The following is a 103651-nucleotide window of genomic DNA, read 5'->3' as shown; positions in this document are numbered from 1 at the left end:
CGTCGCTTATGGGTATAGAAACTTTAATTATTTCAAAAATCGAATCATACTTCACTTTAAATTAAGAGCTGTAGTGAAACAAAAAGAATCATTATGTTCTGTTGCTTAAGCAACAGAACATGATGATTCAAATAACCAATATCTCGATTTTAATTTTACTGACCAACACCATTTGACAAAGAGCCAATTTTTAATGCTTGGAACCATTTTTTATACTATTTTGAGCTAGTTTTGTCCCAGCCCCTTTATGATTAGTTTCCAATAGGCCAGCTAAATGGTGGTGAACCAGGAGGTGAATACTGGATCATGTCGAATACTGGAATAGAGTATGCGAATAAAATTAATGCTACTGTAATTCCAATCCACATTTTCCAGTTTTCAAACCATGCTGGAGTAGGTTCTGCATCTGGTTCTTCTTGTGCAAGCGGATATTCTGTAACACCTTTAGGTGCAAAGAAAGCTAGTTTTACGAAAATGTAAAGCATGAGTAAAATAGCAATGAACAGAATTGTTCCTCCAACAGCTTGTGCCATTTGATACCCAATCCATTCTTGTGCTTGAGCTGTACCACCGTACTCTGAGAACTCAGAACGACGTGGACCGCCTTTTAAACCTTGAATGTGCATGGCTGTAGACATAATCAGCATACCAACTGACCAAATAACTGATTGAATAATACCTAATTTGTTTAGTTGAGGTGTTAGTTTTCTACCAGTTAAATGTGGTACTAACCAATAAGTAACACCAAAGAATGTTAAGAGTACAACAGTTGCTACAGTTAAGTGGAAGTGTCCGGTTACCCAAATTGTGTTATGAACAACCATGTTTAATTGGTGTGATGCGTTAATAATTCCACCAGCACCACCAGGTATAAACCCGATCATACCTAGGAAAGGTGCTAAGAAACGTACGTCACCCCAAGGTAACTTTTTCATCCAACCAAAAACACCTTTTCCACCTTTTTTACGCCCTGTAATTTCGAAAGTTGCAAACATAGAAAATGCAGTCATTAACGTAGGAATAACAACCATCATTGTTAATGCAACTTGGATAAACTTCCAAGTAGGGTGGATACCTGGTTCAGTTAACTGATGGTGAAACCCTACAGGAATTGAGAAGAATAATAGTAATACGAATGACATTCTTGCTAATGCATCACTGAAAATTCTTCCACCGATAATTTTCGGGATAATAACATACCAAGTCATATATGCTGGTAATAACCAGAAATAGACAAGTGGGTGACCAAAATACCAGAATAACGTTCTACTTAAAAGAACATTAATTGTTGATGCATAACCTAGTGACCATGGAATAAATTGTACGAGAACTGCAGTTGCAACTCCCAATGTAGCAATAAACCACATGATCATATTAATGGCTACCATAAATGCAGGTAGTGGTGTTTTTTCACCAGGATGTTTCTTTTTCCATACAGAAATTTGATGGAAATTAGTGAAAGCAGCAATCCATGATCCAATAATAACTAATGCTAATCCGATATAGAAAACTGGATGCGCTTTAAGTGGTGCATAGAATGTATAAAGCACACTAGCTTTTCCAAGTAAAATCATTGTGGCAGCCATAATCGTACCAATTAACATGACCCAAAAACTTAGCCAACCAAATTTACGTTGTTTATCAGACATTCCAACTGATTTTTCCATTAAAGAGAACTGGAATCCAATAATGAAGAACGTCGTCATCACAAGTGCAAGAATAACGCCGTGAACAGTAAGGATTTGATAATAGCCAATTCCCCAAGGTAAAGTTAATTTACCTGAACGTACTAATGTTTGTAATAATCCCATTAATCCCCCGATTAATAAGGAGATGAATGTCACATACATAAAAGACATATATAATTTCTTACTTTTCTCATGAATTGGATAGACACCAATTTCTTGACTCGATGTTGTTTCTGCTTTTGCTAATGCCATTATTCATACACCTCCAGTGTACCAAACATTAAGTGGTGACCTACACCACAATATTCATTACATACGATTGTGTATTCGCCAGGATTATTTAGTACTGTTTCCATTTTACTAACGTATCCTGGTTCAATCATCATGTTCACATTTGTTCCAGCGATATTAAAACCATGGACAACATCTGGAGAAGTAACTTGGAATAAAACATTTGATCCTTTTGGAATACGAATTGTTTTAACGGCATTTCCATCTTTATCTGTGCCAAAATCGTAGTTAAATGCTGATGCGACAACGTTTATAACATAACGCTTATCATCTACTTTATTAACACCTAAATTTTCAGGTTTGAAAGCATCATATGCTTCAACATTATTTGGGTCTATAATTTGACCGTGACTCTGTGGGTGAGTTCCTTTCCAAAATGCTCCATATCCTAGAATAAGCATAAATACAACTAAGGAACCGATTCCAAATACGAGCCATATTTTTTCAAATCTGTGTAAATGCATAAAAATTCACTCCCTTGTCATTATCTTGATAAGAATATCCCTAATACTCCAAACCAACTGATGACGATAAATGCGAGAACGAACATCACTGAGACTAATGTACCTCTCAAATCTGGTTCGTTTTTATCGCCGATATTCTTCTTTGTTTCAGATGCCATGTTTTCCACTCCCTCTCAGTTGTTGTTGTCTTCATTACCATCATACAAAATTTATGAGCGTAACTTAAGGTTTTATCATAGATGTCACATTTTAGTCAAAACATCGCCGTAACACTATCTGCATAGGCTTTACTAACGATTAAGTTAAAAAAGAATGTGACTACTATGTGAACAAATTATTAATAAAATTTGAAGAAGATGGGCAGTATAATTATAAAAAGGTGAAAATATGACAAAAATTGCTTCTGTTGGTATAGGAGTTCCTAGCCACACATTGGATCAAGAAACTGTTAAAAGTTTAGTAAAAAAAATCTTCGTAAATGAAAAACGAATGATAAACCGATTATTAACGGTTTTCGAAAATGCAGCGATACAGTCACGTCAATTTGTTGTAACACCTGATTGGTTTGAGACCACTCAAGACTTCAAAACCCGTAATGATTTATATATCAAGCATGCTGTCGATTTATCATTAATAGCTATTGAAGACTGTTTAACAAACCAATCGTTTTTGCAAAAAACAGTTCCTATTTCAGATATCGATCACATTATTTTTGTTTCTAGTACTGGGATTGCTACACCAACAATTGACGTACATATTATAAATCGTCTCCCATTTAGAGAATCGATATCACGCACGCCGTTATGGGGACTTGGTTGTGCTGGTGGAGCAATCGGTATTTCACATGCTCATCACATATTACAAGCTCAGCCAACTACCAATGTTCTTCTCATATGTTGCGAATTATGTAGTTTAACTTTTCAAAACAATGATATAAGAAAAAGTAATATTGTAGGCACGGCATTATTTGGAGATGGAGCAAGTGCTGCATTATTAATCGGAAATAAATCGCATTTAAATCGATATGTTCAAGCAAAACAAACACCTTCTATTAAATCGACAAGTTCTTTTACTAAAAGGCATACAGAAAATGTTATGGGGTGGAATATAAATACAAACGGCTTTAATGTTATTTTCTCAAAAAGAATTCCAAAACTTATTCACACGTTGTTTAAACCGCATCTTGAAAAATTTATGGGAGAACATCTTCTAGTAAACGATGATATAGATTCATTTATAGCACATCCAGGTGGAAGAAAAGTGTTGGAATCTATGGAGGAAGCTTGTTTGATTCCGAGTGAGAAATTACGACACTCTTATGACGTATTAAAAAATCATGGAAATATGTCATCACCAACTGTGTTATACGTATTAAGGGAATGGATTAAAGATTCGGAAAGCAAACATAGAAGTATCTTATCAGCATTAGGACCCGGATTTAGTTCCGAATTATTATTATTGGAGTGGAGTTAAATTGAAGACGTGGATGTTGATTTTATATCTTTGTATTATTATGCAACGGTTAATTGAATTAGTTATTGCTAAAAGTAATGAAAATTGGATGAAAGAAAGGGGAGGAATAGAGACTGGACAAGAACATTATAAATGGTTTGTCATCGTACATTGCCTATTCTTTGTAGCAATTTACTTAGAAGCTTGGCTATTTGGACGAGAAGATTTTTCGGTTAATTATATTTTACTTAGCATATTTCTATTAACGCAATTCCTTCGGGCTTGGTGTATCGTTTCTCTTGGTCGATTTTGGAATACGAAAATCATTGTCTTGCCTCGTGTAGCATTGATTCGGAAAGGACCTTATAAATATGTTAAACACCCGAATTATATTATCGTGGGTATCGAATTATTAGTGATTCCATTACTTTTTGGTGCCTATTTGACTGCTGTGATTTTCCCAATTATTCATCTTGTTTTATTAAAAATACGCATCCCAAACGAAGAAAAGGCTTTAAGAATGTCTTATGATGTTCAACGATAACAACAGAAAAGCGGTAGTCCCTAGGGACTACCGCTTAATATATGTGTTTACTTATTTCTTTTCGACATTAGCAGCTTGTGGACCACGTTCACCTTCAACAATTTCAAATGTCACTTCTTGACCTTCTTCTAATGATTTAAAACCTTCTTCTTGAATAGCGGAATAATGTACGAATACATCATTTCCTTCTTCAACTTGAATAAAACCGTATCCTTTTTCTGCATTAAACCATTTTACTACTCCGTTTTGCATTTAAATAATCCTCCTAAAAACTTTCACGTAAAACGTGTTAATACAAAGTGAACGTTCATCCAAAACAAAAATTGCCTGTTAAAGATGTAAATTCGCTTTGCTTAAATTTACTATAGCCTATTAAAGTCATTACGTCAATGATCACGCATTAAAAAACATGAAAAATCTGTGAATTAATTATATAATGATAAACATTTTATATGGTATGATAAACATGAATAAACAGAAAGATATTCATTTAATAAGGAAAGGATTAGGAGGTCGTGTTATGAAGACAGATATACAAATTGCACAGGAAGCTGATTTAAAGCCTATTGAAGAAATTGCTGAAAAGTTAGATTTACAAAGGGATGATTGGGAACCGTATGGTCGTACAAAAGCAAAAATATCTGACCATCTTATCGAAAAATTAAAGCATAAAAAAGACGGTAAAATTATTCTTGTTACATCGATAAACCCGACGCCTGCAGGTGAAGGAAAATCGACTGTTACGGTCGGATTAGGACAAGCTTTAAATAAGATCGGTAAACATACTGTAATTGCCTTAAGAGAACCGTCTCTTGGTCCTGTTATGGGCCTAAAAGGTGGTGCAGCAGGTGGTGGATATTCACAAGTACTCCCGATGGAAGATATAAACCTTCATTTCACTGGAGATATTCATGCGATTACAACTGCCAACAATGCTTTAGCTGCTATGATAGATAACCATATCCATCGAGGGAATGCGTTAAATATCGACCCAAGAAAAATAGAGTGGAAACGTGTAATGGATATGAATGATCGAGCCTTAAGAGAGATTGTTGTTGGACTAGGTGGTCCCCTTCAAGGAATCCCAAGAGAAGACGGCTTTAATATCACTGTCTCTTCAGAAATAATGGCAATACTATGTTTGGCAACAAGTTTAAAAGATTTAAAAGCGCGCCTTGCAAAAATCGTAATCGGTTATACGTATGATGATGAACCTGTAACAGTTAAAGATCTTGAAGTTGAAGGTGCGTTAACTTTATTATTGAAGGAAGCGTTTAAACCTAATTTAGTCCAAACGATAGAAAATACCCCAGCGATCATCCATGGCGGACCATTTGCAAACATTGCCCATGGATGTAATAGTATTATGGCAACGAAGACTGCTGCTAAATTAGGGGATTATGTCGTAACAGAAGCAGGATTCGGTGCTGATTTAGGAGCTGAAAAGTTCCTCAATATTAAAACACGAGCAGGTAGCTTTGAACCTGATGCAGTCGTTATTGTTGCGACCATTCGGGCATTAAAAATGCATGGCGGCCTTAAGAAAAATCAATTAACAGTGGAAGACCTTGATGCTTTAGCAAATGGAATGGAAAATTTAGAAAAACATATCGAAACGATTGAAAAGTTTGGTCTACCATATGTCATAGCGATTAATAAATTTCCAACTGATACAGACCGTGAAATTGAATATGTCGAAAAATGGTGTGAAGAAAGACAAATCGACGTGGCACTAGCCGATGTTTGGGCAAAGGGTGGCGATGGTGGTATTTTACTAGCAGAAAAAATTGTGCAAAAGATTGATACAGACAATAAAAATTTCACCTATCTATATGATTTAAATATGTCACTTGAAGAGAAGATAAAGACAATAGCTCAACAAGTTTATGGAGCAGCAGATATACAATTATCAGCAAAAGCTAAAAAACAACTTAAGGCATTCACTTCTAGAGGATGGGATCAGTTACCTATATGTATGGCTAAAACACAATATTCCTTATCAGATAATCCAAACCTACTTGGACGACCGAAAGATTTCACAATAACTATTCGAGAATTAAGTCCTTCCATAGGAGCAGGATTTATCGTTGTCTTAACAGGTGAGATGTTGACGATGCCAGGGTTACCAAAAAAACCTGCAGCTTTAAATATGGATGTGACAGATGACGGAAAGGCTGTCGGATTGTTCTAATGGACAGAAAAAAGCAATTACAACTCGTGCAACAATATGTTTATAACATATTTTCTAATGATACAACAGGACACGATTATTACCATTTAGAGCGCGTAGCCATGTTAGCAAAATCAATTGCCAAAAAGGAAAAAGCAGATATTTTTATATGCCAAGCAGCTGCTTTATTACATGATATTGGAGATTATAAATTATTTAAACATCCTGAACATGCACTTTTAGAAATGGAATCATTTCTATACAACATTCACTTTACAGAAAGAGATGTAAATACTCTCATATTAGCGATTAATGATATTTCTTACTCAAAAGGAAAAACACCTCGAACATTAGAAGGTAAAATTGTTCAAGATGCTGATCGGTTAGATGCGCTTGGTGCGATTGGCATTGCACGGACATTTGCATACGGTGGTGCTAAATGCCAACCTATTTACGATCCATTAGATCCAAATCAGACGAGCATCAATCATTTTTTCAAGAAGTTAATCCATTTGAAGGATACGCTTCATACGAAAACAGCAATTCAAATAGCGAATGACAGACACAAATTTTTAGAGCAATTTTTACAGAGATTTTTTTCGGAATGGTATTTGCAAGATATAAAAAGAAAGAGCCAATTATAGATGGCTCTTTCTTTATTGTATAATGCGCTTCGCACCAAGAAACCTATTTTGCCAATAGTCTAAATTAATATCACTAATTTCCACACCGCGAGAACTACCCGCATGAATAAATCGACCATTTCCCAAATAAATACCGGCATGAGAAGGACCAGGTTTATACGTTTCAAAAAAAACGAGATCTCCTATTGAAGGGGCTGAGATAGGTTCCGCAAAGTTCCATATTTCTGATACAGTACGGGGGATTTGGATGTTCTCTGTTTGATAGACAAACTGCAAAAAACCACTACAATCAAAACCATTCGGAGTCGTTCCACCCCATTCGTATGGTGTTCCAATATATAATTGGGCTGTTTGGATGATTTTTGTGGAACGAGACTGAGTTGTTGCTACAGGTTGAGAAGGGGGGATTGTATGTTCGGCTTTCTTAAATTCTTGTGAATCAGCATTTGATTCATTTGTTTTTGTCGATTGTTTTAATTGTTGCTTTTCTTTCTTTTTCTTTTCATGTACTTTTTTTAAAGGTTGTTGCAAATGTACATTAACTAATGAGATATGATGTTCCGCTTCAACTCGTTGAATCGCTTCGGTCGTTAACGGGCCATAAATCCCATCAATATGTCCGTGATAATAACCGAAGAACTGTAAAATTTCTTGTGTTTTTCTAACATCTTCACTTTGTAGACCGGGATAAATTTTTTCAGAAAGTTGTTCAATTTTTTTTAGGTATTGGTCCATTTCAACTTCAATCATCATATGAACGGTATCATCGTCAAGTATACCCGAAGTTGGTAATTGATTTTTTCTTTGAAATTGTTTAATCGCATATTCGGTCAGGATACCGAAATCACCATCAATATCATCATGATAAAAATTGAAATCATATAATTTCTTCTGGATCGCTTGAACACGTTCACTATGCTCACCATATCTTGGAAATTCTTTAGCTTCTATTAAATCATGTAAAATATAACTTGGCATGATCATAGGTTGACTAAGGACGGCACCATACATGAATGAATGTTTAACGATATGTTGTAACGTTTCATTCATCATAAAACTCCTTTCTTTGTCAACTTGTTATATTACATTTTATGGGAGAATCTAGTCACTTATGTTTTACGATTAGATTACAGATTTGATAACAAATGCGTTAAACAGTAAAATGAAACTTACAGTATAAACTGTATTTTGGAGGGATAGAAATGTATTATGGTGAAAAAGCCTATTTAGATTTATGTCAATATGTTCTTAACCACGGAAATAAACGCGACGATCGAACAAATACAGGTACACTTTCATCATTTGGACATCAAATTCGCTTTGACTTAAGCAAAGGGTTTCCATTACTGACAACAAAACGTGTACCATTTCGTTTAATCGTTAGTGAATTACTGTGGTTTATTAAAGGCGATACGAACATAAAATACTTACTTGAACATCGTAATAATATATGGAATGAATGGGCATTTAAAAAATGGATAGAAAGTGAAGATTATAAAGGGCCAGATATGACTGATTTTGGCATTCGCAGCCAAAAAGATACACTGTTTCGTCAGGAATATGAGAAGCAAATGGAACGTTTTAAATTACTTATTTTAACAGACGAACAATTCGCTAAGAAGTTTGGTGATTTAGGATTTGTTTACGGAAAACAATGGCGAGCATGGAAGACGAGTAAAAATGATACAATTGATCAATTAAAAGATGTGATAACATCAATCAAGACGAATCCAAACTCAAGGCGCCATATCGTATCAGCTTGGAATCCTGAAGATATTCCACATATGGCTTTACCACCATGTCATACTTTGTTTCAATTTTACGTAGCAGACGATAAATTATCATGTCAATTGTATCAAAGAAGTGCGGATCTTTTTTTAGGTGTGCCTTTTAATATTGCTAGTTATGCTTTATTAACACATCTTATCGCTCGTGAATGTCATTTAAAAGTCGGTGAATTCGTTCATACATTTGGAGATGCACATATATACTTAAACCATATGGAACAAGTTAAAACACAATTATCCCGGTCACCGAAATCATTGCCAACATTAATCATAAATAAAGAGCGAGCTAGTATATTTGATTATGAAGTCGATGACTTTATTCTAAAAGGTTATGATCCACATCCAGCAATTAAAGCACCCATCGCAGTATAGAAGGAGTAGATATGAAATGTTATCAATAGTCGTGGCTATGGGACGTAATCGTGTCATTGGAGACAATAATAAAATGCCGTGGCATTTACCTAGAGATTTACAACATTTTAAAGAAACAACTATTGGGCATACGATTATTATGGGAAGAAAAACATTTGAATCAATAGGTAGACCTTTACCTAATCGAAAGAATATCGTTATTACAACGAATGAGCAGATTCATTTACCTGAAACAGTTGAAAAGATTAATGATATTCAAACAGTTCTTAATTGGAATCAAGATCATCCAGATGAAGAATATTTTATTATAGGTGGAGGAATGATTTATAAACAAATGTTGCCTTATGCTGATCGATTACACATTACGTTAATTGATCACGATTTTCAAGGTGACACGTTCTTTCCTGATTTTGATCGGAAAGTCTGGAACTTAACTAAAAAAACTAAAGGCGAAAAAAATGATAAAAATCCATATGATTACTATTTCCTCCAATATGATCGATTAAATTAGTAGGAGGGAAGTTAGATGGAATTTAGTTCTGTTATTTTAGCAGGTGGTCAGTCATCGCGTATGGGAACAAATAAAGCACTATTAAAATTGAATAATGAATTTGTGATTGAAAAGATTCTTAAAGAACTGCGCCAACTATCACAGGAAGTTTATATCGTCAGTAATGATACTAAAATATATGACTTTCTAAATGTGCCTGTTATACGTGATCGTTATCCCGGTAAAGGACCATTAGCGGGAATTGAAACAGCTTTATACCATATAGATAAAGATATCGTCATCATCAGTCCATGTGATACACCGTTTATACATAAAGAAGTCTATCAACATTTATTAAATAAATTAGACACATATGACGCTGTGATTCCTTATGTCAACAACCGCCCACAACCTTTATCTGGTATATATAAGAAAAATGTACTACCCGTTGTTCAAAAACAACTACAATTAAATAACTTAAAAGTTAGAAGCTTTTTCTCAAAAATAAATGTTAAGTATGTGTATGATTTTGGACAAATAGCTGACGGTATAGTAGAAAAACATTTCTTTAATATGAATTACCCAGATGAATACAATCGAGCTAAATCATTTTAAACTTGTACACAGACAGAAAAACATGATAAACTAATGATAAATTGAAGTTAAATGACGTTCACTAATTTATAGAGGGTGTTTATATGTTAGCAAGCATCGGTGTTCCAGGCCTCATTTTAATATTAATAATCGCATTAATTATTTTCGGACCGTCTAAATTACCAGAAATAGGTAAAGCCGCTGGTGAAACATTGAATGTATTTAAAAAAACAACAAATGATCTAACAGGCGATGTTAAAGAGGAACTTAATGAAGTAAAAGACATGATTAAGGAAAACAAATAAATATATGTTGGAGTGAATCATCATGTTCAGTAATATTGGTATACCAGGGCTCATTTTAATTTTAATTCTTGCTTTAATCATATTTGGGCCATCAAAATTACCTGAGATTGGTAAAGCATTTGGTACATCATTGAACGAATTTAAAAAAGCTACGAAAGATTTAACAGACGATTCTAAAAAAAGCTAAGTTGTTTTAGTGGAAGGTGTAGGGGATAAAACCTTACATCTTCTTTTCTGCTAGGAGTGAAGTATAATGAGTGAAGATTTAAATTCAAATGAAGCGAAAGAAATGAATGTCACAGAACATCTGTCAGAGTTAAGAAATCGGTTAATTGTGACAGCGATTATGTTTATCGTTCTCTTCATCGTTGCTTTTATTTATCATAAACCAATCTATCATTTTTTTGAAAAAGACATCCCATTTAAATTGGCTGTAACGAGCCTAGGAGAAATAATTTGGATTTATTTTACGTTAGCTGGAGTTGTTGCGCTTGCTGGGACTATTCCCTTTTTGAGCCTTCAACTATGGTTATTTATTAAACCAGGTTTAACAAAGCGAGAGCGTAGAGCATCATTAATGTACATACCAGTCATTTTTCTATTATTTCTAGGTGGAATTATTTTTGGCTATTTTATGTTTATAAAACTCATCCTTCCATTTCTCTTATCACTAAATGATGGGATGTTCAATGAAATCTTTACTGTAGGAAACTATTTCCGGTTTGTGTTTAAAGTTAGCTTGCCATTTGCACTCTTTTTTGAAGTACCGATTATTGCTATGTTTTTAACTCAGTTAGGGATTCTAACACCATCATTTATGAAAAAAATTCGTAAATATGCTTATTTTATTATGGTAATTATTGGAGCAGCAGTTACACCGCCTGATTTCTTTTTACAAATTGTCGTTGCAGTTCCATTAATCATCTTATATGAAATTAGTATATATTTATCTCATTTCGTTTACCGTAAAAAAATCGCGAAACATGAGGCGTTTATGGAAGATACAAATTAAGGAATGATTAGATGCGAACATTTTATCAATTTATTATGTCTTATCGTGGTAAGTTAGTTGACGATGATGAAAGTCGTTTAGCGGAATGGATCTTTAATGAACATCAATTTCCTAAGTATTCTACAAGCTATGATGAAATAAGTCGATATTTAGAAATGAATAGTCCGTTTATTAACGCTTTATCTGTTTTTGATACATTGTGGGATGTCTATCATAGTCAAGATAAGGGAAATATATGATATGCTAACTAATGAATAGCAGATTTTGACAAGTTAGCCGTCATCATGACAAGATAAATAGATGATTTATGGCGAAGGGTGTTGGATTATGCGCTTGCCTGGGAAATAGTTCATGCTTAAAATGCCTACACGCTTTTCTAGGCACAACGTATAATAGTCTAGATGACTTTCTGAAGAGAGGGATTGAGATGATATTTCCACCATCATCACGTCATTATTACCAACCACCAAGTTATCAATATATTCAACAGCCGAGCCATAATACGCATCCGTTACAATCAATTTGGAAAAGATTTTTACCTAATATAAATTCAACTCGTACAACGGGAACCATTTCAAACGTCTTAACACATATGCAAAGTATCTTGAAAGTTGTTGAAACGACAGCACCATTAATTAAACAATATGGACCAATTATACGAAGTTTACCTACGATGTTCCAGATGTTAAAAGCATTCCAAGAGATGGAATCTGTCGATGAAACTGAAAATAACAGAAATAGTGAAGCCGATGTTCATGTCAATGAAGTGACTAACTCAGATAACTCTGACACTAACAATGTAGATGAGAACATTAAGATGAAACAACAAACTAGACAATCAGGTGAATCAGTGCCAAAACTGTTTATTTAAATACTATGGAGGGATAATTATGCGAGAACTTGCAACTTTTGCTGGTGGCTGCTTCTGGTGTATGGTCGAACCGTTTGATGAACGCCCTGGTATTTATGATGTTGTTTCAGGCTACACAGGTGGTCATGTAGAAAATCCGACGTATGAACAAGTCGTCTCACAACAAACAGGTCATGTTGAAGCAGTGCAAATTGAATATGATCCACATATCATGTCATACGAAGAACTTGTTTCAACTTTTTGGCAGCAAATTGATCCAACTGATGCGAATGGACAGTTCCATGATCGCGGTCCGTCATATCGAACGGCAATATTTTACCATAATAAAAAACAAAAAGAAATAGCCGAAAAATCGAAACAACAACTTGCAAAAAGTGGCAAGTTTTCTCGTCCTATCGTTACGGAAATTTTACCAGCTCAACCATTTTTTCCAGCTGAAGAAAATCATCAATATTATTATAAAAAAAATGCTTTTCATTATAAATTGTATAAAAGAGGATCGGGGCGAGAATCGTTTATAAAAGATAATTGGCAAATTAATAATCGTCAACTTCAAGAAAAGTTATCGCCTCTTGCTTATCATGTCACACAAGAAAATGGTACAGAGCCCCCATTTGCAAATGAATATTGGGACAATGATGAAGAAGGAATCTATGTCGATATCATTACAGGTGAGGTTCTTTTTTCATCAACCGATAAATATGATGCGGGTTGTGGTTGGCCGAGCTTTACTAAACCAATCGATCCCTATTATGTGACAGAACATCTTGATTTATCTCACGGTATGAAACGGACAGAAGTAAGAAGCAGGCAATCGAATGCTCATTTAGGACATGTCTTTCCTGATGGACCGAAAAAAGCAGGTGGTTTAAGATATTGTATTAATTCGGCAGCACTTCGTTTTATTCCTAAGCAAGACATGAAAAAGGCAGGTTATGGGCATTATTTATATTTATTTAAAGAAAATAATGAGTAGAAAAGAGGAATAAAAATGATTCATTTAACATGGGAAAAACGACCAACTATTAAGCAAGTAAAATGTGTTCATGCAGATGCAAAAAAGTTTATCGTAAATCGCAAGCTTACACCAGGTAAATTGTATGATGTTAAAAATGAAACAGATGAGTTTTATTTTATTATAGATAATAGTGAGCGGATAGGTGGCTTTTTTAAGGCGTATTTTGAAGAAATAAAATAAGACGTATTTCCTTGAAACTGTGATTTCATTTTTGTAAAATTAATAAATATGCTTTACTTTTTTTAATTAATATTGCAATAAACGCTGTTTCTGTATGATAAAGGAGGAAGAAAGATATATGGCATTTGTTATCACATCACCATGTAAAACTGAAAAAGCAGCTGAATGTGTTGAAGTATGTCCTGTTGATTGTATAGAAGAAGGGGAGGATATGTTTTATATCGACCCTGATGTTTGTATCGATTGCGGAGCATGTGAAGCTGTATGTCCAGTTGAAGCTATTTTCATAGAAGATGAAGTACCTGAAGAAGAAAGTGAATATATTGAATTAAATCGCAAATTCTTTGAGAATTGATAAGCTTGTTTTAAACACCTACTTTAATTAAGTAGGTGTTTTTATTTCCGTATATTTAGAAGATAGATGGGGTAAACTACTCTTAATGTCATATGAGGAGTTGAATCCAATGGCGAAAGAAAAACCTAATACGGAACCGATTTGGCGACAAGAGATCCATTTACCATCATTCTCTACACTAAAGGAAAATATTGATGCTGATGTAGCCATTATTGGTGCGGGCATTACTGGTATAACAACAGCTTATCTATTAACAAAACATCATGGCTTAAAAGTTGCTATTTTAGATTCAGATGTCATTTTAAATGGAGCAACTGGACACACGACGGCTAAAGTAACAGCTCAACACGGTCTAATCTATGATGAATTAATCAACCATTTTGGTGAAGAGCATGCTCGTTTATATTACGAAGCTCAAGTTGAAGCGATTGAAATAATCAAACAATTTATTAATACATTAAATATAGATTGTCAATTAACCGAAGAAGATGCTTACATCTATACAAATAACGAAAAGTACGTTGAAAAATTAAAAAAAGAGAAAAAAGCTTATGATTTGTTGAATATTAAAGGTGATTTACTAGACAAAATTCCATTAAATTTGCCGATCAAATTAGCTTTACGTATGAATAATCAAGCCCAATTTCATCCATTATTATATTTAAAACGTTTAGTTGAAGAGATTCAACAATTAGGGGGAAGCGTGTTTGAAAACACAACAGCAGTCGATATTGAATTTAATAAGCGACCTGCTGTCATTACTGATCAAGGCATTCGCGTATTTTGTAACTATGTCATCGTAGCAAGTCAATTTCCTTTTTATGATGGTGAAGGCTTTTATCCGATGCGTATGTATCCTGAAAGAGCATACGTTCTAGCGATAAAGTCTTCATTTAAATACCCAGGTGGGATGTATATAAATGCTGAATCACCGTCACGTTCGATTAGAAGTGTTCAATATAATGGGGAAGAATTGTTATTAATTATTGGTGAAAATCATAAAACAGGTCAAGGGAAAGAAACGCGTTATCATTATCAGGCGCTTGAAAACTTTGCGCAAGATCTTACGCAATCTTCAGAACCATTATTTCGCTGGTCGACACAAGATTTAACAACATTGGATAAGCTACCTTATATCGGTCCAATTACACCGACACATCAAAATGTTTTTGTAGCAACTGGATATAGAAAATGGGGTATGACAAACGGAACGATAGCAGCTAAAATAATAACTGACCAAATCATAGGAAAGAAAAATCGTTATTCTAAATTATTTACGCCAGCAAGGTTTAAAATAGATCCTGGTTTAAAGCGATTCGCAGCTATCAATTTAGATGTCGCTAAACATATGTTAAGAGGAAAATTTGATCATACAAAAGATATAAAAGCAATAGAAAAAATGCGACCAGGTGAAGCATTAATTACACGTGTGAACGGTAAACGAACAGGCGTTTATATGGATGAACATCATAAAGTGCATCTAGTTAATACGACATGTACACATTTAGGATGTGAAGTAGAATGGAATTCTGGCGATCATACATGGGATTGTCCATGTCATGGATCACGTTTCTCTTATACAGGTGAAGTTATAACAGGTCCAGCAAAAAAACCATTAAAAAGAATCACTGAATAATTTTTATATCTCAATATCATAAGTTTACTTATATATTGAGATATTTCATTTATAGTTCCTATAATATATATTATGTAAACTAGAAATAAAAAATTTACTTCCTTTAAAAAGCAACTGACCTATCACTTTATAGTCAGTAGTTTTATCAATGATTTACTCTTTACTCATTCATCGATTATAATCAATCAATATAACATATTGCGAGTGAATTTCTAAAAAATAATTCCCTATTGATACCCGTTTTATATAGTAAAAAAGCTATCATAAAAGTGTATTTGCACGCTTTTATGATAGCAATATATTATATTATATTATATGTTTGTCTACTTCTTTTACAAGTTCTACTATCTGTGGTTTACTTACTTGTGAACTTGCACCTACTTGTATACCTTTATGATATAAATCTTCGGTAATCAATGATGAGAAAACAATAACAGGAATGTCGCTTAATCGAGAATCACTTTTAATCCTTTTTGTTAGATGATGCCCATCCATTTGTGGCATTTCGATATCTGTTATAACTAATTGAACTTTCTCTTTCGGATCGATGTTTTCATTTTCTGCTACCGAACTTAAATACATCCAAGCATCTTTTCCATTTTCGTAAAATCGCACATTTTCATAGCCAGCTTCTGCTAACGTATCCTTTAAAAGTTGTCTTAACACAGCCGAATCTTCTGCCACAACGATATGTTTTTGCGAACGTTCACGTGGTCCTAATTCTTTCAACGTATCGATATTTATACCAGCTTCTGGTGTAATATCAATAATAATTTTTTCAAAATCTAACAGAATCGGCATCGTTTCTTCTAATTTTATAATACCTATGGCATAGGCTTGTTGTCCGGTTGATAATTTGCTTGGTTTTTCAATTTGTTTCCAGGAAACTCGATGTATTCGTGACACATGATGCACACGAAAAGCAATTTTTATTTGATTTAATTCGGTAATAATAAATTTATCTTTTGAAGGATCAGTTGATGTCGGAACATTTAAAACGTTTGCTAAGTTAATGACGGGAAGTACTTCCTCACGTAACCGTATCATTCCTTCGATATTTTCTGGAGAATTGGGAATCTGTGTAATCGGTAATGGATTAATAATTTCGCGGACTTTAAGCACATTAATACCATATACCCCTCCTCCTACTTCAAACATGATGACTTCTAACTCATTTGTTCCACTTTCTAGTAATATATTTGTTTTATTAGTCATATCTAACGCTCCTAATGATTCAAAATAATTGTTATATATATATGATATCGGCATAATCGAATGAATCTATTAGGAAAAGCTCCATATTTTATTTAATTTAATCGATCTTCTATTAGTTTTAAAACATATTGTTCTAGAGATAGATATTGTTTTTGGGCTAATTTTTTTAATTTATGTTTCTTTTCTTTTGATATGTGGACTGTTAATAGTTCTAAATTATTATCAATCAGTAAGCCATTATGTCTTTTTTCCATGATTCCGTCTTTAATATGATTTTCTAATAATTTTATTTCATAAACATGTGTATCTTCATAGATGTCTTCAAGTAAACATGGTTTTACTTCAAGATTAATGACATCATCTGTTTCTGTTAACTTCATATTGCGATAGCTTAATTTGCTGTAAAAAAGCTCAATGACATTAAATACTGGTGCAGCGATATGTGATGGCTTTTTAAATGAGAATGATACGTATCCTTTCTTTGTTATGTATGGCCTTTCTTTATATCTTTGAAAGATAAAACCTCTCTCTTTCAATTCTTTTAATGGGAAAATTTCACCTTGTTCTGTCCATACTTTACCACCATCACCATTTAATTCCATAATGCGTCCCATAACTCGATCTTGTTGATGATATACTTTTTGATATAAATATACATGTAATGGCTTACTATAAAAACGTTTCTGTTCTCTCTTTTTTTGTAGTGGATGTTTTACTTTAAATCTTTCTAATGCTTCTTCTGTAATAAAATATAACTCTCTTCCTTTATAAGGTTTTTTTTCCGCTTGTAAATCGCCTCGTTTTATATAAGAGAATACAGTTGTCGGATGTACTTGTAACTGTTTCGCAACTTCTCCTGTCGTTAAACCAGGTTTTTTAAGTGTTTCTTTTAGTGCTATAACATCTTCTCTTTTAAATAAATGTGTCTCATCAATTTGCCATGAATCTTCGTATATAGGTACCAGCTTTTTTTCTCTTATATATTTATAAATCGTTTGAACCGATACATTAAGATAATCAGCTACTTCTTTCGTCGTTAGTAATGTTTCATTCATATATATGATTCACCTTTCATTGTCTATAATGCTACATAATATTAAGTATAGCATATATTTGTATGTTCTTATATCATTAAATACATTGATTAATTAACATATATTAAATATATGTATATATTGTAATAGGTGACAAAGAGACTATTTTTCACCTATTATGTTATAATACATTTATATTAACTGTAACTATATCAGTATTATTAATCTATAGTAAACTTATATTCTATGATTATGTTCGTTAGTTTATATATATAAATGTAAATCTATGTGAACTATTAAAAGGAGCATCATATTATGAAAGATTTATCATTAAATAAAACGTCACAATTAAATAAGTTAAATAGTTTACAAATTTCTAAAATAGTTGATTCAATGCTTGATAAATCACTTTATTCTCATATGTTAGATATCATTGATGAAACGGAAAACTTTAATCATTTTAATGATTTAGAAATGATATATTTATTTGTCCATGAAGAAAAGGACCAGGATGAGCGTAAAAATAGAACAGTAGATACAAAGCGGGAGTATTTTCGTGAGCTGCTATGGATCTATCATTTATTCATTCATCAGGGGAAAGAAATTGGCTACGAACCTAGATCTTTGGACATTTATACAGTGTTTAAACAACTTCAGCGACAACACATCCGTAAATTTCAAGATTGGTTGAAGTCCGTTCCATTAGGTAAAGGGGGAAAAACTTATTCTGTAGCGACCATCTCACGTAAAACAGTCATATTTAAAGCATTTTTAAAATTTCTTTATGATCGAGACTATATAAGGGATCCTCTTCATCAGACATTTAAGAGTGCACAAGTGCATATGCGGGATCGTCCTAATCGTGATCTTTATACAGATGAGGCGATACAATTATTGTCATACTACGAATCACACCCAATCATTTATGGTTTTCTAGCTGTCTTGTTAACAACGGGGGCGCGTATAAGAGAAATCGCTCAAGCGCGGATGTGTGATTTAACTTATGAATCAGAAGGCTATTGGTTAGAAGTGATTGGAAAGGGAAAAGAGAGACGAGAATTGTTTATTTTTCCGAATGTATTTACAGCTATTAAACGTTTTCGCAGGCGTCGTGGACTAGATACGGTTGTTGATAAAAACGATCGATCACCAATATTTGTTACAGCGAGACATAATGCTTATTCATATAAATATTTATCCAAATACTTATCTAATGCTTTACAAAATGCAGATCTACCGTTTATTCAAGATGAAAAGCGTTCGATTACGCCACATAGTTTAAGACATGGTTTTGCAATTATAAGTGCTGACCAAGGTGCAGATATTTATCGAATTATGCAAGCGTTAGGTCATAAAAAAATCGATACGACGATGATATATTTAGAAAAGTATCAACGGAGAAAAAATCATGTGGCACATACATGGAAACAATCATCGGTTATTAAAAATATTTAAAAACGGCCCAATTTAAGGGCCGTTTAACTATAAATTATCGACTTTTAACGAGTAATTGAATTGCTTCATTAACTGCGTCAGATGTCTCTTCGCCTTTTTCATACTTTTCTTTAACGCAAACTTGCAAATTTTCCGCAACGATTAAAGCCATTGCACGATCAATCGCTGAACGAGCTGCTGAAAGTTGGCTAATAACATCTTTACATTCTTTTTCTTCTTCCATCATACGAAGTACACCGCGAACTTGACCTTCCACTCGTTTTAAACGATTTTTCACTTGTGGTGTATACTCCATGTCGTCTTCCTCCTTTATACCTCTATAGGTATTATATCGTAATAAAACATATCGGTCTAGTTTATTATTAGATCATATCGATTAAACGGTGAAAGTTAAGCTTTTCAAAGGCAGAAGCTACTTTGGTTCGATCGTATGTCCATTCAGCATGTGAAATATCACATGTAAGTGGTAAGTCACATTGAATTTCAGCTAATTGCCTTGACAAATGTAACATATCTATATCGGTTTTGATTCTTTTTTGCATCGAAGTTGATAGATCAGCAAAATGATTTAAAAGATTATCAATCGTTTTATATTCATTCAATAATTTAATTGCCGTTTTTTCTCCAATACCTTTAACACCCGGATAATTATCAGCTGAATCACCCATTAAGCCTTTTGCATCAATAATCTGATGTGGGTATAGACCGACTTTATCATAAAAGTTGTCCTTATGATAAATGTCATAATTTCCTTGCCCTTTTTTCATAATGGCCACTTGAACTGAATCATGTATAAGTTGCAGAATATCACGATCTCCAGTCAAAATAAGCACATCATATTCCGTTCGATATTGTTTAGCAAGTGTTCCAATACAATCATCTGCCTCATAGTTTTTCAAACCAATATTCGGGACATCAAACAAAGATACCACTTCTTTAACGAGGTCAAACTGTGGTACGAGTTCTTCAGGAGGCGCACTTCTATTTGCTTTATAATCTTTATAAATGTCATTCCGAAATGTTTTAGCCCCCATATCCCAGCAGCAAATGACATGAGATGGTTGAAATGTTTCAATCGCATTTAAAAAATATCGTAGAAATTGATAAACACCGTTTGTTGGCATACCTTCAGCAGTTTTCATGAAATTTCCACGATAACTCGTCGCATAATAACCACGAAACAAAAGCGCCATGCCATCAACGAGCATTAATTGTTGTTTCGTCATTGTTTTTTCTCCTTTTGATCAATGCTTCGTAAAATTTGTGTCATTCGTTCAGACACATCAATATAGATTGGTAAATCATTTGTATCTTCCATGACTTCAAGCTGTTGCTTAATATATAAATGGACTTCATCTTTCATTTTTTCTTTCACCGTATCTAATACATTAAGCCACTGCTCTTCATAAGATGTCGCCATTATTTGTTTGATTAATGCCGTATAAGCTTCTATTTCTGGTTCTATAATAGTGAACATACTGTCACGCATTTGTTCCCTTTCATTGTCAACAAAAAAAGCTTTTGTCCCGCGATATCGAGCTAACACCTTTTTAAAACGTGACAATGATAAATCATTAAATGCTTGTTGAAATATTGGCGTTTCAAAATCACCAATTTCTAATTCACTCATTGTTAACGATTGATCAATTGACCGTATCTTTGATTTCATTTTTTGATCGACTTCAACGATTAAGTCATTTAATGTTTTCTCAACACGTAAACCGACTGCACGCACTTCCTGTAATAGTTCATAGCCTACATAATCTAACAATTGTTCTGTACATTGTTTCAATTGACGCATACCATCTTTACCAGACTTTGTAATCGTCGTAGGGTTAAAATAATCTTTAAACATATCATGGAAACGAATAGCCATCCGTTCACGTAAATAGTAAAGCTGTTTATCAACTCTATCACGAATCTGCTCTTTATACGTTGTCGTATCAAATTCATTTAAAAAAGTTATAATTTGTTTTTGTGAATTGTTAAGCTTTTCTTTAAATCTCTCTTTTTCAGTTTCATCAAGTTGTAATGTGTGTATATATGCTTGGATTGATTGTTCAATTCGGTTTATATCGTAAATTAATGATTCAATCATAATCGAAGACAAATCTTCATTAATAAACTGATAAAAATCATGCTCAAAATGGCTCATTTGCTTATTTAACGTTAAACCTTTCATTTTATCCTGTAATGATTGTTTACTAGAAATAGGATAAATTCTTGGAAAGCGAACACCTAATTGAATTAGCTGATCATTTACATAGTCAAGAACAAGTGTTAATTCATCTTCATCTTTTGCTAAATCACTAGCATTCACGACAAAAAACATTTTATCCCTTTCAAACGACTCTTTAACACGACCTAGTTGCATAAGAAAGTCTTTATCCGCACGTGATAAAGCGTGATTATAATAAGTTACATACAAAATCGCATCCGCATACTTAATATAATCAAATGAAACATCAGTGTGTCGTGCGTTCATAGAATCTGCCCCAGGTGTATCAACTAAAGTAATGCCTTGTCTTGTCATTTCACAATCATAAAATAAATCAATCGCCTTTACATATGCCGCTTTTTTCTCGTCTACTGCATAATCTTTAAATTCATTAATCGTAATGGTAAGCTTTTTACCTATTATTTCTTTCATGTCGTCATATCCATCAATTAAAGCGACTAAGTAAGCTTGATACATTTTATTTAATGCATTTTTTTTATAAATCTCTTCATTTTTAGCCCAAGATAGCAATTCAGCAAATTGATCCGTATTTGGTGGAGAGAAGCGCTTGACGATTTCGAATAAATCATGATATAACCATGTTTCATCTTTTAAATGAACAATTCCTGTTTCATGGGCAACGTCTTGTGTAACTGGATTAATACGATTAATGACAGCAGTTGTCGGATTTGGTGACGATGGCATTAAATCTTTTCCAATTAAGGCATTTATAAGTGATGATTTCCCTGCGCTAAATGCACCAAATAGAGCAATTGTCAATTCCCTATTCTCTAACCTTTCCCTTTTACGACGAATATCAGCAACAATTTGTTCAACACCATGAATATCTTTAACAGTTTCTAAAGTTTGTTTAACGTAAGGCATGATATAGTCAATCGTATATGAGCCATTATCAACTTCTTCTTCACCGCTTCGAATTTCAACGGTTCTTTTTTCTGTTAGATTTTTACTTTTTAACGTTTCAATAACGACTTGATTACGCTTTACAATCATTTTTTCTACTACAGCCTTTGTATCTTTCGTAAATTGAGGTGATTGTAACTGACTATTAATCTTTTCAAATGCATCGTCAGTTGATTCAGATATAGATTCTTTTTTTATCGCTTGTTGTTTGATGAGAATGAGTTTCTCTCTTTCCTTTATCAATTGAGTGCGTTGATCATTTGTTTTATCTTCATAGAATGCTAAAATCTGTGATAATAAGTCATTGGTTTTACTTTTAAATGTTCGTTTAATTTCTTGACTAATATTTTCTGTATAATTTAAAACGTATTGGCCGTTTAATTGTGCACCTGGATGAATCGAGTCAATAATATCTGCTTTTGTTAAAGTAACAGTTAGTTGTTGAATGTGTGTCATCAACTGATGGTCATTTAATTCATTTTCTTTAAGCAATGTGAGTAATTTATCACGTAAAATCCACTGGACATTCGATTCTACAGATTTTTGTAAAGCTGTTAAAAATTGTTCTAACCGGCGTTTCTTCTCAATCTCAGTTTTCTTTTTCGCACCAAAAAAACCAATTTTAAAATCTTTTTGTTGTGACTCTAAAAATAATTTTGCTAAATCCCTTATATCACGCGGCATCATATAAGCATTTTTTAACGTTTGATTAACTTGGTTTTGAAATGATTGTTTAAAGTTTAAAAGATTTTCTTCTAATGTTTGTAATTGTATTTCGACATTTTCTAATTTTTGTTCGATATCAACAGTTGACTCATCTATATGACCAATTTGTAAGATTGCTTCTTCAGCTTGATCTTTTAAAAATTCCTTATGGTCATCAATGATTTGTTGAACAGCTTCATCTAGTCGCGAATGTGTACGGTATCCTTGTACAAACAAGTCTTTAATTTTATTTTTGATATGAGTAAATTGATTTGTAGATAAAGTAAAATCATATAAAGACGAATAATAAATATCCTCAGGTGTTAATCCCCAATGTGAAAACGTTTGTTCAACTTTTTGCTGAAAAATCGAAAAGGGTAATTCTTTTTCATCATGTTTATCAATCTGATTAATAATGACATAATAAGGAATCTTCATCTGTTCCATTTTTTTAAGGAACTGTAAATTAACTTCTGATTGAACATGATTATAATCCATCACATAAAAGAGAATATCGACAACATGTAAAGATGATTCAGTCATGATTCGGTCGGCATCATCTGCCGCATCAATACCTGGTGTATCAACAATTGCACATTGATCTGGAATGACATCGGTTGATGTGCTAATGTCAAGCCGTTTAATTGTATCTTTATTCATACAGAAATCTTTTACTGCTTCAATATCGTACGGTTCATTATATTGAATAGGTGCATCATGCTTAAAGTAGACACGAACGTATCCTTCACCTGAGGTTAGTTTGACGATATTAGCACTTGTTGGTATCGGACTATTTGGTAATATGTCTCTACCTAATAAAGCATTGATCATCGATGATTTTCCAGCAGAAAAATGTCCAGAAAAGCTAATAATAAGTTCTTTATCCATTTGCTTTTTATATAAATCAACAAGCTTATTCGCTTGGATATGATCATCATGTTCATGCATCGTTTGGTATAATGCTAGTAGATGTGATTGATTAATATTTGTTTTATGCATCATCGTTAATGTCAAGATACACAATCCTTTCTTTCAATATACTAATCCTCATTATACGTAAACTTAAACGCGTTATCTACTATATTAATGTTATAGAGATTTGTACTATTTAACATAAAAATCCCCATTTATTAAAGAATCGGGGATCATTCGTTTAATCATTTTTATTAATTGTTCGGTAATCTCCACCGAAATATAAAAGAGGCTGTCCTTCCCTTTTTGCTAAGTCAATCACTTCAGCAATAAATATCGTATGGTCTCCCGCTTTAAATGAATCAGTTATTTGGCAGCTAATTGTCGCTAAAGCATCTTTAATGACAGGAGCTCCGGCTAAATCAATATATGGAATATCGCAATCTTTCTCTTTTTGTCTTGAGAATATCATCGAATAATTTTTTTGTTCTTCACTTAAAACACTGATACCAATTTGCTTTGATTTAACAAATTGCTTGAATAAACTTGCATTCTCACCAATCGAAATGGCGATTAATTTCGGTTGTAAAGAGACTGACATAAATGCATTAACAGTCATGCCTGAAATTTCACCTGTATCATCTTTCATCGTCACAACAGTTATTCCAGTTGCAAATTTCCCCATTGTATCTCGAAATGTTCGATCATCCATCATAATTCCCCCTTAAATCCAATCTAAAAACAACTTTAACAATCTCAATGTATCATTAAATGAGTAATATTTGTATTAAGTTGTCTTATTTTGTTGAAATTATTATTTTTTACAATAGATAAACGAAAAACCGCCCCTTTTTTCTTTCGAGGCGGTCTTTTAATCAAACTGGATAAACACCGTGTTTTCGTTCTGTAAAGGTAACGTTTTTATGATGATATACGCGATAACGTTTAATCAATTCCTCTCTCAAATGATTCGGATCAACAACAGCGTCAACAACCATATCACTAGCAAGACGATATATATCAATATCGTTTCGGTATTCTTCTTGTTTTTCTTTCACAAATTCACTCCGCTCTTCTTCAGGTAACTCCGCAATTTTATTTGCATAAACAGCATTAACAGCTGCCTCTGGACCCATAACAGCAATTTGTGCAGTCGGTAGAGCCAAACAAGCGTCTGGCTCAAAGGCAGGTCCAGCCATCGCGTATAGACCAGCACCGTATGCTTTTCTAACAATGACGGAAATTTTAGGCACAGTTGCTTCACTCATTGTTGCTAACATTTTTGCACCGTGACGAATGATACCTTGTCGTTCTACTTGTGTACCAATCATGAAGCCAGGGACATCGACTAAAAATAGTAAAGGAATGTTAAATGCGTCGCATAGCTGAACAAATTTCGCTGATTTATCTGCGGAATCTGGAAAAAGAACCCCACCCTTTACGCGTGGTTGATTAGCGATAATACCAATCGTTTGCCCATTTAATCGTGCCAGACCAGTAATTAATTCTGGAGCAAAACGTTTCTTGATTTCTAAGAAACTGTCTTCATCAATTAACTTGTCGATTAAATGATACATATTGAATGGTGCATTCTGATTGACAGGAATAATATCAGTAATCGATTTTTCCATTTCCTTGATCGCTTTTCCTTCAAGGACAGGTGGTTTATGGCGAAAATTAGCAGGGAAATAGGTTAAATATTTCCGCGCATAGTCAATTGCTTCTTCTTCTGTTTTCGCTAATACATCACCACAGCCTGAAACTGTACAATGCATTCTTGCACCTCCCATTTCTTCTAACGTTACTTTTTCACCGATAACCTTCTCGGCCATACGTGGTGATCCAAGATACATCGATGCGTTACCCTCAACCATAACGACGATATCACAGAAAGCTGGAATATATGCACCCCCAGCTGCAGATGGACCAAATAATAAACAAACTTGTGGCACACGACCAGACATTTTTATTTGATTATGAAAAATTCGACCTGCACCTCTTCGGCCTGGAAACATTTCAATTTGATCTGTAATACGAGCACCAGCTGAGTCAACAAGATAAAGCATAGGTATTTCTAATTTCATCGCCGTTTCTTGAATGCGGAGTATTTTTTCGACCGTTCTTTTCCCCCATGAACCTGCTTTTACTGTTGAATCATTTGCCATGACACAAACATCTTGACCATTCACTTTCCCAATTCCAGTTACAACACCATCAGATGGTAATTCATCATCCATACAGTTAGCAAAAAAGGCATCTTCCACATCGACACCATCATCAAATAAAAGTTCGAGTCGCTTTCTTGCAAAAAGCTTCCCTTTTTCGGCATTGCGTTGATGATATTTTTCTTTTCCGCCTTTTTTTATCTGTTTAATACGTTCTTGTAATACGTCGACGTATGTCATGTCATATCATTCCCCCTATTTACCGTAATAAATTGGCTTCCGTTTTTCTTTAAAGGCTAATAAACCTTCTTGACGATCTTCAGTAGGAATTGTTTTTTCATAACAAAGATATTCTATACTTAAACCCGTGGTTAAGTCTGTCTCAGCACCTAATTGAATCGCACGTTTCGCTTGCTCTAGTGCAATCGGGCCATTATTAGCAATTGTTTGGGCCATCTCTAAAGCTTTATCAACAACATCATCTGTTGTCAATTGCTCCACAAGACCGATTTCTAAAGCTTCAGAAGCTGTCATAGGTTGAGCGGTAAAAATGAGTTCCTTTGCTTTTCCTATACCAACTAAACGGGAAAGCCGTTGTGTTCCGCCAGCACCAGGGATGATAGCCAAAGATGTTTCTGTTAATCCCATTTTTACTCCTTCTTTAGCTATCCGAATATCACAGGCTAATGCTAATTCTAATCCACCACCGAAAGCTGCACCGTTTATTGCTGCGATGACAGGCATTTTCATCAATTCGATACGTTGAACTGTCTTACCGATCTGTTTAACGGCTTGAATAACTTCTGTATCTGACATACCACGTCGTTCTTTTAAATCTGCTCCTGCACAGAACGCTCGATCGCCTGCTCCAGTAATCACTGTACAATAAATTTCTTTGTTATGATCAATCTTTTCAATTTGTTCGGCTAATTCATACAATAATTGCTGTGATAAAGCATTTCGTGAAGCTTCACGATTTAATGTTAATAGAGCTACATGATCGATCACATCACATTTTATTAAATGAGTCATATGGCACACCTCCTGCATTATTCTAACGTTACTAACACATCACCTTCATTGACAAAATCACCTTCTTTAACTTTAATCTCTTTTACGATCCCATCATCTTCTGTAGCAATTGGAATTTCCATTTTCATAGATTCTAAAATAACAACATCTTGATCAATCTCAACTTGTTCTCCTTCTTGAACCAATACCTTCCAAACACTTCCTGCCATATTCGCTGTAATTTCTTTCATGTTTATCCTCCTTTATTTTTTTAACATAGGTAAATAATACTCATCAACAAATGAAATTTTTGTATTTCCTTTTTTGAATTGATCATGTTCAATAATCGTTTTTAACATCGGTATATTTGTTTTAATTCCATCAATATGATAATTGTTTAAAGCATCTTTCATTCTTTCAATCGCTTCCTCTCGTGATGCTCCAGACACAATGAGTTTAGCAATCATCGGATCATAGAATGGCGTGACTTGAAAAGAGCTAGAAACACCTAATTCATGTCGTATATGTTCACCTTCTGGTAAATCTAAACGCGTAATCTGTCCAGGAGATGGGAAAAAACGCTCAGGATCTTCTGCATAAATACGTGTCTCAATAGCGTGACCTTTTATCTTGATGTCATTTTTATTTAAAGACAATGGATTCCCACTAGCAATAAGCAGTTGTTCTTTAACTAAATCAACACCTGTTACTTCTTCTGTAATCGGATGCTCAACTTGAATACGTGCATTCATTTCTATAAAGTAAAAGTTTTCCTCACTATCGACTAAAAATTCAACTGTACCAACATTTGTATAATCAACAGCTTTTGCTGCACGAATCGCTGCTTCCCCCATTTTTTCTCGGGTTGCTTCCGAAATAAAAGATGATGGGGCTTCTTCTATCACCTTCTGGTTCCGGCGTTGGATTGAACATTCTCGTTCAAATAAGTGCATCACATTTCCATGTTGATCTGCTAAAATTTGTACCTCGATATGACGAGCATCATCGATCTTCTTCTCGATAAACATCGAACCATCACCAAAGAATTGTTTGGCACGTTGTTGATTATCAAGAAAAACATTTTCCAACTCTTCATCTGACTGAACAACTTGCATCCCGATACCGCCGCCACCGAGTGAGGCTTTTAACATAACTGGATAACCAATTTCCTTAGCAAATGCTTTAGCTTCATCAATAGTATCTAATGCTTCTATTGATCCAGGAACAACAGGTACACCTGCTTCTTTCATTATCTTCCGTGCTTCAATTTTACTTCCCATTTGTTTTAGAACCTGACTATTCGGACCGACAAATATGATACCTTCTTTTTCACATTTCTCTGCAAATAAATGATTCTCACTTAAAAACCCGTAACCTGGATGAATGGCATCTGCTCTATATTCCTTTGCAATCTCGATGATTTTATCTATATTTAAGTAACTTTCATTCACTCGTGCAGGACCTAAAAGGTAACTTTCATCAGCCATCTGAACAAAAGGACTATTTTCATCCACCTCAGAAAAAACAGCAACCGTTTTTATTCCTAATTGTTTAGCTGAACGAATAATACGTGCGGCTATTTCCCCACGATTAGCAATTAATACTTTTTTAATCATGGTATCACTTCCTTTAACATCCTAATTGTCTTGCAATGACTAAGCGTTGAATTTCTGATGTCCCCTCACCGATTTCTAACAATTTAGCATCACGTAAATACCTCTCAACCTCATATTCTCTCATATATCCATATCCCCCATGAATCTGTATAGCTTGATTAGCAGACCGGACAGCTGTTTCTGTCGCAAAAAGTTTTGCAAAAGCCGCTTCCTTCGTAAATGGTTTATTTTGATCTTTTAACCATGCGGCCTTATAAACCATCTGTCTTGCGAGTTCAACCTCCATTGCCATATCTGCTAACTTAAATTGAATCGCTTGAAACTTCGATATCGATTGACCAAATTGCGTTCGTTCTTTCGCATATGCCAATGCTTTGTCTAAAGCTGCTTGAGCAATACCTACTCCTAACGCTGCAATCGATATCCTGCCCCCATCTAATGTGTATAAAAATTGTTTAAACCCCTTTTGTGGATCACCTAATAAATAATCTTTCGGAACCCTTACGTGATCTAAAACGACTTCTGCTGTATCTGAACCACGAACACCCATTTTATCGTAATGACTCGTAATCGTTAATCCCTCACGATTGGTTGGAACAATCATTGCAGAGATTATGTTTTTTCCATGTTTATCTTTTCCCGTAACGGCTGTTACGATAATTGTTTGAGCAAAACTAGCATTTGTAATAAAACATTTTTCCCCATTAATCACGTATTCATCTCCATCTAATGTAGCCGTTGTCCTTGTCCCGCCTGCATCTGAGCCAGCATTTGGTTCAGTTAAGCCGAATGCTCCAAGTGTTTTTCCACTAGCCATTGGGACTAAATATGTTTCTTTTTGTTCTTCAGTACCAAAATAATAGATTGGACTTGCTCCTAATGAGACATTGGCTGCATAACTAAGTCCAGTGCTAGCACATACTCTAGCAATTTCTTCAGCGGCAATCGCATAGGAAATCGTATCACCCCCAGAACCACCATATTTTTCTGGGAAAGGGATCCCCATTAACCCGAGTTCACCCATTTGTTTGAAGATATGCTTAGGGAACTTCGCTTCTTGATCAATTTGAATCGCTTCAGGTTGGATTACTTCTTCAGCAAATTCTCGTACCATTTTTTTAATCATTGTTTGCTCACGTGTCAGTTCAAAATTCATAGATGTTAAACCCTCCTTTTCATAGCATGTTATAACAGACTGATTGGTCTGTTGATATTAAAAAATAATTCGCATCAACAAAAATGACTTTGTAAGTGCTTACATTTGAAAGTATTATTTAATGACCGCATGAATAATCATATCTTCATAATATTGAGCAATTTCTTCAATTGATTTCTTACCGTCTTTTCGATACCATCTATAAATCCAGTTTACCATTCCAAGTATTGCCATTGCTGTAATAACTGGATGAAGCTCTTTACGAAATTCATCAGATTCAACACCTAGTTGTATCGTTTTAATAATAATATCTCTAAATTGGTCTCTTTTCTTTTTTATCATCATCTCATAGGGATTAGGTAAGTAGATTTGTTCTTGATAAAAGACGGTAATATGTGCATGATACAAATCAAATACTTTTACAAAGTTATTAATGATATCACGAAGTTTATTTGTTGGACTTTTATGTTTATGAAAGCTTTCATATGCTTTTTTAAGAGCATATGAAATAAATTCATCATGTATTAAATAAAGCACTTCGTCTTTTGAAGAAAAATAATGATAAAATCCCCCTTTTGATGTCCCAACTTCACTGACTATTTTATTAACACTTACTCCATGGAAACCATACTTGTCAAAAAGTGTTAACGACGTTTGAATAATTTCATTTTTTAATTCAGAAATTTTATACCCTCCCTTCAATCTTTGCTAATATCTTATCACATTTTTCAGATTATACAAGAGTGATTTAACAAAAAAGACCGAGACAAATCATTTAACGATTCAAGCTCACGCGATGATCGTTATTGTTTTGTCTCAGTTCTTTTTAACTTTAAGATTTGTCATCCTTAAAAACAGGTATTGGCTCTGTTTGCTTGATCCAGACATCTGTTATTTCTCCATCATTATCTGAATCAATGATAAATGATCCATTACTTTGTCGTTCACTTATTGGTAATTCGAATGGATGAATATCTCGTTCTATACCTTTTGTCGTTGTAAATTTTAGAACATCTGATTCTTTAACGAGATACAACCCTTTTATACGATGTGGTTTATTTTTCAGTTCTCTTAACATCGGAACGCCACGCCGTGCTCTCGTTGTACGCTCAAACTGATCAATTGTCATACGTTTACATGCTCCGCGTTGTGTCACCGCAATTAAAAATGGTGTCTGATCAGGTGTAAATGCTTGACCCGAAATGACTTTTTCACCTTCTTTTAAGTCAATGGATTTTACCCCTCTTGCCCTTACACCAATTGGCGTTAGTTCCGATTCGTGAAACCAGAGACCATACCCTACATTGGTTGAGATAAATATGTCCTCATTTCCATCTGTTTTAAACACATTGATCACTTGATCACCATCATTTAAATTTAACGCGATTAAGCTCCGAGTATATCGTTGTGCCTTATATAAATCAAGTTGGCTTTTCTTAATCATTCCTTGTTCAGTTATAAAAATTAAGAATTCACCCTTATTAAACTCTCTTATTGGTATAGATGTGACGATTTCATCATCACCTTCTTCTAGTGTGACGATATTTGATACGTGTTGTCCGATTTCTTTCCAGCGAATATCAGGTATTTTATGAACAGGAATGTACAAATAATTCCCCTTATTCGTAAATAGCAACAAGTCATCAGTCGTGTTCACTTCAATAAGTGAAACGATATGGTCTTCATCTTTAATGGGAAAATCCTCACCATTTGATGCCGAATATGAACGAAGACTCGTTCGCTTAATATAGCCGTCACGTGTGACAGATACGATTGTATCTTCACTAGGAACAGTAACTTCTATATCGATTTTTAATTCTTCTATTTTCTTTTCAATCGTCGTTCTTCTAGCACTTTTATATAATTTTTTTAACCGCCTTAAATCTTTTTTTATCGTCTGAAGTAATTTTTTTTCACTGTTTAAGATGCTTTCGTAATATGTGATCTTTTTTTGTAATTCTTTAGCTTCTTCTTCCAAAGAAACGATGTCAGTATTTGTTAAGCGATAGAGCTGTAATGTCACAATCGCTTCTGCTTGTTGTTCAGTAAAGTCGAATGTTTTCATGATGTTACTTTTTGCATCTTGTTTATTGTTAGAAGCACGAATAACAGCGATTAACTCATCTAATATGGATACGGCTTTAATTAATCCTTCTACAATATGTGCACGTTCTTTCGATTTTCTTAACTCATAAGATGTTTGCCGCGTAACGACCTCTTTTTGATGCTGAATATAGGCATCTAATAGTTGTGGTAATGACAATTGTTTCGGTGTTTTATCTTGTATAGCCACCATATTAAAATGATAGGTTACTTGTAAATCTGTATGTTTATATAAATAATTCAAGATCCCTTCACTATTTGCACCTTTTCTTAGTTCGATAACGATGCGAAGTCCTGTTCGATCTGTCTCATCACGTACTTCAACGATACCTTCTACTTTTCTATCTAAGCGAAGTTCATCGATTCTTTTTACTAAGTTCGCCTTATTGACATCATATGGTATTTCATCAATCACAATTTGTTCACGATTACCACGTATTTGAACGATTTCTGCTTTCCCACGAACAATGACTTTTCCTTTACCTGTTTCATAGGCTTTTTTAATCCCGTCGATACCTTGAATAATACCACCAGTAGGAAAATCAGGTCCTTCTATGACAGTCATTAATTTCTCTACACTTGCATTCGGATGATCAATTTTCATAATAACAGCGTCTATCACTTCTTCTAAGTTATGTGGCGGAATGTCCGTAGCATAACCAGCTGAAATACCAGTTGAGCCATTGACAAGTAAATTAGGGAATTTAGCAGGTAATACAGTAGGTTCTTCTGATGTGTCGTCAAAATTAGGGATAAAATCAACCGTATCTTTCTCTATCTCTCTTAATAATTCCGATGCGATATTTGATAAACGTGTTTCGGTATAACGCATCGCCGCAGGAGGATCACCATCAATACTTCCGTTATTACCATGCATTTCAATTAGGATATTGCGCATTTTCCAATCTTGACTAAGACGCACCATGGCATCATAAACAGACGTGTCGCCATGTGGGTGGTAATTACCGATAACCGTACCTACCGTCTTAGCTGCTTTACGATAATTTTTATCATGTGTATTACGATCTTTATACATCGCATACAAGATTCGTCTTTGTACTGGTTTTAAACCATCTCTTACATCTGGGAGAGCGCGGTCTTGAATAATATATTTACTATATCTTCCAAATCGATCGCTCATCACTTCTTCTAATGATAGATCTAAAAATGTCTCCGATTGTGTCAAATGATAGCCCCCCTATCATACAGTATGAATATGTTCGTTTTCTAAAATACTACCCTCTTCTTCAAGCCCAAATTCTACATTGTCTTCAATCCATTTACGTCTAGGAGCAACTTTGTTCCCCATCAATGTCGTTACTCTTCTTTCCGCACGTGCTAAATCATCTATTGTCACACGAATTAATGTTCTTGATTCGGGATTCATCGTTGTCTCCCACAATTGTTCGGCATTCATTTCTCCTAAACCTTTATAGCGTTGAATCGTATAACCATCTTTAAATTGTTTAATCGCATCATTTAATCCAGCCTCATCCCATGCATAGATAACTTTTTCTTTTTTGCCTCGCCCCTTAGCAATCTTATATAAAGGCGGTAACGCTAAATATACATGCCCAGCTTCAATTAACGGTCGCATATAACGGTAAAAAAACGTTAAGAGTAACACTTGAATATGGGCACCGTCCGTATCAGCATCCGTCATAATAATAATCTTATCGTATTGAATATCATCAATATTAAAGTCGCCACCAACACCAGCACCGATTGTATGAATAATTGTTGAGATTTCTTCATTTTTAAGAATATCTTCTAATTTTGCTTTCTCGGTATTGATGACTTTCCCTCTCAACGGAAGAATCGCTTGAAACTTTCGATCTCGTCCTTGCTTTGCAGAGCCACCCGCAGAATCGCCCTCTACGAGATATAATTCATTTCTCTTAGGGTTTCTTGATTGAGCTGGCGTTAATTTACCACTTAAAATACTATCACGACGGCGACGTTTTTTACCTGAACGTGCTTCTTCTCTTGCTTTTCTTGCTGCTTCTCTAGCGTCACGAGCACGAAGCGATTTTTTAATTAATAATTGAGCAATTTTTGGATTTTCTTCTAAAAAGAAAGAGAGTTGCTCTGAAATGATGGCATCTACGCTAGAACGTGCTTCAGAAGTGCCTAACTTACCTTTAGTCTGTCCTTCAAACTGTAGTTTTTCCTCTGGGATACGAACTGATACAATCGCCGTTAATCCTTCACGAATATCAGTTCCTTCAAGATTTTTGTCTTTTTCTTTTAATTCACCGATTTTTCGTGCATGATCATTAAATATACGAGTAATGGCCGCTCTTGCACCCGACTCATGTGTTCCACCATCTTTCGTACGCACATGATTCACGAATGATAGCATGCTTTCTGCAAAGCCATCATTAAATTGAAACGCAAAATCAACTTCTATACCTTGATGTTCGCCTTCAAATGAAACAACCTCATGAAGCACGTCCTTTTCTTCGTTTAAATAATGAACGAAAGCCTTTAAACCATCAGGATAATGAAACGTTTGCTGTTCATCTGTTCTTAAATCAGTAAAAACTAATTTCAGACCTTTTAATAAAAATGCTGCTTCTCTGAGTCTTTCTTTAATCATTTCAGATTGAAACGAAGTTGTTGAAAATATGTCTGGATCAGGTTTAAAATGGATGATTGAACCCGTTTTACGTGTTTTTCCTTTGTTTTCAGGAGGTTTAACAGGATGACCACCTTTTTCAAATCGCTGATGATATATTTGACCATCTCGATAGGTTGTGACCTCCATCCATTCTGATAAAGCGTTTACGACAGATGCACCAACTCCGTGTAATCCGCCACTTGTTTTATAGCCACCTTGGCCAAATTTTCCACCTGCATGTAACACCGTAAAGATGACTTCAAGCGTCGGTTTTCCTGTATGGTGCATCCCAGCTGGAATACCTCTTCCTTCATCTTCTACTGAAATGCTCTCATCTTTATGTATAGTGACACGGATGATGTCTCCATAACCTGCCAATGCTTCATCTACTGCGTTATCCATGATTTCAAATACAAGATGATGTAAACCTCTTATATCCGTACTTCCAACATACATACCAGGACGTTTCCTAACTGCATCTAACCCTTCCAATATTTGAATCGAATCGTCTGTATATTGTTGAGGATCCTTGTTCATATTCCATCGAACCCCTTTCATCCTCGAATCACTTCTACTATAGAACTAGCGCTCTTATTTATAGTCGTCTCATAAACTTGTTTTAGTATACTATAATTATTTCATAGACTAAAGTAAAAGGGTGACAAGTAGGCCACCCTTTTGCTTTGAGATAATCTTTATTTAACTAGTACAGAATGGGCTACCTTAATACACATGTCCATAATAACTGTAAATCCTTTTTGTTTTAAATAGTTATATGCTTCTTCATTTATAATACCTTGTTGAGCCCAAAAAACATTACATTTTGTTTGGGCTGCTTCTTTAGCAATCTCTGGTAGAAATTCAGAACGGCGAAATACATTAATTAGATCAAAGTCTTCTTCAATCTCTGTTAAAGATGAATAAGCTTTTTCGCCTAGAACTTCATCAACCATAGGATTTACAGGAATGATTTTATATCCCGCATCTTGCATCGCTTTAGCAATTTGATAAGACGTACGTTCTGGATTATTAGATAGCCCGACGACAGCTATTGTTTTCGCTTTTTCTAAAATATGTTTTATCTCTTCGTTTTCTGGATTTTTCCAACTCATTATATATCCTCCTAATAACATGCTTTATTTTATTCTATCATAGGTTACAAAGCACTGTAAGGTCCACATCTAAGAATGAACGTCTCATGACATATTGGAAATATTTTATTCATTCATATCCCTGTTCATGGTAAAATAAAGGATAAGAGATAATAAACGAAAGTAGGAAAGTACATATGGAATACATAATCTTTGGCTTGGTTGCTTATTTATTAGGTTCAATTCCCTCTGCACTTATTATTGGAAAGTTAAGATATAACATAGATATTCGAGAACATGGTAGTGGGAACATGGGTGCAACGAATACTTTTCGTGTTTTAGGTATAAAAGCAGGAACGATCGTCACAATAGCTGATATTTTAAAAGGAACAGGCGCAACGCTTTTACCACTTTTATTTGATGCTGATGTCTACCGATTAATAATTGGTGTGTTTGCCGTATTAGGTCATACATATCCTATATTCGCTAAATTCAAAGGTGGTAAAGCCGTCGCTACATCTGCCGGTATTATATTAGGTATTCAGCCGATTTTATTCCTAATTATGATTGCTTCTTTTCTTTTAACACTTTATTTAACAAAATATGTCTCACTTTCTTCAATGATAACAGGTGTAGTAACAGTGATTGTAACAATTATTATGAAAGATACTGGATTAATCATGATTACTTCCTTCCTAACTATTTTTGTTTTTATTCGTCATAGAGAAAATATTAAACGAATAAAGAATAAAACAGAACCAAAAATAAAGTGGATGTAATAACTCATTTTTAGTCTTGTTTGTTTGAATAAACCAAATGAGTTCAGTATACTTTAGAGTAAAAATATGATTCATTTTTAATATAAGAAAGGGACTTATAATGGAAAAACATGTAGATCTTATTGAAAAAAAACAACTACCTCATAAAGAAGAAAGACTTAAACTATTTGGTTCAGTAAAACCAGGCCCGAAAACAAAACCTGTAGATAAATGTCAAATGACTGATATTCAAAATATGAAAAAAGATTTTTTATTTGAACTTGACGCTGTCGGTATTGATCGTGTTAAGCATCCCATAACAGTCACGAGCCAATTATCTCCTCAAGAGCAAACGACTGTAGCTCAGTTCACTTTCACATCATCGATTAAACAAACAAGCAAAGGAACGAATATGAGCCGTTTTATGGAACAATTACAAGCTTATCATGAGCGAGGATTTGTTGCTAACTTTAATTCATTAAAGCATTTTGCAAAAGAGTTGTCTGAGCGTTTAAATCAAAGGGATGCTACCATATCGGTAAAGTTCCCTTGGTTTTATGAACGGCGAGGTCCAGCGTCTCGTTTGGCTGGATTGAACCATGCAGATATCACGATGACTGTCAACTATGATCAAAAAGAGGGATATACATTATCAGCTGGAATGACAGTCCAAGTTACAACCCTTTGTCCATGTTCTAAAGAAATTAGTGAATATAGTGCCCATAACCAGCGTGGCAATGTCACAATGGAAATCTCTTTTATAGATGACAATATCGATGACTATATGAATTGGAAAGAAGAGCTATTAGAAGCTGCCGAAAGTAATGCAAGTGCAAGATTACACCCTGTGTTAAAACGCCCAGATGAAAAAATGGTAACCGAACAAGCATATGAAAACCCACGTTTTGTTGAAGATATGGTACGTTTAGTCGCTGCTGATCTCTATGAATTGGATTACATTAGGAAATTTAAGGTTTCATGCCGTAACGAAGAATCCATTCACATGCATGATGCAATTGCGTCTTTAACATATGATAAGTTAAAGGAAAAAAACGCATGAAATTTATTCTAATTAAATTAATAGAGTTTTATCAAAAAATAATCAGTCCTCTAAAACCACCGACCTGTCGGTTTTATCCAACATGTTCAACTTATAGTTTAGAAGCTATTAAAAGATTCGGTGCCTTAAAAGGTGGTTATTTATCTATAAAACGAATTGCTAAATGCCATCCTTTCCATCCAGGTGGTGTTGACTTCGTTCCTGAGAAAAAACAAAAACACCGTAAAGGGGTCATGTCTGATGAAACTACACATCACTGAAGCTGCAGCAACTTGGTATGAAACAGAATTAGAAATGGATAAAAATAGTTGTTTAAGATTTTTCGTAAGATATGGGGGCGTGGGGAATGTACCTGGTTTTTCATTAGCGATTAAACAGGATGAGCCATATCAACCACATGCTACAGTCCAACTCAACGGCATCACATATTATGTTGAAGAAAGTGACGCTTGGTATTTTGAGGATAAAGATTTAATTGTTGATTTCGATAATAAGCGAAATGAACCCGTTTTTATTTATAATAAAATAAATTAACAATCATCTCTTTAAAAAAACAGGCATCTATCGCCTGTTTTTTTAAAGCAATCGGAACCTCTTCAGTTGCTCCCATTGTTTTTCTTTTATTAAGATGTCACGTTGGCGTTCTCCAAATAAATCAAAATGTGGATATGTATTGCGTTGATCGATCCATTCTGGTTTTAAATCATAACGCTGTCCCCATTGAATTAATTTCTCGATATCGTAACAGCCAACTTTTGTAACGGTATATGCATGAGGGAATCGTGCATCTTGCCAATAATGTGTTAAGAAACAGATATTCCCTTTAATAACGCAGTCTTTCCACATTTTTAGTTCTTGACGATTAATTCCAAAGGCCATTATACATCACCTGTTTTTTCTAAAGCGCTCATATACGCTTCATGCCAATCTGGAAAAGCTTTTCTAACGGATAGTGGCCGGAAATTTTCCTTTTTAACGATTACATGTTCTGTTTTACCACTAACAGCTATTTCATCTACTTCATTTAAAATGTGATAACCATATACAGTTCTTAAGCCATCATAATGGTCTAGCCATGTTTCAATTAACACCTTTTCACCATAGCGAATAGGTTTTTTAAAACTTATTTGAGCATTCGTAACTGGGGAGACAACTCCGTCTTTTTCCATATCAGCATAACAAAAACCGAGAGATTCAATAAATTTTGTCCGACCTATTTCAAACCATACTAAATAATTTGCATGGTAAACAACGCCCATTTGATCTGTTTCTTGATATCTAACTTCTATTGGTGTCGTCGTTTTCATATGTTTCCTCCTCACTTAAGCCATTTAAAAGTAGTTTATCATATTCAATTCATTGGAATCAATGTCATAACAAATGGCTTTGTAAGAAGATTTACTGAAGTAGGAATCATGTTCTATCGCTGTATATATAGTAAAATAAACGATTCATGATAAAAAATATGTTAAGACTTCGTTATGAATTAAAAGAGTCCAGTTCTATAATGAACTGAACTCTTTTTTCTAATTTGGCTATTAGCACGGATATGTTCTCAATGATACATTTACTGATCTCTATCATGCTCATATTCGTCTTTTATTTCTTCACGCATTCCTTTTATCGCTTGTTTTCGACGCGCATTTTTTGCCATAATTTGTTCTCTCTCCTCACCCGTTACATTTTCTAATGTTTCTTTCGATGCATGAATATTTTCGATTGTGTCATGTACCATTTGTTGTAACTTCTCAACATTATCAGAGCGATCATCTGGTTTTGGGCGCTTATCATTCATCATTAAATCCTCCTTTAAGATGTTGATACATGTATACTTTATCCTTAAATTTAATCGTTATTCATTGGAGATAACACATATAGAAAAGCATCGTCTAAGACGAGACGATGCTTTTTTAACATTCATTTCAGTTTGTTCTTAATATCAACCATTTCATCAAACGTCATTGGCCCAATTTTTCGTTCAAGTTGGATTTTTCCATCGGTCCCGATAAAGTACGTTGTAGGCAACGCTAATGCTTTATATATATCGCCGCCTATTTTCGAATCATCATCAATTAAGATGGGAAATGTAAAACCATTTTCTTCTACAAATTTTTTTGCGTTATCTGGGTTTTTTTCAGCAGTGTTAACAGCTAATATGACGATTTCTTCATGGTATGCTTCATAAAAGGATTGCATTTCTGGCATTTCCTTTTTACATGGTGGACACCAAGAGGCCCAAAAGTTCAATATAACTTTTTGTCCTTCTAAATCAGATAATCTAATCTTTTCCCCTTCTAGTGTAGATAGTTCAAAATCTGGTGCTTGCTCCCCGACAGCAATACCTGCTGCTTCTTCAGGCATAATGACGCCACCTTGATCCATTTGATTATTTGATGAAGTTGGATCATCGTTTTTTATAAAAGCATTATAGGCAAAAATACCACCTAACACAAGTAGTAGTATGACACCAAAGATGCGTTTATTCATTCTATGAACTCCCTTATCTAAATTAATCTATAACCTATTTTACGCGATTATTTTAGAGAGTAAAGTATTTGCGACTTTGTTCATGAAACTGTCGAAAAAATAAAGCGCTATAACGAGCTTCAAAATAATAAATAAATATTATATTGATAAGTTTAAGTTTTGAAAAACTATAAAGAATGAAAAAGCGGTCTTAGCTCTTTAAATAATAGATCTAAGACCACTTAAATTATGTTGATGTTCACTCTGTTTACTCTAACACGTGAGAGTCACTTAGCGTTAAGCTCGTTTTACTTATTTAACTTTTGACGTAATACCATTTGTAGGATTCCACCATGACGGTAGTAATCGATTTCTACACTACTATCGAAGCGTACAATTGCTTTAAATGTCGTTTCCTTTCCATTTTCATCAACGGCTGTGACGTTAACAAGATCATGTGGTTTAACATTTTCATCAATTTCAACGTTAAATATTTCTTTACCTGTTAAGCCTAATTTATCAGCGTTTTGACCTTTTTCAAATTGTAGTGGTAACACGCCCATCATAACTAAGTTTGAACGGTGGATACGCTCATAACTTTCGGCAATAACTGTTTTGACACCGAGTAAGTTCGTACCTTTAGCAGCCCAGTCACGAGATGAACCCATTCCATAATCTTTACCAGCAAGTACAACTAAGCCTGTGTCATCTTCTTTGTACTTCATAGCTGCATCATAAATTGGCATGACTTCTTCTGTTGGCCAATAAGTTGTATAACCGCCTTCTGTTCCTGGTGCAATTTGATTACGAATACGGATATTCGCAAATGTTCCTCGCATCATGACTTCATGGTTTCCACGACGTGAACCATATGAGTTAAAGTTACGTGGTGTCACACCTTTTTCTTGTAAATATTTCCCTGCTGGCATATCTTTTGCAATTGCACCAGCTGGTGAAATATGGTCAGTTGTTACAGAGTCGCCGAATTTACCAAGTACACGTAGGCCTGTTAATGGCTCAACTTTACCAGCTTCTTTTGATAACCCTTCAAAGAATGGCGGATTTTGAATATAAGTTGATTCGCTATCCCACTCAAATAGTGGTTCATCTGTCGTTTCGATTTCATTCCACTTCTCATTACTATCGAAAACTGTTTCATATTCTTTGCGGAAAATCTCTGGTACAACTACGGATTCGACAGCCTCTTTAATATCTTGCATGGATGGCCATATATCCTTTAAGTACACATCTTCTCCGTCTGCATTTTTACCGAGTGGATCTTCTGTTAAGTTAATATCAACTGTACCTGCTAATGCATAAGCAACGACTAGTGGTGGCGATGCTAAGTAGTTAGCTTTTACGTGTTGGTGAATACGCCCTTCAAAGTTACGGTTACCTGAAAGTACGGATGCAACTGTTAAGTCATTTTCTTGGATGGCTCGTTCAATCTCAGGACGTAATGGTCCAGAGTTACCAATACAAGTTGTACATCCATAACCAACTGTATTAAATCCGAGTTCATCTAAGTACTTTGTAAGTCCAGCGTCTTCTAAATAACGTGTAACAACTTTTGAACCAGGCGCTAATGATGTTTTAACATATGTCGGTACTTGTAATCCTTTTTCTACCGCATTTTTAGCTAGCAAGCCTGCTCCGAGCATAACATATGGATTGGAAGTATTTGTACATGATGTGATAGCTGCAATTGCTACAGATCCTGTTTTCATAACAGATGTGCTACCATCTGGATGATTAATTGTTACTTCCTTTTCAAATTCTGATTCATCTAAACCAAAGCCTTGATTGCCTAGTGGAGCGGTAATCGCTTTATTAAATTCTTCTTTCATTTTTGTTAAAGGAATTAAATCTTGCGGGCGTTTTGGTCCAGATAAGTTTGGTTCTAATTCAGAAAGGTTGATTTCTACAACTTCTGTATATTCAGGCTCCTCATGGTCTGGTGAATACCATAAATCGTTTGTTTTACAGTATGTTTCAACTAACTTAATTTGTTCCTCACTACGGCCTGTTAAGCGTAAATAATTCAACACTTCCTCATCAACAGGGAAGAATCCGCATGTTGCACCGTACTCTGGTGCCATATTAGAGATTGTAGCCCTGTCAGCTAAAGGCATATCACTTAAACTAGGTCCAAAGAATTCAACAAATTTACCAACAACATTTTTCTCACGAAGAACTTGTGTTACTTTTAGTGCTAAGTCAGTAGCTGTTGTTCCTTGTGGAAATTCTCCTGTGAACTTAACACCAATGACATCCGGTGCCGGGAAATATGATGGTTGTCCTAACATACCAGCTTCTGCCTCAATACCACCAACACCCCATCCTAGAACGCCTAATCCGTTAATCATCGTTGTATGTGAGTCTGTACCGACTAATGTATCTGGATATGCTTCATACTCACCGTTCTCATTTTCAACACCGTGAACAACATTAGCTAAATACTCTAAGTTAACTTGGTGCACGATACCTGTTGCTGGTGGAACCGCACGATAATTATCAAATGCCTTTTGGGCCCAATGTAAGAACTCATAACGTTCAGCATTACGTTTGAATTCTAATTCCATATTTGCTTGTAACGCGTTCGGTGTACCATATTCATCGACTTGTACAGAGTGGTCAATGACAAGATCTACTGGTACTTCAGGATTAATACTATCTGGCTTGCCTCCCATATCAACCATTGCTTTACGTAATGAAGCAAGGTCAACTACAGCTGGTACACCTGTAAAGTCTTGTAAAATAACTCGGGATGGTTTGAATGGAACATCGACTGTACTTCCATCACTTTGACCCCATTTTGCTAAACTTTCTACATGTTGATCATCAATCACGTGGCCATCATATTGTCTGAGCAATGATTCTAGTAATACACGAATAGAATAAGGTAAACGAGAAATTTTACCAATATTGGCTTCTTCAAGTGCTTTTAACTTGTAATAGTTATACGTTTTACCATTAAGCTCAAACTGCTTTTTTGCATTGTACTTAGCCATTTTCATTTTCCCCTTTCTTGTTCTCTTTATCAATTACAAACCATAAAAAAGGGAAGAATCGATTTTCTATCTCTTTATTTTAAGAAAATCTTTTCCTTCCTTTACTAAAGCGTAGGAAGTATTCTATCATTAAACACTTCTCTACTTCTATATTAAATCATATATTATGATAAGACAAATGAAACAAGCCTACTACCTGATATTAAAAACTTATTTATCATGATAACTTTTCCTTATATAATATGACATATTTATATGTTGTTAATAATCAATTCAAATATGATTAAAAAACAATACGAAACGTACTCCCTCTATCTTTATTTTGAAATACTAGTAATTTAGCATGATGTCTTTCTAAAATTTGCTTCGTGATGACTAGTCCTAATCCAGTTCCATTATCCTTTGTTGTAAAAAAAGCATCTTCTAAACGATCAATATGTTCTTTGTTAATACCTATACCTTCATCAATAATATCAACAATGATTTGTTTACTTTGTCGTTTTACTAAAATTTTAATTAAGCCTTTATCATCCATTGCTTCTATTGCATTTTTAATTAGGTTGATAAATACTTGTTTTATTTGGGAACGATCACATGTAATCATTATATTTTCTTCGGCAATATGTATTTCTATTGATATTTGTTGTAAGTTCGCTTGTGGTTTAAGTAATTCTACTACTTCATAAAGCATGGAATTGATTGATTCACATTGAACACGATTTGTAGTAGGCTTTGAAATGTAGAGCAATTCTGAGGTGATGAGTTCAATTTTTTCAATCTCATCTATTAATATATTAAAATAAATATCCTTCTGAGCTATTCCAGACTGGATAAGTTGTAAGAAACCTTTAAGTGATGTTAATGGATTCCGAATTTCGTGGACGATTCCAGCCGCTAATTGTCCTGCTATTGCCATTTTTTCAGAATGTGACATCAAACGATGGACTTCTTTACGTTCTGTAATATCTCTAGTAATAGCAATAAAATAGGAGCATTTTCTCTCCTTAATAAAACATTTCATTATACGTGCTTCACACCAGACATAATGACCTTTAGAATGACGAACTCGAATTTCAAATTGTTGAAGATGTTCATCTTTATCTTTATATGCACGTAAGATGCGTTTTGCTTCGTCTTTCGGCAAAAAATATCTCCATGATTTCATCTTAAGCTCTGAATCATTATATCCTAACACTTGTTTATGTGCATCTGATACAAATAACAAATGTCCATCTTGATCCCATATCGATATCACATCATATGTATGACTAATAAGTTCAATCCAATTTATATATGAAAGGTCGTTTCCTTTGCGACTCAAAGTAAGCGCTTTTTCTTTACCTAGTTCATAATGGTGCTCTGACAATTTGTTACCTCCTTTTTTCATTTTAATAAAGGGATAGCTGTTACTTGTTTTTATCTATCATCATTCTCTATAATAATGGTGTAGCGTATTCTTGTTATTATTTCCTTTTTAAAACATTTGTTTATTAGTAATATACTATAATTGAATTAATAAATAAATATATAAATCAAAATATGTATGCAATATAATAAAAGGGTGGTAAAATGTCAGGTATTATGAATTATATACTCATTTTTTGGGGGTTTTTTTTAATTGGGACGATGGCAATCGGTGGCTTCTTCATGTTTCGAAAGTTTTTAAAACAGCTTCCGAAAGCGGATGGAAAGTCCGATATGGATTGGGAAGTATATTATATGAATAAAACAAAACATATGTGGGAGCAACCAGAAATAGATTTCTTGGAAGAACTCGTTTCACCTGTACCAGAACTTTTTAGAGATGTCGCTCGTCACAAAATTGCTAGTAAAATAGGAGAAATCGCACTTAAAAAAAACAAAGATAAAATTAGTCAAGAACTTATAATTGAAGGATATATTGTGGCAACGCCTAAACGGGATCACCGTTTCCTACGTAAGCGACTACGTGAAAAAAATATCGACATCACACCTTATGAGCCTCTTTTTCATATGGCTAAGGAAGATTACGCTCCAAATTGGCAAGAACGATATAAATAAAAATGCGCTTTCTATAGCGCATTTTTTTAATCGAGTGACATTTTTTCATTTAACTTTGTTTCTAACTTTTTATATTTTATAAGCATTGCGATGCGCCATGTAGCAATCATCCCAAAAGCTAATAGAAAAAACATGCCACTCGTTTCTCCAAGTGATACTTTTGTCCCTAAATATGTTTTCGCTAATAATCGAACAGCAAGTAAACCGAATAATATGAAGACAAAAGCCTTGGAAGGTATTAAGTATATCTCATTGTCTTTTATTTCAAATCGAGATGTTTTAATTAAAAAAATAGAAAAGATCATCCCAACAACTAAAGCTTCCAATACTTGAGACCAAGAAACTCTAAAAACAGGAAAGATAAACATGAATGCTCCTGTACTCATAAAAATAGGAGGTAAAATAATTTTTTTAACGGAAGCAGGTTGTTGTGATGCCTTAAGTCGTACGAATATCATCGTTGTAGCCATGAAGGCAGCTACAACCGTACTAGCAATAATCCAAAACATGACAAACCACTCTTTTCAATTCAACGCTTCTTTATATAAATTGTTGAACGGTTTCCAAAACCCTATTTTCATCAAACGGTTTAACGATAAAATCTTTCGCACCTGCTTCAATCGCACTAACGACAACTTTATGTTGACTCATTGCCGAACACATAATGATGACTGCATTTGGATCTTGATTAATTATCTTTTTTGTTGCTTCGACACCATTCATGACCGGCATCGTGATATCCATAAAAACAAGATCAGGGGTTAGCTTTTCATATTATCGAATCGAACAGCCTCTTCACCACCTTCTGCCTCTCCTATTACATGATGATTTTCGTTTTCTAAAATATTAGTGAGTGTTAACCGGATGAATTTCGCATCATCAACGATTAAAATACTCACCATAGATTTCCCCCCCATATTTCCACTACATTATCCTGATGTCGCTTCTCTATCATCGGCTATATTAATAATAATCGTAATCGTTGAACCTAAAACTGTAAAATACACTCCCAAATCAAACAACATTGCTGTTGCAAGTTCAATATCGCCAAATATTGGGACATGTATAGAGCCGAATGTATGTGTTAAAAAAGGAAACCCAAAGAATAATGCACCTAATCCTGTTAAAAGGGCTAATAATAAACCAACAGGAATTAATAAACGAAAATTAATCGGCAACATACTGTTTACTGTATCGCGGCCATATGCCATATATAGGAGAATAACTGAAGCTGATGTGACTAACCCTCCAACAAAGCCACCTCCTGGTGAATTATGACCAGCAAGTAATAAGTATATGGCAAAACCTAATAAAATGAAAGCGATTAATGATGTTGTAGTTCTTAAAATGATATTGTTTGGTTTGTACATACGAAACGTCCCTTTCACAAGTAGTACTAGATTATAGTTTATCATAGTTCAATTGTAATTTGCATTATATAATGGGCACTGTAAAAAGAACAACTCCTACACTGTAGTAGCATGGGAGTTGTATGATTAAAAACCTGAAAAATTAAACAAACTTGAAAGGTAGGAGGTCAGCTTCGTCATCCAATCAAAGAATAAAGCAACTCCCATGAAGATCATGATATAACCACCAATTTTTACTATTTTTTGATTATGTTTTTTAATCCAATTCATCTTCCCAATGAAGAACGACAAGATTAAGAATGGTAAAGAAAAACCGAGTACATAACTTATCATCATGACCATTCCTAATTGAGGTTGGGTAGCTGCCAGAGATAAAACAATCGCTAGTATAGGTCCAGTACATGGTGTCCAGCCGAGTGAAAAGGCCATTCCAATAATAAATGAACCGAAGTAACCGGCTGGCTTATTCTTAAATGTGATTTTTTTATCCTTCATGAGGAATTCAAAATTAAAAATACCAACGATCACAAGACCGAAGAAAATAATTAATAAGGCCCCTATTTGTCTAATAATGTCTTGATATGTTATTAAGAACTCGGAAATAGCAGAAGTTGCAAAACCGAGCATAATAAATATACTTGAGAAACCGAGTAAGAAAAAGATCGTATGTAATAGACTTTTTCGATTTAACATTTTATTGTCATCCGTCAGTTCAGAAACACTCATACCAGTAATATATGATAAAAATGCTGGGTATAAAGGCAAAACACAAGGTGAAATAAATGATAAAAAGCCTGCCCCAAACGCAATAAACACATTAATATCCGCCATTAAAAAACCCCCAAATTTCATAAGCTGTCTATATTTTACCAAATCAATGGTCCTGAAACAAAAAATGAATATGACAATTAAACGACATCTTAGAGTAGTGACTCACTCATTCTTACACAATAGAAATCATAAAACAACAAAAATCACTGATTCATTGTTCATAAATCAGTGATTTTATGTCGATGCTTTATTGAGATCACACTTATGAGTGATTATTTATCCATTTGATTATTCATCGCACGCATCATTTGGTTGATTTTCTTTTGTGACGGTTTTTGTCCCATTTGCATCATTAATGTACGGAGCATTTGCTCGTTGATAGGTGGATTTTCTTTTAAGTACTTCATCATATATTTTCGAGCGATAAAGAATCCGAGAGCAACACCTGCTACGAGTGCTGCAATGACTAGTAATACTACCCAATACCAACTCATTAAAACATTTCCTCCTTCATGTTGTTCCTAGTCCAGTATAGTTGATTCATGCTAGGAATACAATACTTCATTTCGACTTATTTTGTCTTTTTTATCCATAAGCGAAGACATCCAACCGAAATGATGATGTGTATGACTTAAAATAAAGAAATTAAAATCCAATAGACGAAAAATCGGAAACAAGATTGTCTCTGCGTCAGCTAGTGACTGACAATACAATACAATGTATTTCTCAAAGATATACAGTGTAATTGTTTTATCTGATGATGAAATCATAATACTATTTCCTTCATATTGAATCTGATAGTTATTCGATAAGTGCTTGTTAAGCTGTGAATGGACCTTCGTTTGTGAAAAAGAATGAGTGATATAATGAAACTGTTTGACTAAATCATCTCGTTTCGTAGCGTGATATGTTTTAATAAATCTGTATACGATATCACTTTTATAGAAGAAATGTTTAGTAAACGTTTCCTTGATCCAATAAATAGAATATATACGCATCATTGAATCTCCTCCTCTATTATATATTCAATTATATATAATAGAGAAGGAATAAATTGTCAGTAACTGTCTACTCTATTTAACTAATTTTGTCGAAAGATCACGTGTATGTTCTTTCTCTAATAAAGCCTAATTTTCTTTTACTAATCGTTCTACTGTCTCAACAACACGTTCTTTCGTAAATCCAAATTCTTTTATAAGTTTCGTTCCTTCAGCCGATGCACCGAAGCGATCAATTCCTAAAATCTCACCATACGTACCTGTATATCGCTCCCACCCTAAAGTTGAACCCATTTCTATGGCAACCCTTTTTGTGACATCTTTCGGAAGAACCTTATTTCGATATGCTTCATCTTGTGCTTCAAAACGATCCCATGAAGGCATACTTATAACAGATACATCAATGTCCTTTTCTCTTAATAGTTGTTGGGCTTTTAATCCGAGTTGAACTTCAGATCCAGTTGCAATGATTAGGGCATCTGGTTTATCTTTGTTACTCGGTCCAATCACATAGGCACCTCGTTTTACCCCTTCATATGCTATTTCTTTAGTTGAAGGTAGAGTTGGTAAATCTTGACGTGTTAGTACAAGAACTGTCGGTTTATTTTTTGATTCAAGTGCTAAACGCCAAGCTGCTTGTGTTTCATTTCCATCTGCTGGGCGAATAACTGACAAATTCGGCATAGCTCGTAATGAAGCAAGCTGTTCAATCGGTTCATGTGTTGGACCGTCTTCACCAACTGCTATTGAATCATGTGTGAACACATATGTTACTGGTGTATGCATTAAAGCTGACATACGAATAGCAGGACGTAGATAATCACTAAATACAAAAAATGTTCCTCCGAAAACCTTTAAACCTCCATGTAAAGCCATCCCATTTAAGGCAGCACCCATTGCATGTTCACGTACACCAAACCAAACGTTTCTTCCTGCATAATTTTTATAAGAAAAATCGTCTTCATCAACCATCATTGTTTTGTTAGAGCTGGCCAAATCTGCACTTCCACCGAAAAAATATGGAACAGTTTTACTTATTGCATTAATCAATTTGCCGGAAGCCGCGCGTGTTGCTAGTATGTCTTTATTTGTATGAAAGCTCGGCAAGTTTTTATCCCATTTGTCTGGTAGCTCTCCCACAATTGCTCGTTCTAATTCATTTGCTTCTTTTGGGAACTTTTCTTTATACGCTTTAAATAATTGATTCCAACTTTCTTCAAGCTTTTTGCCTTTTTCAACCACTTTTTTGTTAAAATCATCATAAACCGTTTGTGGCACTTCAAACGGCTCATGTTCCCAGCCGTAATATGATTTTGTTAACTCGACTTCTTCAGCACCTAAAGGTGATCCGTGTGATTGAGAAGAACCCGCTTTATTTGGAGAACCGTAACCAATCACAGTTTTAACTTCAATTAATGTAGGTTGTTCTTTATTCTGTTTTGCTAATTGAAGAGCTTCACGTATCGCTTCAAGATCATTTCCATCTTCAACTCGTAAAACTTGCCAACCATATGATTCGAAGCGTTTAGAAGTATCTTCCGAGAATGCTTGGTTTAATTCACCGTCTAATGAAATGTCATTAGAATCGTATAAAGCAATGAGCTTATGCAATTTTAAGTGTCCTGCTAAAGATGCTGCTTCATGAGATATTCCTTCCATTAAATCGCCATCACTCACAAGAGCATATGTATAATGATCAATAATTGAAAAATCTTTTTTATTATATTTTCCAGCTAAATGAGCTTCTGCCATAGCCATACCGACCGACATGGCAATCCCTTGTCCTAAAGGTCCTGTCGTTGCTTCTACCCCGTCTGTATCTAACACTTCTGGGTGACCAGGTGTATTCGATTGCCATTGACGAAAGTTTTTCAAGTCATCAATTGTAACTTGATAGCCAGAAAGATGAAGTAAAGAATACAATAACGCTGAACCATGTCCAGCCGATAACACAAAACGATCACGATTAAACCATGAAGCATTTTTTGGATTATGATTCATGAAATCAGTCCAGAGCACATAAGCCATTGGAGCCGCACCCATCGGTAGGCCTGGGTGACCAGAATTTGCTTTTTCGATAGCATCGATTGAAAGTGTACGTAACGCATTTACAGATTGTTTTTCGATGTCCATTAGATAAACCCCTTTCTAGTACGATAATAACCTTGTATCCTTCATATTATAATGAATTCGAATATACGACAAGTATTAATAAGTGACGAAAGCTATAACACGAATGGTTTTAACAATTCAATGAATTTTCTTTAATGTTTGCGACTACGTTCTTGTAGGTCACGAACTTTTTGTGGTGTGACATCCTTTCCTTCTGGATCGATAATGGTCATTGATTTCAGTTGGTTTTTAAACGATTGACGAATATTTTGGAGATATTCTTTTCTTAATTTTTGTTGTTCTGTCTTCTCTATCTTTGTTAAACCTTCTTTCTTTTCCTTTCTTGCTAACTCATTTATTCGATCAATTTTATTTTTGTCTAACATTTATATCACCTCATTCATAAGGACATTCATTTATTTAGATTATGATAAAAAAACAAGAGTATAGTAACTCTTGCTTTTTTATCATACGCGTATCTACTTATCGATTCAAGTCTTTCGATATTCTTGATATCTTCGGTGGACGGTCGCCTTAGACACATTATAACCTAAACCTTTTAAAGTATGAGCAATTTCTTCAAAAGTTAATTTCTTCTCACGTAATTTGATGACTTCTTCTATCGGGAATTCTTTACGCTCACGTCCAGGAGCTTTATTACGATTAGAAAGGTTCTTTTCTGGATGAAATCCATTGGCAATCGCTCGTTTCATACCACGCTTAATTTTAGCATTGTGAATTTGTCTTTGATATTCTTCTACAATACTAACAATTTGTAAAACCATCGAATCAGCTTCAGAGACTTCTAATTTTCCATTATGCATGACAGTGTAAACAGTGACGTTTAATTTATTCAATTGGTGTAATAATGCAATCTTTGTATTTCCACGTCCTAAACGTGTTTCATCTTGAACAAGAAGACAATCTGCTTTCTTATCGGAAAATAATTGTAAAATATATAATATGCCTTCCCGTTCAATATCATAACCACTGGCTTTTTCTTTAATAAGATCAATAACGTTAAAGCCGAGTTGTTTAGCTAACTCAGTTAACTCCTGTTCCTGCCTCATTAAAGATGTCTCTTGAGCCTTTTTATCTGTGCTCACACGACAATAAATAATAGCTTTCATTGATAATCCCCTTAGAAAATAACTCATTACTTCTAAGCATAAAATTCTATCGAAGTAAAATGTATACCACAACCATCATTTATTACTTATGTTTATTTCTCTACACATATATCATTATATCATAGTGTTCGAACTGTCTATTTAACTTAAGAGAATATGATTACGCTGTGATTAAAGAGAAATATAAAAAGATTAAAGAAATAATGAACATAATAACATAAATCAAATCTGTTCTAAATAATTTTTCAAACATATTTCTCACTCCTTCTCATAAGAACTTATGTTCCATTATGATTATACCAGAACAATCGTTCCTGTCAATAGATTTTAGAACGAATGTTTGCTTTCATACTTATAAAATGATAGACTATTGATAAATCTATATGAGTGAGGTGGATAGATAATGACTAAAATGTCAAAGAGACAATCCGCTATTTTAAATTTTATTAAAAGCGAAGTACAAACAAAGGGATACCCACCTTCTGTACGGGAAATTGCTAAGGCTGTAGGTCTTGCTTCAAGTTCAACTGTTCACGGTCATCTTTCACGTTTAGAAAAAAAAGGCTATATTCGTAGAGATCCAACTAAGCCACGTGCTATAGAGATATTAGATCAATCAGCGGATAATCAAATTCCAAAAGACAAAGCTCGTTATGCACCAGTTATTGGTAAAGTAACGGCTGGATTACCGATTACAGCTATCGAAAATGTTGAGGAGTTTGTACCTGTTCCGAATTCTGCTGCAAGTCCAGATGATCAATTATTTATATTGATTATTGATGGTGATAGTATGATTGAGGCAGGTATTTTGGATGGGGACCATGTGATTGTGAAACAACAAAACACTGCTGAAAACGGTGAAATTGTCGTGGCTATGACCGAAGATCATGAAGCTACTGTCAAACGATTCTATAAAGAAAAAGATCATATTCGTCTACAACCTGAAAATGCCTCCATGAAACCACTTATTTTTGAAAATGTATCTATTTTAGGAAAAGTCATCGGGCTGTATCGACAAATCCAATAAAAAATCCGCCCTTCATCGTAGGGCGGATTTCTAATTAAATGGATTGACATAGCCTTTCTCAAGCATATGTTTTACTGCGTCAATAATGGCAATTTTAACATGATGGTAAGTAAGTCCTCCTTGAACATAAGCTGTATAAGGTGGACGGACAGGACCATCAGCTGACAATTCAATACTTGAACCTTGAATAAATGTACCAGCAGCCATGATGACTTCATCATCATATCCAGGCATTTCACTTGGCACAGGTAAGACATAGGCATCAACAGGTGAATTTTTTTGGATCATTTGACAAAAAGCAATCATTTGTTCACTTGTATCAAAAGTGACAGATTGGATTAAGTCTGTACGTTGTGCTTTAAAATTAGGTGTTGTTTCAAATCCCATAAGCTCGAGAAAGCGAGATGTAAACACAGCTCCTTTTAACGCTTCCCCAACAACATGTGGGGCTAAAAAGAACCCTTGAAACATTTCTTGAAGCATATTAAAAGTCGCTCCCATCTCGTCACCTAAACCAGGAGCTGTTAAGCGATTAGCACATTGTTCGACCCATTTTTCTTTTCCTACAATATAACCTCCAGAACGTACAATACCACCACCAGGATTTTTAATTAATGATCCGGCCATTAAATCAACTCCCACATGAGTTGGCTCAAGTTTTTCCGCAAACTCACCATAACAATTATCAACAAAGACGATAAGCTCAGGATTAATTTCTTTAACAAACCGAGTCATTTCTTCAATTTCTTTCACTAAGAAAGAAGGGCGATTATCATATCCTTTAGAGCGTTGAATACCAATGACACGTGTTCGATCATGGATTGCTTGCTTAATACCTTCATAATCAATCGTTCCATCAGCTTTTAACGGAACTTCATTATAATGGATGCCAAACTCTTTTAATGAACCTGAAAAGTGTTCGGTCGATGTTCCGATAACACCTTCTAACGTATCATATGGTTTGCCAGTAATATATAATAATTCATCACCTGGACGTAATACACCGAAAAGCGCTGTTGATATCGCATGTGTACCCGATACGAAATGTGGTCTTACGATAGCACTTTCTGCACCAAATACATCGGCATATACTTGATCTAGAACTTCACGCCCCATATCATTATAACCATAGCCGCTTGTCGATTGAAAATGACTGTCACTCACTCTATTATTGCGAAAGGCTTCTAAGACGCGTCTTTGATTATATTCAACAATTTCATTTATTTCATGATGTTTTTCTTGAATATCTTTTTCTGCTTGGGCTACTATTGTTTCTATCATGTTTTCGTATCTCCTTTGATTCTATTTAGTGGAGAATCTTCACGCATATAGCCAGATAGAATATATTCGTTACTCTGTTCGTTAAATTGTTTCTCCACAACGATCGTTTCATGTAAAATCCGATTTAATAACGAACCTTGATCAGGTTCTAATGCTATTGTAAATGGTTCCCAAATTTGTTTCAAGACAGCTTCTATTTTTAACAATAAATTCTTTAGATCTTCTGATTCATATGCACTAATTATAATGGCAGGCTGTGCCATCGGTATCAAATCTTCTGTGAATTTATCTTTTTTATTGTAAACAGTTAATACTGGGATCTGTTCAGCACCTAACTTTTTCAAATGTAGGTGAACAGTATCTTGATGTTGTTCCATATTAGGATGTGATCCATCGATAACGTGTAAAATAAAGTCAGCTTCCGTAACTTCCTCCAATGTAGACTGGAATGCTGCAATTAAAGTAGTAGGTAAATCCTGAATAAAGCCAACCGTATCCGTCACTAATGCGTTCATACCCGATGGCAATCTAATTTGCCGAGTAAGAGGATCTAAAGTGGCAAATAGTTTATCTTCCTGTAAAGAAGCACTATCTGTTAATTGATTAAACAGCGTCGATTTTCCAGCATTCGTATATCCTACAATCGCTATTTGAAATACATCATTTCTTTTTCTTCGCTGACGATAGAGATGACGTTGTTTATCCGCAAGTGTTAAACGCCTCTTTATATCGTGAATACGTTGTCGAATATAACGTTGGTCTGTTTCTAGCTTTGTTTCTCCTGGGCCCCTTGTGCCTATCCCCCCACCTAGTCGCGACAGTTGAATTCCTCTTCCACGTAAACGGGGTAAATTATACTCAAGCTGAGCTAATTCAACTTGTAATTTACCTTCCTTCGTTTTCGCACGACTAGCAAAAATATCAAGTATTAACTGACTGCGATCAATTACCCGAACATTAAAATGACCTTCTAAATTACGTAATTGACCGGGAGAAAGCTCATCATTCGAAATAACAAGATCAATTTCATGTGCTTCAATTTCACGCTTAATTTCTTGAATTTTTCCCGTTCCAATATAAAAGGCTGGATGTATATGATTTCGATTTTGTGTCATCACTTGCTTAACGACCCCACCAGCCGTATCAGTAAGTGAAACCAATTCTTCTAAGGATGAATTAAATTGCTCTAATGGCTGTTCTTGTTGTTTAACTGCAATAATAATTACTTTCTCTTTGGTCATATCTTAACCTCTTCTTTCTATATCCATTAAACTGATGATATCATAGCAAAGATTGAAAGAATCTACAAAGAAGTATCACGGTTTTTATCAAATAATATATCTTCTGCTTCAATTGTAATGAGTTGATCAAATGAACAATTCGCCTGATAAATTAACCTTAACGCCTGATTCCTAATGGCATCTTCTATCAGATTACGTACTAATCTTCCGTTTGAAAAATTTGCTTTATCTTTTTTTAATTGATCTGTTAAATACATATGCAGTTTCCACTCTGCCTCTTTGGTTAATTTATATTCTCTATCTTCAATCATTTGTTTGGCAATCCCTAATAATTCATGAGCTGTATAGTTTGGAAAATTAAGTATAAACGGAAATCTTGATTGTAAGCCAGGATTTTGTAATAAAAAATGGTCCATTTCGTTTGGATACCCTGCAAGGATGAGAACGAAGTCATGTTGATAATCTTCCATTTGTTTTACTAATGTGTCGATGGCTTCTTTACCAAAATCCTTCTCTCCACCACGAGCTAATGCATAGGCCTCATCAATAAATAATATACCGCCTAATGCTTGTTGGATTAATTTTCTTGTCTTTTGAGCGGTCTGCCCGATATATTCACCGACTAAATCTGCTCTTTCTACTTCAATTAAATGACCTTTCGATAAAAGGTTCATTTCTTTAAATAATGTAGCTAGTTTTCTAGCTACAGTTGTCTTTCCTGTTCCTGGATTACCTTTAAATAACATATGCAAAACTTGCTTCTTTGATTGAAGTCCTGATTCGTAGCGCCGTTGATTAATAACGATTGTTGCATATATTTCTTTAATCCTTTTCTTTAGTTGACTCATGCCGATAACAGAATTAAAAGCTGTTTCAATTTTTGAAAATGGATTTTTCCCATTATAGCGATGATTATTTTTTGTTAACCCTCTGCTATTATGTGGATCAAGTACGATATTAATTTGACCAATTTTGTTATTTGTTACTCTTGTAGTCACATCATCACCCCTAGTCACCAACATTATACGTTAGATGCGAAAAAGGGTGACAATCGCCCATTATTGTTTAAAGTAAAAAGTGAACACAGACGTGTTCACTTAATCATTAATCTATGGAAATATTTTTAATGGGTGCAAAAGTAGATATCGCATGTTTGAAAATAAGTTGTTGTTTACCTTCAGTTTCTAGTAAAATTGTAAAATTATCAAAAGCTTTGATGACGCCTCTCAATTGAAAGCCATTGGTTAAAAATACAGTTACGAGTACATGTTCCTTTCTTAACGTGTTTAGATAATGGTCTTGAATATTACCAGTCTGTGCCATAATATTTTCCTCCTCTTTTTCTCTATATATAATTAATTCTACTTATCTTTTAATATTCCTGCTAAATCTTCTAAAATGATTTGAAGTTGTTCATCAAACTTTTCTGGATGAATATGATACCAATTCACTTTCATTTTATTTTTAAACCATGTAAACTGGCGTTTAGCATAGCGTCTTGAGTTTCTTTTTAAGAGTTCTACAGCACGTTTATAATCATATTCATTTTTAAAATAAGGAATAAATTCTTTATAGCCAATGGCACGCATCGCTTGAGTATTTTCATAGCCATTTTTATAAAGTGAATAAACTTCGTCTAATAATCCATCTTCTAACATCTGATCAACACGTTTGTTGATTCGTTCGTATAAAAGTTCACGTTCCATTTCCAAACCTATTATTATAGGATCATAAGGAGATGTTTTCTGTTCTTGCTCTTCTATTAATTGACTCATAGTTTTACCTGTTTGATGATATACTTCTAATGCACGAATAACACGTCGATGATTATTCGGATGAATTTTTTTAGCTTGTTCTGGATCGATGTTTTTTAATTGTTCATAGATTTTAGTAATGCCTTCCTGTTTAATTTGCTCTTCTAATTTCTTTGTATAAGCCATATTTCGTTTATGATTTGTAAATTGATAATCATATAGAATTGCTTGAATATATAAACCACTCCCACCGACCAAGATCGGTAACTTTGACTTGGAATCGATGTGAGTGATATATGAATGAACATATTGCTTAAAATCTGCGACTGAAAATGCTTCATCAGGTTCTTTTATATCTAGCATATAATGTGGAATGCCAGCCATTTCTTCTTTTGATATTTTGGCTGTTCCAATGTCCATTCCCCGATAAACTTGCATAGAATCGCCACTGATGATTTCTCCGTTAAAGGCTCGAGCTATTTCGATACTTAATTTTGTTTTTCCTACAGCTGTAGGACCGACGATAACGACGATTTTAGGCTTCATATTTATTCCCCTAATATTGTAATTCCTCATAACTGATGTAAGTAAGCTTTTGACATCCATAGCATCTTTTCATAATACTGTTGGAAACCGATTAACATATCAATCGTCACTTCATCTCGATTATCATGCGCTGCTCGTAATCCGAGATCATGAATTTCTGTTATTAACTGATTGAGATCGTCCTGTAGTTGCATCAGTATTTCTTTCTCTTTATCATCAGCTGATGCTTCAACAAGTGATGCTTCTTTAATGTATGACGCCATCGTTGCCAAAGGTTTACCGTTAATCATTAATATGCGTTCAGCTGTTTCATCAAGCTGTTTAGCAAACTGTTCATACATTTCTTCAAATAAATCATGTAATTGGAAAAAGTGACTTCCTTGTATGTACCAATGATATCGGTGTAATTTGACATACATAACAAACTGATTAGAAAGTAATTGATTAAGATAATGAATTAATTTTTGATTATCCATCTATGAATCGCCTCCTACTATGAACATAGTTTGAACCGATTCATACATGATTATACATTATTGTATACGTTTAAACATTTTTTCAATTTCATAAGTCGTAAAATGGATGATAATCGGACGACCATGTGGGCATGTAAATGGATCTGTCGTACTTCTTAAATCTTCTAATAACTGAAACATTTCATCTTGATTTAAATAATGGTTTGCCTTAATTGATCGTTTACATGACATCAAAGCTGCCATGTCTTGGCGAAGTGATGCTATATCAACCTTTCCTTGTTCAATCACTTGGTCCACAATCTCACGAATCACCTGCTCTGCATATCCTTCTGGAAACCAACTTGGATAAGACCGAATAACGAAAGTTTGCTCACCAAACGGTTCGAAAAACAGTCCTATTTCCTGTAGTTTTTCCTGATATGTTTTAATAAAAATAGCCTCTTGTTTGGAAAACTCAAATGTTAGTGGTAATAACAGCTCTTGAACCATTGAATCAGGTTGACTTAGTTTTTTCTTATAATATTCAAACTTGATACGCTCTTGGGCAGCATGCTGATCTATCATATATAGACCTGTCTCGTTTTGTGCCAAAATATATGTCCCATGTAATTGGCCGATTGGATACATAGATGGTACCCGGTGTTTTTGTTGTTCTACATTTTCAGTCATGGTATTTGCATTCAAACGAGTAGGTAATTCATTAGTAGCTATATCGTTTGTTGGCTTTTCTTTCTCTTTCGCTGCTTGTTCTTTCTTATTAACTTCATGATGTTTAACAAGGTCAATTGTCGGTTGCTTAGATTCCTGAATAAGAGGAATTTGTTTGCTTTCGTTAACTGGAAAATCCATTTTGTATTGGATTGATTGGGTTTTAGTCGGTTTTGACCGTATAGTAGGAATTAATGTTTCTTTTTGAAATTGTTCTCTTATAACTTTTTCAATCGCAATCATTAAGTCTTTCTCTTTACTAAACCTTGCCTCTAGCTTCGCAGGATGAACATTAAAATCAACGAGATACGGATCCATCTCTATTGAAATAACTGCAATAGGAAAACGTCCAATCATAAGTAGTGTATCATAAGCTCGAATAATAGATTGAGTGAGTAAATAGTTTTTGATATAACGACCATTTACAATAATCGTCATAAAGTTTCTATTTGAACGGGTTATCTCGGGCTTGCCGATATAGCCTGTGATATAAAAGTCCAGTGTCTCCTTTTTAATTGGTAACATGCTTTTTGCTACATTCATGCCGTACACATCACGTATAACTTGTAATAAATCCCCTGAACCAGATGTTTGGAATAATTGTTTTCCATTATGTGTGACATCAAAACGAATATCTGGGTGTGAAAAAGCAAGTCGATTCATAACGTCTGTTACATGACCTAATTCTGTATGAAGCGTCTTTAAATATTTCAAGCGAGCAGGCGTGTTGAAAAATAAGTCTTTCACTGTTATTTCTGTACCTTTTCTAGCATCACTAATATTTTTCTCTTTTATTTGCCCACCTTCTAATACTAGGTATGTACTCGCTTTATCACCGGTTGATGTTTTAAGTGTTAGCCGGCTAACCGAAGCGATACTAGCTAGAGCTTCACCACGAAAACCTAGTGTATGAACACGGAATAAATCATTTTCATCTTTTATTTTACTCGTTGCATGGCGTAGAAACGCCTTTTCACAATCTGTATCAGAAATACCATCACCATTATCTGTAACTTTTATCTCCTGAATACCCGCTTCTTTTAGTTCGACTTTAATCCATGAACTATTTGCGTCAATGCTATTCTCTACTAATTCTTTCACAACTGATGCAGGGCGTTCAACAACTTCACCAGCGGCAATCATATTTGCTAATGATTCTGGCATTTGAATAATTGCCATTGATGCACCTCCTTTACTTAAGTTAAATTTTATTATGATTTTAACCGTTTTTGTAAGCGATATAGTACATTTAGTGCATCGATCGGCGTCATGTCGAGTAAATCTATTTCTTTTAATTCATCGATCACTTTTGCTTCTTCTTTATGAATTGATGCTGAGTCTTTTTGTTTAACGACTGGATCTGGATCTTCGAAAAATGATAGCTGACCTTGGGCTTGATGCATATTTTCTTTTTCAGGTTGTGATTCTAATTCGCTCAATATATCTGTTGCCCGTTTTATCAATGTATCTGGTAGTTCAGCGAGTTTTGCCACATGAATCCCATAGCTTTTATCAGCAGCACCTTCTCTTACTTGATGTAAAAAGACTACTTTACCCTCATATTCTTCCGCACGAACATGAATATTTTTTAACTTGTTTAATGTTGTTTCTAATGTTGTTAATTCATGATAATGGGTTGAGAATAATGTTTTTGCATGTACATGGTCATGAATATATTCAATAATGGCTTGTGCTAAGGCCATTCCATCATACGTACTTGTTCCACGCCCAATTTCATCTAATAAAATTAAACTTTTTTCTGTTGCGTTTTTTAATGCATGATTTGCTTCTAACATTTCGACCATAAATGTACTTTGTCCTGAGACAAGATCGTCCGCTGCACCAATTCGGGTAAAAATTTGATCGAATATAGTCAGTTTTGCTTTGTCAGCAGGTACAAAACAACCTAATTGACCCATTATAATTGTTAAAGCGAGTTGGCGCATATACGTACTTTTCCCTGACATATTCGGTCCTGTAATGAGTAATATATTCGTCTCATTATCTAATGTAATATCATTAGGGACATACGAGCCGTCTTGCATCACTTTTTCCACGACTGGATGCCGCCCATTCTTAATGTGTAATACTTGTTCATCATAGTCAGGTCGGACGTAGTTATTCGCTTCACTAACAGTTGCAAACGATTGTAAAACATCTAGCTGACTAATAGCGTCTGCTAATGATTGCAGTTCTGGAATATGTTCTTTGATCTTTTCACGGATACTGATAAATAAGTCGTACTCTAAATCGATGCTTTTCTCTTCTGCTTCTAATATCAATTGTTCTTTCTCTTTTAATTCGGGTGTAATAAATCGTTCTGCATTCGTTAATGTCTGTTTTCTTTCATACCTACCTTTTGGTAACAGATGGAGATTCGGCTTCGTTACTTCTATATAATATCCAAACACACGATTATAACCTATTTTTAAGGATCGTATTTTCGTTATTTCTTTTTCTCTCTTTTCTAATTCTGCAATCCATTTTTTCCCGTTCCGTGTAGCGTCTCGATAACGATCAAGCGTATCATTAAAGCCATCTTTAATTAATGAGCCTTCTTTAATTGAAACAGGGGGATCGTCTTTAATACTCCTTTCCAACAAATCTACTACATGTTTCGGATAAATAAGCCGTTCTTTAAGCTGATGAATTTCTCCTTTATTAAATTGAGACATTGTTTCTTTTATTTTTGGAATTTGTTGAAGTGACTGTTTCAATTGGATTAAGTCACGCGCATTGACATTGCCATAAGCAATCCGACCGGCTAACCGTTCTAAATCATAAACAGACCGTAAATCTTCTCGTAACTGATCACGCTCGATAAAGCCTTCTAAAAAACCTTCCACAATATTTAAACGCTTTTCAATATGTTGTTTATTGATTAATGGACGCTCAATCCATTTCTTTAGTAATCTTGCTCCCATTGCTGTCACAGTTTGATCGAGCACCCATAATAAACTACCACGTTTTCCTTTACGCATAATCGTTTCAGTTAATTCTAGGTTACGTTTAGAATACATATCTAATGACAAAAAACGATTTAGTTCAATCATTTTCGCTTGTTGCAGATGATCGAGCGAGCGTTTTTGTGTATGTTGAATATAATTTAATAAACGACTAAAACCTTGCATTAACCGTTCATCATTTAAGTTTTCACATAAATAACGATATTCTGCACTAAAATCGACATTGTCTTCATAAGAAAGTGTTACTTGTAAACGGTTAGCAAGTTGTTTTTGATATGTTTCTGGTAATGTCGAGGCAATGACAACTTCTTTTATTGGTTGATTATACAGTTCATGTATAACTTGCTCCCAACCGTTTGTTAATAGCGCAAGACGATTCTCCCCTGTAGATAGATCATTATAGGCAACCACAAATGAACCATCATTAAAATGAGATAAACTCGCAATATAATTATTATCACGTTCATCTAGCATGCTACTTTCCATGACGGTCCCAGGTGTAATAATTTGAATGACTTCTCGTTTGACAATTCCTTTCGCTTTTTTAGGGTCCTCTACTTGCTCACATATGGCCACTTTATATCCTTTATCGATTAATATTTTTATGTAATTTTCAGCCGAATGATAAGGTACACCACACATTGGGATTGGTTCTTTTTGACCTGAGTCACGTTTTGTTAAAGTGATTTCTAACTCCTGAGCAGCTTTTATAGCATCATCAAAAAACAACTCATAAAAATCACCGAGCCGAAAAAATAAAAAAGCATCTTTATGCTCTGCTTTTATTTGTAAATATTGTTTGATCATTGGTGTATGGTTTGTCATATTTGATCCTCCAAAGCAGTCTTCTTTGTTATGTCATTATAACATAAAATGAATGTTAAATAGAATTTGCATCAAATGGTGGTAAACAAAAAACAAACTTACAGGATTTTTCCCGTAAGTTTAGTTATGTCTTATTCATTTTTATTTAAAAAATCTGGATTGACGTCAGCTAACTCTTCATCAATGACTTCAAAATCCCATTGATCTTCTTCATCTACATATTTATAGCCTTCTGGATCAACTTTGACATAGACTTTCGTTTCACCAATCACTTGTATAATGAATTCACGTTCTGTTTCAACCTTTATTTCATCACCCTTATCAGTTATTTCACATTCTAAGCAGTTTGGTTGCTGAGTTGTTCGACAAACAACATCAAAATCATCGCTAATCGATTGATCATCTTTAATTGATAAAGGAATGATATCTTGATAGTTGACACGATCTCTTACAACTTCTGTTTTTGTATTATTATGATAGGAATACCATATGTTAATGTCGAAATGACCATTTACTTCTACAGAATCTTTCGTTTTTTTCTTTGAGTGGTAACGATGATTTATTATCCAGCACCCTAGAATACTCGATGGTTTTTGTGGCGGTTTTACAGTATGTGTTTCGTTCGTAAACTTCTTTCCTTTACCACATACTGCTTTTGTGATAATTTCCCGATACTCTTTATTTAAAAAGCTCATATTTTTGTTTACCTCCTCTTTTTTCATTGTCATTTTATGCAAGGCGAATACCTAAGGTGCATAGCTTTTGAAGATTGTTCTAAATTCATCGGTACATGACTTTAAAAGAACATAGATGAGTCGATTTTAATAAAATCTGTCAAGAAAGAGAAAACGGCTTTAGCTCCCTTACTTAAATATGGAGCTAAAGCCGACGAAGTAATTTTCTTTTACTTGTTACTGTTTTATGAGCAAAGACAACTTTTGTTTATTAAGAATCTTTTCACTAATTACCACAACCACATGATGTCTCATCTCTATTCTTTAACTTTGATCCTGTTTCACCAGCTAATACATCACCGCCAGTTGATTCAATGACTTCTTTTGTTACTGAACGAGCAATCGTACCTGAAATAAGTTGTAAAATATCGTTCACAATAATCTGTGTTTCCTTAAATTCTTCTACAATAGGGATACGATCCAATTCATCTTGCAAGCGTTCTAGTTGTTCTTCAACTCTTTTTAACGCTTCTTCTTTTCCGTAGGCTTGTAAATTAACAGCTTGTTTTTGTAATGCTTTTATTTTCGTCATGAGTGATTGAACTTTTTCGTTTTCGTTAATTTTTGCTTCTACGGCTTTGAAACGTTCAATTTCTTCTGTATTTGCAATCATATTTGCTAGTTTCTTTGCTTGGTCAAGTACTTGTTTACGCGTATATTGTGACATTTAATTCACCTCTAATGATTTTTCTTCAACCATAACACCATCTAATGACCATGTCTTAGCTTCAGTTATTTTAACCGGAACAATTTGACCGATTGCTTCTTTAGGACCTTTAAAGTTAACTAGTTTATTTTTCTCAGTGTAACCTGCCAAAACATCAGGGTCTTTTTTACTCTCACCTTCTACAAGAACATTAACGACTTGGCCTTGATATCTTTTCATCGCTTCACGAGATTGTTGATTCACAAGATGGTTAAGACGATATAAACGATCTTTCTTCTCCTCTTCTGTGACATCATCTTTTTTCCGTGCAGCTGGTGTTCCTTCCCGTGGTGAATAAATAAACGTATAGGCTGATTCAAAACCTACTTCTTCAACTAATGATAATGTCTCTTGAAATTGCTCTTCTGTTTCATTAGGAAAGCCGACAATGATATCTGTCGTAAGTGTTACATTTGGGATTGCTTCTTTAATTTTACGCACGAGCTCTAAAAATTCTTCTCGTGTATACTTCCGATTCATTTTTCTTAAAATCTCATTACTTCCTGACTGAACAGGCAAGTGAATATGATCAAGTAAATTTCCACCTTTAGCTAGAACTTCAATCAAATGATCGTCAAAATCACGTGGATGAGATGTTGTAAATCGGACACGTGGAATATCAATTTTTCTTATATCATCCATTAAGTCACCGAATCGGTAATCAATATCTTCAAAATCTTTCCCATATGCGTTAACATTTTGTCCAAGAAGTGTGATTTCCTTATAACCTTCTGCTGCTAGTTGGCGCACTTCTTGTAAAATATCTTCTGGGCGACGACTTCTCTCCTTCCCACGTGTCATTGGAACGATACAGTACGTACAGAATTTATCACAACCATACATAATATTAACCCATGCTTTAATCTTACCGTGACGAACTTTAGGAAGATTTTCAATAATATCTCCTTCTTTGGACCATACTTCTACAACTTGAGCTTTGCCAAACATCGCTTCTTTTAATAAATGTGGTAAACGATGAATATTATGTGTCCCAAAAATTAAATCGACATGTTGGTGCTTTTGCATAATCCGATTGACAACTGACTCTTGTTGCGACATACATCCACATACACCAAGAATTAAATCAGGGTTTTCTGTTTTTAAAGGCTTTAGATGGCCGATTTCACCAAAAACTTTATTTTCAGCGTTTTCACGAATAGCACATGTATTAAGAAGAATAAGATCCGCTTCTTCTGTTACAGTTGTCGCCTCATAACCCATTTCTGTTAAAATACCTGCCATAACCTCTGTATCATGCTCATTCATTTGGCATCCGTATGTGCGAATTAAAAACTTCTTCCCACGTCCAATTTGTCTCATATCTTCTGGGATATTAAAATCATAATGAACCTTTACTTCTTCTCTTCCCCGTTTGCGTGCTTTATTAATATTCGGTGGCTTATATGTTGTTTCAAAATATTTAGCAAAGTCTGCGGTTGTTTTTTCATGAAGCGGCTTTTGTTGTACGGATTTTTGGTCCGGTGCCACTTCGACTTGTTTAATTTGCGCTTGCTCTTTGCGTTGTTGTTCGTTCATTTTTCTACTCCTTTCTTAAAAAACGAGTTCGTATAAATAATTTGTTTCCATTACAATAGTATAAAGGTTAATCAATAAATAAACAACAGATGTTCATGTAGTAATAAAATAAAAAAGACAATGCCATGGCATTGTCTTTACATTCATACTATTTATCTCTTTATCTAGGTTCTACAATTAATTTAATAGCTGTACGCTCTTCGTTGTCAATCATAATATCAGTAAAAGCAGGAATACAGATTAAATCAACTCCACTTGGGGCAACAAAACCTCTAGCAATGGCTACTGCTTTGACGGATTGGTTTAAAGCTCCCGCACCAATAGCTTGTATCTCTGCTGATCCACGTTCCCGTAATACATTTGCAAGTGCACCCGCTACTGAATTTGGATTTGATTTAGCTGAAACTTTTAATATTTCCATTCCTAGTACCTCCTCATTTGCTAATATCTTTCTTACCCTATTCTATTCTAATAAATGATTTCTTATTACCTTATTATGAACGAAGTAGTCACAAAATTCAAATACTCAATCTAAAAAAGGACGATCAGGGGTAATAGAAATACGTTTAACATCAGTTGCTAGTCCAGTTTCTTTGTCAAGCGTTACGAAAACGGCATTTAATTGATTACGGCCTTTTTCATCAATATTAAAACGAGCGGGCAAATTAGTAAGAAAGCGTCTTAATATGATTTCTTTCTGTACACCTAATATGCCGTCGTAAGGGCCTGTCATTCCGACATCTGTAATATACGCAGTTCCTTTTGTCAGGATACGCTCATCTGCTGTTTGAACATGTGTATGTGTACCTACAACAGCACTCACTTTACCATCTAAATACCAGCCAAGAGCCTGTTTTTCACTCGTAGCTTCGGCATGAAAATCTACAAAAATAAATGGAGTCCTTTTTCTTGCTTCATGAACTAATTGCTCTGCCTTTTTAAATGGATCTTCAATAGCCGGTAAAAAAGTTCTGCCCTGCAAATTAATGACAGCCACTTCAGTTCCGTTAATATTAATATATACAATTCCTTTTCCTGGATTATTCTCGGGAAAATTAGCGGGTCTAATCATATACTTAGCGTGATCAATAAAGTCAAACACTTCTTTTTTATCCCATGTATGGTTTCCCATTGTGATGACTTGTGCACCCCATTCTAACATTTGCTTGTAAATCTTTTCAGTTATTCCTTTTCCACTTGCTGCATTTTCTCCATTTACAATTGTTAAATGGGGACGAAATTTATTTTTTAATTTTGGTAAATATTCTTGCACCATTTTTCTACCAGGAGAACCAACAACGTCTCCTATGAATAGTATGTTCATTTCTATCATCCTAAAGTATATAGTAAGTATAGTCTTTCATAACATAATTATCTTGTCAAAAAGTATAAAAAAAGCGGAGAACACTCTCCGCTTTAAATCCCTTTATTTTGCATATTCAATAGCTCGGGTCTCACGAATAACCGTGATTTTTATATGACCTGGATAATTAAGCTCTTTTTCAATTCGTTTACGAATATCTCGAGCGACATGGATCGAAGCATCGTCATCAATTTCGTCAGGTTTAACGATAATGCGAATCTCTCGTCCTGCTTGAATCGCATATGATTTTTCTACCCCTGGGAATGATTCAGAAATGGCTTCTAGTTTTTCCAATCGCTTTATATAGTTTTCTAACGATTCACTACGAGCGCCAGGTCTTGCCGCAGATAAAGCATCTGCCGCAGCAACTAGAACTGAGATAATAGATGTTTGCTCTTCATCACCGTGATGTGATGCGATCGCGTTGATTACAACTTCGTGTTCTTTATATTTAATAGCTAGTTCCTTACCAATTTGAACATGACTACCTTCTACTTCATGGTCTATTGCTTTCCCAATATCATGAAGTAGTCCTGCTCTTCTAGCTAGTGTTTCATCTTCTCCCAGTTCAGCAGCTAAAAGCCCGGATAAATGGGCTACTTCAATTGAATGCTTTAAAACATTTTGACCATAGCTTGTCCGATATTTCAAACGACCGAGAATTTTAATTAAATCAGGGTGCAATCCATGTACACCGACTTCAAAGGTTGCCTCTTCACCAACTTCGCGAATATACTCATCGACTTCACGACGAGCTTTATCTACCATTTCTTCAATTCTCGCCGGATGAATGCGTCCGTCTTGAACGAGATTATCCAATGCTAATCGAGCAATTTCTCTTCGAATTGGATCAAAACCAGATAATATCACAGCTTCAGGTGTATCATCAATAATTAAATCAATACCAGTAAGTGTTTCTAATGTGCGAATATTACGGCCTTCTCGTCCGATAATACGGCCTTTCATTTCGTCATTAGGTAAATTGACGACAGATACCGTTGTTTCAGCGACATGATCGGCTGCACAGCGTTGCAACGCCGTAGATAAAATTTCTTTAGCTTTTTTATCGGCCTCTTCACGTGCACGGTTTTCTGTTTCTTTAATCATCACGGCTGATTCATGACGTAATTCTTTTTCTATCCGCTTTAGTATGATTTGTTTTGCTTCTTCAGTCGTATATCCAGAAATTTCTTCAAGCTTAGTCTCTTGTTCTGCAATTAGAGCTTCCACTTTGCTTTCCATTTCTTCAATTTGTTGTTGTTTTTCTGTTAGTGAAGTATCTTTCTCCTCTAACATCAGCTCTCGCTTATTTAGCGTTTCGCTTCTTTTATCTAGATTTTCCTCCTTTTGCATGAGACGGTTATCCTGCTTTTGCAGTTCCGCACGACGTACTTGTAACTCTTTCTCAGTTTCTTGGCGTAATTGATATATTTCATCTTTAGCCTCTAAAAGAGCTTCTTTTTTAGCCGCCTTTGCATTACGATCTGCTTCTTCAAGTATCTGTTTGGCCAGTGTTTCAGCACTGGAAATTTTAGCTTCAGCAATTTTTTTACGAATTAGATAACCAACAACAATACCGACGATCAGGAACAAGGCAAGCAAAATGGAGATGATTAAGGGATGGTCCACGGTTCTCACCTCCTATTGCTATAAAATTGTTAAAAATTCATATTGTCGGCATGTACCATATTCAATAAATAAAAATACAGCATGTATAATTTAAAACATATAATTATACATATTCAATTTTAATTGTCAATTGTATGATTGTCAAGAAATCTTCACAAGTATTGTGATCATAACTATCTTTTAGTGATAAACTTCAACTTTCACATACAGTCCTGTATATAAAACTATAAAGAAAAGGATTGAATCAATCTTTTACACTGATTCAATCCTTTTTCTGTTCGGTCTCAATGTATGTCGTTAAAATAGAAATACCTCTTAAAAGTTATATTAGACATCTAGTGTTGCTTGATTCATCTCTTCAACTTCTTCAACTGATTCATCTGATTCAATTTCATCATCTAGTTGATAATGTTTGCGAATCGCTTGATGGATTTCATCTAACATATCAGGATTTTCTTTTAAAAATTGTTTTGCATTTTCTCGACCTTGCCCGAGCCTTTCTCCATCATATGAATACCAAGCACCACTTTTTTGAACAATATCTAAATCAGAACCAATATCAAGTAATTCACCTTCTTTAGATATTCCTTCTCCATACATAATATCTACTTCAGCTTGCTTAAACGGCGGAGCGACTTTGTTTTTCACCACTTTAATACGTGCACGGTTCCCGACCATATCTGTTCCTTGCTTTAATGTTTCCGCACGTCGTACTTCTAAACGAACAGATGAGTAGAATTTAAGTGCGCGACCACCAGGTGTCGTCTCCGGATTTCCAAACATGACACCGACTTTTTCACGGATTTGGTTAATAAAGATTGCTATTGTTTTTGATTTATTTATTGCTCCTGATAATTTCCTTAAAGCCTGGGACATGAGCCGGGCTTGTAAACCGACATGAGAATCTCCCATTTCTCCTTCAATCTCTGCTTTAGGGACGAGTGCGGCAACAGAGTCTATGACAATGATGTCTATCGCGCCACTGCGGACTAATGCTTCTGCAATTTCTAAAGCTTGTTCTCCCGTATCTGGTTGTGATAACAAGAGCTCCTCTATATTTACTCCTAAAGCTTTTGCGTAGTTTGGATCCAATGCATGCTCGGCATCGATAAATGCAGCTTGTCCGCCTAGCTTTTGTGCTTCTGCTATTGCATGAAGTGCAACGGTCGTTTTACCTGATGATTCAGGTCCATAAATTTCTACTACACGGCCTCGTGGATAACCACCAATACCTAATGCAACATCTAATGCTAACGATCCACTAGGAATTGTTTCAATTTTCGTATTTGCTTCCTCACCTAATTTCATGATGGAACCTTTACCGAATTGTTTCTCTATGTCTCGTAATGCTTTATCTAAAGCTTGCTTTCTATCACTCATGGCATAGCCTCCTTTATAAACTATCTCTATCATACATCTTTTTTGTAATTTTGCCAAGAAAAAACCGAATGAATGTTCTTGTGTTTTTAAGGCAAAAAATATATAGAAATAGGCAATTTTAATCAATAATAACTTAATTATTCAATTTTTCAGTGCTCTCTTTTTAAAAATTTGAAAAGCATGTCATATCCTTTTCGTACTGATTTTCTTCGGATTGCTTCACGGTCCCCGGTAAATAAATGCTCTTTAACAAGAAACTTACCTTGTTTATTTGCGATAGCTATAAAAACTGTTCCAGCTGGTTTTCCTTCTAATGTATGTGGACCAGCAACCCCAGTAAAACTAATACCAATATCTGTTTTTAATAATTTTAAAATAGATTGTGCCAATTCAATCGCACAAGCCTGGCTTACTGTTCCTTCGTTTTGCAATGTTTCTAGTGAGACGCCCAGTATATTCCGTTTAACCTCTGCATCATAACATACGATACCGCCTTTACAAACTTCTGATGCTCCTGGAACAGAGATAAGCGTTTCAGTAAACTTACCACCTGTTAAACTTTCTGCTGCAGCGATTGTTTTTTTATGTTGCTTTAACATAAACAATGCTTTCTTTTCGACTGTTTCATTATCTGACCCGACATAAAAGTCACCGACTCGTTGCAAGATTTGCCCTTTACATTGCTCTAAAAGCTCATTTGCTTCATCATTTGATGTTGCTTTTACAGTTAAGCGGATAATTAATCCATCTTGTTGAGCCAATGGCGCAATTGTTGGATTTGTTTGCTTACGAATTAAATCTTGCAATTCATATTCTAGCTTTGCTTCACCAATTCCGATAAAACGCAAAATCATCGACTTAATCAAATGTGTTTGACCTGTTCGTTCACTAATATACGGTATAACGTCGTCTGAAAACATACGCATCATTTCGCTTGGAACACCTGGTAGAAAGATCCATGATTTACCTTTAAATTCAACAATCATACCTGGTGCCATACCAATTTGATTAGTTAAGACATGTGCTCCAGAAAACACACGCGCTTGCTTTATATTATTTGACGTCATTTCTGAATCATGTTTTTTAAAATAATCATGAATTTTATTTAAAGAAGGTTCATGTATAACGAGATTTAATCCACTAATCATTTGGAAGGCTTCCCGTGTCAAGTCATCGTCTGTCGGTCCAAGTCCACCCGTAACAATAATAATATCAGAACGCTCTTGTGCTTCCAAAAACGTTTGACTAACCCGTGCTAAGTTATCACCGACGACTTGATGAAAATGAATATTAACACCATTTTCCGCTAATTGTTTGGAAATCCATTGAGCATTTGTATTAGCAATTTGTCCGAGTAATAGTTCAGTACCTACAGCTATAATTTCCGCTTTATAATCACTCATTATTTCGAATCCTCCATCACATGCCAATTCTTAATGAAATAGTCCAGACCAGATAAAACAGTAAAAAATAGCGCAATATATAACATAATAGTTGCCAATGGAAAATTTATATAGGAAAAAGGAAAATTATGTAGTAGCAACAAAGTAATTGCTATTAATTGTGTTGCTGTTTTAATTTTACCAAGATGACTAGCCGCTAAGACAATGCCTTCACCTGCTGCAACGAGTCTTAAGCCAGTAACAGCAAATTCCCGACTGATAATGACGATGACAACCCAGGCAGGTACTAAATTAATTTGTACTAATAATATTAGCGCCGCAGATACAAGTAATTTATCTGCTAATGGATCAAGGAACTTACCTAAGTTTGTCACAAGTTGATACTTTCTTGCATAGTACCCGTCAACCCAATCGGTCAAAGATGCAATTGCAAATATAATAGCCGCTACAAAATGTGAGACAGGAAGTACATCATAACCAATTTTCCATTCTCCCCATTCAAAAGATACACTCATAATAACGATAAATATTGGTATTAACAAGATTCGTGATAAAGTAATACGATTTGGAATATTCATTTGTACAATTTCCTCCTTTTATTAGAATCACTTTAAAAAACCCTTCCGCGTGGGGAAGGGCTTAAACATAGTGTTTCAATTTTCTTCTACTATATGAACCCATATTTTTTGTGTCACTGCTTCATTTGGATCAACAGGATACTCTAACTCCTTACCATTGACGGTGATGGTCAAGTCAGGAGCGTAACCAACTTGAAAATAAACCTTTTCTTCATTCGTAACATCTAATTCTAAAGGTGACGAATCATTTGTTAAATTATTATAAAATAAGCGTTCACCTGCCGTATTGGTTACTTCTAGCCATGTTTTTTCTTTTGATTCAAATGATATTTTTACTTCATCACCAGGATTAATGAGCTCAAAAGTTGATTCAGGACGATTTCCTGAGCCTGTTTCGACTAATTTTAATTCTGATTCAGTATCTGTCGATTCTTTTTCGTCATTCTGTTCGACTTTTTTACTATTAGAATCGTCTTCAACAGGTTGTTCATCTTCATCTTTGTCATCTGGGTCAGATACGTAAAACTCATTGTCATCTGTCTGACCATTCTCATTTTCTATCGTTGGTAAATCTGATTTCTGATTCATAAAGTAAAAAACTAATATTATAATCCCAATAATGAGTAAAACAACGATAACTGTAGGTATAAATGAAAAAATTGAATTGCCTTTACTTCTGTCTTTTTGCGAGCGACTAAGGCGTGTGTATTGTACTTGTTCTTCTTCGTTCGGTGTTGGCACTTGTGATTTATATTCTTCTAGAAGTTCATCAGGATCAAGCCCAACAACGAGGGCGTATTCTTTAATAAATGCCCTAGCATAAAACTTTCCCGGTAAAACGTCAAAATTACCTTCTTCAATAGCGACTAAATAGCGTTTTTGAATCTTGGTAATATCTTGCAAGCTCTCTAAAGAAATGTTTTTTTCTTTTCTTGCTTCCTTCAATCTTTCTCCGATTTCCATGAACAACACCATCCTAATACAGCTACATATATCCATGGTCATGTGGGAATTGATTAAGCTCTAAATCTTTATACGTTATTTCTTCCTCTTCATGACTACGCAGCTCTATAATGTAATCAAAGTCTTCCATAGTATATTCCGTAGCTTGGACAAAAATGTCAGGATGCTCAATCACTTTGACTGCTGGAAGTTGCATGATTTCTCGAATCAAGCGCCAATGTTTCTCATTTGCTCGATGTTTCGAAACAATTCCATCAATAATATAAGTGTTTTCAGGACTATATTCCCCTTTTACCAATTGATTGCGTACAGTTTGTTTTAATAGCGTGCTCGATACAAATACCCAACGTTTATTGGCACAGACACTTGCGGCAACAACAGACTCTGTTTTTCCAACTCTCGGCATCCCACGAATTCCAACAAGTTTATGTTCGTTTGTTTTAAATAATTCTGCCATAAAATCAACTAAAATACCTAAATCATCCCTTACAAAACGAATAACTTTACGATCGTCCTGATCACTTTGTATATACCTACCATGTCGGACTGCTAAACGGTCTCTTAGCTTAGGTTTTCTTAATTTAATTAATTGAATGGTATCCATTGTTTCAAGAATGGTTTTAAGCCGTTTAATATGGACATCATCTTTGGTTAAAATTAATAATCCTCTTCGTGCATGTTTAACACCATTAATCATGATAATATTTATAGAAAGCATTCCTAAAAGCGATGAAATTTCTCCTAACAATCCGGGACGATTAATTAAAATTTCGTATTCAAGATACCACTCTGTTTTTTTCATCGTTTTCTCCTTTAAAAGGTATACTCTACTATTATATTTATGTTAACGAATCAATTTAATAAATGCAATCCTATTATTTATCATAAATGATTTTCGCTATGGATGAAAGTAAAGTCATATAAATGTCACCAATTTGTATGATTTTCTATAAAAGATAAAAAAGAAGCTGTTCACCAGCTTCTTAATTTGTAAACTGTTTATCCTTTCTGAACGAGTTTTATCATTGCATTAGCAATAGACTCTTGTTCTTCACGAGAAGCAGCATTCCACAATTCACGTAACATGGCTTGTTCATCATTTTTCGCATCGACGCTGCTAGCTAAATAGTCACCAATTTCATAAGCCATATTGGAAATTGTATCTTGAGTCATACCCTCTTGTTTCGCTTGTTCTAACCGATTGGATAAAAAATCTTTCCATGTTTCGAAATTATCTAATACAGACATCTTTTCATTCCTCCTTCATTTAATCGTGTATAGTATTTGATTTTGTTAATTGTTTATACATCATGAAGGTAGGAATTTTTTATTTTATTGCCAACCACCATCTATCCGAATAATTTGCCCATGAATATACTGTGCTTTATCCGATAACAAGAATTGAATAAGGTCACTCACATCACTCGGTGAACCTGGACGCTGAAGAGGAATTTCCATTTCTAGTTGTTCTCTCTCTTCATTAGATACTTCATTTATCTTTGTATCAATCCAACCTGGACTGACCCCATTCACTAATATACAAGATGAGCCAACTTCTTTAGCTAATGCTTTAATAAAACTCACTTGTGCCCCTTTAACTGATGAATAGGCTACTTCATAACTAGCACCCACTTCACCCCATACAGAAGTGATGATGATAATATGGCCACTTCGTCTTTTAATCATTTGTGGTAACAAAGATTTACTAACAAGCCAAGGTACTTTAATATGGAGCTGCACCAGTGTATCCATTACTTCGTCAGGGGTATCTTGAAATAGACCGTAATGCGCATTCCCACTTGCAAAAATAACCGCATCAACTGAAAAGACAATTTGTTTTATAAATGTTTTAGTATTTTCTGCTGTTCGTAAATCAGCTTGTATAACGGATAAAATTGTGTCATCTCGTACAAAAGATTTAATTTCCTCGATAGCCTTCTTATTATCATTATAATGTAGGATGAGATGATACCCAGCCTTTCCTAAAGTGATTGCGATTTGTTTTCCAATATCTCCACTTGCTCCAATAATTAATACGTTTTTCCCCATTATATTCTCCTCATTGTGGCATAATTGTACATATAGCTATCCGTTCATCAACTATCCAATTTTCAAGAAAGTCTGCGATATCTTGTCGTGTTATTGCTTGAATAGCTGGGATCATCTTAAAGAAGTCTATGCCTTGGAAAGTGTAATGAATATAATTATTTGCGATATATTCAAGAGAATTCATTGAGCGTAAGAGCTGACCAATTTTTTTTCGTTTCATTCTCTCTAGCGCTTCCACGGTTATATTTTCCGCTTTAATTGACTTTAAGCACGCTATCACTTTTTCTGAAAATAATTCAGGATTTTCAGTATTACTACTAATTAACGAGTAGCCAAAGTTTTTATCTAATGTTGATTGATATGAAAAACTATCATCGATTAGCTGCGCATCATATAACCTCTCATAACAATGACCACCTTCTGAGAAATAATGGTCTAACAACATTGTTTGTAACAAATCTTTTTTTAAAAATGCTTCACCATGCAATAATTGGTGAGATTCTTTAATACCAACTGTACATTTCGGAACTGAAACAGGCATCATTATTGTATGTTCTTTTATTTTGACATGATTCGGTTCTTCTGGATATTCTGAATCTATTTTTGTAAAGGATGAAAATGTCTTCTCAGCTTGATTTTTCTGTATCAATTCAAACATTTCATCAATATCAAATCGACCAGCAATAAATAGTATCATGTTTTCTGGGTGATAAAACGTATGATAAGAGTTGTATAAGTCTTCTTTCGTAATTGATGAAATAGATTTAACTGTGCCAGCAATATCAATTGTGATAGGATGTATATGAAATAAAGCTTGAATGGTGCCCATAAACGAGCGCCAATTAGGTTGATCATCATACATTTTAATTTCTTGAGCGATAATCCCTTTTTCTTTCTCAACAGATTTATCCGAAAAGTAAGGTTCTTGGACAAAATCAAGTAGAATATTGACATTATTTTTGATATGACTTGTTGCTGAAAAGAGATAAGCTGTTTTTGTAAAAGATGTGTACGCATTTACAGATGCCCCATACTTACTAAAATCAGTAAAAACATCACGATCTTCTTTTTCAAATAATTTATGTTCCAAAAAATGGGCGACACCATCAGGGACAGTTATTTTTTGCCTTTTTCCAATCGGAGTAAAAGTTCTATCTATAGACCCATAATTTGTCGTAAAGATTCCATATGTTTTAGACATATAAGGCCGTGGTAATAAATAGACAGAAAGCCCATTATCAAGCTTCTCTGAATAAAGCGTCTCATCAATTAATGAATAATATTGTTTATGCATCGGTCTCAATCCCCTCTTTTGTTAACAAGTAAACCGTATCGAGTTGAATAGATTTCGCGACACGAATGACATCTGTTTTTGTCACTTGTTGAATAGATTCTAACAACTTTTGTGGTGATAATTTTGTTCTACCAACAACTTGTTGATATAACATTTCGATGATACCTTGAGGGTGATCAAAGGTTTCTTTCAATTGGTTCATAATAAGATTTTTTGTTTTTTCAATATCACTTTCTGTAAAATCACCTTCTTGCAACGCTTGCAATTGTTCATTAATAATTGTCCTTGCTGGAAGATAGTCCTCAGGGGCAATACCGCTAAAAACGAATAACAATCCTTTATGACTTTCTATTCTTGAGGCCGCGTAATAAGCAAGACTATTTTTTTCTCGAACATTAATAAACAATTTCGAACTTGGAAAAGCACCGAATAAACCGTTAAATACTTGTAAAGCTGGATATAACTCGTCTTTATATGTTATAAAAGTACGATATCCCATGTGTAATTTAGCTTGTTGAACATCATGATATTCAGTACATGTTTTTTCTTTCACTGTTGTGATCACTCGATCTTCTATTGTCTTGTTATGGTTGTGACAGTTATTCTCTATTATTGTTTCTCGACTTAAAAGACGTGAAAAATGATTTACAATCTCATCTTTATGCACATCACCTAAAACATATATATCTAAACGATCCTTCATTAACATTTCTAAATAATACTGATAAACAGCTTGTGATGTCAAGCGATTTAAGTCTTCAGAAAAACCATGTGCAGGCATACGATAACGTTCATCAGCACACATTTCTTCAATTAACCTTAAATTAGCATAAGCCATTTTATCATCAATAACGGATTGAATCCTATTTCTTAATGTTGTTTTTTCACGTTGAAATATATCTTTAGGGAAAGCATGATTAATGATATGCGGATTAAATAAGATGTCTGAAAACAAACGAAGAGCATCTTGAAAAAACGTCGTTGATTTTACATATTTTTCGTTGGCCATATCTAATCGAATACTAATAATATGCTCATTTCCTTTTTTACTGCTGTCTGCTGTTAAAATAGCTCCATATAAATCGTCAAGCTTTTCTTCTAAAACTTTACGAGATGGATTATTCATAGTTCCTTGTACTAAAAGATAAGGGATTAGCGCTCGTATTGTTATATCGTTTCGATCTAAAGGAGCTTTAAATTTAGCTACGAGATGAATTGTTTTAAACTTCTTTGTCGGAATTACGTGTAATGAATAACCGTTAATATTGGTTACATATTCTGTTTCTTGAATCATAGCACGACCTCCTAAGTAAATATGTATATTTAATATTTTAGACTTTCTCTTTATTCTAAGCAAAAATCGACTTGCAATACACAAGTCGATTTTTTATTTAATTTATCTACTTCCTTTAATATACGGAACACCGTTTGCTTTAGGAGCTTCGGCACGGCCAATAAATCCGGCTAAAGCTAAAATAGTTAATACGTATGGCGCGATAAGTAAAATGACATCTGGTACATTTGATAACAGTGGAATACTTGAACTAACGACACTTAAACTTTGTGCTAATCCAAAAAATAAAGCTGCACCCATGGCACCTAATGGATGCCACTTACCGAAGATAACAGCTGCTAATGAAATAAATCCTTGACCTACAATTGTTGTTTGTGAAAAGTTAGATGCGATAGTAAGTGCAAATACGCCACCACCTAATCCACCTAATGCACCAGAAATGATAACAGCAATATAGCGCATTTTATAAACATTTATTCCATTCGTATCCGCTGCCATTGGATGTTCACCCACTGAGCGAAGTCTTAAACCAAATGGTGTTTTATATAGAATATACCAAGCAACGATGGCAAATAATATAGCAACATATGAAGTTGTATAAATTCCTTTAAAAAACATTGGGCCTATCACAGGAATATCGGATAGGATTGGAACCTTATTTACCGTAAAAAATGGTTGTGCAACCATGTCTGTTTGCCCTTTACCATACCATTGTTTTGTTAAATAAATCCCAATACCTAACGCAAGGAAGTTAATGGCAACTCCACTGACAACTTGATCTGCTCGAAATGAAACTGAAGCGACGGCATGGATTATTGAAAAGATTGCTCCGACAATCATCGCAATTACGATTGAAACCCAAGGTGTCCAACTTCCAAATACGTCTGCAAATGTAAGGTTAAATACAACGGCAACAAAAGCCCCCATAACCATTAATCCTTCTAAACCGATATTTACAACACCAGAACGTTCGCTAAAGACACCACCTAATGCCGTAAAAATTAATGGAGCTGAAAAGAATAACGCTGTTGGGATTATTGATTGCAATACGTCAATCATTTTGCTTTCCTCCCTTGATAACGAAGTAAGGCCCAGCGAATAATATAACTTGATGCAACAAAGAAAATAATTAACGCAATAATAATATCAACAAGTTCAGTTGGTACCCCTGCACCAGTTGGCATCTCATTTGCTCCTTCTTTTAAGGAACCAAATAGTAAAGCAGCTAAAATAACACCAAGCGGTGTATTCGCACCTAATAAGGCAACTGCAATACCATCAAAGCCTATATTTGAGAAACCAGACATCACCGAAATATTTCCATATGTTCCTAGACCTTCCATTGCGCCCGCTAATCCGCCGAGTGCTCCTGAGATAACCATCGCAAGAATGATATTTTTGCTTACATTCATCCCAGCGTATCTAGATGCATGTGGATTGAAACCGACAGCTTTAATTTCAAAGCCTAATGTAGTACGTTCAATAATAAACCAAATAATAACAGCTACAAATAAAGCAAGCAAAATACCATAATGGAGTCTTGAATAGTATGTCATACTGCTTAACCATTCAGAAGACATTGAAGCTGAATCTTTAATAGATTCTGTTGTTGTTTTATGATCTGTTAACACATTACGAATAATTTCATTTGTTGAAAACAAAGCAATATAATTCATCATAATCGTTACGATAACTTCGTGAACGCCTAATTTCGCTTTTAAAAGACCTGGAATAAACCCCCAGATTGCACCAGCAATTGCTGCACCTAAAATGGCAAGCGGTAAATGAATAATCATTGGTGCATCGACACTTATACCTATCCATACAGCCGTTAACCAACCTACAATAACTTGGCCTTCAGCACCAATATTAAATAAACTAGCACGAAAGGCAAAGGCTACTGCCAATCCGGATAAAATATATGGTGTTGTACGACGTATCGTTTCACCAATGGCATAAGCATCACCGAAAGCACCACGAAAAAGAGCTGAATACCCTGTGATTGGATTGTATCCTGATACGAGCATAATAATTGCCCCTGCAATGATACCAAGTAAAACGGAAATAATTGGTATTAATATGGCAGATCGTTTATGATTTGTCGTCATTTCCCTTCACCCGCCTTTTGAAGCTCACTACCAGCCATAAGTAAACCTAATTCTTGTTCGTTGGTCTCTTCTGGTTTGACATCAGCAACAACTTTACCATCAAACATGACAGCAATACGATCACTTACATCTAATATTTCATCTAGCTCAAATGAAATTAACAGAACGGCACGTCCTTTGTCACGCTCTTCGACTAACTTTTTGTGAATAAATTCAATCGCCCCAACATCTAACCCACGAGTTGGTTGTGCGGCAATGAGCAAATCAGGCGAACGGTCGACTTCTCGACCAATAATTGCTTTTTGTTGATTACCACCTGATAAAGACCTTGCTTTTGTATATGCATCCGGTGTTCTTACATCATAAGCACTGATCATTTTCTTCGCATATCGATATATTTCTTTTAAATTTAAAATTCCTCTTTTGGAGAAAGGCTCTTTATAATATGTTTGTAACACCATATTTTCGCCAACCGAATAATCTAATACAAGACCAAATTTATGACGATCTTGTGGGATATGTCCGAGACCGCTTTCAGTAATTTTCCTTGGGCTTTTATTCGTTATATCTTGATCATTTAATAGTATTTGACCTGATTGGACACGTGTTAAACCAGTAATGGCTTCAATTAATTCCGATTGACCATTACCGTCAACTCCAGCAATACCGACTATTTCGCCTGCACGGACTTCTAAGTCTAGTCCTTTTACCATATCTACTTTTCGTTTATCTCTAACATGGAGATTATTTATTTTTAACACAGTTTGCTTCGGTTTCGCTGGTTGTTTATCGACTTTGAAATTCACTTCACGTCCTACCATTAGTGAAGCTAATTCACTTTCAGTTGTTTCAGAGACATTAACCGTCCCAATTCCTTTACCACGTCTTATAATCGTACATCGGTCAGCTACTTGCAAGATTTCCTTCAGTTTATGAGTAATTAAAATGATTGATTTTCCTTCTTTAACTAATGATCGCATAATATCCATCAATTCATTTATCTCTTGTGGTGTTAGAACAGCTGTCGGCTCATCAAATATGAGTACTTCTGCTCCTCTATACAACGTTTTTAAAATTTCTACACGTTGTTGCATACCGACTGAAATATCCCGTATTTTTGCCGTTGGATCAACCTTTAAGCCATAGCGATCCGATAGCTCACGGATTTCTTTCTCAGCACGCTTTATATCAATGCGACCTGTTTTTGTTTTAGGCTCCTTTCCTAAGATAATATTCTGTGTTACAGTGAAAGGCTCTACTAACATAAAATGTTGGTGTACCATCCCAATACCTAGATCATTCGCAATATTTGGATTCGTGATTTCAACTTCTTGGCCTCGGATACGAATATGGCCTTTTTCTGGTTGATATAATCCAAATAAAACGTTCATTAAAGTTGATTTTCCCGCACCATTTTCTCCTAATAATGCGTGAATTTCTCCTTTTTTTAATTGCAGTGTAATATTATCGTTTGCAACGATACCTGGGAATTCCTTTGTTATATTCAACATTTCTATGACGTATTCCACTGTTTAATCACCCCTTTATGGCAATTAAGCTTATTTTGTTTTGTACTAGTGTATAAAATCACCAGATCAAATAAATTTCTTTCATAATAAATTTATTTGATCTAATGACTTTATTCTGCACATCGTCACATAGACATTCGAGTAGTCATTCAAGAACGATATGCTTTATAATGGATTTTCAGCTTACTTAATCGGAAAAGGTTGTATATACAACCTTTTCCGATCTATATTAAAGACCTTTAATAAATTCTTCTGTTTCTTCACGTGTTTTCGGAGCCTCAATTTCTCCGCTAAGGATTTTATTCTCCCATTCCTTAACTGCGTCTATAATGTCTTGAGTCATAGCATCCTCGTTTGTTGTTGCAACACTAATCCCGTCTTCTTCAATCCCATACTCAAGAGTTTCACCACCGTGATGTTCTCCGTTCATCGCTTTATTCGTTAAGTCATGAACAGCGACATCAACACGTTTAACCATCGACGTTAACGTTACGTTATGGTCACCAATTTGTCCTTCTTCATGCTGATCACGGTCAACTCCAATAACCCAGATTTCACGTTCTGGATCGCTTTTCTTTATATCTTTTGCTTCATTGAAGACACCGTTACCTGTACCACCTGCAGCATGATAGATAACATCAATATCATTGTTATACATATTTGAAGCAATAATTTTTCCTTTATCTGGTGCACCGAAGCTTTCAGCATATTGAACATCGACTTCAATATCAGGGTTTACAGATTTAACACCTGCGATAAAACCTGATTCAAACTTATTAATCAATGGGGAATCAATTCCACCAACAAATCCAACTTTATTTGTTTTTGTTTTCATTGCCGCTGCTACACCAACTAAGAAAGAACCTTGATGCTCTTTAAACACAACGCTTGCCACGTTATCTTTTTCAACAATATCATCCACAATAGCAAAATGAGTGTCAGGGTATTGATCTGCAGCCTTTTCAACATCTTCTTTAAGCTCAAATCCAATAGCAAAAATTATATTATAGTCATCACGAACTAAACGTGTGATATTCGGCATATAATCTGCTTTAGTTGTTGATTGTGCATAATCGAAGTTTTCTTTTTCTTTTAATCCATGCTCTTCTCCCCATGCATTTAAACCTTCCCAAGCAGATTGGTTAAATGATTTATCATCAACTCCACCAATATCCGTCACCATTGCTGCTTTAAAATCTGTTGCCTCTGTTTTTTCACCTTTTTCAGCATTGTCTGCTGGCTCTTCTTTTTTATCTCCACCGCCACAAGCCGTTAACACCATGCCTAATGACAATAGTGCTACGATAAGTAAATACCATTTCTTCTTCATAGTTAAACCCTCCTTGTATTTTAAATACCTTGTCAAAAAGAAAAGAATTGTCATCCTTCTATAATCTTTCGAATATCACCTCCTTAAAGGATTAAGTCTTATACTCTCTTTCTTAGGACATGGAAGTGAATCATGTCAGAGCGAAAGTAATTTAGTGAATATAAGACAGGCTTGTCCTCATTTGTATAATGCATTTGCTTTAGAAGAAGAACACCTTGATGGCTTTGACAATTTAATATATTATAAAGGCGTTCGTCATAAGAAACTGGTTCGATATATGTAACAGCATAATCAATGCTTATTGTTGTATTATTTTCCAAAAATTTAAACAGCGACTCTTCTTTAGTTATATGTTCGCTTGGAATCATATTTTCTGGAAGATAATCGATACAAAAAACGATAGGTTCACCATTAGCTGTACGGACTCGCTCAATTTTTCTCATTTCTTCATTAGGAAAGTAACGTGAAAGCATATTTGACGTCTTAACAATGTCCGTTGTCAAATATAATGTACCAGGTTGCTTTCCAGATTGTCTAATCATATCCGTTACGCTACTAAGTTGTTCTATTCCAGAAGTAAACGGTGGTTTTGGATTAACAAATGTTCCAACACCGTGTTTACGTGTAATCACATTTTCTTCTTCAAGGATACGCAATGCTTCTCTTAACGTTGCTCGTGACACACCTAATTGCTTAGATAGTTCATACTCTGAAGGAAGTTTTTCATTTTGCTTATATTTACCTTTTCTGATATCATCCTTTATTTTATCAATCACTTGTAAATAGAGATGACGTGAATCAGATCGTATACTCATGAAAAACACCCTCCATTCTTAATCTTGTGTCGTCAGACATCTGACATGAGAACAATCTATTATAAATATACCATTACACCATTAATAAATAAATACTTAATAAATTGTTTCATAAAGTTTTCATTTATCTGTTAACATTTTTAAAATTATTTAAACATAAGTGTAACAAAAATCGACAGTGTGTATAAACACACGACATACACACTGTCATTGTTTTATATATGAATTTTATATATTCACTTCTTCCGTTTCGTTATTAATTAATACAGTTCTAGGCTTACTTCCTTCATATGGACCGACAACGCCACGCTCTTCCATGGCATCTATTAATCGAGCAGCCCGATTATATCCAATACGAAATCTACGTTGTAACATTGAGATACTTGCACTTTGCATGTCACAAACGAGTTTAACAGCATCTTCATATAGTTCATCATCTACCTCAGTCAATTCTTCATCGTGTTCTTCAGGAATCATTTCTTCTTGATAATTAGCCTTTTGTTGTTCAATGCAATGATCCACAACTCTTTTGACTTCATCGTCAGATAAGAATGCACCTTGAACGCGAATCGGCTTCGATGCTCCGACTGGCATAAAAAGCATATCACCACGTCCGAGCAACTTCTCTGCACCGCCTGAATCTAAAATCGTGCGAGAATCTGTTGCTGAAGATACACTAAAAGCAATTCGTGATGGAATATTTGCTTTAATAAGACCTGTAATCACATCAACAGAAGGACGTTGTGTTGCAATAATGAGATGTATACCCGCTGCACGTGCCATTTGTGCTAATCGTGTGATAGATGCCTCGACATCATTGGAAGCGACCATCATTAAATCTGCCAATTCATCAACAATAACGACCATATATGGGAGTGTCGCATCTTCATCTTTCATTTTTTTACGTACATAGTCATTATACCCTTTTATATTACGTGTTTCTGTTTCTGAAAACAATTCATAACGCCTCTCCATTTCAGCAATGACTTTCTTTAATGCACGTGAAGCCTTTTTTGGATCTGTAACAACAGGTGCAATTAAATGTGGTATACCATTATAAATACTTAGTTCTACTTTTTTTGGATCAATCATCATCATTTTTACTTCATGTGGCTTTGCTCGCATTAAAATAGATGTAATGATACCATTAATACAGACACTTTTTCCACTTCCTGTTGCACCAGCAATTAATAAGTGTGGCATTTTATTTAATTCTGCAACGACAGCTTTCCCAGAAATATTACGCCCTAAACCGATTAATAATTTTGATGCTTTTTTATCTGGAATATCTTCTAATACTTCCCTTAAAGAAACCATTGCGACGTCTTGATTAGGTACTTCAATTCCGACAGCAGATTTTCCAGGAATAGGTGCTTCAATTCGCAAATCTTTTGCCGCTAAAGCTAAGGCTAAATCATCATGTAAACTAACAATCCGACTCACTTTAACACCTGTTCCTGGATAGACTTCATATTTCGTAACTGCAGGTCCTACATGGACTTTCGTTACTTTTGCTTGTACACCGAAACTGTGAAAAGTGCGTTCTAGTTTTTTGACTGTTTTTTGAATGTTGCTTTTCTCGCGCTGTTGTGATTGATGAACTGGATCCTTTAACAAGTCAAAGGGTGGTAAGGTATAATCATGGTTTTCTTTTTCCGTCATCGAAAAAGAATGGTCTTGGGTATTGTCTGTTCGCTCATTCTCATTTGTTACGTGTAAAGGTTCGGGTTCTCTATCTTCATCTTGAGTATAGTTGTCAGTAAAATTACGAATGACTGGTTCATTAGTAAATTCACTAGGAATGTCATCTTCTTTATCTAATTTATCATTTTCATTGTTATACCGCTTTTTATCTTGATATATCATCCATTTAGATTTAATAAACTCAAAAAAACGTAAACACTGTTGATAGACTTTTTTCGTTACATCTCCAACAGACAATTCAGTTAAAAAGATGAGACCAACAATCATTGCAAATAAGGCGACAATCTTTGTCCCTACAGATGAGAATAAATAATAGCTAAAGGTTGAAATAAGTGCGCCCACCATTCCACCACCAACTAGCAGTGAAGATCCATACCCATTCACATAAGATATATATAAATCCCAAGAAACTTTAATAATTGATCTATCTTGGTCTAGCATATCCACTTGTTCAAGCGTATAAATATGTGTTAATAAAAGAATACCAGCAAACAAAATATAAAAGCCAATCATTTTTTTATGAGTGAAATCGGGATATTTACGTTTTACAAGTAAAACCACTCCTGTTATGAGTAAAAAAACAGAAGCGACAAAATACCAAATACCTAGGAAAAAACGGAAAATGTAATCTAATCCTCCTGGAATGATACCATCACTTATTGCAGAAGCACCACTTCCGAAGATTGCTAAAAAGATAAAAAGTAAGCCAAGTAATTCAAACTTAACTTTCTGTTTTAATTTTTTCCGTTTCCTTTTTCCTTTTCTTGCCATCTAAATACCTCCACAAAAGGCTCACATACTTATTTATAAAGTTGTAACTGTATCATGTTTAAGTATAACAGAAAGAGCGTATGTTTTCTTCTTTTTTCAAATGTAAATTTAATATATGTGCATGTTTCCATATCATGTAGAACATACTATAAATAGAAATTATAAAGGAGCATGATGATGGAAAAGAGTCAAGTGGGAAAAAAACAACAAAATAACGAACAAAAAGAACAAACGTCTGATTTAGTACACAAAATACAACAGTTAGGACAAACATCTGTTGCAGAAGCCCCAGATACGAATATTCATGTACTTTCCATTATCGGTCAAGTGGAAGGACATATCCAGTTACCACCACAAAATAAAACAACAAAATATGAGCATATTTTACCACAATTAATTGCTATTGAACAAAATCCAAAAATTGAAGGTCTAATCATCTTACTTAATACAGTTGGCGGTGATGTTGAAGCTGGGTTAGCTTTAGCTGAAATGATTGCTTCATTATCAAAACCGACTGTTTCAATTGTATTAGGGGGCGGACATAGTATCGGTGTTCCAATAGCGGTTGCTGCTGATTATTCTTATATCGTTCCAACAGCTACAATGACGATTCACCCGGTTCGATTAACCGGATTAGTAATTGGTGTTCCACAAACATTTGAATACCTTGATAAAATGCAAGAACGTGTCATTCAATTTGTTGTCGAACATTCAGGAGTTAAAGAAGATCAATTTAAGGAATTGATGTTTGCTAAAGGGAATTTAACACGAGATATCGGGACGAATATCGTTGGCACAGAAGCCGTAAAACATGGGTTAATCGATGAAGTAGGTGGCGTAAAAAATGCAATGGAAAAAGTAAATCAATTAATTAATATGAGAAAAACTCAAGAGGTGATTCAATGATTTTATACACCCCTCTTTCAGAATTAGATATCTTTCCAATTTCTGAAACAGATTATACAAAGCTCCGTTCTATATCCTATAAAGGAAAAAATATATATGTAGAAAACATATCAGATGGGAACTATAAAATTATCCAGCTCATCTCAACAGATCCAAGCGATTTTCTAAATGAAAATTATTCCCCTGGCACTTTAATATCTTATCAAGATTCGAATGACATTTAAAAAGTAAAACATGAAAAAGCCGAACAATGTACGTAGCAAACCAGTACATTGTTCGGTTCTATATTAAGCATAACTTATTTAGTCATTAAATGTTCTAATGTTTGATATTCTTCTTGATTCAATTCAACTAGTGGTAAACGCACACCACCGCAATCGACACCCTTTATTTTCAAGGCCGCTTTAACAGGTGCAGGTGATGGTGCTTGGAAAAGTCCATTCATGATAGGAAGTAACTCTTGATGTAATGTAGCAGCCTTCCGATGATCACCTTGTAAAAAAGCTTGAATCATTTCTTGCATTTCAAGTCCAATAACATGGGAAGCTACAGAAACAATACCATTTCCCCCTATAGACATCATAGGGAGCGTAAGGCCGTCATCACCAGAATAAACGGTAAAAGATTCATCTGTTTCTGCAATGATTTTTGTCGCTTGGTCTAGATTACCTGATGCTTCTTTTACTGAGACAATCTGCTCGACTTTACTTAATTCAATAACAGTTTCAGCGGTCATATTAATACCAGATCTTCCTGGTATATTGTATAACATAATCGGTAACGTTGTTTCTTTAGCAATCGTTGTAAAATGTTTATATAATCCAGTTTGACTCGGTTTATTATAATATGGCACGACAAGCATAATGCCATCAACACCACATGCTTCAGCTTCTTTTGTCAATGTAATTGAATCATCTGTACAATTACTACCCGTACCAGCAATGACAGGAATTCGTTTATCAACAACTTTAACAACATGTTTAAACAATGCTATTTTCTCTTCATATGTTAGTGTTGGTGATTCACCAGTCGTTCCAGACACAATTAAACCGTCCGTACCATGATTTATTAAATGCTCGATTAAATTTGACGTTTTATCAAAATCAATGGCACCATTTTCATCAAATGGTGTGACCATTGCGGTTAAAACATGACCGAAATTCATAACTCAAACACCTTCCTATGTTAAGCTAATTTAATTTGGAACCATTAATCTTATTTAATTGAAATGCATTGTGAAGTGCATTCACTGCAATTTTTAAGTCTTTTTCATGGACTAAAACCCATATGGTTGTATGGCTATCTGCTGATTGTAAAATCTGGACACCAGCACTTGTTAAAGCCTGAACAATTTTTGAGGCAACACCTGGTACTCCTGTCATACCGGCTCCTACAGCTGACACTTTCGCACAGTTAGGTGTAATGGATGGGTTAAAACCTAATGTTTTTAAGATTTCAATAGCCTTTTCTGTATCAGCTTCTGTCACTGTGTAAATAACACCTGTTGGCGAAATATTAATAAAGTCAACTGATATACCAGCATCAGCCATTGCCTTAAATACGTCTGATTGTCTAGCATGACCTTCTTCCATATCAACGCTTATTTGTGTAATTGAGGAAATATGAGCAATCCCTGTAATTAAACGATCTGTAATATCGGTTGATGAAGTGACCAATGTACCGCCATCTTCTGCATAAGTTGAACGGACACGTATTGGAATTTTCGCTTGCATGGCTATTTCAACTGCACGTGGATGGATGACCTTTGCCCCTTGATAGGCAAGGTTACATATTTCAGTATATGTCACTGTATCTATTGGACAAGCCGATTCTACGACTTTAGGATCAGCTGTCATGACACCATTCACATCAGTAAAAATTTCAATTCGGTCTGCTTGTAGTGCAGCACCTAATGAGGCAGCAGTCGTATCACTTCCCCCTCGACCTATCGTCGTTATTTCCCCTGTTTCTGTCTGACCTTGAAAACCAGCAACAACGATGACATCATGTGATTTAAATTCATCTATAATACGCTTCGGATTGATTTGCTTTATCTTCGCCTGTGTAAAATCATCATTTGTAATAAATCCTGCTTGGGCACCAGTTAAGGCGATAGAGCGAATATGATTTCTCTGTAGTTCATTGGATAAGACAACCGAAGCAATGATTTCACCACACGACATAAGTAAATCCAGTTCACGCTTTGAATTATAATTTGCTGGAAATTGTACTAGATCAAGTAATGAATCGGTTGCATAAGGATCTGGTTTACGACCAAGAGCAGATACAACCACAACTATTTTATAATTTTCTACAAGCGCATGTTTTATATGTTTCAAAACATGCGCTCTGCTTTTTTCATTTTGTACAGAAGTACCACCGAATTTTTGTACTAAAATTTGCATATTGTTAATCACACCTCAATAATGATCGATAATTGAATTCATTATAACCACTTGTTTTTAATTAAGCATTCAGCTATTTGAACCGTATTTAATGCTGCGCCTTTTAATAAATTATCCGATACGACCCAGAGGTGAAAACCTTGTTTATTATCTAAATCTTGCCGAACCCGACCTACAAACACATCATCTTTATTAGCTGCACTTAATGGTGTCGGGTACGTTTGTGTATCAGGATCATCTTGTAACTTTAAACCTTCAGCCTTCTTTAATACATCCCAAAAGTCTGATACATTCACTCCATCTTTTTCAATTTCAATGTATATACTTTCTGCATGAGATGTGAAAAATGGTAAACGGACACAAGTAGCCGCAATCTTCAGATCAGGTCTATTCATTATTTTTTTGGTTTCATTTATCATTTTCATTTCTTCTTTCGTATATCCATTATCTTCAAAGACATCGATTTGTGGTAAAGCATTAAACGCAATTGGAAAATGACGCTCGTCACCTTTTACTGGTAATATTTTTGCTTCAAACGGTTCATCATTTAAAGAAGCCTCAGTTTGTTTAATTAATTCATCAACCGCTTCTTGACCAGCTCCTGAAACAGCTTGATATGTTGAAACGATAACACGTTTTAAACCGAATGCATCATCAATTGGTTTTAAGGCAGCGACCATTTGGGTCGTTGAACAATTTGGATTAGATATTAAACCATTATGGTCCTTTAAATCTTTTGCATTAACTTCAGGGACAACTAATGGGACATTGGCGTTCATCCGGTATGCACTTGTATTATCGATGACAACAGTACCGTGTTTTATTGCTTCTGGAACGAGAGATTCTGAAACAGTTCCTCCCGCAGAAAAAAATGCAATATCAATGCCTGCAAAACTTTCGGGAGTAGCTTTTTCTACAACGATCTGTTTATTATTGAATTCTACTTTTGTCCCTGCTGAGCGCTCTGAGGATAAAAGTTTCAATGATTGAATAGGAAACTTTCGAGCCGCTAGCACATCCATAATCTTTTGTCCTACTGCACCCGTTGCTCCAACAATTGCTATATGATAAGCTTTTTTATTAATCATTCTATGACTCCCTTTCTATCTAGTCCTACTAGTTTATCATACAACATTTAGCTTTCAAATGGTATAATAACTGGCTGAATTTGCTCTCCTTTTAATGCATGCATAACCGTTTTTGGTAATAATTGCATATCTGCAACGAGAGAATTTGGTTTTTTAATAGGATCATCTTGACCAAATGGTATAAAATATATGAATTTACTTGACATCAATCGCATTAAATTTACTCCATTTAAACCGAGTGCATCATTCGTTGATATACCTAGAACAACTGGTTTCTGATTTCGCATTGTTGCTTTTGCAGCCATTAATGGTGGGGTATCTGTAATAGCATTTGAAAGTCGACTCATAGAATTGCCTGTTAACGGTGCAATAACCATTACATCTAGTGGTGTTATTGGTCCGAGTGGTTCTGCTTCTGGTATCGTAGCAATAACTTTTTTACCTGTTATTTCTTCTATTTTAGCAATATGGTCTTTTGCTTTACCAAATTTTGTATCTACATTAAACACATTATATGAGACAATCGGCACGACTTCGGCACCTAAATCAATTAACTTTTCCATTTGTGGAAAAACAGCTTCGTACGTACAGTGAGATGCTGTTAAACCAAACCCAATCCGTTTCCCTTCAAGATTCATTTGTTGAACCCCTTTCTTGTAATATTTGAATAATAACATCTGCTAGTATTTTACCAGCTGTTTTAGGAGCGACAATACCAGGTAAACTTTCCGATAAAATAGCCTTAATGCCGCGTTGTTTAGCGAACTTAAAGTCAGTTCCACCTGGTTTTGATGCTAAATCAAATATGAGCGCGTGTGATGGTAAATGTTGAATGACTTTTTCATTAATGACTCGTGCGGGTACCGTATTGATTAATATGTCACATTCATTTGTATATTGATAAAGCTGTTCAATTGGAATCGCGTTAAGCCCCATTTCAATGATACGTGCCAAATCTTTTATTCGTGATGCGGCGACTGAAACATGAGCTCCTAATGCTGCAAATTTATTTGCTACAGTGTGACCAACCCTTCCGAATCCAACGACAATGACACGTGAAGAATGAATGGTATAATCAGTATGCTTCATTGCCATTAATATCGTTCCTTCTGCTGTTGGAATTGAATTAAATATCGCCACATCATCACGATCTAATAACGGAATAACTTGTGCATACGTATTTGTAGTAATAGAAGTTAAATAATGATTTGTAATTCCTGTAAATACAGGAGTCGGCTTTTTTAATCGTTTAAACCATTTCTCGGTTAGTATAATCGTTTCATCTGAAAAGATGGTTTCTACTTGACCTTTTTGTTTCGTGCCAGTAATTGGCAAAACAATGGCATCGATATGTTCAATGTTTAAGTCAGAAAAATCGACATGTTGTGCACCGATAAAACCTTGTTCCAATTTATTGAAACCAGAAATAACTATATTTATCTGTGGAATATATTGCAGTTGTCTTATTAATTCAATATACCTTGCATCTCCACCAATGATAGCGACGGTATACTCCGACATACTAACTCATCCTCTCCACATCTATGAGCTATGCCCCTAAAATCACTTCTATATAGCTTATGTTAAAGGTGTTAGAGAGTGTCTAAATAAAGGTACACTTAATAATAATTGGGCATAAAAAAGAGACTGGAACAAAACCTCTGATGGTGAAAAAAACTATTTTTGTTCACTTTTTCCTTCTGTCCCAGTCTCCTTATCCTAATGAAATGCCAGTACGTAAATGATCAATAGAACGAGCTACTCTGCATAGATTTGAAGATTTGCACGTAACCATACGGGGTAGAGCTAGCTACTCTGCATGGATTTGAAGATTTGTTTGTAACCATGCGGGATAGAGAACTTTACTCGTTTCCAATTTGGATTTTTTGTGTTTTATCATCTAAAAGATGATAACAAATATAAAACCGTGAAATAGATGTTGAACCAGTTTTGGATTCCTGAAGGCTAATTTGTCATTCTCTCGATTTTCGATCAGAGAAAACCGAAAGAGAAAATGAATGAGCATTTGCAGTAATGGCGGCAAACTTAAGAAAGTATACCGCAAAAATATAAAATAGTGATCATAACAATCCGAAACAAAAAAATGCGGAAACAACATTAAAATGTTTCCGCAATTTTTCTCATTTAAGACTGGTTTTGTCCCAGCCCTTCGCTTCTTATTCAAATTCAACGATAATCATATCTTCGCCAATTTTCTTTATATCATCCCACCGTATTTTCATTTCTTCTCCTTGCTTTTTAAGACCGAACCATTTGTAATCAGGTATAATAAAAGCATGAATCTTTCCTGTTTTTGTATCAATCTCTAAGTCTGTTTGCCCAAGAATCCCGAGCCTTGTTCCATTATGAATGTTCACAATTTCCTTACCACTTATCTCCCTATATCTCATAAACGCCTCCCTTTATATTTAATATCATTATATATATTCATGATGTTATAATTTATTTCTCCATTTTTGGGGCAATTAAGGCAGAAGCGTAATCTTCGTTAAAGACCTGTTCAATAACTGATTGGATACTTTCTAATGTGACTTGATCAATCATTTGAATCATTTCATCCATTGTTCGATGCTTACCAAGTATAAGTTCATTTCTTCCATTTCGACTCATCCTACTATTCGTACTTTCTAGACCTAAAACAATATTCCCTTTAAGTTGTTCTTTACTATTTCGAAGTTCTTTTTCCGTTATACCATTTTCGATAAGTTCATCAATCGTTTGGAAAATTGTTTCCTTTAGTAGTGGTAACTGCTCATTTCCAGTACCTGCATAAATCGTTAATAGCCCATTATCTAAAAATGATGTATGATATGAATAAACCGAATAAGCTAACCCACGTTTTTCTCTTACTTCCTGAAACAAACGTGAACTCATACTACCACCTAACACATTATTTAGAACAATCATACTATATAGAGAATCATCGTGAACTGATAATCCATTAAAACCTAACGTAAGATGGGCTTGCTCAGTATCTTTATCTTTTCTAATATGATTTGCAAGAAAAGATGGTGTATCCATCTGGTTATTTATTCCTTTTTTCTCAAAATGTCCAAACAGATCATCCACTAACTGAATAAATTGTTCATCAAAATGACCTGCAACTGAAATGACTACATTTTCTGGATGATAACGTTTTTCCATATGATTTACAATCGTTTCTTTAGTAAATGATTGTAAATGACTTTCTGTACCTAATATTGGAAAGCCCAATGGATGTTCTCCATAAACTGCTTTTGCTAACAAATCATGAACGATATCATCTGGCGTATCTTCATACATTTTTATTTCTTCCATAACCACTTTTCTTTCTCGATTCATTTCTTCTTCTTCATAAAGAGAGTTAAAAAACATGTCAGCTAATATTTTTAGTGCATCCTCTTTATGATTATCTAAAATCCTAGCATAGTAGCACGTATATTCTTTAGATGTGAAGGCATTAATTTGGCCACCAATTGAATCAAACGCTTCAGCAATTTCTTGAGCTGTTCTTGATTTTGTCCCCTTAAAAAACATATGCTCAATAAAGTGTGAAATCCCATTATTTTCTCTCGTTTCATGGCGTGATCCTGATAAGACCCATATGCCAATTGTAACTGAACGTACAGTTGGAATGTATTCTGATACGATTCGCAATCCATTTTTACAAATATGTTTTTCGACCACTCATATATCCCCCTAATTTGTCCTACTTTATCTTTTTTCTGATAGTAATTCGTCGATTGAACCTATTTTATATCCTTCTCTTTTTATCGCATCAATTAATTGTTCGAGCCCTTTTTCTATCACAGGTGTTGGATGCATTAACACAGTTGCTCCTGGATGGATATGATTCATCACGCGATTCAGCATAACAGAAACAGATGGTTTCTTCCAGTCAATTGTATCCACCGTCCATAAAATAGTTTCCATATTTAATTGATGTGCCGCCCTGACAACGAGATTAGAATAACTTCCACTCGGTGGAGCAAACCATTTAGTTTTTTTCTCAGTAATGGTGCGTAATATTTCATTCGTCTGTATGATTTGATATTCAATTTCTTGTTTTGACATTCGAGCCATATCTGGATGGTCATAAGCATGATTACCAATCGTATGTCCTTGTTCATCGATCATTTGAACATATTCAACATGTTCTTTTGCCCATTTTCCCTCAATGAAAAATGTCGCTTTAACATGGTTCTTTTTTAAAATATCTAAAATTTTCGGTATATGCTCTGCTCCCCATGACACATTAATTAATAAGGAAACCATATTTTTCTTCGGATGACCACGATATATCGGTGAGGCACCTATATCTTCAAGTGATTTTTTTGGTGGGACTTCTTCAAAGACGAGATATGATTCATTAAATTCACCTGTCTTTAGCATTTTCTTATATGATTCATTTAAGTTCACTTTTAACCCGTTACGCCCTGGAGTTTTTTTCCATACATCATCAATATAAGCATTTTCTGGTTCTTCTTCATATTGTTTTGCCTTAGCTTTAATTTCTTTATAGAGTAAATCATTCGGTTTACTTACGGTCATATATGATACATCTTTAACTAAAGGATGATTAGGCACATTCCATGTCAATATGACTAATATTATAAACACTAATAATTGAGCAAATTGTTGCCATCGTATCATAACTTGTCCCTCCCCTTGCTTTATTGATATGAAAGAGAGGGAGGAGATATGATTTTCATTGAAATAAAAAGAAACTGGTTTTCCAGCTTCTTCAATGTTTATTTATTGATTTTGTTTTGCTCTTTTTTCTTGATCTTTTAACACTGCTTTTCTTGATAAATTAATGCGTCCATGTGAATCAATTTCGATTACTTTTACCATAATTTCATCACCAATATTAACGACATCTTCAACCTTATTCGTCCGCTTAACATCTAATTCAGAGATATGAACGAGACCATCTTTACCTTTGAATAATTCAACAAATGCACCAAACTTTTCAATCCGTTTAACTTTTCCTAAATACATTTCACCAACTTCAACTTCACGAACGATGTCTTCTATAATTTTCTTAGCTCTTTCATTCATTGCTGAATCATCTGACGAAATGAAAATGTCACCGTTTTGTTCAATATCAATTTTTACTCCTGTTTCATCAATAATTTGATTGATTTGTTTTCCACTTGGTCCAATAACGTCTCGGATTTTCTCAGGATTAATTTCCATCGTCAAGATTTTTGGAGCGTACGGTGATAATTGTTCACGTGGTCTTTCAATTGTTTCTAACATAGATTTTAAAATGTGCATCCGACCGACTTTCGCTTGGGCAAGAGCTTCACTTAATATTTCCTTTGATAAACCAGATATTTTTATATCCATTTGCAGAGCAGTAATTCCTTTTTCAGTTCCTGCGACTTTAAAATCCATATCGCCTAAAGCATCTTCCATTCCTTGGATATCTGTTAAAATTGTATAATCAGTGCCATCTTTTACTAGGCCCATTGCAATACCAGCAACAGGAGCTTTAATTGGAATGCCTGCATCCATCATCGCTAAAGTACTTGCACAAATACTTGCTTGTGAACTTGAACCATTTGATTCTAAAACTTCAGATACAAGTCTAATCGTATAAGGAAATTCAGTTTCAGATGGAATAACATATTCCAATGCGCGCTCTCCTAATGCACCATGACCAATTTCTCTCCGACCTGGTCCACGAATTGGTCCTGTCTCACCTACACTAAAATGTGGGAAATTATAATGATGCATAAACCGTTTAGACTCTTCTAAATCTAATCCATCTAATATTTGCACATCGCCTAAAGCACCTAATGTACACACGCTTAAAGCTTGGGTTTGTCCACGTGTAAATAAACCAGAGCCATGTGTACGTGGTAATAGACCGACACGCGATGAAAGAGGACGTATTTCATCTGGTTTTCTTCCGTCTGGTCGCTTTTTTTCTTGTGTAATTAAACGACGCACTTCATCTTTAACAATTTGTTCGAGAACAACATTGACATGATTAAGTATCTCAGAGTCTTCTTCGGCCTCTTCCACATATAATTGTAGGATTTCTTCTTTAACCTGTTCAATCGCTTCTTCACGAGCATGTTTTTCGTGTATTTGAATGGCTTCATTAAGTTTACTCTCTGCCTTCTCTCTAACTTCTTTAGCTAATGATTCATCAACTTCGAATAGGTCGACTTCCATCTTCTCTTTTCCAACTTCTTTGATAATTTTTTCTTGGAAAGTGATGATTCGCTTAATCTCATCATGACCGAACATGATTGCCTCTAACATAATATCCTCTGGCAATTCATTAGCTCCAGCTTCGACCATATTTATCGCATCTTTAGTTCCAGCAACGGTTAAGTCAAGATCACTTTGTTCTGCTTCTTCGACGGTTGGATTAATAACGAATTGCCCATCAATACGTCCGACTTGAACACCTGCAATCGGTTGTTCAAAAGGAATATCGGAAATGGATAAAGCAATTGATGAACCAATCATCGCAGCGATTTCTGTAGAACAATCTTGATCAACACTCATGACCGTACTAATGACTTGTACCTCATTACGAAATCCTTCTGGAAATAAAGGACGTAAAGGTCTATCGATCAAACGTGATGCAAGAATGGCTTTTTCACTTGGACGCCCTTCACGCTTAATAAATCCGCCTGGGATTTTTCCGACAGCATATAAACGTTCTTCATAATTAACAGTTAAAGGAAAAAACGGTAAGTCTTTCGCTGTTTTCGATGCTGTTACTGTTGCTAAAACCGAAGAATCTCCATATTGAATCATGCAAGCACCATTTGCTTGCTTTGCTAATTCTCCAATTTCAACTATAAATTTTTTTCCAGCTATCTCCGTGGAATATACTTTCTTTGTTTCTGACATATATACAAGAACTCCTTTCAAAATGTTCCTATCTCTATACTATAGATATTTATCGTAATTGTAAATGAAGTAAAAGTTTAAGATACAAAAAAAGCAGGATTTCTCCTGCTTTTTTATATTATCTACGTAAACCAAGTTTTTTAATCAAATCGCGGTAACGTGTAACATCTTTTTTACGTAAATATACGAGAAGATTCCGGCGTTTACCTACCATCTTCATTAATCCACGACGTGAATGATGATCACCTTTATGCGTACGTAAATGTTCATTCAAATTATTAATTTCTTCTGTAAGAACTGCAATTTGTACTTCTGGTGAACCTGTATCATTCTCATGAATTTTATACTCATTGATAATTTCGTTCTTACGTTCTTTTGTTAATGCCATTTGGCACACCTCCTAAAATTATTAGAGCACCAGTCCCCTAGCAAACGTCGGAGTTACGATTTGCCAAGCGACGGTTCCATAATCTATAGTTTACCTGCTTTTTATCTAAAATGCAAGTCTTTAAAAATGACTATGACTTATAAGATTGAAAATATGCCCGAATCGTTTTTTCATCATCTTCTAATTGATTAATTAATGCTTCTACAGAAGGAAATTTTTCTTCATCTCTAATGTAAGCATACCATTCAAGAAGTAGTTCTTCACCATAAATATCTTGATTATAATCAAAGATATGAACTTCTAAAGATAGGCGAAATTCATCTTCCGGAAATGTAGGATTTGTTCCTAAACTTGCCATACCTTCATATATACGATTCTTAAAGAGAACTCTAACAGCATAGATGCCTGGTTTAGGTAATAAAATGTCTTCATCAACTTTTAAGTTCGCTGTTGGGAATCCTAGTTTTCGTCCGCGTTTGGCACCAGATAAAACGGTACCGTATAATGATAATGGTCGACCTAATAGTTGATTGACTTGAGCGACATCTCCACGAGCTAAAAGATGCCGAATTCTCGTTGAACTAATTTTCTCTTCATCACTTTCAACTTTAGAAACTGTCGTATATGTAAATGATTTCCGTGTATACTTACTTATATTTTCCATATTTCCGCTACCTTTATGACCAAAAGTAAAGTCAAAACCGGCAACAACATGTTTAATACGAAGTCCAATAATAAAGTGATCAACAAACTGTTGTGGTGATAAGCTAGATAATTCTTTATTAAATTTAATAATATATAAGCGATCGACGTTCATTTTCTGTAAAATTTCCTGTTTTTGACGAATCGGTGTAATATACTTTACGTTTTTCTTATGCTTGTTCAAAACAACTGATGGATGTGGATGAAATGTAATGACAGCACTTTCCATATTTTTTTCTTTAGCTTTTACAATCGCTGTATGTATGACCTCTTGATGCCCTTTATGTATTCCGTCAAAAAAGCCGATTGCAGCGACTGTTTCTGGCAAACAATCTTCTGATAGTATATGTGGATATGTTAATTCTATCGTTCTCATTTTACATCACCTACGCTTTCAGCATCAATTTAAAACGCGTAATGCCCGTATCTGTTCAGGATTATTAGCATCTTTTTGGTAGATTGCAAGCAATTTGTTTTCATGAAAAATTGTAAAAGGTTTATCTGTTGTTAATTGGTTAGGTATGGGTAATTTCTGTCCATATAATACCCTTTGTTTCGTCTTTAAGTCAACTGTTATTCGTTGTAAATGTTTAAGGCCTTCACTCATTGGAACTAATAAATTACTATGCGAATGTGTTTTTATTTCTTGTTCAATGATAGAAAATGTGACACAGTCTTCTTTATAAAATCCGCCAGATTCAGTTCGAACAAGGTGAGACATATGTGCTGGATATCCTAGCTTTCGACCAATATCAACACATAATGTACGAATATACGTCCCTTTAGAAGCAACCACTTCAAAGGAAAAACGGCGACAATCATCTGAGACTTGTTTACGAGTTATCTGATATATATATACATTCCTTTTAGGTCGCTCCACCTTCTTGTTTTCTCGTGCGTATTCATAAAGTCGTTTTCCTTTAACTTTAACAGCTGAATACATTGGTGGGATTTGCGTTATTTTCCCTATGAATGACTCTAGTGTCTTATCAATTTTATCAACGGTTGGTGGTTCATTAATGTCTACTTGTTCAATAATTTTTCCATGTGAATCCTCAGTTTCAGTCGCGACACCTAATGTGACTTCGGCTATATAAGTTTTAGTTGTTTCCATTAAATAGGGAACAATTTTTGTTGCTTTTCCTATACAAATAGGTAAGACACCCTCCACCTCAGGGTCAAGTGTTCCTGTATGGCCGACTTTCTTTGTTTTAAACATTTTTCTAATTCGAACCACACAGTCATGAGATGTCATCCCTTTTGGTTTCCAAAGTGGTAAAATTCCGTCCATCTTTCCACCTCATTTAGCGTGTTATGGAAAAATCTGACTTATCTTCTCTGTGATAAGTCAGATTTTTCATGTTTTTATGACCATCTACACTTTTTATGAATCCAATTTTTTTAAAATCGTTTCAATACGATTACCATATTCCAATGCCTCATCAAATTCGAATGTGATATCTGGTGTTTTCCGTAAGCGGATACGACGACCAATTTCAGAACGTATAAACCCTTTTGCCTTTGATAAGCCGAGAAGAGTTTCCTTTTTTTCTTCTTCACTTCCTAAAATAGAAACATAAACTGTAGCTTGTTGTAAATCACCTGTTACTTCAACATCAGTTACTGTTACAAATCCAATGCGTGGGTCTTTAATTTTCCGCGTTAATATATCACCAAGTTCTTTCTTCATTTGCTCGGCAACACGATTTGCACGAATTTTACTCATCGTTCTCACCTCACCTTTATACCTTATCACACACGTTCGATTTCTGTTATCGTCCGTTCTAACTCAGGAAAGGTATCAATCATTTTTAGTACAGATTGTATCACTTTTTCTGCACGCGCCTTTTCATTAGAAATCGTAACAATACCTAATTTTGTCCGTTGCCATAAGTCATGGTAATCTAATTCAGCAACAGAAACATTAAAATCATTTTTTATTTTTGATAATACTTTTTTTATGAGAGAACGTTTTTCTTTTAATGAATTGCTCTCATACAAGAGACATTCTATTTCAGCATAGATAATCATACACGTTCAATTTCCTTCATAACAAATGCTTCTAGGATATCTCCTTCTTTAATATCGTTAAAGTTTTTAATCGTCAGCCCACATTCATAGTTTTGACTAACTTCTCTAACATCATCTTTAAAGCGTTTTAATGTGCCGATTTCACCTTCATAAAGAACGATACCGTCACGAATTAACCGAACCCCTGAATCCCGGGTGATTTTTCCATCCGTGACATAGCAGCCAGCAATCGTACCAATTTTAGAAACTTTAAATGTCTCACGTACTTCTGCTTGACCAATCACTTGTTCCTCATATTCTGGGTCAAGCATTCCTTTCATAGCTGCTTCAATTTCTTCAATGGCTTTATAGATGACACGGTGGAGGCGTACATCAACTTTCTCAGTTTCTGCTGCTTTCTTTGCATTTACATCTGGACGGACATTAAAGCCAATAACAATTGCATTTGAAGCAGATGCTAAAGATATATCAGATTCATTAATTGCTCCAACACCTGAATGGATAATATCTATACGTACACCTTCTACATCGATTTTACGTAATGAAGCAGCTAATGCTTCAGCAGAACCTTGTGTATCAGCTTTTATTATAATTTTAACAGCTTTCATTTCACCTTGTTTAATATGCTCAAATAAATCGTCAAGGCTTACTTTTGTATGTTCACTACGTGTTTCTAAGATAGCTTGTTGATGCCTTGCTTCACCGATTTGACGCGCTTTCTTTTCATCGGCAAATACTAGGAACTGATCTCCAGCTTGAGGAACTTCATTTAAGCCTGTAATTTCTACAGGTGTTGATGGACCTGCTTCTTTAACACGTTTACCAACATCATTAAGCATAGCTCGAACACGACCAAATGTATTTCCTACAACAATCGAATCACCTACATGTAGCGTTCCATTTTGAACTAATAATGTGGCTACTGCTCCGCGACCACGGTCAAGCTCTGCTTCAATGACTGTACCAAATGCATGTGTGTTAGGGTTTGCTTTAAGTTCCTGCATTTCAGCAACGAGTAAAATCATTTCAAGAAGCTCATCAATCCCTTGATTTGTAAGTGCTGAAATCGGTACAAAAATCGTGTCACCCCCCCAATCTTCTGGGATGATTTCATACTCTGTTAACTCCTGCATCACTCGGTCAGGATTTGCTGTATCTTTATCCATTTTATTAACTGCTACGATAATTGGCACTTCTGCAGCTTTAGCATGGTTTAATGCTTCAACAGTTTGTGGCATTACTCCATCATCAGCGGCAACGACTAAAATAGCTAAGTCTGTTACTTCTGCTCCACGTGAGCGCATGCTCGTAAAAGCTTCATGTCCTGGAGTATCTAGGAATGTAATCTTCTTATCATTAACTTCAATTTGATAAGCACCGATATGTTGTGTAATACCACCAGCTTCACCTGCAGTTACTTTTGATTGGCGAATCGCATCTAGTAATGTTGTTTTACCATGGTCAACGTGCCCCATAATGGTTACAACAGCTGGTCGTTCCTTTAAGTCTTTAGGGTCATCTTCCTCAATATATTTATCAAAGTCTGTATCTTCAAGAATGATTTCTTTTTCGACTTCGACATCATATTCTGAGCAAATCAGTTCAATGGCATCGTCATCTAAATCTTGATTTTTAGTTGCCATAACCCCAAGAAAGAGTAGGTTCTTAATAATTTCTGATGAATCCTTATTGAGTTTATCGGCTAATTCACTAACCGTTAAAGTACCACTATATACAATCTTTTCCGGGGTTGACTTTTCTTTTGATTTCGGTTGTTCCTTTTGTGCTTTCTTCTGTTGTTTCTTTTTATTCTTGTTCTTCGCTTTTTTATTATCATGCTTTTTCTTTTGTGACTTGTTTTCTTTATGTTTCGGCTTTTCCTGTGACTTACTTTTATCAATTTCTTTACTTACATTTAATTTATTATCTAATTTTTGTACAATATCTTCGGTAATTGTAGACATATGGTTAGATACATCAACATTTAGTTCTTTTAAGTGTTGAATCACTTCTTTACTTGATAATTTTACTTGTTTAGCATACTCATATATACGCATTTTACGCATATATTCACCCCCAAAATAATTTCTAATTTAATAATGTCTTAAACTTCTTGGCAAAACCATCATCAAGAATTGCAATAGCTACACGATCTGTTTTTCCAACTGCTTTTGACAATGTATCGCGATCATCGTCAACGACATAGAGTGGAACATTATAAAAGTGACATTTATCTGTCAGTTTCTTTTTCGTTTGTTTACCTGTATCGTTTGCTAATAAAACGAGCTTAGCACGTCCTTCTTGTATATCCCTAATGATTGTTTCCTCACCTAAGGAACATTTACGTGCCCGATAGGCCAATCCAATGAGGTTTAAATAAGGTTTTTTATGCATTTGTATCAACGAATTTTCGCAATTCATCATAAATATGCTGATCAATATCTGTATTCAGATGGCGTTTTAATACACCTGTTTTTTCTGCCTGTTCAATTACATCTAAATCTCTTGTAACATAGGCACCACGACCACTCTTTTTTCCAGTTGGATCAACAGATACATTTCCTTCTTTATCACGAACAATGCGTATCATGTCTTTTTTAGGTTTCATTTCAGATGTAACAACACATTTACGTAGTGGTATTCTTCTTTTCTTACCCATCTGAATTCCTCCTTATTCAAACAAATCTTCTTCTGTGTCAGAATAAGAATCAGTTTCTTTTAAAATACCTTCTTCTAAGGCTTCAGATTCACTTTTTATATCAATTTTCCATCCTGTCAACTTCGCAGCTAAACGTGCATTTTGACCACGTTTTCCAATAGCTAATGAAAGTTGATAGTCCGGTACAATTACCGTAGTTGCCCGTTCCTCTTCATCAAGAATAACATCAATTACTTTCGACGGGCTTAAAGCATTCGAAACATATACGGTTGGATCTTCTGACCATTCAACAATATCTATTTTCTCACCATTAAGCTCATCTACGATAGCTTGAACACGTTGACCTTTCTGCCCGACACATGACCCAACCGGATCAACTTCAGGATCTTCTGCATAAACAGCTATTTTTGATCGATCTCCAGCTTCCCTAGCAACTGATTTAATTTCTACAATTCCATCATATATCTCTGGAACTTCCATCTCAAACAATCTAACTAACAAACCTGGATGTGAACGAGAAATAAGAATTTGTGGGCCTTTATTTGTGTTTTCCACTTTCGTTACATAAACCTTAATCCGTTCATGAGCATGATACTGTTCATTACTCATTTGTTCTGACGTCGGAAGTTTAGCTTCGATTTTACCGAGATCAACGTAAACAAAACGTGAATCATGGCGCTGAATAATACCTGTCATAACATCTTCTTCTCGGTCAATGTATTCGTTGTAAATAACACCACGTTCTGCTTCACGCACCCGTTGTGTTACAACT

At 34.8% G+C, this 103651-nt stretch carries 106 protein-coding genes and 2 pseudogenes (1 of these 108 only partly in view); 26 read left to right on the top strand and 82 right to left on the bottom strand.

Features of this window, described 5'->3' with window-relative positions; genetic code table 11:
* Positions 1-251: 251 nt before the first annotated feature.
* Genes HNQ35_RS05935 through HNQ35_RS05925 form a run of 3 tightly spaced genes read right to left on the bottom strand, consistent with a single transcriptional unit; the run spans position 252 to position 2601 of the window.
* On the bottom strand, positions 252-1940 hold the full coding sequence (locus tag HNQ35_RS05935) for a b(o/a)3-type cytochrome-c oxidase subunit 1 (protein WP_146935949.1): 1689 nt from the start codon (positions 1938-1940) through the stop codon (positions 252-254).
* Positions 1940-2443 carry a cytochrome c oxidase subunit II gene (locus HNQ35_RS05930; protein WP_146935947.1) on the bottom strand — a complete coding sequence of 168 codons (504 nt, stop codon included), beginning with the start codon at positions 2441-2443 and terminating at the stop codon, positions 1940-1942. The genes HNQ35_RS05935 and HNQ35_RS05930 overlap by 1 nt, the downstream gene beginning before the upstream one ends.
* Positions 2444-2463: 20 nt before the next feature.
* Positions 2464-2601 (bottom strand): cytochrome c oxidase subunit 2A, encoded by a 138-nt coding sequence (locus tag HNQ35_RS05925; RefSeq protein ID WP_146935945.1) that lies wholly within the window; start codon positions 2599-2601, stop codon positions 2464-2466.
* Between the two features lie 229 nt (positions 2602-2830).
* On the opposite strand from HNQ35_RS05925, the gene HNQ35_RS05920 reads away from it, so the two are divergent.
* Both HNQ35_RS05920 and HNQ35_RS05915 read left to right on the top strand, forming a co-directional pair.
* Complete coding sequence (locus HNQ35_RS05920; protein ID WP_146935943.1) at positions 2831-3916, top strand: type III polyketide synthase; 1086 nt, start codon at positions 2831-2833, stop codon at positions 3914-3916.
* Position 3917: 1 nt separating this feature from the next.
* On the top strand, positions 3918-4439 hold the full coding sequence (locus HNQ35_RS05915) for an isoprenylcysteine carboxyl methyltransferase family protein (protein ID WP_146935941.1): 522 nt from the start codon (positions 3918-3920) through the stop codon (positions 4437-4439).
* 51 nt (positions 4440-4490) lie between these two features.
* Here the strand turns inward: HNQ35_RS05915 and HNQ35_RS05910 are convergent, their stop codons facing one another.
* A complete protein-coding gene (locus HNQ35_RS05910) occupies positions 4491-4691 on the bottom strand; it encodes a cold-shock protein (protein WP_146935938.1) in 201 nt (66 codons plus the stop codon).
* Positions 4692-4959: 268 nt separating this feature from the next.
* Between HNQ35_RS05910 and HNQ35_RS05905 the strand changes: the two genes are divergently transcribed.
* On the top strand, positions 4960-6630 hold the full coding sequence (locus HNQ35_RS05905; RefSeq protein ID WP_146935936.1) for a formate--tetrahydrofolate ligase: 1671 nt from the start codon (positions 4960-4962) through the stop codon (positions 6628-6630).
* Positions 6630-7253 carry an HD domain-containing protein gene (locus HNQ35_RS05900; RefSeq protein WP_146935934.1) on the top strand — a complete coding sequence of 208 codons (624 nt, stop codon included), beginning with the start codon at positions 6630-6632 and terminating at the stop codon, positions 7251-7253. Before HNQ35_RS05905 ends, HNQ35_RS05900 begins: the two co-directional genes overlap by 1 nt.
* Positions 7254-7265: 12 nt before the next feature.
* On the opposite strand, the gene HNQ35_RS05895 is transcribed toward HNQ35_RS05900, so the two are convergent.
* Positions 7266-8303, bottom strand: a complete 1038-nt coding sequence (locus HNQ35_RS05895) for a C40 family peptidase (RefSeq protein ID WP_170226600.1) — start codon at positions 8301-8303, stop codon at positions 7266-7268.
* 152 nt (positions 8304-8455) lie between these two features.
* Between HNQ35_RS05895 and HNQ35_RS05890 the strand changes: the two genes are divergently transcribed.
* The 12 genes from HNQ35_RS05890 to HNQ35_RS05835 all read left to right on the top strand — a co-directional run bounded on the left by HNQ35_RS05890 (position 8456) and on the right by HNQ35_RS05835 (position 15873).
* Positions 8456-9412 (top strand): thymidylate synthase, encoded by a 957-nt coding sequence (locus HNQ35_RS05890; RefSeq protein WP_146935930.1) that lies wholly within the window; start codon positions 8456-8458, stop codon positions 9410-9412.
* Positions 9413-9428: 16 nt separating this feature from the next.
* A complete protein-coding gene (locus HNQ35_RS05885; protein ID WP_146935928.1) occupies positions 9429-9923 on the top strand; it encodes a dihydrofolate reductase in 495 nt (164 codons plus the stop codon).
* A 15-nt stretch (positions 9924-9938) separates the two neighbouring features.
* Complete coding sequence (gene mobA, locus HNQ35_RS05880) at positions 9939-10517, top strand: molybdenum cofactor guanylyltransferase (RefSeq protein ID WP_146935926.1); 579 nt, start codon at positions 9939-9941, stop codon at positions 10515-10517.
* Positions 10518-10600: 83 nt separating this feature from the next.
* A complete protein-coding gene (tatA, locus tag HNQ35_RS05875; protein WP_146935924.1) occupies positions 10601-10801 on the top strand; it encodes a twin-arginine translocase TatA/TatE family subunit in 201 nt (66 codons plus the stop codon).
* Between the two features lie 22 nt (positions 10802-10823).
* Positions 10824-10988 carry a twin-arginine translocase TatA/TatE family subunit gene (tatA, locus tag HNQ35_RS05870; RefSeq protein ID WP_146935922.1) on the top strand — a complete coding sequence of 55 codons (165 nt, stop codon included), beginning with the start codon at positions 10824-10826 and terminating at the stop codon, positions 10986-10988.
* 66 nt (positions 10989-11054) lie between these two features.
* On the top strand, positions 11055-11813 hold the full coding sequence (gene tatC / locus HNQ35_RS05865; RefSeq protein ID WP_146935920.1) for a twin-arginine translocase subunit TatC: 759 nt from the start codon (positions 11055-11057) through the stop codon (positions 11811-11813).
* 11 nt (positions 11814-11824) lie between these two features.
* Positions 11825-12052, top strand: a complete 228-nt coding sequence (locus HNQ35_RS05860; RefSeq protein WP_146935918.1) for a YozE family protein — start codon at positions 11825-11827, stop codon at positions 12050-12052.
* 188 nt (positions 12053-12240) lie between these two features.
* Complete coding sequence (gene vrrA, locus HNQ35_RS05855; RefSeq protein ID WP_170226598.1) at positions 12241-12684, top strand: VrrA/YqfQ family protein; 444 nt, start codon at positions 12241-12243, stop codon at positions 12682-12684.
* Between the two features lie 19 nt (positions 12685-12703).
* A complete protein-coding gene (gene msrA, locus HNQ35_RS05850; RefSeq protein WP_146935914.1) occupies positions 12704-13660 on the top strand; it encodes a peptide-methionine (S)-S-oxide reductase MsrA in 957 nt (318 codons plus the stop codon).
* Between the two features lie 15 nt (positions 13661-13675).
* Positions 13676-13882: a DUF6501 family protein gene (locus tag HNQ35_RS05845; RefSeq protein WP_146935912.1), complete on the top strand. Its 207-nt coding sequence runs from the start codon at positions 13676-13678 to the stop codon at positions 13880-13882.
* Positions 13883-14000: 118 nt separating this feature from the next.
* A complete protein-coding gene (locus HNQ35_RS05840; protein ID WP_146935910.1) occupies positions 14001-14237 on the top strand; it encodes a ferredoxin family protein in 237 nt (78 codons plus the stop codon).
* 109 nt (positions 14238-14346) lie between these two features.
* Positions 14347-15873 carry an FAD-dependent oxidoreductase gene (locus HNQ35_RS05835; RefSeq protein WP_146935908.1) on the top strand — a complete coding sequence of 509 codons (1527 nt, stop codon included), beginning with the start codon at positions 14347-14349 and terminating at the stop codon, positions 15871-15873.
* Positions 15874-16179: 306 nt separating this feature from the next.
* Here HNQ35_RS05835 and HNQ35_RS05830 read toward each other — a convergent pair whose 3' ends face one another.
* Both HNQ35_RS05830 and HNQ35_RS05825 read right to left on the bottom strand, forming a co-directional pair.
* A complete protein-coding gene (locus HNQ35_RS05830) occupies positions 16180-17088 on the bottom strand; it encodes a chemotaxis protein (RefSeq protein WP_146935906.1) in 909 nt (302 codons plus the stop codon).
* A gap of 92 nt (positions 17089-17180) precedes the next feature.
* Positions 17181-18143: a helix-turn-helix domain-containing protein gene (locus HNQ35_RS05825; protein ID WP_146935904.1), complete on the bottom strand. Its 963-nt coding sequence runs from the start codon at positions 18141-18143 to the stop codon at positions 17181-17183.
* A gap of 294 nt (positions 18144-18437) precedes the next feature.
* Between HNQ35_RS05825 and HNQ35_RS05820 the strand changes: the two genes are divergently transcribed.
* Complete coding sequence (locus HNQ35_RS05820) at positions 18438-19577, top strand: tyrosine-type recombinase/integrase (RefSeq protein ID WP_146935902.1); 1140 nt, start codon at positions 18438-18440, stop codon at positions 19575-19577.
* Positions 19578-19611: 34 nt separating this feature from the next.
* Here the strand turns inward: HNQ35_RS05820 and HNQ35_RS05815 are convergent, their stop codons facing one another.
* From HNQ35_RS05815 to HNQ35_RS05755, 13 genes are all read right to left on the bottom strand, one after another.
* A complete protein-coding gene (locus HNQ35_RS05815) occupies positions 19612-19872 on the bottom strand; it encodes a metal-sensitive transcriptional regulator (RefSeq protein WP_146935900.1) in 261 nt (86 codons plus the stop codon).
* A 67-nt stretch (positions 19873-19939) separates the two neighbouring features.
* The gene (locus tag HNQ35_RS05810) at positions 19940-20803 is read right to left on the bottom strand and encodes a 5'-3' exonuclease (RefSeq protein WP_146935898.1); all 864 of its coding nucleotides are present in this window, start codon (positions 20801-20803) and stop codon (positions 19940-19942) included.
* On the bottom strand, positions 20800-24438 hold the full coding sequence (locus HNQ35_RS05805) for a dynamin family protein (protein ID WP_146935896.1): 3639 nt from the start codon (positions 24436-24438) through the stop codon (positions 20800-20802). The genes HNQ35_RS05810 and HNQ35_RS05805 overlap by 4 nt, the downstream gene beginning before the upstream one ends.
* Before the next feature lie 139 nt (positions 24439-24577).
* Entirely contained in the window at positions 24578-25048 is a 471-nt protein-coding gene (locus tag HNQ35_RS05800) for a flavin reductase family protein (RefSeq protein ID WP_146935894.1), read from the bottom strand.
* 163 nt (positions 25049-25211) lie between these two features.
* Positions 25212-26741, bottom strand: coding sequence for an acyl-CoA carboxylase subunit beta (locus HNQ35_RS05795; protein ID WP_146935892.1), 1530 nt, complete (start codon positions 26739-26741; stop codon positions 25212-25214).
* A 15-nt stretch (positions 26742-26756) separates the two neighbouring features.
* Positions 26757-27533, bottom strand: coding sequence for an enoyl-CoA hydratase-related protein (locus HNQ35_RS05790; RefSeq protein WP_146935890.1), 777 nt, complete (start codon positions 27531-27533; stop codon positions 26757-26759).
* Between the two features lie 17 nt (positions 27534-27550).
* Positions 27551-27763, bottom strand: coding sequence for an acetyl-CoA carboxylase biotin carboxyl carrier protein subunit (locus HNQ35_RS05785; protein ID WP_146935889.1), 213 nt, complete (start codon positions 27761-27763; stop codon positions 27551-27553).
* A 12-nt stretch (positions 27764-27775) separates the two neighbouring features.
* Positions 27776-29128 (bottom strand): acetyl-CoA carboxylase biotin carboxylase subunit, encoded by a 1353-nt coding sequence (locus HNQ35_RS05780; protein WP_146935887.1) that lies wholly within the window; start codon positions 29126-29128, stop codon positions 27776-27778.
* Between the two features lie 13 nt (positions 29129-29141).
* Positions 29142-30284: an acyl-CoA dehydrogenase gene (locus tag HNQ35_RS05775; protein WP_146935885.1), complete on the bottom strand. Its 1143-nt coding sequence runs from the start codon at positions 30282-30284 to the stop codon at positions 29142-29144.
* 114 nt (positions 30285-30398) lie between these two features.
* Positions 30399-30986, bottom strand: coding sequence for a TetR/AcrR family transcriptional regulator (locus HNQ35_RS05770; RefSeq protein WP_221261428.1), 588 nt, complete (start codon positions 30984-30986; stop codon positions 30399-30401).
* Positions 30987-31116: 130 nt separating this feature from the next.
* Positions 31117-33573 (bottom strand): DNA topoisomerase IV subunit A, encoded by a 2457-nt coding sequence (gene parC, locus HNQ35_RS05765; RefSeq protein ID WP_146935883.1) that lies wholly within the window; start codon positions 33571-33573, stop codon positions 31117-31119.
* Positions 33574-33588: 15 nt separating this feature from the next.
* The gene (parE, locus tag HNQ35_RS05760) at positions 33589-35544 is read right to left on the bottom strand and encodes a DNA topoisomerase IV subunit B (protein WP_146935881.1); all 1956 of its coding nucleotides are present in this window, start codon (positions 35542-35544) and stop codon (positions 33589-33591) included.
* Positions 35545-35702: 158 nt separating this feature from the next.
* Positions 35703-36119, bottom strand: a complete 417-nt coding sequence (locus HNQ35_RS05755; protein ID WP_146935879.1) for a CoA-binding protein — start codon at positions 36117-36119, stop codon at positions 35703-35705.
* 176 nt (positions 36120-36295) lie between these two features.
* On the opposite strand from HNQ35_RS05755, the gene plsY reads away from it, so the two are divergent.
* The 4 genes from plsY (at position 36296) to HNQ35_RS05735 (ending at position 38450) form a co-directional block, all read left to right on the top strand.
* Positions 36296-36877 (top strand): glycerol-3-phosphate 1-O-acyltransferase PlsY, encoded by a 582-nt coding sequence (plsY, locus tag HNQ35_RS05750; RefSeq protein ID WP_146935877.1) that lies wholly within the window; start codon positions 36296-36298, stop codon positions 36875-36877.
* 100 nt (positions 36878-36977) lie between these two features.
* A complete protein-coding gene (gene folE2, locus HNQ35_RS05745) occupies positions 36978-37916 on the top strand; it encodes a GTP cyclohydrolase FolE2 (protein ID WP_146935875.1) in 939 nt (312 codons plus the stop codon).
* Positions 37913-38176: a membrane protein insertion efficiency factor YidD gene (gene yidD, locus HNQ35_RS05740; protein ID WP_146935873.1), complete on the top strand. Its 264-nt coding sequence runs from the start codon at positions 37913-37915 to the stop codon at positions 38174-38176. Before folE2 ends, yidD begins: the two co-directional genes overlap by 4 nt.
* Positions 38157-38450 (top strand): HesB/YadR/YfhF family protein, encoded by a 294-nt coding sequence (locus tag HNQ35_RS05735; RefSeq protein WP_146935871.1) that lies wholly within the window; start codon positions 38157-38159, stop codon positions 38448-38450. Before yidD ends, HNQ35_RS05735 begins: the two co-directional genes overlap by 20 nt.
* A gap of 42 nt (positions 38451-38492) precedes the next feature.
* Here the strand turns inward: HNQ35_RS05735 and HNQ35_RS05730 are convergent, their stop codons facing one another.
* From HNQ35_RS05730 to HNQ35_RS05705, 6 genes are all read right to left on the bottom strand, one after another.
* On the bottom strand, positions 38493-38795 hold the full coding sequence (locus HNQ35_RS05730) for a hypothetical protein (RefSeq protein WP_146935869.1): 303 nt from the start codon (positions 38793-38795) through the stop codon (positions 38493-38495).
* Positions 38795-39223: an acyl-CoA thioesterase gene (locus HNQ35_RS05725; RefSeq protein WP_146935867.1), complete on the bottom strand. Its 429-nt coding sequence runs from the start codon at positions 39221-39223 to the stop codon at positions 38795-38797. Before HNQ35_RS05725 ends, HNQ35_RS05730 begins: the two co-directional genes overlap by 1 nt.
* Positions 39224-39483: 260 nt before the next feature.
* Complete coding sequence (gene tlp, locus HNQ35_RS05720) at positions 39484-39711, bottom strand: small acid-soluble spore protein Tlp (RefSeq protein WP_146935865.1); 228 nt, start codon at positions 39709-39711, stop codon at positions 39484-39486.
* A gap of 122 nt (positions 39712-39833) precedes the next feature.
* Positions 39834-40403 (bottom strand): TlpA family protein disulfide reductase, encoded by a 570-nt coding sequence (locus tag HNQ35_RS05715; protein WP_146935863.1) that lies wholly within the window; start codon positions 40401-40403, stop codon positions 39834-39836.
* Between the two features lie 287 nt (positions 40404-40690).
* Complete coding sequence (gene acnA, locus HNQ35_RS05710) at positions 40691-43393, bottom strand: aconitate hydratase AcnA (RefSeq protein WP_281284179.1); 2703 nt, start codon at positions 43391-43393, stop codon at positions 40691-40693.
* Positions 43394-43676: 283 nt separating this feature from the next.
* Positions 43677-44759: an ATP-binding protein gene (locus HNQ35_RS05705; protein ID WP_246118040.1), complete on the bottom strand. Its 1083-nt coding sequence runs from the start codon at positions 44757-44759 to the stop codon at positions 43677-43679.
* Positions 44760-44962: 203 nt separating this feature from the next.
* Here HNQ35_RS05705 and HNQ35_RS05700 point away from each other — a divergent pair, with 203 nt between their 5' ends.
* The gene (locus HNQ35_RS05700; protein ID WP_246118039.1) at positions 44963-45433 is read left to right on the top strand and encodes a DUF2621 family protein; all 471 of its coding nucleotides are present in this window, start codon (positions 44963-44965) and stop codon (positions 45431-45433) included.
* 26 nt (positions 45434-45459) lie between these two features.
* Here the strand turns inward: HNQ35_RS05700 and HNQ35_RS05695 are convergent, their stop codons facing one another.
* The 9 genes and pseudogenes from HNQ35_RS05695 to HNQ35_RS05655 all read right to left on the bottom strand — a co-directional run bounded on the left by HNQ35_RS05695 (position 45460) and on the right by HNQ35_RS05655 (position 51814).
* Positions 45460-45942 (bottom strand): CcdC family protein, encoded by a 483-nt coding sequence (locus HNQ35_RS05695; RefSeq protein ID WP_146935858.1) that lies wholly within the window; start codon positions 45940-45942, stop codon positions 45460-45462.
* Between the two features lie 31 nt (positions 45943-45973).
* Positions 45974-46335 (bottom strand): annotated as a pseudogene (locus tag HNQ35_RS05690) (response regulator).
* A gap of 27 nt (positions 46336-46362) precedes the next feature.
* A complete protein-coding gene (locus HNQ35_RS05685; RefSeq protein WP_146935856.1) occupies positions 46363-46803 on the bottom strand; it encodes a Na(+)/H(+) antiporter subunit B in 441 nt (146 codons plus the stop codon).
* A 126-nt stretch (positions 46804-46929) separates the two neighbouring features.
* The gene (locus tag HNQ35_RS05680) at positions 46930-47634 is read right to left on the bottom strand and encodes a cytochrome c biogenesis CcdA family protein (RefSeq protein WP_146935854.1); all 705 of its coding nucleotides are present in this window, start codon (positions 47632-47634) and stop codon (positions 46930-46932) included.
* Between the two features lie 212 nt (positions 47635-47846).
* On the bottom strand, positions 47847-48068 hold the full coding sequence (locus HNQ35_RS05675) for a YneF family protein (RefSeq protein ID WP_146935852.1): 222 nt from the start codon (positions 48066-48068) through the stop codon (positions 47847-47849).
* Positions 48069-48119: 51 nt separating this feature from the next.
* Complete coding sequence (gene sirA / locus HNQ35_RS05670) at positions 48120-48575, bottom strand: sporulation inhibitor of replication protein SirA (RefSeq protein WP_146935850.1); 456 nt, start codon at positions 48573-48575, stop codon at positions 48120-48122.
* A gap of 126 nt (positions 48576-48701) precedes the next feature.
* Positions 48702-50705, bottom strand: coding sequence for a transketolase (gene tkt / locus HNQ35_RS05665; protein WP_146935848.1), 2004 nt, complete (start codon positions 50703-50705; stop codon positions 48702-48704).
* Between the two features lie 131 nt (positions 50706-50836).
* A complete protein-coding gene (locus tag HNQ35_RS05660) occupies positions 50837-51070 on the bottom strand; it encodes a DUF896 domain-containing protein (RefSeq protein WP_146935847.1) in 234 nt (77 codons plus the stop codon).
* A 105-nt stretch (positions 51071-51175) separates the two neighbouring features.
* The gene (locus HNQ35_RS05655) at positions 51176-51814 is read right to left on the bottom strand and encodes a YneB family resolvase-like protein (RefSeq protein ID WP_146935845.1); all 639 of its coding nucleotides are present in this window, start codon (positions 51812-51814) and stop codon (positions 51176-51178) included.
* Between the two features lie 403 nt (positions 51815-52217).
* Between HNQ35_RS05655 and lexA the strand changes: the two genes are divergently transcribed.
* Positions 52218-52841 carry a transcriptional repressor LexA gene (gene lexA, locus HNQ35_RS05650; protein WP_146935843.1) on the top strand — a complete coding sequence of 208 codons (624 nt, stop codon included), beginning with the start codon at positions 52218-52220 and terminating at the stop codon, positions 52839-52841.
* 30 nt (positions 52842-52871) lie between these two features.
* Here lexA and HNQ35_RS05645 read toward each other — a convergent pair whose 3' ends face one another.
* From HNQ35_RS05645 to HNQ35_RS05505, 29 genes are all read right to left on the bottom strand, one after another.
* Entirely contained in the window at positions 52872-54122 is a 1251-nt protein-coding gene (locus HNQ35_RS05645; protein WP_146935842.1) for a methionine gamma-lyase family protein, read from the bottom strand.
* Positions 54119-55363, bottom strand: a complete 1245-nt coding sequence (gene hflX, locus HNQ35_RS05640) for a GTPase HflX (RefSeq protein ID WP_146935840.1) — start codon at positions 55361-55363, stop codon at positions 54119-54121. The genes HNQ35_RS05645 and hflX overlap by 4 nt, the downstream gene beginning before the upstream one ends.
* A gap of 62 nt (positions 55364-55425) precedes the next feature.
* Positions 55426-56361, bottom strand: a complete 936-nt coding sequence (gene spoVK / locus HNQ35_RS05635) for a stage V sporulation protein K (RefSeq protein WP_246118038.1) — start codon at positions 56359-56361, stop codon at positions 55426-55428.
* 106 nt (positions 56362-56467) lie between these two features.
* Positions 56468-56686, bottom strand: a complete 219-nt coding sequence (gene hfq, locus HNQ35_RS05630) for an RNA chaperone Hfq (RefSeq protein ID WP_146935836.1) — start codon at positions 56684-56686, stop codon at positions 56468-56470.
* Positions 56687-56724: 38 nt separating this feature from the next.
* A complete protein-coding gene (miaA, locus tag HNQ35_RS05625; RefSeq protein WP_146935834.1) occupies positions 56725-57663 on the bottom strand; it encodes a tRNA (adenosine(37)-N6)-dimethylallyltransferase MiaA in 939 nt (312 codons plus the stop codon).
* A gap of 26 nt (positions 57664-57689) precedes the next feature.
* Positions 57690-58139, bottom strand: a complete 450-nt coding sequence (locus HNQ35_RS05620) for a Dps family protein (protein WP_146935832.1) — start codon at positions 58137-58139, stop codon at positions 57690-57692.
* Between the two features lie 57 nt (positions 58140-58196).
* Positions 58197-60026: a DNA mismatch repair endonuclease MutL gene (mutL, locus tag HNQ35_RS05615; RefSeq protein ID WP_146935830.1), complete on the bottom strand. Its 1830-nt coding sequence runs from the start codon at positions 60024-60026 to the stop codon at positions 58197-58199.
* Between the two features lie 32 nt (positions 60027-60058).
* Positions 60059-62638: a DNA mismatch repair protein MutS gene (gene mutS, locus HNQ35_RS05610; RefSeq protein WP_146935828.1), complete on the bottom strand. Its 2580-nt coding sequence runs from the start codon at positions 62636-62638 to the stop codon at positions 60059-60061.
* A gap of 131 nt (positions 62639-62769) precedes the next feature.
* Complete coding sequence (gene cotE, locus HNQ35_RS05605; RefSeq protein WP_146935826.1) at positions 62770-63333, bottom strand: outer spore coat protein CotE; 564 nt, start codon at positions 63331-63333, stop codon at positions 62770-62772.
* A gap of 265 nt (positions 63334-63598) precedes the next feature.
* A complete protein-coding gene (locus HNQ35_RS05600; protein WP_146935824.1) occupies positions 63599-64039 on the bottom strand; it encodes a YlbF/YmcA family competence regulator in 441 nt (146 codons plus the stop codon).
* A complete protein-coding gene (miaB, locus tag HNQ35_RS05595) occupies positions 64040-65614 on the bottom strand; it encodes a tRNA (N6-isopentenyl adenosine(37)-C2)-methylthiotransferase MiaB (RefSeq protein WP_146935822.1) in 1575 nt (524 codons plus the stop codon). It abuts the gene before it with no gap.
* Positions 65615-65774: 160 nt separating this feature from the next.
* Positions 65775-66035, bottom strand: a complete 261-nt coding sequence (locus tag HNQ35_RS05590) for a stage V sporulation protein S (protein WP_146935820.1) — start codon at positions 66033-66035, stop codon at positions 65775-65777.
* Positions 66036-66140: 105 nt separating this feature from the next.
* Positions 66141-66938, bottom strand: coding sequence for a TIGR00282 family metallophosphoesterase (locus tag HNQ35_RS05585; protein ID WP_146935818.1), 798 nt, complete (start codon positions 66936-66938; stop codon positions 66141-66143).
* Between the two features lie 102 nt (positions 66939-67040).
* Complete coding sequence (gene rny / locus HNQ35_RS05580; protein ID WP_146935816.1) at positions 67041-68606, bottom strand: ribonuclease Y; 1566 nt, start codon at positions 68604-68606, stop codon at positions 67041-67043.
* A gap of 327 nt (positions 68607-68933) precedes the next feature.
* Positions 68934-69986 carry a recombinase RecA gene (gene recA, locus HNQ35_RS05575; RefSeq protein ID WP_146935814.1) on the bottom strand — a complete coding sequence of 351 codons (1053 nt, stop codon included), beginning with the start codon at positions 69984-69986 and terminating at the stop codon, positions 68934-68936.
* Positions 69987-70135: 149 nt separating this feature from the next.
* Entirely contained in the window at positions 70136-71389 is a 1254-nt protein-coding gene (locus tag HNQ35_RS05570) for a competence/damage-inducible protein A (RefSeq protein ID WP_174771658.1), read from the bottom strand.
* Positions 71389-71967, bottom strand: coding sequence for a CDP-diacylglycerol--glycerol-3-phosphate 3-phosphatidyltransferase (gene pgsA, locus HNQ35_RS05565; protein WP_146935812.1), 579 nt, complete (start codon positions 71965-71967; stop codon positions 71389-71391). The genes HNQ35_RS05570 and pgsA overlap by 1 nt, the downstream gene beginning before the upstream one ends.
* Positions 71968-72042: 75 nt before the next feature.
* Positions 72043-72930: a helix-turn-helix domain-containing protein gene (locus HNQ35_RS05560; protein ID WP_146935810.1), complete on the bottom strand. Its 888-nt coding sequence runs from the start codon at positions 72928-72930 to the stop codon at positions 72043-72045.
* A gap of 22 nt (positions 72931-72952) precedes the next feature.
* Positions 72953-73732: a YmfK family protein gene (locus HNQ35_RS05555; RefSeq protein ID WP_146935808.1), complete on the bottom strand. Its 780-nt coding sequence runs from the start codon at positions 73730-73732 to the stop codon at positions 72953-72955.
* Positions 73733-73929: 197 nt separating this feature from the next.
* Positions 73930-74178: a DUF3243 domain-containing protein gene (locus HNQ35_RS05550; RefSeq protein ID WP_146935806.1), complete on the bottom strand. Its 249-nt coding sequence runs from the start codon at positions 74176-74178 to the stop codon at positions 73930-73932.
* Positions 74179-74262: 84 nt separating this feature from the next.
* Positions 74263-74979: an elongation factor P 5-aminopentanone reductase gene (gene ymfI / locus HNQ35_RS05545; protein ID WP_146935804.1), complete on the bottom strand. Its 717-nt coding sequence runs from the start codon at positions 74977-74979 to the stop codon at positions 74263-74265.
* A gap of 10 nt (positions 74980-74989) precedes the next feature.
* The gene (gene yfmH, locus HNQ35_RS05540) at positions 74990-76273 is read right to left on the bottom strand and encodes an EF-P 5-aminopentanol modification-associated protein YfmH (protein WP_146935803.1); all 1284 of its coding nucleotides are present in this window, start codon (positions 76271-76273) and stop codon (positions 74990-74992) included.
* Positions 76266-77567 (bottom strand): EF-P 5-aminopentanol modification-associated protein YfmF, encoded by a 1302-nt coding sequence (yfmF, locus tag HNQ35_RS05535; RefSeq protein ID WP_146935801.1) that lies wholly within the window; start codon positions 77565-77567, stop codon positions 76266-76268. The genes yfmH and yfmF overlap by 8 nt, the downstream gene beginning before the upstream one ends.
* Positions 77568-77669: 102 nt before the next feature.
* Entirely contained in the window at positions 77670-78626 is a 957-nt protein-coding gene (locus HNQ35_RS05530) for an ABC transporter permease (protein WP_146935799.1), read from the bottom strand.
* Positions 78623-79675, bottom strand: a complete 1053-nt coding sequence (locus tag HNQ35_RS05525; protein WP_146935797.1) for an ABC transporter permease — start codon at positions 79673-79675, stop codon at positions 78623-78625. The genes HNQ35_RS05530 and HNQ35_RS05525 overlap by 4 nt, the downstream gene beginning before the upstream one ends.
* The gene (locus HNQ35_RS05520) at positions 79672-81204 is read right to left on the bottom strand and encodes an ABC transporter ATP-binding protein (protein WP_146935795.1); all 1533 of its coding nucleotides are present in this window, start codon (positions 81202-81204) and stop codon (positions 79672-79674) included. The genes HNQ35_RS05525 and HNQ35_RS05520 overlap by 4 nt, the downstream gene beginning before the upstream one ends.
* Positions 81205-81433: 229 nt before the next feature.
* On the bottom strand, positions 81434-82534 hold the full coding sequence (locus tag HNQ35_RS05515) for a BMP family lipoprotein (protein ID WP_146935793.1): 1101 nt from the start codon (positions 82532-82534) through the stop codon (positions 81434-81436).
* Positions 82535-82632: 98 nt separating this feature from the next.
* Positions 82633-83349 carry a GntR family transcriptional regulator gene (locus tag HNQ35_RS05510; protein WP_146935791.1) on the bottom strand — a complete coding sequence of 239 codons (717 nt, stop codon included), beginning with the start codon at positions 83347-83349 and terminating at the stop codon, positions 82633-82635.
* A 228-nt stretch (positions 83350-83577) separates the two neighbouring features.
* Entirely contained in the window at positions 83578-85824 is a 2247-nt protein-coding gene (locus HNQ35_RS05505; RefSeq protein WP_146935789.1) for an FtsK/SpoIIIE family DNA translocase, read from the bottom strand.
* Positions 85825-86001: 177 nt separating this feature from the next.
* On the opposite strand from HNQ35_RS05505, the gene HNQ35_RS05500 reads away from it, so the two are divergent.
* Complete coding sequence (locus HNQ35_RS05500; RefSeq protein WP_281284178.1) at positions 86002-86730, top strand: ClpP family protease; 729 nt, start codon at positions 86002-86004, stop codon at positions 86728-86730.
* Positions 86727-86954, top strand: coding sequence for a YlzJ-like family protein (locus HNQ35_RS05495; RefSeq protein ID WP_146935787.1), 228 nt, complete (start codon positions 86727-86729; stop codon positions 86952-86954). Before HNQ35_RS05500 ends, HNQ35_RS05495 begins: the two co-directional genes overlap by 4 nt.
* Positions 86955-87028: 74 nt before the next feature.
* Here HNQ35_RS05495 and dapA read toward each other — a convergent pair whose 3' ends face one another.
* Genes dapA through dpaA form a run of 5 tightly spaced genes read right to left on the bottom strand, consistent with a single transcriptional unit; the run spans position 87029 to position 91744 of the window.
* Positions 87029-87895 (bottom strand): 4-hydroxy-tetrahydrodipicolinate synthase, encoded by an 867-nt coding sequence (gene dapA, locus HNQ35_RS05490; protein ID WP_146935784.1) that lies wholly within the window; start codon positions 87893-87895, stop codon positions 87029-87031.
* Positions 87896-87920: 25 nt separating this feature from the next.
* Positions 87921-89135: an aspartate kinase gene (gene dapG / locus HNQ35_RS05485; RefSeq protein WP_146935782.1), complete on the bottom strand. Its 1215-nt coding sequence runs from the start codon at positions 89133-89135 to the stop codon at positions 87921-87923.
* Between the two features lie 41 nt (positions 89136-89176).
* Complete coding sequence (gene asd, locus HNQ35_RS05480; RefSeq protein ID WP_146935780.1) at positions 89177-90223, bottom strand: aspartate-semialdehyde dehydrogenase; 1047 nt, start codon at positions 90221-90223, stop codon at positions 89177-89179.
* Between the two features lie 47 nt (positions 90224-90270).
* Complete coding sequence (locus tag HNQ35_RS05475) at positions 90271-90861, bottom strand: dipicolinate synthase subunit B (RefSeq protein ID WP_146935778.1); 591 nt, start codon at positions 90859-90861, stop codon at positions 90271-90273.
* The gene (gene dpaA, locus HNQ35_RS05470) at positions 90851-91744 is read right to left on the bottom strand and encodes a dipicolinic acid synthetase subunit A (RefSeq protein WP_146935776.1); all 894 of its coding nucleotides are present in this window, start codon (positions 91742-91744) and stop codon (positions 90851-90853) included. Before dpaA ends, HNQ35_RS05475 begins: the two co-directional genes overlap by 11 nt.
* 405 nt (positions 91745-92149) lie before the next feature.
* Here dpaA and HNQ35_RS14575 point away from each other — a divergent pair.
* Positions 92150-92503, top strand: a pseudogene (locus HNQ35_RS14575) (hypothetical protein); the annotation flags it as partial.
* Here the strand turns inward: HNQ35_RS14575 and HNQ35_RS05465 are convergent.
* The 13 genes from HNQ35_RS05465 to nusA form a co-directional block, all read right to left on the bottom strand.
* Positions 92401-92634, bottom strand: a complete 234-nt coding sequence (locus tag HNQ35_RS05465; protein ID WP_146935774.1) for a YlmC/YmxH family sporulation protein — start codon at positions 92632-92634, stop codon at positions 92401-92403. The pseudogene HNQ35_RS14575 and the gene HNQ35_RS05465 sit on opposite strands and share 103 nt — an antisense overlap.
* 52 nt (positions 92635-92686) lie before the next feature.
* Positions 92687-93910, bottom strand: coding sequence for a M16 family metallopeptidase (locus HNQ35_RS05460; protein ID WP_146935772.1), 1224 nt, complete (start codon positions 93908-93910; stop codon positions 92687-92689).
* 27 nt (positions 93911-93937) lie between these two features.
* On the bottom strand, positions 93938-94876 hold the full coding sequence (locus tag HNQ35_RS05455; RefSeq protein ID WP_146935770.1) for a polysaccharide deacetylase family protein: 939 nt from the start codon (positions 94874-94876) through the stop codon (positions 93938-93940).
* A 102-nt stretch (positions 94877-94978) separates the two neighbouring features.
* Positions 94979-97099, bottom strand: coding sequence for a polyribonucleotide nucleotidyltransferase (gene pnp / locus HNQ35_RS05450; RefSeq protein WP_146935768.1), 2121 nt, complete (start codon positions 97097-97099; stop codon positions 94979-94981).
* Between the two features lie 118 nt (positions 97100-97217).
* Positions 97218-97487 (bottom strand): 30S ribosomal protein S15, encoded by a 270-nt coding sequence (rpsO, locus tag HNQ35_RS05445; RefSeq protein ID WP_146935766.1) that lies wholly within the window; start codon positions 97485-97487, stop codon positions 97218-97220.
* A 130-nt stretch (positions 97488-97617) separates the two neighbouring features.
* Positions 97618-98565: a bifunctional riboflavin kinase/FAD synthetase gene (locus tag HNQ35_RS05440; protein ID WP_146935764.1), complete on the bottom strand. Its 948-nt coding sequence runs from the start codon at positions 98563-98565 to the stop codon at positions 97618-97620.
* A 24-nt stretch (positions 98566-98589) separates the two neighbouring features.
* Positions 98590-99480: a tRNA pseudouridine(55) synthase TruB gene (truB, locus tag HNQ35_RS05435; protein WP_146935762.1), complete on the bottom strand. Its 891-nt coding sequence runs from the start codon at positions 99478-99480 to the stop codon at positions 98590-98592.
* Positions 99481-99573: 93 nt separating this feature from the next.
* Positions 99574-99915 (bottom strand): 30S ribosome-binding factor RbfA, encoded by a 342-nt coding sequence (gene rbfA, locus HNQ35_RS05430; RefSeq protein WP_146935760.1) that lies wholly within the window; start codon positions 99913-99915, stop codon positions 99574-99576.
* Between the two features lie 26 nt (positions 99916-99941).
* Positions 99942-100220: a DUF503 domain-containing protein gene (locus tag HNQ35_RS05425; RefSeq protein WP_146935758.1), complete on the bottom strand. Its 279-nt coding sequence runs from the start codon at positions 100218-100220 to the stop codon at positions 99942-99944.
* Positions 100217-102286, bottom strand: coding sequence for a translation initiation factor IF-2 (gene infB, locus HNQ35_RS05420; protein ID WP_146935756.1), 2070 nt, complete (start codon positions 102284-102286; stop codon positions 100217-100219). Before infB ends, HNQ35_RS05425 begins: the two co-directional genes overlap by 4 nt.
* Before the next feature lie 22 nt (positions 102287-102308).
* A complete protein-coding gene (locus HNQ35_RS05415; RefSeq protein ID WP_146935754.1) occupies positions 102309-102614 on the bottom strand; it encodes a YlxQ family RNA-binding protein in 306 nt (101 codons plus the stop codon).
* Positions 102607-102879 (bottom strand): RNase P modulator RnpM, encoded by a 273-nt coding sequence (rnpM, locus tag HNQ35_RS05410; RefSeq protein ID WP_146935752.1) that lies wholly within the window; start codon positions 102877-102879, stop codon positions 102607-102609. Before rnpM ends, HNQ35_RS05415 begins: the two co-directional genes overlap by 8 nt.
* Positions 102880-102891: 12 nt before the next feature.
* Positions 102892-103651, bottom strand: the 3' portion of a protein-coding gene (gene nusA / locus HNQ35_RS05405; protein ID WP_146935749.1) for a transcription termination factor NusA. It continues 335 nt past the right edge of the window; only the last 760 of its 1095 coding nucleotides appear in the window; the start codon falls outside the window, past its right edge — the gene reads right to left on this strand; its stop codon occupies positions 102892-102894.

Source organism: Cerasibacillus quisquiliarum (assembly GCF_014202495.1).
Taxonomy (GTDB): Bacteria; Bacillota; Bacilli; order Bacillales; family Amphibacillaceae; genus Cerasibacillus; species Cerasibacillus quisquiliarum.
This window is presented reverse-complemented; position numbering and strand designations above follow the sequence as displayed.

Excerpts from the sequence above, each read along its gene's own strand:
- HNQ35_RS05935 (WP_146935949.1), bottom strand. The coding sequence starts at position 1,940 with ATGGCATTAGCAAAAGCAGAAACAACATCGAGTCAAGAAATTGGTGTC.
- HNQ35_RS05930 (WP_146935947.1), bottom strand. The coding sequence starts at position 2,443 with ATGCATTTACACAGATTTGAAAAAATATGGCTCGTATTTGGAATCGGT.
- HNQ35_RS05925 (WP_146935945.1), bottom strand. The coding sequence starts at position 2,601 with ATGGCATCTGAAACAAAGAAGAATATCGGCGATAAAAACGAACCAGAT.
- HNQ35_RS05920 (WP_146935943.1), top strand. The coding sequence starts at position 2,831 with ATGACAAAAATTGCTTCTGTTGGTATAGGAGTTCCTAGCCACACATTG.
- HNQ35_RS05910 (WP_146935938.1), bottom strand. The coding sequence starts at position 4,691 with ATGCAAAACGGAGTAGTAAAATGGTTTAATGCAGAAAAAGGATACGGT.
- HNQ35_RS05905 (WP_146935936.1), top strand. The coding sequence starts at position 4,960 with ATGAAGACAGATATACAAATTGCACAGGAAGCTGATTTAAAGCCTATT.
- HNQ35_RS05900 (WP_146935934.1), top strand. The coding sequence starts at position 6,630 with ATGGACAGAAAAAAGCAATTACAACTCGTGCAACAATATGTTTATAAC.
- HNQ35_RS05895 (WP_170226600.1), bottom strand. The coding sequence starts at position 8,303 with ATGAATGAAACGTTACAACATATCGTTAAACATTCATTCATGTATGGT.
- HNQ35_RS05890 (WP_146935930.1), top strand. The coding sequence starts at position 8,456 with ATGTATTATGGTGAAAAAGCCTATTTAGATTTATGTCAATATGTTCTT.
- HNQ35_RS05885 (WP_146935928.1), top strand. The coding sequence starts at position 9,429 with ATGTTATCAATAGTCGTGGCTATGGGACGTAATCGTGTCATTGGAGAC.
- mobA (WP_146935926.1), top strand. The coding sequence starts at position 9,939 with ATGGAATTTAGTTCTGTTATTTTAGCAGGTGGTCAGTCATCGCGTATG.
- tatA (WP_146935924.1), top strand. The coding sequence starts at position 10,601 with ATGTTAGCAAGCATCGGTGTTCCAGGCCTCATTTTAATATTAATAATC.
- tatA (WP_146935922.1), top strand. The coding sequence starts at position 10,824 with ATGTTCAGTAATATTGGTATACCAGGGCTCATTTTAATTTTAATTCTT.
- tatC (WP_146935920.1), top strand. The coding sequence starts at position 11,055 with ATGAGTGAAGATTTAAATTCAAATGAAGCGAAAGAAATGAATGTCACA.
- HNQ35_RS05860 (WP_146935918.1), top strand. The coding sequence starts at position 11,825 with ATGCGAACATTTTATCAATTTATTATGTCTTATCGTGGTAAGTTAGTT.
- vrrA (WP_170226598.1), top strand. The coding sequence starts at position 12,241 with ATGATATTTCCACCATCATCACGTCATTATTACCAACCACCAAGTTAT.
- msrA (WP_146935914.1), top strand. The coding sequence starts at position 12,704 with ATGCGAGAACTTGCAACTTTTGCTGGTGGCTGCTTCTGGTGTATGGTC.
- HNQ35_RS05845 (WP_146935912.1), top strand. The coding sequence starts at position 13,676 with ATGATTCATTTAACATGGGAAAAACGACCAACTATTAAGCAAGTAAAA.
- HNQ35_RS05840 (WP_146935910.1), top strand. The coding sequence starts at position 14,001 with ATGGCATTTGTTATCACATCACCATGTAAAACTGAAAAAGCAGCTGAA.
- HNQ35_RS05835 (WP_146935908.1), top strand. The coding sequence starts at position 14,347 with ATGGCGAAAGAAAAACCTAATACGGAACCGATTTGGCGACAAGAGATC.
- HNQ35_RS05830 (WP_146935906.1), bottom strand. The coding sequence starts at position 17,088 with ATGACTAATAAAACAAATATATTACTAGAAAGTGGAACAAATGAGTTA.
- HNQ35_RS05825 (WP_146935904.1), bottom strand. The coding sequence starts at position 18,143 with ATGAATGAAACATTACTAACGACGAAAGAAGTAGCTGATTATCTTAAT.
- HNQ35_RS05820 (WP_146935902.1), top strand. The coding sequence starts at position 18,438 with ATGAAAGATTTATCATTAAATAAAACGTCACAATTAAATAAGTTAAAT.
- HNQ35_RS05815 (WP_146935900.1), bottom strand. The coding sequence starts at position 19,872 with ATGGAGTATACACCACAAGTGAAAAATCGTTTAAAACGAGTGGAAGGT.
- HNQ35_RS05810 (WP_146935898.1), bottom strand. The coding sequence starts at position 20,803 with ATGACGAAACAACAATTAATGCTCGTTGATGGCATGGCGCTTTTGTTT.
- HNQ35_RS05800 (WP_146935894.1), bottom strand. The coding sequence starts at position 25,048 with ATGGATGATCGAACATTTCGAGATACAATGGGGAAATTTGCAACTGGA.
- HNQ35_RS05795 (WP_146935892.1), bottom strand. The coding sequence starts at position 26,741 with ATGACATACGTCGACGTATTACAAGAACGTATTAAACAGATAAAAAAA.
- HNQ35_RS05790 (WP_146935890.1), bottom strand. The coding sequence starts at position 27,533 with ATGACTCATTTAATAAAATGTGATGTGATCGATCATGTAGCTCTATTA.
- HNQ35_RS05785 (WP_146935889.1), bottom strand. The coding sequence starts at position 27,763 with ATGAAAGAAATTACAGCGAATATGGCAGGAAGTGTTTGGAAGGTATTG.
- HNQ35_RS05780 (WP_146935887.1), bottom strand. The coding sequence starts at position 29,128 with ATGATTAAAAAAGTATTAATTGCTAATCGTGGGGAAATAGCCGCACGT.
- HNQ35_RS05775 (WP_146935885.1), bottom strand. The coding sequence starts at position 30,284 with ATGAATTTTGAACTGACACGTGAGCAAACAATGATTAAAAAAATGGTA.
- parE (WP_146935881.1), bottom strand. The coding sequence starts at position 35,544 with ATGAACAAGGATCCTCAACAATATACAGACGATTCGATTCAAATATTG.
- HNQ35_RS05755 (WP_146935879.1), bottom strand. The coding sequence starts at position 36,119 with ATGAGTTGGAAAAATCCAGAAAACGAAGAGATAAAACATATTTTAGAA.
- plsY (WP_146935877.1), top strand. The coding sequence starts at position 36,296 with ATGGAATACATAATCTTTGGCTTGGTTGCTTATTTATTAGGTTCAATT.
- folE2 (WP_146935875.1), top strand. The coding sequence starts at position 36,978 with ATGGAAAAACATGTAGATCTTATTGAAAAAAAACAACTACCTCATAAA.
- yidD (WP_146935873.1), top strand. The coding sequence starts at position 37,913 with ATGAAATTTATTCTAATTAAATTAATAGAGTTTTATCAAAAAATAATC.
- HNQ35_RS05735 (WP_146935871.1), top strand. The coding sequence starts at position 38,157 with ATGAAACTACACATCACTGAAGCTGCAGCAACTTGGTATGAAACAGAA.
- HNQ35_RS05730 (WP_146935869.1), bottom strand. The coding sequence starts at position 38,795 with ATGGCCTTTGGAATTAATCGTCAAGAACTAAAAATGTGGAAAGACTGC.
- HNQ35_RS05725 (WP_146935867.1), bottom strand. The coding sequence starts at position 39,223 with ATGAAAACGACGACACCAATAGAAGTTAGATATCAAGAAACAGATCAA.
- tlp (WP_146935865.1), bottom strand. The coding sequence starts at position 39,711 with ATGAATGATAAGCGCCCAAAACCAGATGATCGCTCTGATAATGTTGAG.
- HNQ35_RS05715 (WP_146935863.1), bottom strand. The coding sequence starts at position 40,403 with ATGAATAAACGCATCTTTGGTGTCATACTACTACTTGTGTTAGGTGGT.
- acnA (WP_281284179.1), bottom strand. The coding sequence starts at position 43,393 with ATGGCTAAGTACAATGCAAAAAAGCAGTTTGAGCTTAATGGTAAAACG.
- HNQ35_RS05700 (WP_246118039.1), top strand. The coding sequence starts at position 44,963 with ATGTCAGGTATTATGAATTATATACTCATTTTTTGGGGGTTTTTTTTA.
- HNQ35_RS05695 (WP_146935858.1), bottom strand. The coding sequence starts at position 45,942 with ATGTTTTGGATTATTGCTAGTACGGTTGTAGCTGCCTTCATGGCTACA.
- HNQ35_RS05685 (WP_146935856.1), bottom strand. The coding sequence starts at position 46,803 with ATGTACAAACCAAACAATATCATTTTAAGAACTACAACATCATTAATC.
- HNQ35_RS05680 (WP_146935854.1), bottom strand. The coding sequence starts at position 47,634 with ATGGCGGATATTAATGTGTTTATTGCGTTTGGGGCAGGCTTTTTATCA.
- HNQ35_RS05675 (WP_146935852.1), bottom strand. The coding sequence starts at position 48,068 with ATGAGTTGGTATTGGGTAGTATTACTAGTCATTGCAGCACTCGTAGCA.
- sirA (WP_146935850.1), bottom strand. The coding sequence starts at position 48,575 with ATGATGCGTATATATTCTATTTATTGGATCAAGGAAACGTTTACTAAA.
- tkt (WP_146935848.1), bottom strand. The coding sequence starts at position 50,705 with ATGGACATCGAAAAACAATCTGTAAATGCGTTACGTACACTTTCAATC.
- HNQ35_RS05660 (WP_146935847.1), bottom strand. The coding sequence starts at position 51,070 with ATGTTAGACAAAAATAAAATTGATCGAATAAATGAGTTAGCAAGAAAG.
- HNQ35_RS05655 (WP_146935845.1), bottom strand. The coding sequence starts at position 51,814 with ATGAAAGCTATTATTTATTGTCGTGTGAGCACAGATAAAAAGGCTCAA.
- lexA (WP_146935843.1), top strand. The coding sequence starts at position 52,218 with ATGACTAAAATGTCAAAGAGACAATCCGCTATTTTAAATTTTATTAAA.
- HNQ35_RS05645 (WP_146935842.1), bottom strand. The coding sequence starts at position 54,122 with ATGATAGAAACAATAGTAGCCCAAGCAGAAAAAGATATTCAAGAAAAA.
- hflX (WP_146935840.1), bottom strand. The coding sequence starts at position 55,363 with ATGACCAAAGAGAAAGTAATTATTATTGCAGTTAAACAACAAGAACAG.
- hfq (WP_146935836.1), bottom strand. The coding sequence starts at position 56,686 with ATGGCACAGACTGGTAATATTCAAGACCATTATCTAAACACGTTAAGA.
- miaA (WP_146935834.1), bottom strand. The coding sequence starts at position 57,663 with ATGAAGCCTAAAATCGTCGTTATCGTCGGTCCTACAGCTGTAGGAAAA.
- HNQ35_RS05620 (WP_146935832.1), bottom strand. The coding sequence starts at position 58,139 with ATGGATAATCAAAAATTAATTCATTATCTTAATCAATTACTTTCTAAT.
- mutL (WP_146935830.1), bottom strand. The coding sequence starts at position 60,026 with ATGGCAATTATTCAAATGCCAGAATCATTAGCAAATATGATTGCCGCT.
- mutS (WP_146935828.1), bottom strand. The coding sequence starts at position 62,638 with ATGACAAACCATACACCAATGATCAAACAATATTTACAAATAAAAGCA.
- cotE (WP_146935826.1), bottom strand. The coding sequence starts at position 63,333 with ATGAGCTTTTTAAATAAAGAGTATCGGGAAATTATCACAAAAGCAGTA.
- HNQ35_RS05600 (WP_146935824.1), bottom strand. The coding sequence starts at position 64,039 with ATGTCACAATATACGCGTAAACAAGTACTTGACCAAGCAAAGAAACTA.
- miaB (WP_146935822.1), bottom strand. The coding sequence starts at position 65,614 with ATGAACGAACAACAACGCAAAGAGCAAGCGCAAATTAAACAAGTCGAA.
- HNQ35_RS05590 (WP_146935820.1), bottom strand. The coding sequence starts at position 66,035 with ATGGAAATATTAAAAGTTTCAGCTAAATCAAATCCAAATTCAGTAGCG.
- HNQ35_RS05585 (WP_146935818.1), bottom strand. The coding sequence starts at position 66,938 with ATGAACATACTATTCATAGGAGACGTTGTTGGTTCTCCTGGTAGAAAA.
- recA (WP_146935814.1), bottom strand. The coding sequence starts at position 69,986 with ATGAGTGATAGAAAGCAAGCTTTAGATAAAGCATTACGAGACATAGAG.
- HNQ35_RS05570 (WP_174771658.1), bottom strand. The coding sequence starts at position 71,389 with ATGAGTGATTATAAAGCGGAAATTATAGCTGTAGGTACTGAACTATTA.
- pgsA (WP_146935812.1), bottom strand. The coding sequence starts at position 71,967 with ATGAATATTCCAAATCGTATTACTTTATCACGAATCTTGTTAATACCA.
- HNQ35_RS05560 (WP_146935810.1), bottom strand. The coding sequence starts at position 72,930 with ATGGAAATCGGAGAAAGATTGAAGGAAGCAAGAAAAGAAAAAAACATT.
- HNQ35_RS05555 (WP_146935808.1), bottom strand. The coding sequence starts at position 73,732 with ATGAAAAAAACAGAGTGGTATCTTGAATACGAAATTTTAATTAATCGT.
- HNQ35_RS05550 (WP_146935806.1), bottom strand. The coding sequence starts at position 74,178 with ATGTCTGTATTAGATAATTTCGAAACATGGAAAGATTTTTTATCCAAT.
- ymfI (WP_146935804.1), bottom strand. The coding sequence starts at position 74,979 with ATGGGGAAAAACGTATTAATTATTGGAGCAAGTGGAGATATTGGAAAA.
- yfmH (WP_146935803.1), bottom strand. The coding sequence starts at position 76,273 with ATGCATAAACAATATTATTCATTAATTGATGAGACGCTTTATTCAGAG.
- yfmF (WP_146935801.1), bottom strand. The coding sequence starts at position 77,567 with ATGATTCAAGAAACAGAATATGTAACCAATATTAACGGTTATTCATTA.
- HNQ35_RS05530 (WP_146935799.1), bottom strand. The coding sequence starts at position 78,626 with ATGATTGACGTATTGCAATCAATAATCCCAACAGCGTTATTCTTTTCA.
- HNQ35_RS05525 (WP_146935797.1), bottom strand. The coding sequence starts at position 79,675 with ATGACGACAAATCATAAACGATCTGCCATATTAATACCAATTATTTCC.
- HNQ35_RS05515 (WP_146935793.1), bottom strand. The coding sequence starts at position 82,534 with ATGAAGAAGAAATGGTATTTACTTATCGTAGCACTATTGTCATTAGGC.
- HNQ35_RS05510 (WP_146935791.1), bottom strand. The coding sequence starts at position 83,349 with ATGAGTATACGATCTGATTCACGTCATCTCTATTTACAAGTGATTGAT.
- HNQ35_RS05505 (WP_146935789.1), bottom strand. The coding sequence starts at position 85,824 with ATGGCAAGAAAAGGAAAAAGGAAACGGAAAAAATTAAAACAGAAAGTT.
- HNQ35_RS05500 (WP_281284178.1), top strand. The coding sequence starts at position 86,002 with ATGGAAAAGAGTCAAGTGGGAAAAAAACAACAAAATAACGAACAAAAA.
- HNQ35_RS05495 (WP_146935787.1), top strand. The coding sequence starts at position 86,727 with ATGATTTTATACACCCCTCTTTCAGAATTAGATATCTTTCCAATTTCT.
- dapA (WP_146935784.1), bottom strand. The coding sequence starts at position 87,895 with ATGAATTTCGGTCATGTTTTAACCGCAATGGTCACACCATTTGATGAA.
- dapG (WP_146935782.1), bottom strand. The coding sequence starts at position 89,135 with ATGCAAATTTTAGTACAAAAATTCGGTGGTACTTCTGTACAAAATGAA.
- asd (WP_146935780.1), bottom strand. The coding sequence starts at position 90,223 with ATGATTAATAAAAAAGCTTATCATATAGCAATTGTTGGAGCAACGGGT.
- HNQ35_RS05475 (WP_146935778.1), bottom strand. The coding sequence starts at position 90,861 with ATGAATCTTGAAGGGAAACGGATTGGGTTTGGTTTAACAGCATCTCAC.
- dpaA (WP_146935776.1), bottom strand. The coding sequence starts at position 91,744 with ATGTCGGAGTATACCGTCGCTATCATTGGTGGAGATGCAAGGTATATT.
- HNQ35_RS05465 (WP_146935774.1), bottom strand. The coding sequence starts at position 92,634 with ATGAGATATAGGGAGATAAGTGGTAAGGAAATTGTGAACATTCATAAT.
- HNQ35_RS05455 (WP_146935770.1), bottom strand. The coding sequence starts at position 94,876 with ATGATACGATGGCAACAATTTGCTCAATTATTAGTGTTTATAATATTA.
- pnp (WP_146935768.1), bottom strand. The coding sequence starts at position 97,099 with ATGTCAGAAACAAAGAAAGTATATTCCACGGAGATAGCTGGAAAAAAA.
- rpsO (WP_146935766.1), bottom strand. The coding sequence starts at position 97,487 with ATGGCATTAACAAAAGAACGTAAGAACGAAATTATCAATGAGTATAAA.
- HNQ35_RS05440 (WP_146935764.1), bottom strand. The coding sequence starts at position 98,565 with ATGAGAACGATAGAATTAACATATCCACATATACTATCAGAAGATTGT.
- truB (WP_146935762.1), bottom strand. The coding sequence starts at position 99,480 with ATGGACGGAATTTTACCACTTTGGAAACCAAAAGGGATGACATCTCAT.
- rbfA (WP_146935760.1), bottom strand. The coding sequence starts at position 99,915 with ATGAGTAAAATTCGTGCAAATCGTGTTGCCGAGCAAATGAAGAAAGAA.
- HNQ35_RS05425 (WP_146935758.1), bottom strand. The coding sequence starts at position 100,220 with ATGATTATCTATGCTGAAATAGAATGTCTCTTGTATGAGAGCAATTCA.
- infB (WP_146935756.1), bottom strand. The coding sequence starts at position 102,286 with ATGCGTAAAATGCGTATATATGAGTATGCTAAACAAGTAAAATTATCA.
- HNQ35_RS05415 (WP_146935754.1), bottom strand. The coding sequence starts at position 102,614 with ATGCATAAAAAACCTTATTTAAACCTCATTGGATTGGCCTATCGGGCA.
- rnpM (WP_146935752.1), bottom strand. The coding sequence starts at position 102,879 with ATGGGTAAGAAAAGAAGAATACCACTACGTAAATGTGTTGTTACATCT.